The organism is Pandoraea nosoerga, from assembly GCF_902459585.1.
Classification (GTDB): Bacteria; Pseudomonadota; Gammaproteobacteria; order Burkholderiales; family Burkholderiaceae; genus Pandoraea; species Pandoraea nosoerga.
Genome location: NZ_CABPSC010000006.1, coordinates 114665 through 230007, shown reverse-complemented (window position 1 = coordinate 230007; position 115343 = coordinate 114665). Strand labels below are relative to the sequence as shown.

At 64.9% G+C, this 115343-nt stretch carries 92 protein-coding genes (2 of these 92 running past the window's edge); 29 read left to right on the top strand and 63 right to left on the bottom strand.

Annotated elements, in window-relative coordinates; all coding sequences use genetic code 11:
* The 32 genes from motB to PNO31109_RS10200 form a co-directional block, all read right to left on the bottom strand.
* Nucleotides 1–146, bottom strand: the 5' portion of a protein-coding gene (motB, locus tag PNO31109_RS10355) for a flagellar motor protein MotB (protein ID WP_150555514.1). 874 nt of this gene lie to the left of the window's left edge; 146 of the gene's 1020 nt are visible here — the first part of the coding sequence; its start codon is at nucleotides 144–146; the stop codon falls past the left edge of the window.
* Between the two features lie 12 nt (nucleotides 147–158).
* Nucleotides 159–1019 carry a flagellar motor stator protein MotA gene (gene motA, locus PNO31109_RS10350; RefSeq protein ID WP_150555513.1) on the bottom strand — a complete coding sequence of 287 codons (861 nt, stop codon included), beginning with the start codon at nucleotides 1017–1019 and terminating at the stop codon, nucleotides 159–161.
* 116 nt (nucleotides 1020–1135) lie between these two features.
* Nucleotides 1136–1732 carry a flagellar transcriptional regulator FlhC gene (flhC, locus tag PNO31109_RS10345; protein WP_150555512.1) on the bottom strand — a complete coding sequence of 199 codons (597 nt, stop codon included), beginning with the start codon at nucleotides 1730–1732 and terminating at the stop codon, nucleotides 1136–1138.
* A gap of 66 nt (nucleotides 1733–1798) precedes the next feature.
* Nucleotides 1799–2116: a flagellar transcriptional regulator FlhD gene (gene flhD, locus PNO31109_RS10340; RefSeq protein ID WP_023598340.1), complete on the bottom strand. Its 318-nt coding sequence runs from the start codon at nucleotides 2114–2116 to the stop codon at nucleotides 1799–1801.
* 459 nt (nucleotides 2117–2575) lie between these two features.
* Nucleotides 2576–3787, bottom strand: a complete 1212-nt coding sequence (locus PNO31109_RS10335) for a Bcr/CflA family multidrug efflux MFS transporter (protein ID WP_150555511.1) — start codon at nucleotides 3785–3787, stop codon at nucleotides 2576–2578.
* A gap of 150 nt (nucleotides 3788–3937) precedes the next feature.
* Complete coding sequence (locus PNO31109_RS10330) at nucleotides 3938–5656, bottom strand: AMP-binding protein (protein ID WP_150555510.1); 1719 nt, start codon at nucleotides 5654–5656, stop codon at nucleotides 3938–3940.
* A gap of 419 nt (nucleotides 5657–6075) precedes the next feature.
* Nucleotides 6076–6495, bottom strand: a complete 420-nt coding sequence (locus PNO31109_RS10325; RefSeq protein ID WP_039406794.1) for a F0F1 ATP synthase subunit epsilon — start codon at nucleotides 6493–6495, stop codon at nucleotides 6076–6078.
* Nucleotides 6496–6641: 146 nt separating this feature from the next.
* Nucleotides 6642–8033, bottom strand: coding sequence for a F0F1 ATP synthase subunit beta (gene atpD, locus PNO31109_RS10320; protein WP_150555509.1), 1392 nt, complete (start codon nucleotides 8031–8033; stop codon nucleotides 6642–6644).
* A gap of 61 nt (nucleotides 8034–8094) precedes the next feature.
* Entirely contained in the window at nucleotides 8095–8982 is an 888-nt protein-coding gene (gene atpG / locus PNO31109_RS10315; protein ID WP_150555508.1) for a F0F1 ATP synthase subunit gamma, read from the bottom strand.
* Nucleotides 8983–9070: 88 nt separating this feature from the next.
* Nucleotides 9071–10612 carry a F0F1 ATP synthase subunit alpha gene (gene atpA / locus PNO31109_RS10310; RefSeq protein ID WP_150555507.1) on the bottom strand — a complete coding sequence of 514 codons (1542 nt, stop codon included), beginning with the start codon at nucleotides 10610–10612 and terminating at the stop codon, nucleotides 9071–9073.
* Nucleotides 10613–10663: 51 nt separating this feature from the next.
* Nucleotides 10664–11194, bottom strand: coding sequence for a F0F1 ATP synthase subunit delta (locus tag PNO31109_RS10305; RefSeq protein WP_150555506.1), 531 nt, complete (start codon nucleotides 11192–11194; stop codon nucleotides 10664–10666).
* Nucleotides 11195–11196: 2 nt separating this feature from the next.
* A complete protein-coding gene (locus PNO31109_RS10300) occupies nucleotides 11197–11667 on the bottom strand; it encodes a F0F1 ATP synthase subunit B (RefSeq protein WP_150555505.1) in 471 nt (156 codons plus the stop codon).
* Nucleotides 11668–11792: 125 nt separating this feature from the next.
* Entirely contained in the window at nucleotides 11793–12059 is a 267-nt protein-coding gene (atpE, locus tag PNO31109_RS10295) for a F0F1 ATP synthase subunit C (RefSeq protein ID WP_010807762.1), read from the bottom strand.
* Between the two features lie 83 nt (nucleotides 12060–12142).
* Nucleotides 12143–12994, bottom strand: coding sequence for a F0F1 ATP synthase subunit A (atpB, locus tag PNO31109_RS10290; protein ID WP_150555504.1), 852 nt, complete (start codon nucleotides 12992–12994; stop codon nucleotides 12143–12145).
* Nucleotides 12995–13062: 68 nt separating this feature from the next.
* Nucleotides 13063–13566: an ATP synthase subunit I gene (locus tag PNO31109_RS10285; RefSeq protein ID WP_150555503.1), complete on the bottom strand. Its 504-nt coding sequence runs from the start codon at nucleotides 13564–13566 to the stop codon at nucleotides 13063–13065.
* A gap of 244 nt (nucleotides 13567–13810) precedes the next feature.
* A complete protein-coding gene (locus tag PNO31109_RS10280; protein WP_244958155.1) occupies nucleotides 13811–15157 on the bottom strand; it encodes an SLC13 family permease in 1347 nt (448 codons plus the stop codon).
* Between the two features lie 24 nt (nucleotides 15158–15181).
* Nucleotides 15182–16081 (bottom strand): ParB/RepB/Spo0J family partition protein, encoded by a 900-nt coding sequence (locus PNO31109_RS10275; protein ID WP_150555502.1) that lies wholly within the window; start codon nucleotides 16079–16081, stop codon nucleotides 15182–15184.
* A 27-nt stretch (nucleotides 16082–16108) separates the two neighbouring features.
* Entirely contained in the window at nucleotides 16109–16879 is a 771-nt protein-coding gene (locus PNO31109_RS10270) for a ParA family protein (protein WP_150555501.1), read from the bottom strand.
* Between the two features lie 246 nt (nucleotides 16880–17125).
* Nucleotides 17126–17710, bottom strand: a complete 585-nt coding sequence (locus PNO31109_RS10265; protein WP_150555500.1) for a lipocalin family protein — start codon at nucleotides 17708–17710, stop codon at nucleotides 17126–17128.
* Nucleotides 17707–18387, bottom strand: a complete 681-nt coding sequence (rsmG, locus tag PNO31109_RS10260; protein ID WP_150555499.1) for a 16S rRNA (guanine(527)-N(7))-methyltransferase RsmG — start codon at nucleotides 18385–18387, stop codon at nucleotides 17707–17709. The genes PNO31109_RS10265 and rsmG overlap by 4 nt, the downstream gene beginning before the upstream one ends.
* A 12-nt stretch (nucleotides 18388–18399) precedes the next feature.
* Complete coding sequence (gene mnmG / locus PNO31109_RS10255; protein WP_150555498.1) at nucleotides 18400–20361, bottom strand: tRNA uridine-5-carboxymethylaminomethyl(34) synthesis enzyme MnmG; 1962 nt, start codon at nucleotides 20359–20361, stop codon at nucleotides 18400–18402.
* Between the two features lie 1895 nt (nucleotides 20362–22256).
* Complete coding sequence (locus tag PNO31109_RS10250; RefSeq protein WP_150555497.1) at nucleotides 22257–23003, bottom strand: ABC transporter ATP-binding protein; 747 nt, start codon at nucleotides 23001–23003, stop codon at nucleotides 22257–22259.
* Nucleotides 23003–24799, bottom strand: coding sequence for a branched-chain amino acid ABC transporter ATP-binding protein/permease (locus PNO31109_RS10245; protein WP_150555496.1), 1797 nt, complete (start codon nucleotides 24797–24799; stop codon nucleotides 23003–23005). Before PNO31109_RS10245 ends, PNO31109_RS10250 begins: the two co-directional genes overlap by 1 nt.
* A gap of 18 nt (nucleotides 24800–24817) precedes the next feature.
* Nucleotides 24818–25873 (bottom strand): branched-chain amino acid ABC transporter permease, encoded by a 1056-nt coding sequence (locus tag PNO31109_RS10240; protein WP_150555495.1) that lies wholly within the window; start codon nucleotides 25871–25873, stop codon nucleotides 24818–24820.
* 286 nt (nucleotides 25874–26159) lie between these two features.
* The gene (gene hpaR / locus PNO31109_RS10235; protein WP_150555494.1) at nucleotides 26160–26660 is read right to left on the bottom strand and encodes a homoprotocatechuate degradation operon regulator HpaR; all 501 of its coding nucleotides are present in this window, start codon (nucleotides 26658–26660) and stop codon (nucleotides 26160–26162) included.
* Nucleotides 26661–26909: 249 nt separating this feature from the next.
* Nucleotides 26910–28055 carry an ABC transporter substrate-binding protein gene (locus tag PNO31109_RS10230; RefSeq protein WP_150555493.1) on the bottom strand — a complete coding sequence of 382 codons (1146 nt, stop codon included), beginning with the start codon at nucleotides 28053–28055 and terminating at the stop codon, nucleotides 26910–26912.
* A gap of 192 nt (nucleotides 28056–28247) precedes the next feature.
* Entirely contained in the window at nucleotides 28248–29024 is a 777-nt protein-coding gene (locus PNO31109_RS10225; protein ID WP_150555492.1) for a sulfite exporter TauE/SafE family protein, read from the bottom strand.
* 626 nt (nucleotides 29025–29650) lie between these two features.
* A complete protein-coding gene (locus PNO31109_RS10220) occupies nucleotides 29651–30652 on the bottom strand; it encodes a branched-chain amino acid ABC transporter permease (protein WP_150555491.1) in 1002 nt (333 codons plus the stop codon).
* An 11-nt stretch (nucleotides 30653–30663) separates the two neighbouring features.
* Nucleotides 30664–31548, bottom strand: a complete 885-nt coding sequence (locus tag PNO31109_RS10215) for a branched-chain amino acid ABC transporter permease (RefSeq protein ID WP_150555490.1) — start codon at nucleotides 31546–31548, stop codon at nucleotides 30664–30666.
* An 82-nt stretch (nucleotides 31549–31630) separates the two neighbouring features.
* Nucleotides 31631–32824: an ABC transporter substrate-binding protein gene (locus tag PNO31109_RS10210; RefSeq protein WP_150555532.1), complete on the bottom strand. Its 1194-nt coding sequence runs from the start codon at nucleotides 32822–32824 to the stop codon at nucleotides 31631–31633.
* A 76-nt stretch (nucleotides 32825–32900) separates the two neighbouring features.
* Nucleotides 32901–33686 carry an ABC transporter ATP-binding protein gene (locus tag PNO31109_RS10205; RefSeq protein ID WP_241013773.1) on the bottom strand — a complete coding sequence of 262 codons (786 nt, stop codon included), beginning with the start codon at nucleotides 33684–33686 and terminating at the stop codon, nucleotides 32901–32903.
* Between the two features lie 8 nt (nucleotides 33687–33694).
* Complete coding sequence (locus PNO31109_RS10200) at nucleotides 33695–34474, bottom strand: ABC transporter ATP-binding protein (RefSeq protein ID WP_039406839.1); 780 nt, start codon at nucleotides 34472–34474, stop codon at nucleotides 33695–33697.
* A gap of 681 nt (nucleotides 34475–35155) precedes the next feature.
* Between PNO31109_RS10200 and PNO31109_RS22395 the strand changes: the two genes are divergently transcribed.
* Nucleotides 35156–36253 carry a SagB family peptide dehydrogenase gene (locus PNO31109_RS22395; RefSeq protein ID WP_150555489.1) on the top strand — a complete coding sequence of 366 codons (1098 nt, stop codon included), beginning with the start codon at nucleotides 35156–35158 and terminating at the stop codon, nucleotides 36251–36253.
* A 263-nt stretch (nucleotides 36254–36516) separates the two neighbouring features.
* Here the strand turns inward: PNO31109_RS22395 and PNO31109_RS10190 are convergent, their stop codons facing one another.
* A complete protein-coding gene (locus PNO31109_RS10190; protein ID WP_150555488.1) occupies nucleotides 36517–38148 on the bottom strand; it encodes a GMC family oxidoreductase in 1632 nt (543 codons plus the stop codon).
* A gap of 220 nt (nucleotides 38149–38368) precedes the next feature.
* Entirely contained in the window at nucleotides 38369–39877 is a 1509-nt protein-coding gene (locus tag PNO31109_RS10185; protein ID WP_370750065.1) for a CoA-acylating methylmalonate-semialdehyde dehydrogenase, read from the bottom strand.
* Between the two features lie 270 nt (nucleotides 39878–40147).
* On the opposite strand from PNO31109_RS10185, the gene PNO31109_RS10180 reads away from it, so the two are divergent.
* The 5 genes from PNO31109_RS10180 to PNO31109_RS10160 all read left to right on the top strand — a co-directional run bounded on the left by PNO31109_RS10180 (nucleotide 40148) and on the right by PNO31109_RS10160 (nucleotide 46443).
* Nucleotides 40148–41023 (top strand): LysR family transcriptional regulator, encoded by an 876-nt coding sequence (locus tag PNO31109_RS10180; protein WP_150555486.1) that lies wholly within the window; start codon nucleotides 40148–40150, stop codon nucleotides 41021–41023.
* Nucleotides 41024–41280: 257 nt separating this feature from the next.
* Nucleotides 41281–42669, top strand: a complete 1389-nt coding sequence (fumC, locus tag PNO31109_RS10175) for a class II fumarate hydratase (RefSeq protein ID WP_150555485.1) — start codon at nucleotides 41281–41283, stop codon at nucleotides 42667–42669.
* Between the two features lie 37 nt (nucleotides 42670–42706).
* The gene (locus PNO31109_RS10170; protein ID WP_150555484.1) at nucleotides 42707–43609 is read left to right on the top strand and encodes a LysR substrate-binding domain-containing protein; all 903 of its coding nucleotides are present in this window, start codon (nucleotides 42707–42709) and stop codon (nucleotides 43607–43609) included.
* 246 nt (nucleotides 43610–43855) lie between these two features.
* Nucleotides 43856–45136, top strand: a complete 1281-nt coding sequence (locus PNO31109_RS10165; RefSeq protein WP_150555483.1) for an MFS transporter — start codon at nucleotides 43856–43858, stop codon at nucleotides 45134–45136.
* A 65-nt stretch (nucleotides 45137–45201) separates the two neighbouring features.
* Entirely contained in the window at nucleotides 45202–46443 is a 1242-nt protein-coding gene (locus tag PNO31109_RS10160) for a metal-dependent hydrolase family protein (protein WP_150555482.1), read from the top strand.
* A 207-nt stretch (nucleotides 46444–46650) separates the two neighbouring features.
* Here the strand turns inward: PNO31109_RS10160 and trpS are convergent, their stop codons facing one another.
* Both trpS and PNO31109_RS10150 read right to left on the bottom strand, forming a co-directional pair.
* Nucleotides 46651–47679: a tryptophan--tRNA ligase gene (trpS, locus tag PNO31109_RS10155; RefSeq protein WP_150555481.1), complete on the bottom strand. Its 1029-nt coding sequence runs from the start codon at nucleotides 47677–47679 to the stop codon at nucleotides 46651–46653.
* Nucleotides 47680–47955: 276 nt separating this feature from the next.
* The gene (locus tag PNO31109_RS10150; protein ID WP_442417707.1) at nucleotides 47956–51561 is read right to left on the bottom strand and encodes an indolepyruvate ferredoxin oxidoreductase family protein; all 3606 of its coding nucleotides are present in this window, start codon (nucleotides 51559–51561) and stop codon (nucleotides 47956–47958) included.
* A 246-nt stretch (nucleotides 51562–51807) separates the two neighbouring features.
* Between PNO31109_RS10150 and PNO31109_RS10145 the strand changes: the two genes are divergently transcribed.
* From PNO31109_RS10145 to PNO31109_RS10105, 9 genes are all read left to right on the top strand, one after another.
* Nucleotides 51808–52269 (top strand): Lrp/AsnC family transcriptional regulator, encoded by a 462-nt coding sequence (locus tag PNO31109_RS10145; RefSeq protein ID WP_039394177.1) that lies wholly within the window; start codon nucleotides 51808–51810, stop codon nucleotides 52267–52269.
* A gap of 500 nt (nucleotides 52270–52769) precedes the next feature.
* Nucleotides 52770–53279: a hypothetical protein gene (locus PNO31109_RS10140; RefSeq protein WP_150555479.1), complete on the top strand. Its 510-nt coding sequence runs from the start codon at nucleotides 52770–52772 to the stop codon at nucleotides 53277–53279.
* On the top strand, nucleotides 53269–54516 hold the full coding sequence (locus PNO31109_RS10135; protein WP_174966353.1) for an MFS transporter: 1248 nt from the start codon (nucleotides 53269–53271) through the stop codon (nucleotides 54514–54516). Before PNO31109_RS10140 ends, PNO31109_RS10135 begins: the two co-directional genes overlap by 11 nt.
* Nucleotides 54485–55270 carry a radical SAM protein gene (locus tag PNO31109_RS10130; RefSeq protein ID WP_150555477.1) on the top strand — a complete coding sequence of 262 codons (786 nt, stop codon included), beginning with the start codon at nucleotides 54485–54487 and terminating at the stop codon, nucleotides 55268–55270. The genes PNO31109_RS10135 and PNO31109_RS10130 overlap by 32 nt, the downstream gene beginning before the upstream one ends.
* A gap of 194 nt (nucleotides 55271–55464) precedes the next feature.
* The gene (locus tag PNO31109_RS10125) at nucleotides 55465–57900 is read left to right on the top strand and encodes a TonB-dependent hemoglobin/transferrin/lactoferrin family receptor (RefSeq protein WP_370750061.1); all 2436 of its coding nucleotides are present in this window, start codon (nucleotides 55465–55467) and stop codon (nucleotides 57898–57900) included.
* A gap of 136 nt (nucleotides 57901–58036) precedes the next feature.
* Entirely contained in the window at nucleotides 58037–59155 is a 1119-nt protein-coding gene (locus PNO31109_RS10120) for a hemin-degrading factor (RefSeq protein ID WP_241013775.1), read from the top strand.
* 23 nt (nucleotides 59156–59178) lie between these two features.
* The gene (locus tag PNO31109_RS10115) at nucleotides 59179–60144 is read left to right on the top strand and encodes a heme/hemin ABC transporter substrate-binding protein (RefSeq protein WP_241013776.1); all 966 of its coding nucleotides are present in this window, start codon (nucleotides 59179–59181) and stop codon (nucleotides 60142–60144) included.
* 152 nt (nucleotides 60145–60296) lie between these two features.
* A complete protein-coding gene (locus PNO31109_RS10110) occupies nucleotides 60297–61313 on the top strand; it encodes a FecCD family ABC transporter permease (RefSeq protein WP_150555476.1) in 1017 nt (338 codons plus the stop codon).
* The gene (locus tag PNO31109_RS10105) at nucleotides 61198–62151 is read left to right on the top strand and encodes a heme ABC transporter ATP-binding protein (RefSeq protein WP_370750058.1); all 954 of its coding nucleotides are present in this window, start codon (nucleotides 61198–61200) and stop codon (nucleotides 62149–62151) included. Before PNO31109_RS10110 ends, PNO31109_RS10105 begins: the two co-directional genes overlap by 116 nt.
* Nucleotides 62152–62185: 34 nt before the next feature.
* Here the strand turns inward: PNO31109_RS10105 and PNO31109_RS10100 are convergent, their stop codons facing one another.
* The 4 genes from PNO31109_RS10100 to PNO31109_RS10085 form a co-directional block, all read right to left on the bottom strand.
* Nucleotides 62186–63157 (bottom strand): delta(1)-pyrroline-2-carboxylate reductase family protein, encoded by a 972-nt coding sequence (locus PNO31109_RS10100; protein WP_150555474.1) that lies wholly within the window; start codon nucleotides 63155–63157, stop codon nucleotides 62186–62188.
* Between the two features lie 175 nt (nucleotides 63158–63332).
* Nucleotides 63333–65567 carry a penicillin-binding protein 1C gene (gene pbpC, locus PNO31109_RS10095; RefSeq protein WP_150555527.1) on the bottom strand — a complete coding sequence of 745 codons (2235 nt, stop codon included), beginning with the start codon at nucleotides 65565–65567 and terminating at the stop codon, nucleotides 63333–63335.
* A gap of 61 nt (nucleotides 65568–65628) precedes the next feature.
* Nucleotides 65629–66360 (bottom strand): lysoplasmalogenase family protein, encoded by a 732-nt coding sequence (locus PNO31109_RS10090; RefSeq protein WP_150555473.1) that lies wholly within the window; start codon nucleotides 66358–66360, stop codon nucleotides 65629–65631.
* Nucleotides 66361–66379: 19 nt separating this feature from the next.
* Nucleotides 66380–72400 carry an alpha-2-macroglobulin family protein gene (locus PNO31109_RS10085; RefSeq protein ID WP_150555472.1) on the bottom strand — a complete coding sequence of 2007 codons (6021 nt, stop codon included), beginning with the start codon at nucleotides 72398–72400 and terminating at the stop codon, nucleotides 66380–66382.
* 206 nt (nucleotides 72401–72606) lie between these two features.
* Between PNO31109_RS10085 and PNO31109_RS10080 the strand changes: the two genes are divergently transcribed.
* Complete coding sequence (locus PNO31109_RS10080; protein ID WP_150555471.1) at nucleotides 72607–73122, top strand: FUSC family protein; 516 nt, start codon at nucleotides 72607–72609, stop codon at nucleotides 73120–73122.
* A 109-nt stretch (nucleotides 73123–73231) separates the two neighbouring features.
* Here PNO31109_RS10080 and PNO31109_RS10075 read toward each other — a convergent pair whose 3' ends face one another.
* Entirely contained in the window at nucleotides 73232–73723 is a 492-nt protein-coding gene (locus PNO31109_RS10075; RefSeq protein ID WP_039406882.1) for an Lrp/AsnC family transcriptional regulator, read from the bottom strand.
* Nucleotides 73724–73864: 141 nt separating this feature from the next.
* Here PNO31109_RS10075 and phhA point away from each other — a divergent pair, with 141 nt between their 5' ends.
* Together phhA and PNO31109_RS10065 are read left to right on the top strand one after the other, a co-directional pair.
* Nucleotides 73865–74710, top strand: a complete 846-nt coding sequence (gene phhA, locus PNO31109_RS10070) for a phenylalanine 4-monooxygenase (RefSeq protein ID WP_150555470.1) — start codon at nucleotides 73865–73867, stop codon at nucleotides 74708–74710.
* A gap of 128 nt (nucleotides 74711–74838) precedes the next feature.
* Nucleotides 74839–75270: a 4a-hydroxytetrahydrobiopterin dehydratase gene (locus PNO31109_RS10065; protein ID WP_277396658.1), complete on the top strand. Its 432-nt coding sequence runs from the start codon at nucleotides 74839–74841 to the stop codon at nucleotides 75268–75270.
* 201 nt (nucleotides 75271–75471) lie between these two features.
* Here PNO31109_RS10065 and PNO31109_RS10060 read toward each other — a convergent pair whose 3' ends face one another.
* The 6 genes from PNO31109_RS10060 to PNO31109_RS10035 form a co-directional block, all read right to left on the bottom strand.
* Nucleotides 75472–75924 (bottom strand): SET domain-containing protein, encoded by a 453-nt coding sequence (locus PNO31109_RS10060; RefSeq protein ID WP_150555468.1) that lies wholly within the window; start codon nucleotides 75922–75924, stop codon nucleotides 75472–75474.
* A 193-nt stretch (nucleotides 75925–76117) separates the two neighbouring features.
* The gene (locus tag PNO31109_RS10055; protein WP_174966352.1) at nucleotides 76118–76759 is read right to left on the bottom strand and encodes a MarR family winged helix-turn-helix transcriptional regulator; all 642 of its coding nucleotides are present in this window, start codon (nucleotides 76757–76759) and stop codon (nucleotides 76118–76120) included.
* 1501 nt (nucleotides 76760–78260) lie between these two features.
* Nucleotides 78261–79376: a YbdK family carboxylate-amine ligase gene (locus PNO31109_RS10050; RefSeq protein ID WP_150555467.1), complete on the bottom strand. Its 1116-nt coding sequence runs from the start codon at nucleotides 79374–79376 to the stop codon at nucleotides 78261–78263.
* A 3-nt stretch (nucleotides 79377–79379) separates the two neighbouring features.
* Complete coding sequence (locus PNO31109_RS10045; protein ID WP_150555466.1) at nucleotides 79380–80585, bottom strand: cation:proton antiporter; 1206 nt, start codon at nucleotides 80583–80585, stop codon at nucleotides 79380–79382.
* A 629-nt stretch (nucleotides 80586–81214) separates the two neighbouring features.
* Nucleotides 81215–83221 (bottom strand): bifunctional tRNA (5-methylaminomethyl-2-thiouridine)(34)-methyltransferase MnmC2/FAD-dependent 5-carboxymethylaminomethyl-2-thiouridine(34) oxidoreductase MnmC1, encoded by a 2007-nt coding sequence (gene mnmC / locus PNO31109_RS10040; RefSeq protein ID WP_150555465.1) that lies wholly within the window; start codon nucleotides 83219–83221, stop codon nucleotides 81215–81217.
* The gene (locus PNO31109_RS10035) at nucleotides 83218–84993 is read right to left on the bottom strand and encodes a ClcB-like voltage-gated chloride channel protein (protein WP_306345234.1); all 1776 of its coding nucleotides are present in this window, start codon (nucleotides 84991–84993) and stop codon (nucleotides 83218–83220) included. The genes mnmC and PNO31109_RS10035 overlap by 4 nt, the downstream gene beginning before the upstream one ends.
* 630 nt (nucleotides 84994–85623) lie before the next feature.
* Here PNO31109_RS10035 and PNO31109_RS10030 point away from each other — a divergent pair.
* Nucleotides 85624–86079, top strand: a complete 456-nt coding sequence (locus PNO31109_RS10030) for a MarR family winged helix-turn-helix transcriptional regulator (protein WP_150555464.1) — start codon at nucleotides 85624–85626, stop codon at nucleotides 86077–86079.
* 102 nt (nucleotides 86080–86181) lie between these two features.
* Here the strand turns inward: PNO31109_RS10030 and PNO31109_RS10025 are convergent, their stop codons facing one another.
* Together PNO31109_RS10025 and PNO31109_RS10020 are read right to left on the bottom strand one after the other, a co-directional pair.
* The gene (locus PNO31109_RS10025; RefSeq protein ID WP_150555463.1) at nucleotides 86182–87132 is read right to left on the bottom strand and encodes a DedA family protein/thiosulfate sulfurtransferase GlpE; all 951 of its coding nucleotides are present in this window, start codon (nucleotides 87130–87132) and stop codon (nucleotides 86182–86184) included.
* Between the two features lie 126 nt (nucleotides 87133–87258).
* Nucleotides 87259–88824 carry a DHA2 family efflux MFS transporter permease subunit gene (locus tag PNO31109_RS10020; RefSeq protein WP_150555462.1) on the bottom strand — a complete coding sequence of 522 codons (1566 nt, stop codon included), beginning with the start codon at nucleotides 88822–88824 and terminating at the stop codon, nucleotides 87259–87261.
* Between the two features lie 427 nt (nucleotides 88825–89251).
* On the opposite strand from PNO31109_RS10020, the gene PNO31109_RS10015 reads away from it, so the two are divergent.
* Nucleotides 89252–89956, top strand: a complete 705-nt coding sequence (locus PNO31109_RS10015; RefSeq protein ID WP_150555461.1) for an MHYT domain-containing protein — start codon at nucleotides 89252–89254, stop codon at nucleotides 89954–89956.
* A 158-nt stretch (nucleotides 89957–90114) separates the two neighbouring features.
* Here PNO31109_RS10015 and PNO31109_RS10010 read toward each other — a convergent pair whose 3' ends face one another.
* From PNO31109_RS10010 to rpmH, 10 genes are all read right to left on the bottom strand, one after another.
* Complete coding sequence (locus PNO31109_RS10010) at nucleotides 90115–90330, bottom strand: hypothetical protein (RefSeq protein WP_150555460.1); 216 nt, start codon at nucleotides 90328–90330, stop codon at nucleotides 90115–90117.
* Between the two features lie 58 nt (nucleotides 90331–90388).
* Nucleotides 90389–90973 carry an RNA 2',3'-cyclic phosphodiesterase gene (gene thpR / locus PNO31109_RS21915; protein WP_174966351.1) on the bottom strand — a complete coding sequence of 195 codons (585 nt, stop codon included), beginning with the start codon at nucleotides 90971–90973 and terminating at the stop codon, nucleotides 90389–90391.
* A 239-nt stretch (nucleotides 90974–91212) separates the two neighbouring features.
* The gene (locus tag PNO31109_RS21910; protein WP_174966350.1) at nucleotides 91213–91638 is read right to left on the bottom strand and encodes a hypothetical protein; all 426 of its coding nucleotides are present in this window, start codon (nucleotides 91636–91638) and stop codon (nucleotides 91213–91215) included.
* A 92-nt stretch (nucleotides 91639–91730) separates the two neighbouring features.
* Complete coding sequence (locus PNO31109_RS10000; RefSeq protein WP_241013777.1) at nucleotides 91731–92333, bottom strand: YMGG-like glycine zipper-containing protein; 603 nt, start codon at nucleotides 92331–92333, stop codon at nucleotides 91731–91733.
* 13 nt (nucleotides 92334–92346) lie between these two features.
* Complete coding sequence (locus PNO31109_RS09995; protein WP_150555458.1) at nucleotides 92347–92691, bottom strand: hypothetical protein; 345 nt, start codon at nucleotides 92689–92691, stop codon at nucleotides 92347–92349.
* 219 nt (nucleotides 92692–92910) lie between these two features.
* Nucleotides 92911–94314: a tRNA uridine-5-carboxymethylaminomethyl(34) synthesis GTPase MnmE gene (mnmE, locus tag PNO31109_RS09990; RefSeq protein WP_150555457.1), complete on the bottom strand. Its 1404-nt coding sequence runs from the start codon at nucleotides 94312–94314 to the stop codon at nucleotides 92911–92913.
* Between the two features lie 123 nt (nucleotides 94315–94437).
* Complete coding sequence (gene yidC / locus PNO31109_RS09985; protein ID WP_150555456.1) at nucleotides 94438–96096, bottom strand: membrane protein insertase YidC; 1659 nt, start codon at nucleotides 96094–96096, stop codon at nucleotides 94438–94440.
* Nucleotides 96097–96120: 24 nt separating this feature from the next.
* A complete protein-coding gene (gene yidD / locus PNO31109_RS09980) occupies nucleotides 96121–96477 on the bottom strand; it encodes a membrane protein insertion efficiency factor YidD (protein ID WP_150555455.1) in 357 nt (118 codons plus the stop codon).
* A 78-nt stretch (nucleotides 96478–96555) separates the two neighbouring features.
* The gene (gene rnpA, locus PNO31109_RS09975; protein WP_150555454.1) at nucleotides 96556–97035 is read right to left on the bottom strand and encodes a ribonuclease P protein component; all 480 of its coding nucleotides are present in this window, start codon (nucleotides 97033–97035) and stop codon (nucleotides 96556–96558) included.
* A gap of 25 nt (nucleotides 97036–97060) precedes the next feature.
* Nucleotides 97061–97195: a 50S ribosomal protein L34 gene (rpmH, locus tag PNO31109_RS09970; protein WP_010806664.1), complete on the bottom strand. Its 135-nt coding sequence runs from the start codon at nucleotides 97193–97195 to the stop codon at nucleotides 97061–97063.
* 822 nt (nucleotides 97196–98017) lie between these two features.
* Here rpmH and dnaA point away from each other — a divergent pair.
* The 4 genes from dnaA (at nucleotide 98018) to PNO31109_RS09950 (ending at nucleotide 105396) form a co-directional block, all read left to right on the top strand.
* On the top strand, nucleotides 98018–99562 hold the full coding sequence (gene dnaA, locus PNO31109_RS09965; RefSeq protein WP_150555453.1) for a chromosomal replication initiator protein DnaA: 1545 nt from the start codon (nucleotides 98018–98020) through the stop codon (nucleotides 99560–99562).
* Between the two features lie 240 nt (nucleotides 99563–99802).
* Entirely contained in the window at nucleotides 99803–100909 is a 1107-nt protein-coding gene (gene dnaN / locus PNO31109_RS09960) for a DNA polymerase III subunit beta (protein ID WP_150555452.1), read from the top strand.
* Nucleotides 100910–101089: 180 nt separating this feature from the next.
* Entirely contained in the window at nucleotides 101090–103567 is a 2478-nt protein-coding gene (gene gyrB, locus PNO31109_RS09955) for a DNA topoisomerase (ATP-hydrolyzing) subunit B (RefSeq protein WP_150555451.1), read from the top strand.
* A 266-nt stretch (nucleotides 103568–103833) separates the two neighbouring features.
* Nucleotides 103834–105396 (top strand): amino acid permease, encoded by a 1563-nt coding sequence (locus PNO31109_RS09950; RefSeq protein ID WP_277396653.1) that lies wholly within the window; start codon nucleotides 103834–103836, stop codon nucleotides 105394–105396.
* 145 nt (nucleotides 105397–105541) lie between these two features.
* Here PNO31109_RS09950 and PNO31109_RS09945 read toward each other — a convergent pair whose 3' ends face one another.
* Complete coding sequence (locus tag PNO31109_RS09945; RefSeq protein WP_150555450.1) at nucleotides 105542–108229, bottom strand: autotransporter domain-containing protein; 2688 nt, start codon at nucleotides 108227–108229, stop codon at nucleotides 105542–105544.
* 253 nt (nucleotides 108230–108482) lie between these two features.
* Entirely contained in the window at nucleotides 108483–109346 is an 864-nt protein-coding gene (locus tag PNO31109_RS22420) for an acetamidase/formamidase family protein (RefSeq protein ID WP_442417706.1), read from the bottom strand.
* Nucleotides 109347–109361: 15 nt separating this feature from the next.
* On the opposite strand from PNO31109_RS22420, the gene gdhA reads away from it, so the two are divergent.
* The 3 genes from gdhA to PNO31109_RS09925 all read left to right on the top strand — a co-directional run bounded on the left by gdhA (nucleotide 109362) and on the right by PNO31109_RS09925 (nucleotide 111857).
* Nucleotides 109362–110705: an NADP-specific glutamate dehydrogenase gene (gene gdhA / locus PNO31109_RS09935; RefSeq protein WP_150555449.1), complete on the top strand. Its 1344-nt coding sequence runs from the start codon at nucleotides 109362–109364 to the stop codon at nucleotides 110703–110705.
* Nucleotides 110706–111074: 369 nt separating this feature from the next.
* Complete coding sequence (locus PNO31109_RS09930) at nucleotides 111075–111440, top strand: BON domain-containing protein (protein ID WP_150555448.1); 366 nt, start codon at nucleotides 111075–111077, stop codon at nucleotides 111438–111440.
* Between the two features lie 48 nt (nucleotides 111441–111488).
* A complete protein-coding gene (locus tag PNO31109_RS09925; RefSeq protein WP_150555447.1) occupies nucleotides 111489–111857 on the top strand; it encodes a hypothetical protein in 369 nt (122 codons plus the stop codon).
* Between the two features lie 43 nt (nucleotides 111858–111900).
* On the opposite strand, the gene PNO31109_RS09920 is transcribed toward PNO31109_RS09925, so the two are convergent.
* The gene (locus tag PNO31109_RS09920) at nucleotides 111901–112467 is read right to left on the bottom strand and encodes a DUF4142 domain-containing protein (RefSeq protein ID WP_174966349.1); all 567 of its coding nucleotides are present in this window, start codon (nucleotides 112465–112467) and stop codon (nucleotides 111901–111903) included.
* A 333-nt stretch (nucleotides 112468–112800) separates the two neighbouring features.
* Between PNO31109_RS09920 and PNO31109_RS09915 the strand changes: the two genes are divergently transcribed.
* The gene (locus tag PNO31109_RS09915; protein WP_241014034.1) at nucleotides 112801–113421 is read left to right on the top strand and encodes a diguanylate cyclase; all 621 of its coding nucleotides are present in this window, start codon (nucleotides 112801–112803) and stop codon (nucleotides 113419–113421) included.
* Nucleotides 113422–113435: 14 nt separating this feature from the next.
* On the opposite strand, the gene PNO31109_RS09910 is transcribed toward PNO31109_RS09915, so the two are convergent.
* Nucleotides 113436–114797 carry a sigma-54-dependent transcriptional regulator gene (locus PNO31109_RS09910; RefSeq protein WP_150555445.1) on the bottom strand — a complete coding sequence of 454 codons (1362 nt, stop codon included), beginning with the start codon at nucleotides 114795–114797 and terminating at the stop codon, nucleotides 113436–113438.
* A 214-nt stretch (nucleotides 114798–115011) separates the two neighbouring features.
* Between PNO31109_RS09910 and PNO31109_RS09905 the strand changes: the two genes are divergently transcribed.
* On the top strand, nucleotides 115012–115343 hold the start of the coding sequence (locus PNO31109_RS09905; protein WP_241014035.1) for a sigma-54 interaction domain-containing protein. It continues 628 nt past the right edge of the window; only the first 332 of its 960 coding nucleotides appear in the window; the start codon lies at nucleotides 115012–115014; its stop codon lies beyond the right edge, outside the window.

Below are 115343 nucleotides of genomic sequence, written 5' to 3'. Positions count from 1 at the left end.
GAGCTGAGCAGCCACATGAGCAGGAAGAACGCCATCATGGCCGTCATGAAGTCGGCGTAGGCAATCTTCCACGCGCCGCCGTGATGGCCGTGACCGCCCGCCTTGCGGCGCTTGACGACGATGGGCCGCTCTTCTTTCTCGCTCATTGCTGCCGCCCGTCAACGTGCCTTGACCTGCCGCACGTGCTCTTCAAGCTCGGCGAACGACGGACGGACGGTGGAGTACAGCACCTTGCGGCCGAACTCGACCGACAGCGCCGGTGCGTAGCCGTTCAGGCTGGCCAGCAGCGTGACCTTGATGCACTCGTAGAGCTTCACCGACTCGTTGATACGGTGTTCGATGAGCTGCGCGAGCGGCGAAATGAAGCCGTAGGCGAGCAAAATGCCAAGGAACGTGCCCACGAGCGCCTGCGCGATGAGCGCGCCGAGCACCGCCGGCGGCTGGTCGGCCGAAGCCATCGTGTGGACCACGCCCATCACGGCGGCCACGATACCGAAGGCCGGCATGGCGTCGCCGGTCTTCTGCAGGCAGTGCGCGGGCACTTCGCCCTCGTGGCGATACGTCTCGATTTCGTGATCCATCAGGTTCTCGATCTCGAACGCATTCATGTTGCCGCTGACCATCAGGCGCAGATAGTCAGTGAGGAATTCCATGATGCGCGGCTCGCCGAGAATGCGCGGGTACTGCGAGAACACGGGGCTCGAGGCCGGGTCTTCCACGTCGCCTTCGATGGCGAGCATGCCGTCCTTGCGCGCCTTGGCGAGCAGCACGTACAGGAGCGCCATGAGCTCCATGTACAGCTCCTTGGTGTATTTCGAGCCCTTGAACAGCATTGGCAGGGCTTTCACCGTCGCCTTGATCGCCTTGCTGTTGTTGCCCACGACAAACGAGCCGACGCCCGCGCCACCGATAATCAGCAGCTCGGTCGGCTGAAACAGCGCGCCCAGGTGGCCCCCGCCAATGACGAAGCCGCCAAAGACCGACGCCAGAACGATGATGTAACCAATGACGACAAGCACTGCCGGATACCTCTCGCAAAAATACGTCTACGGAAAATTGTCCTTCCTGTTCAGAGGGCTTAACGGCAGACACGCAGGGAAACTGTAGGGGGTGCGACCTCGTGACGTGGCCGCGCTCAGGCGGCAAGCGGGGAAATATCGCCGCCGGTCGCGGGCGACGCCGCGGCGGGCGCGAGATCGGCGGCGGGCGCGTGCTTTGCTTTGCGGGTCTTTCCGGCGCGCGACGGCGGTGCGCACAGCCCGCAAACGTACTGGCCATGCGGCTCGTGCGCGTGCGTGACGAAATGGCCGCCGCAGCGCGTGCATGGCGTCATCTGCAGCATCTTGCTGTCGAAAAAGCGCACGAGCGTCCATGCCCGCGTAAACCCGAGCACCGCCTCCCATCCATGCAGTTCCACATGCTCGAGGTACAGGCGGTACGCCTTGACGATGGCTTCGATGCCCTGGCAGCCGCCGTACTGCACGAGGTGGCGGTAGATGTTGTGGAAAAGCGACGAGTGGATGTTCGGCAGCCACGTCACGAACCAGTCGGTCGAGAACGGCAGCATGCCCTTGGGCGGCGAGGCGCCCTTGAGTTCCTTGTAGAGCTTGATGAGCCGGTCCCGGCTCAGGCTCGTTTCCGCTTCCAGCAACTGGAGGCGGGCACCGAGTTCGATCAGCTCGATGGCCAGCTGAATCTCCCTGGCCTCGAGGACGACGCTTTTGGTACGCATATACAGGCTTCCTGGCTAGTCACGCGTGGCGCCGCCCCCTGGGGCGACGCGGCGCGTGTCGCGTGCTCAGCCGATCTGCTCGACGGGCTGGCCCGCCAGCAGGATCGAGGCGTGCGACTGCTGCATACCCACGTCTTTCGCGCCATGCGTGAGGCTCGAGAGGATTACGTGGTCGTCGAATCGAAATCGGCACAGGAGCTGGTTCGACCCCGCGAATTTGACGAGCTGAGCCAGAGTAAGACTGCCGAGCACGTCGGCCAGCTGATCGCTGATGCCCAGGCGGAACATCGCCGCCGCGCGATCCTCGCGGATCAGGCGCTGAGCCAGGACAAGGTAGGAGAGATTCAACTCGCGAATCTCATTCAGTGTTTCGCTGTTTCGCATGCGGCCCCCCGGCGCAATGGATTATCTGGCGGTACTACTGGTTTTACCCCCGCATTGTGGATAAAGGCGAAAGATAAAGAAATCGGAGAAAAACTACGGAAAATGATGAGAAAAGCGGAAGTTTTTTGTAGGAGTTTTTCCTACAGGACGGGGACGCACGTCCCCTGCGATGCGTTCGGAGCGAACGATCGGCGGCGGAGGGATGACGGCTTCATGAAAGCGTCACGAAGCTGCGCTCTACTACATGGCTGTATTTCGGCGGTCTGCCGCCGAACTTTAGCCGTCCTCGCAAAAATACTTGGGGGGCCTTCTGCCAGGACGTCTGGACCGTACTTTGCCAATCGAGCGGGCACCGTAACAGCGCAATTACAAACTGTTACAGGTCTGGTGCCGCGGCACGAATTCCAGGTTTGGAAGGAAAGCTCGGGTTGCGGTTCCCAGGGACTCGGGAAATCGACGTCAGGCCGCGCCCGCGGCCGGTGGCAGCGCCGAACCGGCGCGGCGGATGAGCACCGTGTGCAGGCACCACGAGAGGCCGCCGCACACCGCGATGACGGCGGCCATCGGCACCGCGGAGCGGGCGTGCAGTAGCCCGACCGCCGCACCGGCGCCTGCCGCCGCGAGGAACTGCAGCGCACCTAGCAGCGCCGACGCGGCGCCCGCGCGCTGGTGCTGTCGGTTCAGGGCTTCCGCGATCGCGTTGGGCTGCGAGAAGCCGAGGCTCGCGACGAAGGCGAAGAGCGGCACCATCAGCCCGGGTAGCCCGCCGAGACGCAGCGCCGCCACGCACAGCAGTAGCAGGCCGAGAATGGCGACGAGATTGTTGGTGCGCCGCAACACGTCGGCCGGACGGCGCGTGCGCAGCAGGTGCGCGTTGATCTGCGAGCCCCCGATGATGCCGCACGCATTGATCCCGAACAGCCAGCCGTAGTTCGCCGGATCGACGCCGTAGAGGTTGATGAAAACGAACGGCGAACCGGTGATGTAGGCGAACATGCCGGCCTGCGCGACGCCGCCCGCGAGCGCGTTGCCCATGAACTCACGATCGCGCAGCAGCACGCCGTAGTTGTGCCATGCCGTCGCGAGCCAGTTGCGTGCTCCGCGGGCCGCGGCACGCGTCTCCGGCAGCCAGTAGACGGACATCGCGAAGCAGAGTGCGCCGAAGGCGGTCAATCCCCAGAAAATCCAGCGCCAGCTCACGAAGAGCAGCAACTGTCCGCCGGCCAATGGCGCGAGGATGGGCGCCGCGCCCATGATCAGCGTCATGCGCGAGAGCACGCGCGCCACGGTGCTCGTATCGAACAGGTCGCGCGCCATGGCGCGTGCGATCACGAAGCAGGCGCAGCCGCCCACGGCCTGAACGAAGCGGCAGACGATCAGCGTCTCGATGTTCGGCGCCAGCGCGCAGCCGGCCGACGCCAGGGTGTAGAGCGCCAGTCCGGCGTAGAGCGGACGCTTGCGTCCGAACCGGTCGGCGAGCGGGCCGTGCAACAGTTGTCCCAGCCCCAGCCCGATGAAGAACGACGCGAGCGTGAATTGCGCCGCCGCGTCCGTCGTATTCAGTTCGCGCGCGATCGCGGGCAATGCCGGCAGATACATGTCGATCGACAGCGAGCCGATGGCCGACAGGATGCCGAGTACGAAGACGGTGCGGAAATAGTGGGTGGACATGATGCGGGCCTAGGGTAATCCCGAATGATACGGCATTGTCCCCGGTCTCGCCCAAACCTTGAGCAGCAGGCGCACGGGTGCAGGCGACGCCGGGGTCGCCCGCACCGGCGGCGGCCAGGCGGCCGCGGCCCGCGAGCGTGTACGCCGCGCTCAGGCCGTCCTGGCTTCGGACAGCCCCAGCGACTCGACCATCTGCTCGCGCATGATGAACTTCTGCACCTTGCCCGTGACCGTCATCGGCATTTCGTCGACGAAGCGGATGTAGCGCGGAATCTTGTAGTGCGCGATCTGGTCCTTGCAGAACGCCCGGATCTCGTCCTCGGTGGCGGTCTGCCCCGGCTTCAGAATGATCCACGCGCAGACCTCTTCGCCATACTTCGCGTCAGGCACGCCGAACACCTGCACGGCCTGCACCTTCGGATGGCGGAACAGGAATTCCTCGATCTCGCGCGGGTAGATGTTCTCGCCGCCGCGAATGAGCATGTCCTTCACGCGCCCGACGATGTTGCAATAGCCCTCTTCGTCGAGCGTGGCCAGATCGCCCGTGTGCATCCAACCGTCGCGAATGGCTTCGCGCGTGCGCGGCTCGTCGTCCCAGTAGCCCAGCATCACCGAGTAGCCCTTGGTGCACAGCTCGCCCTTCTCGCCGACGGGCACGATCTCGCCGGCGGCATCGACGAGTTTCACCTCGAGGTGCGGCTGCACGCGACCGACCGTGGTCACGCGCTTGTCCAGCGGGTCGGTCGTGGTGGTCTGGAACGACACCGGGCTCGTCTCGGTCATGCCGTAGGCGATGGTCACCTCGCTCATGTGCATCTCGTTGATCACGCGCTTCATCGTCTCGATCGGACACGGCGAGCCGGCCATGATGCCCGTGCGCAGCGTATCGAAATGGTAGTTGCCGAACTCCGGGTGATCGAGCTGCGCGATGAACATCGTCGGCACGCCATGCAATGCCGTGCAGCTCTCTTCCGAGACGGCCGCCATGGTGGCCTTCGGGTCGAAGGCCTCGCCCGGGAACACCATCGTCGCGCCGGTAGAGACGCACGCGAGCACCGCCAGCACCATGCCGAAGCAGTGATAGAACGGCACCGGAATGCACAGGCTGTCGTGCTCGGAGAAGCGCATCGCCATGGCGATGAAGCGGCCGTTGTTGACGATGTTGTGGTGCGTGAGCGTGGCGCCCTTCGGACTGCCCGTCGTGCCGCTCGTGAACTGGATGTTGATCGGCTCGAAGCAGTCGAGACTGTCGGAGATCGCGCGCAGCGTGGCGAGGTCGGCGTCGGCGCCCAGCGTCACCACGTCGCTGTAGTTCATCATGCCCGGCGTGATGCCGGCACCCATGCGAATGATGGTGCGCAACGTCGGCAATTTTTCCGAGTGAAGCTCGCCTGGCGCGCACTGCGCGAGTTCGGGCGCGAGCGTGCCGAGCATGTCGAGATAGCGCGACGTCTTGAACGACTCCGCTGTCACCAGCGCCTTGCAGCCGACCTTGTTGATGGCGTATTCGAGCTCGGCGAGGCGATACGCGGGATTGATGTTCACGAGAATCAGCCCGATGCGCGCGGTGGCGAACTGCGTGACCAGCCACTCCACGCGATTGGGCGACCAGATGCCCACGCGGTCGCCCTTCTTCAGGCCGAGCGCCACGAGCCCGGCCGCGAACGTATCCACATGCGCGAGGAATTCGCGCCAGGTCCAGTCCACGCCCTGCTCGCGAAACACTACCGCCTGCCGCTCGGCGAACCTGGCCGCCGTCTCGGCGAGCAGCCCGAATACCGTCAGCGTCGAGAGCGGCACATCGGTGTCGCCCTTCACATACGACAATCCATTACGAGGTACAACGCCCGCACCTTCCCGGCTTTCCATGCTTGTGTCTCCTGAAGCAATGCTGAAGTGGCGAAATGCTGTCGCGCGACGTCCATGCCAGTGGATGGCCCGCCTGTCGTTGCACCGAACGACGGCGGGCTCGTGTTCATAACAATAGCGCGTCGAACTCGATTGACGTTTACGTTAACGTAATTCGAGTGACGTCACGAGTGGGGATGGCCCTGAGTCGCACGCGTGGCCTGGATGCGGGTCATGACACGATGGCGTCACAACGCTGTCGACGAGATGGGCGCAGGCCGGTGGAGGTCCGTGGTGGCCCTGCGACGGGCCAAAAGACAAAAACCCCATGCACTGAATGCATGGGGTTTTCGGCCGGACCGGTGAGGTTCGGCGGGCGTCGGGGCCGCGCGGAACACCATCGCCACATCGCGATGGCCTCTCGCGGCACCGGCGCCAATTTACATCTTCGCCTTGCGGAACTTCTGGATCGCCGCGAGTTGGGCGACGGCTTCGGCCAGTTCGGCCTGTGCCTTCGCGTACTCGATATTCGAGTCCTTGTTCGCGAGCGCTTCTTCCGCGCGGCGCTTGGCTTCGGCGGCCTTCGCCTCGTCAAGGTCCTTGCCGCGGATGGCGGTGTCGGCGAGCACGGTCACCGTGTTCGGCTGCACTTCGAGAATGCCGCCGGCCACGAAGACGAAGTCCTCGTTACCTGCTTCATCTTCGATGCGCACCGCGCCCGGCTTGATGCGCGTGATCAGCGGCGTGTGGCCGGGCAGAATACCCAGCTCGCCCGCTTCGCCGGGCAGCGCCACAAAGCGCGCCTCACCCGAGAAGATCTGCTCTTCCGCGCTGACGACGTCTACGTGAATGGTTGCCATAATCGCTCCCGTTGAGTGTGATGAAGCGGCAGGCGCGCCAGTCCGGACGTTGCCGTCCTCGCTCCGCTACCCCGCCCTGCAACAGTCACCTGCCGGGCGCGGCGGCGACTCTCGCGAGGCGCCGCCGCTTCCCGGCACTCAACCGTTTACTGCATCTTCTTGGCTTTTTCGAACGCTTCGTCGATCGTGCCAACCATGTAGAAGGCCTGTTCCGGCAGGTGGTCGCACTCGCCGTCGACGATCATCTTGAAGCCGCGGATCGTTTCCTTGAGCGGAACGTATTTGCCCGGCGAGCCCGTGAACACTTCTGCCACGTGGAACGGTTGCGACAGGAAGCGCTGGATCTTACGGGCGCGCGCCACGGCCAGCTTGTCTTCCGGCGACAGTTCGTCCATGCCCAGAATCGCGATGATGTCGCGCAGTTCCTTGTAGCGCTGCAGCGTCGACTGCACGCGGCGGGTCACCGTGTAGTGCTCTTCGCCAATCACGTTCGGGTCGATCTGGCGCGAGGTCGAGTCGAGCGGATCGACGGCCGGGTAGATACCCAGCGAGGCGATGTCACGCGAGAGCACGACGGTGGCGTCCAAGTGACCGAAGGTGGTCGCCGGCGACGGGTCGGTCAAGTCATCGGCAGGCACGTACACGGCCTGCACCGACGTGATCGAGCCGGTCTTGGTCGACGTAATGCGCTCCTGGAGCTTACCCATTTCTTCAGCCAGCGTCGGCTGATAGCCCACGGCCGACGGCATACGGCCGAGCAGTGCCGACACTTCGGTACCGGCCAGCGTGAAACGGTAGATGTTGTCCACGAAGAACAGCACGTCGCGACCTTCGTCACGGAAGTGCTCGGCCATCGTCAGGCCGGTCAGCGCGACGCGCAGACGGTTGCCCGGCGGCTCGTTCATCTGGCCGTACACCAGCGCGACCTTGTCCAGAACGTTCGAGTCCTTCATTTCGTGGTAGAAGTCGTTCCCTTCACGGGTACGCTCGCCCACGCCGGCGAACACCGAATAACCGCCGTGTTCCTTGGCGATGTTATTGATGAGCTCCATCATGTTCACGGTCTTGCCCACACCGGCGCCACCGAACAGACCCACCTTGCCGCCCTTGGCGAACGGGCAGATCAGGTCGATAACCTTGATGCCGGTCTCGAGCAGTTCCGTCGACGGCGACAGCTCGTCGAATGCCGGCGCCTTCTGGTGGATCGAACGGGTGTGATCCTGTGCGATCGGACCGGCTTCGTCGATCGGACGGCCCAGCACGTCCATGATGCGACCCAGCGTCGGCTTGCCGACCGGCACCGTGATCGGCAGACCGGTGTTCTTCACCGTCATACCGCGGCGCAGGCCTTCGGAGGAACCCAGACAGATGGTGCGGACCACGCCGTCGCCCAGCTGCTGCTGGACTTCGAGCGTCAGTTCCGAACCGTCCATAATGAGCGCGTCGTAGATCTTCGGCATGCTCTCGCGCGGGAACTCCACGTCGATCACGGCGCCGATGCACTGTACGATCTTGCCTTCAATCAAAGCAGTACTCATCGCTTTTCCTTTAGATACTCAAATTCATTTCGCCTTGCGGCGCATCGGCCCGTGCCACCGCTTACACCGCGGCGGCGCCACCCACGATTTCGGACAGTTCCTTCGTGATCGCTGCTTGACGGCCCTTGTTGTAGACCATCTGCAATTCACCGATCACGGTCTTCGCGTTGTCCGACGCGGCCTTCATGGCCACCATGCGGGCGGACTGTTCCGACGCCATGTTCTCTGCGACTGCCTGATACACGACAGCTTCGACGTAACGCACCAGCAGGGCATCCACCACCGTCTTTGCATCCGGTTCGTAGATGTAGTCCCACGAATGCTGTGCCGGCACCGCGCTCGCTTCTTCCGAGGCGCCTTCGAGCTTCTCGGGCAGCGGCAGCAGCTGCTCGACCACGGCTTCCTGCTTCATCGTGTTGACGAAGCGGTTGTAAGCCAGGTACACGGCGTCGAGCTTGCCTTCGGCGTATGCGTCGAGCTGAACCTTCACCGCACCGATGAGCTTGTCCAGATGCGGGGTGTCGCCCAGTTGCACGACGTGCGAGACCACCTTCGCGCCAATACGGTTCAGGAAGCCAAGCCCCTTGCCGCCGATGGCGGTGGCCTCGATCTTCAGGCCCTGGGCTTCGATGTCCTTCATCTTGTTCACCACGGCACGCAGCACGTTGGTGTTCAAGCCGCCGCACAGGCCCTTGTCCGTCGTCACCACGATGATGCCCGCCGCTTTCGCGTCTTCGTGCTTCACCATGAACGGGTGGTGGTATTCCGGATTCGCCTGGCCCATATGCGCGGCGATCTGGCGCACCTTGTCAGCGTAAGGCCGGGCATGACGCATGCGTTCCTGCGCCTTGCGCATTTTCGACGCGGCCACCATTTCCATGGCCTTGGTGATCTTGCGCGTGTTTTGCACGCTCTTGATCTTGCCGCGAATTTCCTTCATTCCAGCCATTGCTTACTCCTTGTCTCGGCGCGACGTTCGCTGTTGCCCGAACGTCGCGCCTTCCCGGGTCCGTTGAATAGTTGCCGATTCAACCGGATTAGTAAGCGCCGGTCTTCTTGAAGTCCTTGATCGCAGCGTGCAGGGCGGCTTCGTCGTCCTTCGAGAGATCCTTCGTCTCTTCGATACGGCCGATGAGCGCGCCGTGGCTGGTCTTCAGAACTTCGCGCAGACCCTTCTCGAACGGCAGCACCTGGGAGACCTCGAGGTCGTCCAGATAGCCGTTGTTGGCGGCGAACAGCGACACGGCCAGCTCCCAGACCTGCAGCGGCTGGTATTGCGGCTGCTTGAGCAGTTCCGTCACGCGGCGGCCGCGCTCGAGCTGCTTGCGGGTGGCTTCGTCCAGGTCCGAGGCGAACTGCGCGAATGCGGCCAGTTCACGGTACTGCGCGAGGTCGGTACGGATACCGCCCGACAGCTTCTTGATGACCTTGGTCTGTGCAGCACCGCCCACGCGCGACACCGAGATACCGGCGTTGATTGCCGGACGGATGCCCGCGTTGAACAGATCGGTTTCCAGGAAGATCTGGCCGTCGGTAATCGAGATCACGTTCGTCGGAACGAAGGCGGTCACGTCGCCGGCCTGCGTTTCGATCACCGGCAGGGCGGTCAGCGAGCCGCTTTGGCCCTTGATCGCACCGTTGGTGAACTTCTCGACGTACTCTTCCGAGACGCGCGCGGCGCGCTCGAGCAGGCGCGAGTGCAGGTAGAACACATCGCCCGGGTACGCTTCACGGCCCGGCGGACGGCGCAGCAGCAGCGAGATCTGACGATAGGCCCAGGCTTGCTTGGTCAAGTCGTCATAGATGATCAGCGCGTCTTCGCCGCGGTCGCGGAAGTACTCGCCCATGGTGCAGCCGGCGTAAGGTGCGATGAACTGCATCGCGGCCGAGTCCGAAGCCGTGGCCGTCACGATGATCGTGTACTCCATCGCGCCGTGCTCTTCGAGCTTGCGCACCACGTTCATGATCGACGAAGCCTTCTGACCGATGGCGACGTAGACGCAGGTCACGCCCTTGCCCTTTTGCGAGATGATCGTGTCGATGGCCACGGCGGTCTTGCCCGTCTGACGGTCACCAATGATCAGCTCACGCTGGCCGCGGCCGATCGGCACCATGGCGTCGATAGCCTTGGTACCCGTTTGCAGCGGCTGCGACACCGACTTACGCCAGATCACGCCCGGGGCGATCTTTTCGATGGCGTCGGTCATCTTGGCGTTGACCGGGCCCTTGCCGTCGATCGGCTGGCCCAGTGCGTCAACGACGCGGCCCTTCAGTTCCGGGCCGACCGGCACTTCCAGAATGCGGCCCGTGCACTTGACGGTGTCGCCTTCCGAGATGTGCTCGTACTCGCCCAGAATCACGGCGCCGACGGAGTCGCGCTCGAGGTTCAGTGCCAGACCGAAGGTGTTGCCCGGGAATTCGAGCATTTCACCTTGCATCACGTCCGACAGGCCGTGGATGCGGCAGATACCGTCAGTCACCGAGATCACGGTGCCTTCGTTACGGACTTCGGCGCCGCTCTCGAGACCTTGAATCCGGCTCTTGATCAGTTCGCTGATTTCAGAGGGATTGAGTTGCATATGTGCTCCTGATATTCAATTCTTGCCGTCGCAGGCGATTCGCGCCGGCCTTCAGGCCGTCAGCGACGTCCGCATGGCCGCCAGGCGGGCGCGCACCGAAGTGTCCAGCACCTCGTCGCCAACCACCACACGCACGCCGCCGATGAGCGACGAATCCACCGTCACCGTCGGGTTGAGCTTGCGGCCGAACTTGTGCTCGAGGCCCTTGACCAGCGAGGTCAGTTGCTCACCTTCGAGCGGGAAGGCGCTTTCGATCAAGGCGTCTGCCGAACCGGCGGCGGCGTTCTTCAACGCTTCGAACTGCCCGGCGATTTCCGGCATGGCTGCCAGACGACCGTTCTCGACCACGGCGGCGACGAAGTTGCGCACTTCGGCGTCGGTCGATTTCACGGCGGCGGTCAGCACGTCGACGACTTGCGTCGGCGTCACTTTCGGATCGTCGGCCAGATTGGCCACTTCGGGCAGCGCTGCCACCTGCGCCAGTTCGCGCACCAGCTCGGACCAGCGATTCAGGTCGCCGGCCTTGGCCACGCGGAACAACGCCTCAGCGTACGGACGAGCGATGGTTGCGAGTTCGGCCATGATCAGAGCTCTGCCTTGAGTTGGTTCAGCAGGTCGGCGTGGGCCTTGGCGTCGATTTCGCGCTTCAGGATCTGCTCGGCGCCCTTGACGGCCAGACCGGCAACTTCCTCGCGCAGCGATTCACGGACCTTGACGGCCTGGTTCTCGGCTTCCACCTTGGCGTTGGCGATGATGCGAGCGGCTTCGGCCTGCGCCTGGGCCTTGATCTCGTCGGCCACGGCCAGTGCGCGCTTCTCCGCGTCGGCAATACGCTTTGCGCCTTCGTCGCGAGCTTCCGCGAGAGCTTGCGTGGAGCGCTTGTTGGCGGCTTCGAGTTCGGCCTTGCCCTTGTCGGCAGCGGCCAGTCCGTCGGCGATTTTCTTCGCGCGTTCGTCGATAGCCTTGATCAGCGGCGGCCACACGAACTTCATCGTGAACCATGCCAGGATCAGAAACACGACGGTTTGCGCGAACAGAGTTGCGTTAATGTTCACGGTGTTTCCTTTCGGTGATGCGAGTCGATTGGCAAAACAGCGCGCCCCATCATGCCTGCTGGCTTGGGCGCGCCGTTCATGTCCAGTTGGCCGCGCGGATCAGTGCGCGACCGGCCGAAAGAAACTTAAGCGAGCTTCGACAGCAGCGGGTTCGCGAATGCGAACAGCATGGCAACACCCACGCCGATCAGGAATGCGGCGTCGATCAGGCCAGCCAGCAGGAACATCTTCGTTTGCAGCGGGTTCATCAGCTCCGGCTGACGAGCGCATGCCTCGATGTACTTACCGCCCATCAGCGCGATACCCAGACAGGCGCCGATTGCGCCCAGACCGATGATGATGCCGATACCGATAGCGGTCAGACCCTGGATGTTAGCGATGAAAGCTTGCATGATTACTCCTATTGGTTAGAGACTTGAAACTTTAAATTTGAAAACCGAAAAACCGGGAAACACGTAACAACCGCAACAACCGATCAGTGATGGTCGTGCGCCTGGCCGATATACACCAGCGTGAGCATCATCATGATGAACGCCTGGAGCAACACGATCAGGATGTGGAAAATCGCCCATGCGGTGCCGGCAATGACGTGGCCGACAAAACCCAGCACCGACGCATCCGCGCCAAAGCTCCAGATCCCGCCCAGCAGGGCGATCAGCAGGAACACCAGTTCGCCGGCGTACATATTGCCGAACAGTCGCATGCCGAGCGACACGGTCTTGGCACAGAATTCGATGATGTTGAGCAGCAGGTTCGGAATCCACAGCAGGAAGTGGTTGCCGAACGGTGCGGTGAAGAGCTCATGCATGAAGCCGCCGGCGCCCTTGATCTTGAAGCTGTAGAACAGCATCAGAAGGAGCACGCCGACCGAGATACCGAGCGTGCCGTTCAGGTCGGCCGTCGGAACGATACGGTGATGGGTGATGATCGACTCGAGGCCGACCCAGCCGATGATTTTCGACGGCAGGTCGACCGGCAGCAAGTCGAGCGAGTTCATGAGCGCGACCCAGACGAACACGGTGAGCGCGAGCGGCGCGATGAAGGCACGGTTGCCGTGCACGATACTCTTCGACTGGTCTTCGACCATCTCCACGAGCATTTCGACGGCGGCCTGGAAACGGCCCGGCACGCCGGAAGTCGCCTTACGGGCGGCCAGCCACAGCAGGAAACAGCCCAGAACGCCCATCGTGATCGACCAGAACATGGTGTCCCAGTTGATGATCGAGAAGTCGACGATCTTGGTCTGCGTCGAGCTCGCGAGGTTTTGCAGGTGGTGCGAAATGTACTCCGACGGGTTCGGAGCGTGGCTTCCGGCTTCTACTGACATAGCGATCAAACACCCAATTATGAAAATCCGCACACGGCAGCGTGTCGACGCGTGAGCGGTTTTCACCGCTACTTCAGTGCCATCGCGAGCCAATAGGCCTTGAGCGCGAGCACGAAGGTGACCAGCAACGCTACCCAGTGAACCCCGGGGTAACCGAACGCTACCGCCACCAACAACGCAATCGTCGTTGCTACCTTGACCGCTTCCCCCATCACCAGCGAACCGACGGAGAGGCGATCACCTGACATTCTCAACCGCAGCGCAAACAGCGCGCCCGGCAACCAACCGATCATTCCGCCCAGCCAAGCGGACACCGCCGCGTCTCGTGGCGATGCCGAGAGAAGCCACCAGGCCAGTGTCGCGACCAGCGACAGTAGTACCTGGGCTCCCACCACCCTGAATGGAGTCACACGGGATGCGCGCCCCACATCGGGACCGAACAGGCGCTCGGCCTGCGCACGCGTGAGCGGAACGATTGTTTCTTGCTCCTGCTCGTCGTCCCAAGCCTCTGATGTTGCACGTGCCGGCGCTTGCGGTTTCGGTTCCAAGTTCGACCGTTGTTCGTCGGCCATCTCGTTCCCTCCCCGCCCGACTCGTGCAAAACGAATGGGCTCTTCAAGCAGATAAATCCGCGAGATTTTACGGGACATTACGAACGGCAGTCAATCGAAACGCGCAACAAATTCGCCGAAATTGTGCAGTGCATGCGTCGATTTGGCGCCAACTCTCACGGACCGCCATTTTCCTCATGGTGCAGCGCGGGATTCCCCGCGAACGCTGCGCAATCCCTGCAGCTAGACGTCGTTCGGTGCGTGATCACACCCATTTCAGTGCGAGGTAGCCTAGCCCGATTGCCACCGCATAAAACGGGACGGACACCCAATGAAAATGCCACCAGATCCGGCGGGATTTCGCCATGCGCAATGCGATCAGATTCGCGAGCGAACCGACGGCCAGACCGAAGCCACCCACGGCGACCCCATGCGCGAGCGCCGGCCAATTGTGGCTGTACTCCGCGAGCAGGATTGCCGCGGGAACGTTGCTGATGAATTGCGAGAGAAGGGCCGCGCCGGCATATGCCGCACCATCGCCCGAGAAATCGACGTGCCCGAGCGCCGAGTGGACCGCCGGCAATTCGGCCACGCCGCGCAGCACGACGAACATCAGCACGAAGATCGCCAGCAGCAGCCAGTCGATGCCTAGCACGGCGCTGCGTCGCACGGCCAGCAGCAGCGCCGCCACGCCGGCACACGCCCACGCCGCACGCCCGTGATCGGCAAGCGCCACGAAGGCCACGAACGAGACGAGTGCGGTCCACAGCAGCGGCCAGTGCACGTCATGCGTCGGGCCGCGTCGCTGAAAGTGCAGTGCGCGTGAATCGAACGCGGCGGCACACACCGCGAGCAGTACGGCCATGAGCGCGAGCGTGACCGGCGTCATCATCGCGATGTACGCGCCAAAGCCCATACCGCTGCGCTGCCACAGGAAAAGATTCTGCGGATTGCCGAGCGGCGTGAGGCTGGAGCCCGCGTTCACGGCGAGCGCCAGGAAGATGATGAGACGTTCGATGCGCACGGGCGCGATACGCGCAAGCGACTGCGCCAACGGCACCACGGCGAAGAGTGCGACGTCATTGGTGAGCAGCGTGGAGAGCGCAGCGGCGAACGTCACCATCAGTAATGCGAGGCGGCGCTCCGTGCGAAACGCTCTCAGCAGGCGCTGTGCCAACCAGTCGAGAAAGCCGCTCTGATCGATCGCGCGCGTGAGCATCAACAAGCCGGCGAGCGTGAGGATCGTCTGCCGGTCGATGCGATGCCACAGTTCGCCCGCACTCGCGGGACGCGCGATCTGCAGCATCACGAAGCCGACGAGCAGGATGACGAGCACACGGTCGGCACGTACGCGCGCATACGTCGCTCGCAGCGCGCGCCCGAGCCGCGACGTGAGTGGCCTGCAGGATGCCTGCGGCGTAGACGGGTCAGCCGCCGCACGCGAATTGTCCGATGCGCCTGGCTTACCGGGCTTACCGAGCTTATCCACCTCATCGACCTCATCGACCTCATCGACCTTATCGATGTCATCGATCTTCCCGGCGGCGCGCTGCACGCCGGCGTCCGCGCAAGCCGGCCGGATGGGCGGCTCCCCGGTAGGCGCTGCTGTCATATCGAATCGTTCAGGGTGCCGAAATCATTCGGCGCGGATGCGCGCGAGAATACCGTCGAGAGCGTCGAGACTGCCGAACTCGATCGTGAGCTGCCCGGCCCCCTTGCGGCCGACCTTGATCTTGACGTTGGACGCGAGCAAATCCGAGAGCTCTTCCTCGAGGCGCGTCACGTCGCGGCCGCCCTCTTGCGCCGACCGGCGGCGAATGCCGTCACCTTGCGGCTTGAGCGACGCATTGACGATGCGCTCCGTGTCGCGCACCGACAAACGCTTGTTCACCACCTGATTGGCCAGCGTGATCTGCGTGGCCGCATCGACGGCGAGCAATGCGCGCGCGTGCCCCATGTCGAGATCGCCGGCGAGCAGCATCGTCTGCACCGGTTGCGCGAGATTGAGCAAACGCAGCAGGTTCGACACGGCGCTGCGCGAGCGGCCCAGCGACTGCGCGGCTTGTTCGTGCGTGTAGTTGAATTCGCCGAGCAGACGCTGAATGCCTTGCGCCTCTTCGAGCGGATTCAGATCTTCGCGCTGAATGTTCTCGATCAGCGCCATTGCGGCGGCGGCCTCGTCGGGCACGTCACGCACGAGCACGGGCACTTCGGCCAGTCCCGCAATGCGCGCGGCGCGAAAACGTCGCTCGCCCGCAATAATTTCGTACTTCTCACCATCGACGCGGCGCACGAGAATCGGCTGCATCAGGCCTTGCGCGCGAATGCTCGCGGCGAGTTCCTGCAATGCGCCCTCGTCCATACGCGTGCGCGGCTGATACTTGCCGGCCTGCAGGCGCTCGAGCGCCATCATGGCGGGCGCGCCATCGGCATTGGCCTGCGTCGCGCCGTTGTGGTTATCGGCGTGCGCGCCGAGCAGCGCTTCGAGGCCGCGGCCCAGGCCTTTCTTTTTCAGTGCGTTGGTCTTGGTCGCCATGACAATGCGTTCCTGCGCGAATGCGCCTTACATAGTTTGAATGCGCGCGATCATCTCCGCGCCGAATTGCAGATACGCTTTCGCGCCGCGCGAAGCGGGATCGAAAACGACACCCGGCATACCGTAGCTCGGCGCTTCGGCGAGCCGCACATTGCGCGGAATGATGGCGTTGAAAACCTTGTCCCCGAAATGCTCCTTGAGCTGCTCGGAGACTTGCTGCTGCAGCGTGATGCGCGGATCGAACATCACGCGCAGCAACCCGATGACCTTCAGGTCGCGATTGAGGTTCGCGTGCACCTGCTTGATCGTGTTGACGAGATCCGACAGCCCTTCGAGCGCGAAATACTCGCACTGCATCGGAATGATCACGCCATGCGCGGCGCACAGGCCATTGAGCGTGAGCAGCGAAAGCGTGGGCGGGCAGTCGATCAGCACGAAGTCGTATGCGTCTTCAACCTTCGCGAGCGCCTGCTTGAGACGCGTGTCGCGGTTCTCCAGCGAGACGAGCTCCACGTCGGCGCCGGCCAGCTCGCGGTTCGCGGGCAACACGTCATAGCCGCCCGTCTCCGAGCGCTGAGCGCTCGCCGCGACATCGGCGCCATCGACCAGCACTTCGTACACGCTCGACTCGAGCGCAGCCTTGTCGATGCCGCTGCCCATCGTGGCGTTGCCCTGCGGGTCCAGGTCGACCAGCAAGACACGCTGCCCGTGCGACGCCAGTCCGGCAGCGAGGTTCACCGTGGTGGTCGTCTTGCCGACGCCGCCCTTCTGATTGGCCACGCAGAAAATTTTCGCCATGCCGATGTAGTCCTCCGAATGCTGCCGTGTTGAAGCGATTGATGCCGATGGTGCACATGATGCCGGGATGAAGCGCAATTGCGAAGGCGATGCCGCCAACCGCCCGCCGGCCCGCATGGCCGCACACTGCATCCCGAAAGTTCGACCGCAAACCCGATTATCTGAGTAATGCTCAGTTATTGCGCCGACGGGCGGCTGAGACGGTAAAACGATGAAACGGTGACCCGGGCGCCCGCCTCCCTGCCATCAGGGGGCGCTAGCCTTTTGGGGCGTCAACACCAGCTTGTCGGTGTCGTAGCCTTGCTTGCGCAGTTGCGCCCGCATTTGATTCAGCGCGTTCTCGTCCATCGTCGGCGTGCGCGAGAGAATCCAGAGGTACTCGCGGCTCGGCTCGCCGACGGCGGCATACTGGTAGTCACCGTCGAGCACGATAACCCAGTAGTTTGCCCAAAGCCAGGGAATCCAGCGCAGCCAGTCCGGCGCGAACGTCACCTTGAAGCGCGCCGTGCCGGTCCCCTGCCCGTCGGTGCGCGCCAGGCCGCCGTCGCTCACCCAGGTGCCGTCGTCCTTGCGACACCGGTTGGTAACGGCGATCTTGCCGTCCGGCAACGCCACGTACTCTGCCGTCACGTCCGACACACATTTTCGCTCGAAGAAATTCGGATAGCGTGCTATTTCGTACCAGGTGCCGACGTAGCGCTCCTTGTCGATTCTCTGAACCGGACGCACGCGCGTGGTGAGCGATTCCTGCCCCGACTGCGCCCAGGCCACCGCCGCCGCCACCGAAAACCCGACCATGACGGCGCCTGCCCAGCGGGTCATCTTGTTCATGCCTTCACCTTCACGCGGAGCAAATGACGCTCGGCGTCGAGAAACGGAACGTCCAGCGCGAGACGCTCGACGAGCTCATAACCGGCGGGGAGCGCGAGTTCGCTCTCGGCGGCCACTCCCTTCATCGCCCAGAAGCTGCCGCCCGGGGCAAGCAGCTTGCTGCCCAGCGTGACGAAGTCGTGCAATTCGGCGAAGGCGCGCGAGACGATCGCGTCGAACGCGGCCGGCACTTCCTTGCCGACCACCAGCGACTCGACGCGGCCGGTCACCACGGTGAGATTGGTCAGTCTGAACGTGGCGCGCGCCTGCGTCAGGAAGGCAGTCTTCTTCTGAACGATGTCGTTGACGGTCACCTGCCAGTCAGGCCGCACGATGGCGAGCACCACACCGGGCAGGCCGCCGCCCGAGCCCACGTCGAGAACGCGCGCAATCGGCTCTCTATCCAGACGCGGCAGGATCGAGAGGGAATCGAGCAGGTGTTTGATGACCATTTGCCGCGGGTCGCGGATCGAGGTCATTTGCAGTGAGGCGTTCCACTTGGCGAGCAGCGCCTGATAGTCGAGCAGACGCGCTTGCTGTTCGTCGCTGATGGAAAGGCCGAGCTGCCGGATACCGTCGGCCAGCAGCGCGCCCAGTTCGTTGCCGCCGTTTGCGGCATTGCTTCGCGAAGCAGTCATGAGCGCTCCGCGTCAGGCAGCGTGCTGGTCGCCGGAATCGGCGGCAGTCGTGTCCTCTGACGCGCGACGCCGTCCGAGACCCTTCTTGAGATGGATCATCAGCAGCGAGATCGCCGCGGGCGTGACGCCGGAGATGCGCGAGGCCTGGCCGAGCGTCTCGGGACGCTGCGCATTGAGCTTCTGGCGCACTTCGATCGAAAGCCCCCTGACATCGTTGTAATCGATGTTGGGCGGCAGCACGGTATTCTCGTTGGCTTCCTTGCGACTGATCTCGTCAGCCTGACGATCGATGTACCCCTGATACTTCACCGCGATCTCGATCTGCTCGCGGATCTGGTGGCCTTGCAGCGGGTCGTCCGACAATACACCCTCGGGCGCCAGCCGGCCGCCCTGCACTGCCATGAGCGCGTCGTAGCTCACTTCGGGGCGGCGCAACAGGTCGGCCAGCGAGTATTCGTGGTCGATCGCCTTGCCGAGCAACGGCACAGCATCCTCGGCCGGGAAAGTTTTCGGATTCACCCACGTCGATTTGAGGCGTTCTGTTTCACGTGAAACAGCGTCGCGCTTGCGGCAGAACGCTTCCCAACGAACATCGTCCACTACGCCAAGTTCGCGGCCCATTTCCGTCAGACGCATATCGGCGTTGTCCTCGCGCAGCGACAGGCGATATTCGGCCCGGCTGGTGAACATGCGATACGGCTCGGATACGCCGCGGGTGATCAGGTCGTCGACGAGTACGCCGAGGTAGGCCTGGTCGCGCCTCGGACACCAGGCTTCGCGGCCTTGCACTTGCAGCGCGGCATTGATGCCGGCGAGCAGCCCCTGGGCTGCCGCTTCTTCGTAGCCGGTCGTGCCGTTGATCTGCCCGGCGAAGAACAACCCTGAAATGGCGCGGGTTTCGAGCGAACTGCGCAAGCCACGCGGATCGAAGTAGTCGTACTCGATGGCATAGCCGGGACGCAGGATATAGGCGTTCTCCATGCCCTTCATCGAGCGCACCAGTTCGAGCTGGACGTCGAAAGGCAGACTGGTGGAGATGCCATTCGGGTAGAACTCGTTGGTCGTGAGACCTTCCGGCTCGAGATAGATCTGGTGCGACGTCTTGTCGGCAAAGCGATGAATCTTGTCCTCGATCGACGGGCAATAGCGCGGCCCGACGCCTTCGATCACGCCCGTATACATGGGCGAGCGATCCAGGCCGGCACGGATGATGTCGTGGGTACGCTCGTTGGTGTGCGTTACCCAGCACGGCACTTGGCGGGGATGCTGCTCGGGACGGCCGAGGAACGAGAAAACGGGCACCGGGTCCAGATCGCCGGGCTGCGCTTCCAGGACCGAGAAGTCGATGGAGCGGCCGTCGATGCGCGGCGGCGTCCCCGTCTTCAACCGCCCTTGCGGCAATTTCAACTCTTTGAGGCGTGCGGAAAGACTGACGGCGGCGGGATCGCCGGCCCGGCCGCCGACGTAGTTGTTCAGGCCAACGTGGATCTTACCGTCGAGGAATGTCCCGGCCGTCAGCACAACGGCACGCGCACGGAAGCGCAGGCCGACTTGAGTCACGGCGCCAACGACGCGCTCGCCCTCGACGATCAGGTCTTCCACGGCTTGCTGGAAAAGCCAAAGATTCGGCTGGTTTTCGAGCCGGTGGCGGATAGCTTGCTTATAGAGAATGCGGTCCGCCTGCGCGCGAGTGGCGCGAACGGCCGGGCCTTTGGACGAATTCAGGATACGGAATTGGATGCCGCCCTCGTCGGTAGCGGCGGCCATTGCCCCGCCCAGCGCATCGACCTCTTTCACGAGATGACCTTTGCCGATCCCGCCGATGGAGGGATTGCAGCTCATCTGGCCGAGCGTCTCGATATTGTGGGTAAGCAGAAGGGTTTTACAGCCCATGCGGGCCGAGGCGAGCGCAGCCTCGGTGCCGGCATGGCCGCCACCCACCACGATCACGTCGAACTCGGTCGGATAAAGCATCGCAATTTTGCCGCGTGCGGCAAACTCTCTGGATTCGGTAATTGCGGAATTATAGCGGTATTGCGATGCATCATTTGTAACCGTCTGGATGTTTCACGTGAAACGGAGAAGTTGTCGCACTCCTGAGTCCGACCCGTCGCCTCCCGCACGGCATGAAGACCGGCCAGGCCCCATCCCGCCCAAAAGTCGCTACGGCCTGACCAGCCTTCGTCGAGCCAATGCCCCCCGCCGCCGCCATGCGCCGCGGTCGACTCCACGCAGCACCCCGAGATCATCGAAGACACAGGACCTCAAAGGTCGTGCCGTGGTTTCACGTGAAACAATCGGATGTTTTTTTGCTCGGGCAGTGAAAGCTAGAGGCGGCAGACGGCCGCGACCAACCGACGCCATCCTGCTTCTCCCGCTTTCGGGCAGCGAAGCCCGAACCCGCCCCGCTCCGTCTGCGCTCGTCTGCGCTCGTCTGCCCTCCATCTGAAAGCCGCCACTGTGGGGCACGGCCGGCCTTCTCCAATCGAATACCCCGAAGCGGCGAATGGTGCGGCGTGTGTTTCACGTGAAACACACGAGGACCGCGCAGCGCCCATGCCCACCGGATCCCGTCGACGCCCTGCGAGCTCAGAATAACTGCAAGTCGCCCCCTCATACGCCGGCGCGGTGGAAAACCCCCATTTCCGGAAATCCGACTGCGCCACGCTCGGAAGCAGGATCAAGACGCACCCCAGGACCGCCCAAACCTCCGGTCGGGTCCGAACGTTCATCGCAACACCGCACTCGCTCCAGGACATAAAACATGCATGCGGTTCCCCATCGCGCGGACCACTGCCCCGTGGCTACCTATCGGTTCATCCCTCATTGGGACGGGGCGCCCCTCCCTCTTCGCATGAAACCCATTCCAACGATGCGACCCGAGCACTCGGAAGCTCGACGACGGAGCCCTGCGGTGCCCTGACGGAGAGACTTCCAGGTGGAACGCAGTCAGGGTACCGCTGGGCTCCGTGCCCGGACGCCTGACAGAAACCATCGTACGTAAAGCCGCCGAGGTGGCAAGCATCTCCCGACGTTCCACGTGAAACCACCCAACGCTTCGACCCGAGCACTTGGAAGCTTGATGGCGGAGCCCGGCGGTGCCCTGACGGAGTGACTTTCGGCTGGAACGCAGTCGGGGTACCGCTGGGCTCCGCGCCCGGACGCATGACAGAAACCATCGCACGTAAAGCCGCCGAGGTGGCAAGCATCTCCCGATCGTCCGGGACAGTTCGTGCATAAGCCCCGACCTCGCGGCTTTTGAAGAGAACGACCTCAAAAAGCCAACGACCGCCCAGAAACTCCAACTCGCAGACCGAAAACCGGTCTCCAAACACCGAAGCCTTCCCGCAACCAAGAAACTGCATCGAGGAAAATCGAGAATTTCCTCTTGTTATCCACACCCTCCCCCGGGATAGACAAGTCCCACTGAATAATTTGCTTTTCTGTGGATAACCCGAATCCCATTTTCCTCGAGATTCTCGAAAAATCGTCGTAACGCCTTATTGCGGCGGTGCGCCATAGATTTCCGTGAGTCACATCTATCCACAAGCAACTGTGAATAAGTGGTCTCCGAATGTCTGTCGTCCAGCCTCACTGCGCGATGAAAAAAACGGGGACGGAACAAAATTTGCGAACGCTCGTTCGCCCTCCTCGCACCACGCGGACGAAAAAATGCCCGCCATGACGTGCGGGCTGTCAGGGACGGGCTCGAGGGCGTATATGGTACGGGGCGCTTATGGGGTACGCACTTATGGGGGCACTTATGGGCCGCTTATGGACGGCCGAGCGGGGCGCTGTGACGGGCGGCTCTTCCCGAACGGGAAGGACCGGCGCGAGCGCGCCGAACCGGCCGCCCGCCTCCCAGCCGCTCAGGCCGCCTTCTTGGCGAGGCCGAGATACGTCTCGATGACCTTCGGATTGCTCGCCAGCTCCTGCGCCGGGCCCTCCAGGGCAAGCTCACCCGTCTCGATCACGTAACCGTAGTCGGCCACCTGCAACGCCGCACGGGCGTTCTGCTCGATCAACAGCGTCGCCACGCCCGTCTTACGCAAGTCGTTGATGATATGGAAGATTTCCTTGACGATCAGCGGCGCGAGCCCCAGGCTCGGCTCATCGAGCATCAGCAACTGCGGTTTGGCCATGAGCGCCCGGCCTACCGCCAGCATCTGACGCTCGCCCCCCGAGAGCGTGCCCGCCTGCTGCGTCCGACGCTCCTTGAGTCGCGGAAACAGCTCGTAGACCACGTCCATCTGGTCGAGGAAGTTCTTCTCCCCTGCCCGCTTGCGGCGGTAAGCGCCCAGCAACAGGTTGTCCTCCACCGACATCGTCGAGAACAGCTCCCGCTTTTCCGGCACCAGGCACATGCCCCGCGCCACGCGCGCTTCGATCGTCAGCGCCGACATCTCGTGACCGAGATACGACACGCTTCCCTTGCTCGAGCCGTTGTGCGGCAGCGCGCCCATGATCGCGTTGAGCATGCTCGACTTGCCCGCGCCATTCGGCCCGATCACCGTGACGATCTGGCCCGCCTCCACACGCAGATGCGCACCGTGCAGCGCTTCGACTTTGCCGTATGCGACGGCGAGGTCCTTGACCTCCAGAATTGCGTCCGCCATCACTCCACTCCTCCAAGGTAGGCCTCGAGCACCGCCGGGTTCTTCTGCACGTCTTCCGGCATCCCCTCAGCAATCTTGGTGCCGAACTCCATCACCACCAGGTGATCGGTCAGATTCATCACGAAGTCCATGTCGTGCTCGACCAGCAACACGCTCATGCCCTCGTCCTTCAGCTTCTTGAGCAGGTCGCCCAGCGCCTGCTTTTCCTTGTAACGCAGACCCGCGGCCGGCTCATCGAGCAGCAACAGCGTGGGATCGCACGCCAATGCGCGTGCAATTTCCAGAATACGCTGCTGGCCCAGCGCCAGGCTGCCCGCCTCGTCGTACATGTGCGCGCCCAATCCCACACGCTCGATCTGCCGCGCAGCCTCGTGCAGCAGCATCGCTTCTTCATGACGATCCAGACGCAGCACACTCGACCACACGCCCCCCTGCGGACGGCGACGCAGACCGTTCTTGTCGCGCAGATACGCACCGATCGCCACGTTCTCGAGCACGCTCATGTGCGGCATCAAACGTACATGCTGGAAGGTGCGGCCGATCCCACGCTTGACGATCTCGCGCGACGGCAGACGCTCGATGCGCTCGCCGAGGAACGAAATCTCGCCGCGCGTAGCCTGCAGCACGCCCGTCACGAGGTTGAACGTGGTCGACTTGCCGGCGCCGTTCGGGCCGATCAGGCCGACGATCTCGCCCGCCTTCACTTCGAACGACACGTCGTTTACCGCCACCAGACCGCCAAACTCCTTGCGCGCCTTCTCCAGCTTGAGCACCACTTCGCCCACCGCCGGCTTGGCACGATGGCCCAGCGCCTCGGCCTGCGCAGGCGCCTTCGCCACGCGCCGCGCCGGGAAGATCTTGCCGAAGAACGGCCACACGCCATCACGCGCATACTGCAGCAGCAACACCAGCAAGATGCCGAAAACGATCGTCTCGAAGTTGCCGTTCGCTCCCAGGAGCACCGGCAGGATGTTCTGCAGATAGTCCTTGAGCACCGTGAGGATCGCCGCGCCCAGCACCGCGCCCCATACGTGCGAGACACCGCCGACCACCGCCATGAACAGGTACTCGATGCCGTGGTTCAGGTTGAATGGCGTAGGGTTCACCGCACGCTGCAAGTGCGCGTACAGCCAGCCCGAAATCGCCGCGAGCACCGCCGCGTAGACGAACACCACGACCTTCATCCAGGCGGTATTCACGCCCATCGCCTCGGCCATCACGCCGCCGCCCTTGAGCGCGCGGATCGCACGCCCCGGACGCGAATCGAGCAGGTTCTTGACCGACACCACCGCCAGCACCACCACGACCCAGATCAGATAGAACATCTGACGCCCGCTCGCGAGCTCCAGACCGAACAGGTTGATGGTCGGAATGTCGTTCAGGCCGTCGTACTTGCCCAGGAATTCGAGATTGCCGAACAGGTAATACAGCGACAGGCCCCAGGCAATCGTGCCCAGCGGCAGGAAGTGCCCGGACAGGCGCATGGTGATCGCACCGATGATCAGCGCCGCCGCGGCCGTAATGGCGATACCGACGATCAGGCCGACCCACGGCGACGCGCCATACGCGGTCGTGAGATACGCCGTTGCATATGCGCCAAGACCGACGAAGGCTGCCTGGCCGAACGACGTCATGCCGGCCACGCCGGTGAGCAGCACCAGGCCGATCGCGACAATGCTGTACAGGCCGATGTAGTTGAGCAGCGTCACCCAGTATTCAGGCAAACGCACCGGCGCCGGCAGGACCGGCAACACGGCCAGCAGCACCAAAAAGATCAGGAAGTATTTGTTTTTCATTCTGTGGTCCGCCCCGGCTTATTCCTCGTCTTCTTCCACATGCTTGCTCGTGAGCGACAGCCACAGCAGCACCGGAAGGATCAGCGTGAAGACGATGACCTCCTTGTATGCACTCGCCCAGAACGACGAGTACGACTCGAGCAGGCCCACCAGAATGGCGCCCAGCGCCGCGACCGGATAACTCACCAGGCCGCCGATGATCGCGCCCACGAAGCCCTTCAGGCCGATCAGGAAGCCCGACTCGTAGTAGATGGTCGTGATCGGCGCGATCAGAATGCCGCACAGCACGCCCAGCACCGCGGCCAGCGTGAACGCCAGACGGCCGGCCTGCACCGTGCCGATACCCACCAGGCGCGCGCCAAGCCGGTTCACGGCCGTCGCGCGCAGCGCCTTGCCGGAGAGCGAGCGGTCGAAGTAGAAGTACAGCGCAAGGATCATCACCACCGAGACGCCCACCACCCACAGGCTCTGCCCCGAAATCATCACCGAACCGAGATTGAAGCTCGCGTCGGAGAATGCCTGCGTGCGCGAGCCCTCGGCGCCGAACATCACCAGACCCAAGCCCGTGAGCGCGAAATGCACGCCGACCGAGACGATGAGCAGCAACAGCGTGCTTGCTTCGGCGAGCGGCTGGTACGCGAGGCGATAGAGCATCGGCCCCATCGGCACCACGAGCAGCAGCGTGACGGCGATCTGCACGAGCATCGGCAGCGTCATCGGCGCCAGCGCCTTGACGACGAAGAACACGGCGATCGGAAACACCAGATATTTGCCCGCGAGCACCGGCACCAGCCGCCCGGCCAGCTTGCGACGCTCGCTGTGCCGCAGCACGCTCGCCGTCTCTACGATGAACGTGCACACGCCCATTGCCACGAGCAACCAGCTCGTGAGCGGAAACTTCTGGGTTTGCAGTGCCGCCAGCGTGAGCGCGCCATACGACACGAACTCGCCCTGCGGAATGAAGATGACGCGGGTGACGGAAAACACCAGCACGAGCGCCAATGCCAGCAAGGCATAAATCGCGCCCGTAGTGATGCCGTCCTGCGCCAGGATGGCTGCAATCGAAAGATCCATGCTCCTCTCACTTCGTTTGAGTACTTCTTGAACCGGCTGGCGAGACAGCCGGTGTGATGCACGGCGCGGCGCGCCGCCGCCCCGTTCCCCTTCACATCGATACACCCCGCACGTTCCCCGTGACGCAGCGCAGCGAATTATGAATTGTATAAATCGTTATGCATTGGTAAAACTCGGGTGACTACTGAGACGCGGCCACCCCTTGCCCTCCTTGGCCCCTTGCCGTCACCCTCTCCGTCACTCTCTCCGTCTCCCACCTTCCTCACGCCCCTTTGCTCCGTCCCGCTCAAGCAGCCGCCTTGCGGCGACGGCGCGGCCTGGCCGGCAGGGGCGGCGCCTCGGCAAGCACCTCCTGCGGCAGCGCGTCGTGCACGACGTCGAGCAAACGGTAGATCTCGGCGAGCGTGTCGCGCCCGACCTTGTCTTCCAGGAAGCGATAGCGCGCCTCGACGAGCGGGCCGAGCTTCTTGCACAGCGCCCGGCTCGAGGGCGTGAGCGAGACCATCACGCGACGCTGATCGGCGGCCACGCGCCGACGCAGGATCAGGCCGGCGGCTTCCATGCGCTCGAGCATTCCCGACAGACTCGGGCTGAGAATGCAGCACTCGCGCGCCACCTGGCCGATTTCCATCTCCCCCGATACGCTATCGTTGACGGCGCGTATGACACGCCATTGTTGTTCCGTGATGTCGTAACAATTGAGCAGGGGCCGGAACAGCCCCATCACCGCCTCACGCGTCTGTAGCAATACCAGGGATAGATTGCGGTGTTCGAATTCACCCGTCATGGATTTACGCTCGAAAGGATCGCCTGGGACAGCCCCCCGGCTGCGGCGATCAGGTTGGGACAACGCGGCCTCTCCTGTGCCGCTCTCAGTCGCATGTCCTGCCGTCTCCTTGCGAGCGCGAAACTACCACGCTCAAAAAAAACGGGCGCGAACGCCCGTTCCTGCCGCCCGGTCAACTGCGACCGGGCGCGAGTGCTGCAGATACGACAACGGGGCATGCCTGCGTGCTATAGGCAGCCCCGACGCGCATCAGTTCGCCAATTTCCACTTGCCGTCGACGATTTGCACCATCACGCGCGAGCGCTGGTCCAGACCGTTGTGGTCGTTCTTGCTCATGTTGAAGATGCCGGCGGTGCCCGGCATATCCTTCACGTTCTCCAGCGCGTCGCGCAGCGCGGCGCGGAATTCCGGCGTGCCCGGCTTGGCCTTCTTGAGCGCGACCGGAATCGTCGCCTGCAGCAGCAGGCCGCCGTCCCAGGCGTGACCGCCGAAGGTCGAGATCGAGCCGGCGCCGTAGGCCTTCTCGTAGGCGGCCTTGTACGCCGCGGCCGACTTCTTCACCGGGTTGTCGTTCGGCAACTGCTCGACCACGAGCAGCGGGCCGGCCGGCAGGTACGTGCCTTCGCAGTCCTTGCCGCACACGCGCAGGAAGTCGTTATTGGCCACGCCGTGGGTCTGGTACAGCTTGCCCTTGTAGCCGCGCTCCTTGAGCGTGCGCTGCGGCAGTGCCGCCGGCGTGCCCGAGCCGGCGATCAGCACGGCGTCGGGGTTCGCGCCCATGATCTTGAGCACCTGGCCCGTCACCGACGTATCGGCGCGGTTAAAGCGCTCGTTCGACACGATCTTGATCTTGTTCAGGTCGGCAGCCTTCTGGAACTCCTTGAACCAGCCTTCGCCGTAGGCGTCGGCAAAGCCGATGAAGGCCGCCGTCTTCACGCCGTTGTCGGCCATGTGCTTGGCAATGGCGGTCGCCATCAGAATGTCGTTCTGCGGCGTCTTGAAGGCCCAGGTGCGCTTGGCGTCGACCGGCTCGACGATGGCCGCGCCGGCGGCCATCGAGATCACCGGCGTTTGCGTCTCCGCGGCCACGTCGACCATGGCCAGCGAGTTCGGCGTCACGGTCGAGCCGAGCACGGCGTCGACGTGGTCTTCGCTGATGAGCTTGCGCATGTTCTTGACGGCCGTGGTGGTATCCGTGGCGTCGTCGAGCACGATGTATTGCACCGACTGCCCCGCGATCGTCTTCGGCATCAGCGCAATGGTGTTCTTCTCGGGAATGCCCAGCGAAGCGGCGGGACCGGTCGCCGACAGCGACACGCCAATCTTCACCTGAGCGTTCGCAACGCCCGCGGCCAGCATCATCGCCGATGCCATGCACAGCAACTTCAGTTTCATTTGGGTCTCCTCACAAAAATGCGAATTCGTTCTTTTGACATTAACCGACCGCCCAGTCGGTAAATTGTCGCCCATCTTACGGGCACCGGCACCTTCTCGTAAAGTGCGGTTTCCCCACATGTGGCATCGGACGCATCTGCGCCCACCCGCCACGCCCGGCGGCGTTCCCGCCGCTTTCCCTCTCCCGCCCGGTCAGCCGCGCAGGAATGCGTCGTACCCGGTCTTCACGATCAGCACCGCGAGCACCGCCAGAAACATGCGGCGCACGAAGCCCACGCCGTGCTTGAGCGCGAGCCGGCTGCCGACCTGACTGCCCAGCACGTTCATGACGGCCATGCCGAGGCCGACCTGCCACCACACGTGCCCGCCCATGCCGAAGAGCAGCAGCGCGGCCAGGTTGGTCGCCACGTTCACGATCTTCGACGACGCCGAAGCGTTCACGAAGTCCTGTCCGAACAGACGCACGAACAGGAACACGAGGAAGCTGCCCGTGCCGGGGCCGAAGAAACCGTCGTAAAAACCGATGGCGCCGCCCACGGCCACCGCCATGAGGGTGACCCCCGCGCTGCCTTTGACCGGGGCGTGGACCGTCCCGAAATCCTTCTTGCGCAACGTGTAGACGGCCACCGCCGCCAGCACGAACGGCAACGCCTTGCGCAGGACGTCCGCCGGGATGTGCGTGACGGCATACGCGCCGCAAAACGAAAACACGAAAGCCGCCACCGTCGCCGGCACCAGAATCGCCCAGCGCAGCTCGATGCCGCGCGCGTAGCGCATGGCCGCCGATGCCGTGCCCCACACGCCGGCCAGCTTGTTCGTGCCGAACAGCACGGGCGGCGCCGCGTTCGGGAAGACCGCGAAGAGGGTGGGCACCGAGATCAGGCCGCCTCCGCCGACGACCGCGTCCACCAGCCCCGCGAGAAACGCCCCGCCCGCGAGCATCAGCAAGTCGCTCAGCGCCCAGTCCATCACGGCGCCCTCCCCGCACGCGCGCCGATCGAAACGGAACGCGGCAACAGGCGCGACGGCAACAACGTCGACCAGAGAGACGAAACAAACGACGGAACGGCAGACAGGCGGAACATACGGTGGCGGATGCTCGGGCGGGCCGAACGAATACGGTAAGAAATCGCGACGTGAATCGACACGTGAATCGGTACGTGAAGCGGTACGTGAATTGCGCGGCAAAACGGCGAGCATAGCGTCTTTAGACCGCATTGCGCGTATTTGCCCCACACGATTCTCGCAACGTGGCGTGAAATTGGCTGAATGGCGCGCGGCGCCCGCATGGCACACTGCGGCAGACGACGGCCTCGCCCGGCGGCGAAGCGCAATATAAAAAGCGCTGTTGGAGTTTTCTCCAACAGCGCTTCCTTTTTGGCGGTGCGCGTTTCGCGCTTATTGTCTCCTCGTTCCTCGCCCCTATATCCTGCCGTGACGCGAACTGAGGGAGAGAATAAAGGAGCACCCGATGCACCACAAGTCAGCATTTACCCCTACGAATTAGGTTTTTTCCGACATACATGCGTCAGGGTGACGATCCGGCGCCCCATTTCGGTGCGCCCGCCACCCTGCCCGGCCAGCCAGCCCAGCCCTTACGACTGCTGCTGCACCATCGTCCGGAAGAACTGGCTGCGCGCCACCAGCTCGCCGACGAGCCCCCGTCGGAAGGCCAGCACGCAAATGATGAAGATCACGCCGATCACGATCGTGACCGACTCGCCGAGCGTCTGGAACCATGTCACGCCTGTGGCCGTGGCGAGCCAGTTGCCGATGTCGCCGAGCTTGTTCTCCAGCACGATGATGACGACCGCGCCGACCACCGGCCCGAGCATCGTGCCCAGGCCGCCCACGAGCGTCATCAGAATCACCATGCCCGACATCGTCCAGTGCACGTCGGTAAGCGTCTCGAAGCCGAGCACCACGGTCTTGGTCGAGCCGGCCAGTGCGGCGAGCGTGGCCGACAGCACGAACGCCAGCAGCTTGAAGCGATCGACGTCGTAGCCGAGCGAGATGGCACGCGGCTCGTTCTCCTTGATCGCCTTGAGCACCTGGCCGAACGGCGAGTGCACCACGCGCATGATGAGCAGGAAGCCCAGCGCGCAGATGGCCAGCACCACGTAGTACAGGGTCAGGTCCGAGTCGAGCGGCAGCACACCGAACAGGCTGCCGCGCGGCACGCCCTGCAGACCGTCTTCGCCGCCGGTAAACGGCGCCTGCAGACAGAAGAAGTACAGCATCTGCGCGAGCGCCAGCGTGATCATCGCGAAGTAGATGCCCTGACGCCGAATCGCCAGCAAACCGATGACCAGCCCGAGCACCGCTCCCGCGAGCACGCCGGCGACGATGCCGACCTCGGGCGTGAAGCCGAGGTTGCGGATTGCATAGCCGGTGATGTACCCCGCGCTGCCGAAGAACGCCGCATGGCCGAACGACAGCAGCCCCGTGAAGCCGAGCAGCAGGTTGAACGCGCACGCGAACAGCGCGAAGCACAGTACCTTCATGATGAAGACCGGATACGCCCCGGCGAACGGCGCGACGATCAACGCGAGCAGCAAAAGCGAGTAAAGCGCGCGTTGTTGCATTCCTTGTTGCATTGCTCTGCCCCTTACTTTTGTTTGCCGAACAGCCCTGCCGGGCGCAGCAGCAACACGATCACCATGATCACGAACACGACCGTTGCGGACGCTTCCGGGTAGAACACCTTCGTGAAGCCCTCAATGACCCCGAGCATCAGGCCGGTCACGATCGAGCCCATGATGGAACCCATGCCGCCGATCACGACCACCGCGAACACCGTGATGATCATCGACTGGCCCATGAGCGGCGAGATCTGGATGACCGGCGCGGCGAGCACGCCGGCGAACGCTGCCAGCGCGACGCCGAAGCCGTAGGTCAGCGTGATCATCAGCGGCACGTTCACACCGAAGGCTTCCACGAGCTTGGGGTTTTCCGTGCCGGCGCGCAGGTACGCGCCGATCTTCGTCTTCTCGATCACGAACCACGTAGCGAAACACACGACGAGCGAGGCCACCACGACCCAGGCGCGATAGTTCGGCATGAACATGAAGCCGAGGTTGGTGGCGCCGGAGAGCATGTCAGGTGCGTCGTAAGGCTGGCCCGACACGCCGTAGATCGAGCGGAACACGCCTTCGAGCACGAGCGTGATGCCGAACGTGAGCAGCAGCCCGTAGAGGTGGTCGAGCTTGTAGATCCAGCGCAGCATGGTGCGCTCGATGATCACGCCGATCACGCCCACGATCACCGGCGCGAGAATCAGCATGACCCAGTAGTTAAGGCCGAGGTAGTTGCCGCCCATCCAGGCCAGCATGGCACCCAGCATGAACAACGCGCCGTGCGCGAAGTTGATCACGTTGAGCAGACCGAAAATCACCGCCAGGCCGAGGCTCAGCATGGCGTAGAACGAGCCGTTCACCAGTCCCAGCAGCAGTTGGCTCAACAGCGCCGGCAGGGGGATGCCTAGAAATTCCATCGAAATCGATTCTCTGGGGGAAGGGTCGCGACGGGGCAGGCGCCCCGCCGCTTTCGGTGCATCGCGATAAGACTCGTACCGCTTACTTCAGCTTGCAGGTCGATTCCGCTTCAGTCGTGAAGGCCTTCTCGCCCGGGATCGTCGCCACGACCTTGTAGTAATCCCACGGCGACTTCGATTCCTTCTTCGACTTGACCTGCATCAGGTACATATCGTGGACCATCGTGCCGTCGCGGCGGATATAGCCCTTGCTGAACATGTCGTCGATCTTGATCTTGTGGAGCTGCTCCATGACCTTGTCGGCATCGGTGGTGCCTGCGGCCTGCACGGCCTTCAGGTACGTCATCGTCGCCGAATAGTCGCCGGCCTGCAGGCTCGACGGCATCTTCTTCATCTTGTCGAAATAGCGCTTCGCGAACGCGCGGCTCTTCTCGTCCCTGTCCCAGTACCAGCTGTCGGTGAGGTACATGCCTTCGGTGTTGTCCAGGCCCAGCGAGTGGATGTCGTTGATGAACACGAGCAGGCCTGCGATCTGCATCTTGCCCTTGATGCCAAATTCCTTCGCCGCCTTGATCGCGTTGATCGTGTCGCCGCCGGCGTTGGCCAGGCCGAGCACCTGTGCGCCCGACGACTGCGCCTGCAGCAGATACGACGAGAAGTCCGACGCCGAGAGCGGGTGGCGCACCTGGCCCTTGACCGTGCCGCCGTTGGCCTTGACCACGTCGGCGGTGGCCTTCTCGAGCGCGTGGCCGAAAGCGTAGTCGGCCGTCAGGAAGAACCACGACTTGCCTCCGGCCTTCACCACGGCCGAGCCGGTGCCGCGCGCGAGCGCGACGGTGTCGTAGGCGTAGTGCACGCCGTATGGCTGGCACTGGTCGTTGGTGAGGGCATCGGAGCCGGCGCCCACGTTGATATAGACCTTCTTCTTCTCCGCCGAGACCTTGTTCATGGCCAGGCCGGTGCCCGAGTTGGTGCCGCCGATGAGCATGTCCACGCCCCCGCGGTCGAACCATTCGCGCGCCTTCGACGCCGCCACGTCAGCCTTGTTCTGGTGATCGGCGGTGACCAGTTCGACCGGCTTGCCGAGCACCTTGCCGCCGAAGTCGGCGATGGCCATCTTGATGGCTTCCGCGCCGCCCTGGCCGTCGATGTCGGTGTACAGGCCCGACATGTCGGTAATGAAACCGATCTTCACCGTATTGCCATCGGCATGGGCCTGCGAGGCCATTGCCGCAAAACCGAACGCGGCCGCAACGGCCAACGCCTTCATCCGCATCGTCATCTTCGTCTCCTTCGTGGATTTGATCGCCTGGGTCCATCGCCCGGGGCGTGCTCGCTCCGGGTAGCTCACCTCATACGCCCAACAACTCGTGCAGCACCGGCATCTTCGTTTCCAGCTCCGGGGCGCCGAAGCGCTCCACGATCTTGCCGTGCTCCATCACGTAGAAGCGATCGGCAAGCGGGGCCGCAAAACGGAAATTCTGTTCCACCATCACGATGGTGTAACCACGCGCCTTGAGCGTGGTGATCATGCGCGCGAGCGTCTGCACGATCACCGGCGCGAGACCTTCCGAGATCTCGTCGAGCAACAGCAGGTTCGCGCCGGTGCGCAGAATGCGCGCGACCGCGAGCATCTGCTGTTCGCCGCCGGACAGGCGCGTGCCCTGGCTGTGGCGCCGCTCCTTGAGGTTCGGGAACATGTCGTAGATTTCTTCGAGCGACATGCCCCGCCCGCCGTCCTCGCGGCGGTTGCCGCTCATGCCGATGTACGGCGGCAGCAGCAGGTTCTCCTCGCACGACAGGCTGGCGAAGATGCCTCGCTCCTCGGGGCAATAGCCCACGCCGTGGTGCGCAACCTTGTAAGTCGGCAGATGAATGGTTTCTTCGCCCGCAATGCGGATCGAGCCCTGGCGTTGCCCTGTCAGCCCCATGATCGCGCGCAGCGTGGTGGTGCGGCCGGCGCCGTTGCGCCCGAGCAGCGTGACGACTTCGCCGCGCCCGACGGTCAGATCCACGCCATGCAGGATGTGCGATTCGCCGTACCAGGCTTGCAGCCCTTCGACTTCCAGCGCCGGCACGTTACTGCCGCCCTTGCCCGCGCCGTTACCGCCACCGTTACCGTTGCCATTTCCGTACATAGACGTCCTCACCCGTGGGCTCCCTGCAGTTCGCCGTCCGCAGTGCCCATGTAGGCTTCCATGACCTGCGGATTCTTCGAGACCTCGTGATACGGGCCTTCGGCGAGCACCTCTCCGCGCTGGAGCACGGTGATGGTGTCCGAAATGCCGGCGATCACGTTCATGTTGTGCTCGACCATGAGGATCGTGCGCCCGGCCGACACTTTCTTGATGAGCGCGGTCACGCGATCGACATCTTCGTGGCCCATGCCTTGCGTGGGCTCGTCGAGCAGCATCAGTTCGGGCTCCATAGCAAGTGTGGTGGCGATCTCGAGCGCGCGCTTGCGTCCGTATGGCAGCTCCACGGTCAGCGTATGGGCGAATTCGGTGAGTCCCACTTCGGCGAGCAGCTCCATCGCGCGGGCGTCGAGCTGACGCAGCGAGCGGCTGCTGCGCCAGAAGTGGAACGCGGTGCCGAGGTTGCGCTGCAGGCCGATGCGCACGTTCTCGAGCACGGTGAGGTGCGGGAACACGGCGGAGATCTGGAACGAACGGATGATGCCGCGGCGCGCGATTTGCGCGGGCGCTTCGCGGGTGATGTCCTCACCGTTGAAGGAGATCGTCCCGGCGCTGGGCACGAGGAATTTCGTAAGCAGGTTGAAGCAGGTGGTCTTGCCGGCGCCGTTCGGGCCGATGAGTGCATGAATGGTGCCGCGCGCGACGCGCAGGTCGACCCCGTTCACGGCGGTGAAGCCACGAAACTCTTTGGTGAGCCCGCGGGTTTCGAGAATGTAATCGTTGTTCGCCATGTCTCCTGCCACATTCCTGGTTGGCGGTGTGAGCGCGGATGCGCGCCCGACACCATCGTCTGTGACAACCGCGAGGCAGCCGGACGACGTTATGGTTTGCGTCCTCCGCGAAATCCCCCGCGTCCCGCATGAAGCGCCGAATTCTTGGTTCGTTCGCACATAGGGAAACGTTATTGTGTGTGGTTTGCTGCAACGCGATCATTGGGATTTGCACTAGGCTTCCCAACCCTCGAAACGCGCATGCCCGCACGCGTTCGAGAACGTTCGGTCACACCGTCCGGGCATGCTTGCAGCCCTTGTGGCACAAGGCTTTTGCGGCAGACGCAAATGCGTGGGCCAACGCTCTCACCGGCGCCCCGCCAATCGTTCGCGCCAATGACATTAGGTATTACTACGTAAGTTTGATCGGGAGAAATCCGGAAAAGCAGAAATTCGGTGCGCCCCTTTTCTATTCCCGACTCGAGCTTCCGACTTCCGGCCTCCTACCTCTTCCGACCGGGCCAGAACCGCGCAACGATAGCCTTGCCTCGGCCGAGGCGCCCTTCACCTTCAACCGGGAGACTGTCATGAAAGAGATTCAACCCGAATCGTGCGTTATGGCTAATTGGACCCAGGCGGCCATCCCGCTCAAGTAAATTCACTTGATGACAATGGGCACCATCCGGTGCCCATTTCTCCGATATGACCATCCATTTCAATCGGGACACGTTCCTACAAGTCTCACAGGGCCAAGTCGTCTTGTGGAACGTACGGGAACATCGCCAATATTCACTCGACTCGTCGCACACGCAGCGCCTGATTGAGCTGTCCCTGGACAGGGCCGCCCTCGACGAGTCGAATCCGATAGACGTGGCCCTGCTCAACGCTGGCGCCATCTCTCGGAGACCATTTCCGTTGACATCCTGGGGCTGGGACGCACTTGCGCGGATCTTCCACATCGGCACAAGCGATATTCCGCAGCCACCATCGCCGGAGTCCAGTCTTCAGTGGGCCACAAACAATCTATCTGCCTGCGCCGAAGCCGCCCGCCGCCCTGTTCCACCCCCTAGGGATTCCAACCACGGGGACATTCTGCCTCTTCCACCGCCGGACATGTCGCGCCTTCATGCGGCGCCACTCTGGAAATGCTGTCGGACGCGCGCAACTTGCCGAGAGTTTATTAATCAATCAACACCCCTCCAGGATGTAAGTACAGTACTCTACGGGGCCCTCGCTTTCCTTGCGGAGCGAACGGACAAAGTGCATGAATCCGTGCCGGCTTCGCTTCGGAGCCGGCGTTCTAGCCCCTCCGGCGGAGGCTTAAATGCTTCCGAAGCCTATGTGGTGCTACAAAACGTCAACGGCATTCCACCCGGGCTCTTTCACTACAATCCGACCAACCACACGCTCCGCCGCCTCACTTCAGAACTGAGCAGAGATTGGCTGTCGTATGCGTTGAGCGACCAGTACTTCTCACGAGAACTAGGATTTGGTGTTTTCTTCACCGGCAGGCTGGATCGCATGTGGTGGAAATACCCTCACTCCCGGGCCTACCGCGTCTCCCTCTTGGACATTGGCCACTTGTCCCAGACCTTTCTCCTGTGCGCCACAGCTTGCGGCTTGAAGACGTGGCTTTCGGGAGCCTTCCGCGACCGGGAGGTCAGAGCCCAACTCCTGATCGATGATGACGGTGAGCAACCGCTGCTCTTCGTCGGCGCTGGGCACGGGACGGGCGATGAACTCGATCCGGCGCGTAGAGCCATTGTGTCCCGACAACCGTCAACGGAAACACTTCCATGAGCGCCGTCGACATACTCCTTGGCGATTGGGATAAGTCGTCGTCCGTGCGGTCAAGGCCGCAAGCCTATGATTGCCTCTCCCTGGCGGACCCCACTACGCTAGCGGGGGCGGAAGCGATCGCCGCGGAGGAAGGTTGTAAATCGATATCGCTCCATGTATTTCCCGACAACGTGGGCGCCGCGCGACTCTATCAATGCTCGCGTTATCAAGAAACCGATACTCCCAACCTTCTCCGAAAGTCCCTGCCCCATTCCGCCAACCCGTCACCCTGACTTGCGCGCCGCCCGAATCATGTCGCTCGCCCGCTCGGCAATCATGATCGTCGGCGAATTGGTGTTGCCCGAAGTAATCACCGGCATGACGGATGCGTCGACCACGCGCAGGTTCTGCACGCCGCGCACGCGAAGCTGCGCATCGACCACCGCGGCGGGATCGTCCGCCCGCCCCATGCGACACGTGCCCACCGGGTGGAAGATGGTCGTGCCGATGTCGCCCGCCGCTCGCATCAATTCTTCATCACTCTGGTACGACGGCCCCGGCAAATACTCGCGCGGCTCGTAGCGCGCGAACGCCGGCGCGCCCACGATGCGGCGCGTGAGCCTGATCGCGTCCGCCGCGACCCGCCGATCGTCTTCCGTCGACAGATAGCGCGGCGCAATCGCCGGCGCCACGCGCACGTCCGGTGAGCTCAGATGCACGCTGCCGCGCGAAGTTGGCCGCAAATTGCAGACCGATGCCGTAAACGCATTGAACTTGTGCAGCGGCTCGCCGAAACGATCGAGCGACAGCGGCTGCACGTGGTACTCGAGATCGGGCCGCGCCACGTCGTCGCGGCTGCGCGCGAACGCCCCCATCTGCGACGGCGCCATGCTCATCGGCCCGCGCTGCGCAAACGCGTACTGCATGCCGATCATCAGCTTGCCGACCAGGCTGTTGGCGCTCAGATTGAGCGTCTTCGCGCCGCGCAGCTTGTACACGGTGCGCAGTTGCAGATGGTCCTGCAGGTTCTCGCCGACACCCGGCAGATCCGACACGACGTCGATGCCGAACTCGCGCAAACGCTCGCCATCGCCAATGCCCGACACCTCCAGCAGATGCGGCGAGTTCACCGCGCCCGCCGCGAGAATCACTTCCGCGCGCGCGAGCGCGGTGAAGTCTTCGTTCCCCCCGCGATACGCCACGCCGGTGCAGCGTGTGCCGTCGAACAGCAGACGACTCACGCTCGCCCCCGTCACGGTAGTGAGGTTCGGGCGCTGCATCGCCGGACGCAGGAAACCTTTCGCCGCGCTCCAGCGCACGCCGCGCCGCTGGTTCACTTCGAAATAGCCGATGCCGAAGTTGTCGCCGCGATTGAAATCGTCCGTCTTCGGAATGCCGATCTGCTCGGCGGCATCGGCGAACGAATCGAGCACGCGCCACGACAGACGCTGCTTTTCCACGCGCCACTCGCCGCCGCTGCCGTGAAACTCCGTGCCGCCCTTGTAGTGATCCTCGCTGCGCTTGAAGAGCGGCAGTACGTTGTCCCAGCGCCAGCCGTCGTCGCCGGTCGCCTCGGCCCACGCGTCGTAGTCCTCGCGCTGACCGCGCATGTAGATCATGCCGTTGATCGACGAGCTGCCCCCCAGCACGCGCCCGCGCGGATACGCCAGCGAGCGGCCGTTGAGCCCGACCTCCGCCTGCGTGCGATACAGCCAGTCGGTGCGCGGGTTGCCAATGCAGTACAGGTAACCGACGGGGATGTGAATCCAGTGATAGTCGTCCTTGCCGCCCGCCTCGAGCAGCAGCACGTTGACGTCGGGGTCCTGCGTGAGCCGGTTGGCCAGCACACAGCCGGCCGAACCGGCCCCCACGATGATGTAATCGAAGCTCTCCTGCTTTGCTGCCTGCTTGGTCATTCCCGCCTGTCTCCGTCGATGGCGCGGCACTCGCCATGGTGCGGTGCCGACGCCGGTGCGGCACCCGAAGTGAGGTGGACTGTCGCCACCGGCATCGGGTTCATTTTGTCGTCGGGTGGTGACGTCGCCGCGTGCGCCCCGCCCGCTCGTTTTCCAAACTCACACGGCTTCCACACGACTTCCACGCTTGTCCCGTATCCCGGTCGACCGCCAGCTTCGCTTACTTCGCCACCGGCATGGTGAATTCCGCACCCTTGGCAATGCTGTCTGGCCACCGCTGCATCACGCTCTTGAAACGCGTGTAGAAACGAATCCCCTCCTCGCCGTATGCGTGATGATCGCCGAACAGCGAGCGCTTCCAGCCGCCGAACGACTGCCATGCCATCGGCACCGGGATCGGCACGTTGATACCGACCATGCCGATCTTCACCTGGCGCGAGAAGGTGCGCGCCACGCCGCCGTCGCTCGTGAAGCACGACACGCCGTTGCCATACTCGTGCGCATTGACGAGCGCGATGGCCGACGCCAGATCGGGCACGCGCACCACCGCCAGCACCGGCCCGAAGATTTCCTCGCGATAGATCGTCATTTCGGGCGTCACATGATCGAACAGCGTCCCGCCGAGGAAGAACCCCTGCTCGTGCCCCGGCACCCGCAGGCCCCGTCCGTCGACCAGCAACTCCGCGCCGGCGCGCACGCCCTCGGCAATATAGCCCTCGATCTTCGCCTTGTGCGCGCCCGTGACGACGGGCCCCATCTCGGAGGCATCGTCCTCGCCCGGGCCCACGCGCAGCGCCTTCACGCGCGGCACCAACGCATCGACCAGACGGTCTGCCACCTGGCCGACCGCCACGGCGACCGATATGGCCATGCAGCGCTCGCCCGCCGATCCGTAAGCCGCGCCGATGAGCGCGTCGACCGCCTGGTCGAGATCGGCGTCGGGCATGACCACGAGATGGTTCTTCGCGCCGCCGAGCGCCTGAACGCGCTTGCCGCGCCGCGTGCCTTCCGTGTAGATGGACTCGGCGATCGGCGTGGAGCCCACGAACGACAGCGCGTCGACGTCCGGATGCGCGATCAGCGCGTCGACCGCCACCTTGTCGCCCTGCACCACGTTGAACACGCCGTCCGGCAGCCCTGCCTCGCGCAGCAGTTCGGCGATCAGCAGACTCGCGGACGGATCGCGCTCGGACGGCTTGAGCACGAACGTATTGCCGCACGCGAGCGCAATCGGAAACATCCACATCGGCACCATCGCCGGGAAGTTGAACGGCGTGATGCCCGCACACACCCCGACAGGCTGACGCAGATGCCAGTTGTCGATGCCGCCGCCCACGTTGTCGCTATGCTTGCCCATGAGCAGATGCGGTGCGCCGCACGCGTACTCCACGATCTCGATGCCGCGCGTGACCTCGCCGCGCGCATCCGAGAACACCTTGCCGTGCTCGCGCGTAATAAGGCGTGCCAGTTCGTCGTGATGCTCGTCGAGCAACGCCTTGAAACGGAACAGCACTCGCGCACGCTTGAGCGGCGCGGTCTCCGACCACGACGGCAACGCGGCCTTGGCCGCGGCCACCGCCGCGTCTACCTCGGCCTCGCCCGCCAGCGCCACGCGCGCACTCACTCGGCCGTGGGCCGGGTTGAAAACGTCGGCGAACCGGCCGCTCTCACCGGCGACCCGCCGGCCACCGATGAAGTGCTGCACCGTCGTAACATCAGCGTTGCTCATATCCATTGCTCTCCGAAGGCATGTTGCGGCGTCCGTGGGCCGCACGTTCGTTATCGTGGGAAAGGCCGATATCCGGCTGTCGCGCGAAACGGGAAAAGGCCAAACGAGCGCCGCGCGCGACGATGATCGCAAAGCGTACTGCGGCGCGCACGGGCGATCCAATGAGAAATTATGAAAAGCAATATAAGATTCGCTTATGTTGCTGGCGCGCGAGCGTCTCACCCTTGCCCATCGCCCATCACCCTCGCCCTCTTCGCTGACGCGCACGCCATGGAACTCGCCCACCTTCGCGCTTTCGTCGCCATTGCCCGCGAGGGCAACCTCACGCGCGCGGCGCAACGCCTGCACCTGACACAGCCGGCCGTCAGCCTTCAGGTCAAGGCGCTGCAGGAAGCGTTGCGGCTCACCTTGTTCACCCGGACCGCCCAGGGACTTGCGCTTACGCGCGACGCGCAGGCGCTGCTGCCGCTGGCCGAGCGCATGCTCGCCGCGCTCGGCGACTTCGAGCAGGCCGCCGTCGCGCTGCGCGAAACCGTGCGCGGACGGCTTCGCATCGGCACCATCCTCGATCCCGAATTCACGCGGCTCGGCGCGTTCCTCAAGCGTCTGGTGGAGTCGTACCCGCAGATCGAGACGGCGCTGCGTCACGGCATGTCCGGTTCCGTGCTGCAGGCCCTCGGGCGCGGCGAGCTCGACGTCGGGTTCTATCTCGGCAGCCCCGATCCGGAGCGCTTTCACGCCATCACGCTCACACCGTTCTCGTATCAGGTGGTGGCGCCGGCGGGCTGGCGCGAGCGTGTGGCGCGACGCGGCTGGCGCGAATTGGCAGCCCTGCCGTGGATCTGGACGCCGCCCGAGTCAGCACACCACCGCCTGCTCTCGGAGCGCTTCGGCGCGCTCGGCGTGTCGCCGGTGAAGGTCGCGGAAGTGGACCAGGAGCCGTCGATGCTCGATCTGGTGAAGTCGGGCGTGGGACTGTCGCTGGTGCGCGACTCGATCGCGCTGCGCGAAGCCCGCGCACACGGTCTGGTGATCGCCGACGGCGTGGCCGTGCCCACCGAGCTCACCTTCGTCACGCTCGCCTCGCGGCGCGAGGAACCGGCCATTGCCGCCGCGCTGCAGCTCGTGGCGGCGGTCTGGGCCTGACGCGCATCACCGCCTATCATCCGCGCTTCACTTGCGCAGCGGGCGCCCCTGGAACGCCTGCAGGACGCCCTGGCCGGCTCGCCCGGGTAGCCCGGGGACACAAACGCGGCGCATAATTCGGGTCTGCAAAGGCCTTCGGCTCCGAAAGGTCCCGCCCCGCAATTCATTCCCATGCCGTGGCATTGCAACGCGAAGCGCTGCCATGCCGGATCTTCACGAAAGCTCTACTATTCAAGTCTCTCTACGAGGAGTCGATCATGTCTGTGAGAATGGAACGCGATACCTTCGGCGAAATCGCGGTACCCGCCGATCGCCTGTGGGGCGCTCAGACGCAGCGCTCGCTGCAGAACTTCAAGATTTCGACCGAGAAGATGCCGCGCGAACTCGTGCGCGCGCTCGCGCGCGTCAAACGCGCCGCCGCCTCCGTCAACAAGGACCTGGGCGTGCTCGACGCCAAGAAGGCCGACGCCATCATCCAGGCGGCCGACGAAGTCATCGCCGGCAGGCACGACGACGAATTCCCGCTGGCCGTGTGGCAGACCGGCTCGGGCACGCAGTCGAACATGAACATGAACGAAGTGCTCGCCAATCGCGCCAGCGAACTGCTCGGCGGCGAGCGCGGCGAAGCGCGTCTCGTGCACCCGAACGACGACGTGAACAAGGGCCAGTCGTCGAACGACGTGTTCCCGACGGCCATGAGCGTGGCGGCCCTCGACGCTCTCGTCAATCACCTCAAGCCGAGCATCGGCCAGTTGCGCGACACGCTCGCCGCGAAGGCCCACGCCTACGACAACATCGTCAAGATTGGCCGCACGCACCTGCAGGACGCCACGCCGCTCACGCTCGGCCAGGAGATCTCCGGCTGGGTCGCGCAGCTCGAGCACGGCCTCAGGCACGTCGACGACGCCCTGCCCCACGTCGCCGAGCTCGCGCTCGGCGGCACGGCCGTGGGCACCGGCCTGAACGCCCATCCCGAGTTCGCGAAACAAGTGGCCGCGGTGCTCGCGCGCGACACCGGTCTGCCCTTCGTCACCGCGCCGAACAAGTTCGAAGCACTGGCGGCCAACGACGCCATCGTCAACGCGCACGGCACGCTCAAGACCCTGGCGGCGAGCCTGATGAAGATCGCCAACGACGTGCGCTGGCTCGCCAGCGGCCCGCGCTGCGGCATCGGCGAACTGATGATTCCGGAGAACGAACCGGGCAGCTCGATCATGCCGGGCAAGGTCAACCCCACGCAGTGCGAAGCCATGACGATGCTGTGCTGTCAGGTGTTTGGCAACGACGTGGCGATCAACGTCGGCGGCTCGATGGGCAACTTCGAGCTGAACGTATTCAAGCCGATGCTCATTCACAACTTCCTGCAAAGCGTGCGCATGCTCGCCGACGGCGCCGTGAGCTTCAACGACAATTGCGCCATCGGCATCGAGCCCAATCGCGCGCGCATCGGCACGTTGCTCGAAGAGTCGCTCATGCTCGTGACTGCGCTCAATCCGCACATCGGCTACGACAAGGCCGCGCAGATCGCGAAGAAGGCGCACAAGGAAGGCACCACGCTCAAGGCCGCCGCCCTCGCCCTCGGTCACGTGACGGCCGAGCAGTTCGACGCCTGGGTGCGCCCGGAACAAATGGTCGGCAAGCGCTGAGCGCACGCCTCCCGCCCACGCTTTTCCGTCATCGCGCATGCCCATCTCGCCGTTGCCGCCGCTGCACTGTCTGATCGCGTTCGACGCCGCCGTGCGGCATGCGAGCTTCACGCGGGCAGCCGCCGAGCTCAACCTCACGCAAAGCGCCGTGAGTCGCCAGATCGCGCAGCTCGAGGAGTTTCTCGGGCGCGCGCTGTTCACGCGCGAGCACCGCACGCTGCGGCTAACGGTGGCAGGCCAGCGCTACGCCGAGCAGATTCAACGCCTGCTGGCCGAGTGCGCCGAAGCGACGGCCGATCTGATGAAGCGGCGCGGCGAGCTCGAGCTCACGGTGGCGTGTTCGTCGGGCGTGGCCGTGCTGTGGATGACGCCGCAGCTCATGCGCTTTCGCGCCGCGCATCCCGACATCAAGATCCGCGTGATCGTGAAGGACGGCATTACGTCGCTCTCCGCCTCGGAGTTCGATCTCGGCGTGTACTACGTGCGCAACGATCTGCCGCCCGACTTTGCCGGGCGGCGCCTGTTCGACGAGGAAGTCTTCCCCGTGTGCTCGCCTGCCTACCTCGGCGGCCGCAAGCTTCGCGCCGCCGATCTCCTCGACGAGACGCTCCTCTTCATCGAGGACGGCCAGCGCAAGTGGATGTCGTGGCCCGACTGGTTCGAGCTGCAGGGCGTGAGCGTGCCGAAATTCCCACGCATGGTCAGCGCCAACTACTACCCGCTGCTCGTGCAGATGGCCATCGAGGGCGGCGGCCTGGTCATGGGCTGGCGCCACATGATCGATCCGTGTCTCGAGGCCGGGCTGCTCGTGCGCGCCTGCGAGGCGAGCGCCAGCCTCGGCGGCGGCTACTATCTCGTGTGGCCTGCCGAGCGCCACGAGCATGCCGCAGCGCGAATTTTCCGCAACTGGATCTACTCGCAAACTCGTTTCCCATCATAGGGCTTACGCACGTTTGCGAAAGTTGCCATGCGTCTGGCGCATGGCAACATGCGTAATTTTCGTTTGGCCTGTCATTTTGTCTGTCCTATTTTGTGGTGGATCCGCGCACGCCCGTCGAGCCTGTCGGCAGCCCCTCGGGAGGGCGACCGTCTTGGCGGACGTGATTCGATAAAAGCAGGCGTATTACCGGCACGACGTGAATTCCATGGCACGCGACGGACGCCATCCATCCTCCGGGAGACCCAGATGCAGGCGACCTACGCTGTGCCTCAAGACAATATGGCCCGCCAGCGCCGTCAAGCCATCGTGGCGACGGTGATCGGCAACGGCCTGGAGTGGTTCGACTTCACCGTCTATAGCTTCTTCGCGGCGATCATCGCGAAGCAGTTCTTCCCCACGGGCGACGACCTGTCGTCGTTCCTGCTCGCCGTGGCGACCTTCGGCGTGGGCTTCTTCATGCGCCCGGTCGGCGGCATCGTGCTCGGCATCTATGCCGACCGCGTGGGCCGCAAGGCGGCGCTGTCGCTGACCATTCTGCTCATGGCCGCCGGCACCGCCATGATCGGCCTGGCGCCGACCTACGACCAGATTGGTCTGGCCGCCCCGCTCATCATCGTGCTCGCGCGCCTGCTGCAAGGTTTCTCCGCCGGCGGCGAAATGGGCGGCGCGACCGCGTTCCTCACCGAATACGCGCCGGCCAATCAGCGCGCGTACTACTCGGCATGGATTCAGTCGAGCATCGGCTTCGCCGTGCTGCTGGGCGCCGCCGTGGGCACATTCGTGACCACCGAGCTCGACCGTGCCGCGCTCGAATCGTGGGGTTGGCGCGTGCCGTTCATCGTGGGCATGCTGATCGGTCCGGTCGGCTTCTACATCCGCAACAAGATCGACGAGACGCCGACGTTCCAGCATGCCGAGAAGTCCGACACGCCGCTGCGCGATGTTTTCTCGCAATACCCGCGCGAGACGCTCGCGAGCTTCTCGATGGTCGTGCTGTGGACCATCTGCACGTATGTGCTGCTGTTCTACATGCCGACGTATGCGCAACGCGTGCTCCATCTGCCGGCCTCGAACGGCTTTACCGCCGGCATGGTCGGCGGCGCGATGATCCTGGTGTTCGCGCCGATCGTGGGACGTCTGGCCGATCGCTATGGCCGCCGTCCGTTCCTGTCGGGCTCGGCGCTGCTGATCCTGCTGCTCGCCTGGCCGATGTTCACGTATCTGAACGTGGCGCCCGGCCTGCCGTCGCTGCTTGCATTCCAGATCGTGTTCGGCGCGCTCATCGCGTGCTATACCGGCCCGATCCTCGCCGCGTTCTCGGAGCTGTTTCCGGCCAAGGTGCTCTCGACGGGTCTGTCGGTCGCGTACAACTTCGCGGTCACGATCTTCGGCGGGTTCGCCGCGCTCATCATCACCTGGCTGATCGCGCGCACCGGCAGCAACATGGCGCCGGCGATCTACGTGATCGTCGCCGCCACCATCAGTCTCATCGGCACCCGCTTCGTCAAGCCGCTGCCCAAGGCCTGAGTCTTCCCCCCAAGCAAGGCGCGCCCCACCCGGCGCGCCTTGTGCATTTTTTCGAGGAAATCCCCATGTCCGTTACTCTGCTTCGCGGCGGCAACGTGCTCGATGCAGCCGCCGGCCGTCTGCTCGAGCGTCACGACGTCGCCATTGACGGCAACCGCATCACCGCCGTGAGCCCCACCCCGCTCGACATCGAAGGCGCCACGGTGATCGACGTCACCGGCAAGACCGTCATGCCCGGCATGATCGACTGCCACGTACACGTGCTCGCCTCGCACGCGAACCTCGGCACCAACGCCAGCCAGCCCAACGTCCTCACGGTGCTCAAGTCGCTGCCCATCATGCAGGGCATGCTCAACCGCGGCTTCACCACCGTGCGCGACGCCGGCGGCGCGGACTGGGCGCTGCAGCAGGCAATCGAGCAAGGCGTGATTCCGGGCCCGCGCATCTTCCCATCGGGCAAGGCGCTCTCGCAGACCGGCGGTCACGGCGACTTCCGTCCGCGCAGCGATACGCTCGAGCCGTGCTCGTGTGCGTTTCGCGCCGGCGCCATCGGCCGCGTGGTCGACGGCGTAGACCCGATCCGTCTGGCCGTGCGCGAGGAAATCCAGAAAGGCGCAACGCAGATCAAGCTGATGGCCTCGGGCGGCGTCGCCTCGCCTGTCGACCCGATCGCCAACACGCAGTATTCGGAAGACGAGATCCGTGCCGCGGTCGCGGAAGCGGAAGCGGCCCAGACTTACGTAATGGCGCACGCCTATACGCCGAAGGCAATCGAGCGCGCGGTGCGCTGCGGCGTGCGCACCATCGAGCACGGCAACCTGTGCGACGCGCAGACGGCGAAGCTCATGGCCGAGAAGGGCGCATACGTCGTGCCGACGCTCGTCACCTACGACGCGCTCGCCAAGGACGGCGCATCGCTGGGACTGCCGCCGGAGTCGGTGGCGAAGGTCGAGAACGTGCAGCGCGCCGGACGCGAGTCGCTCGCCATCTATCGCGACGCCGGCGTGAAAATGGGCTTCGGCTCGGATCTGCTCGGCGACATGCACAAGTACCAGTCCGACGAGCTCACCATTCGCGCCGACGTGCTCGGTGCGGCCGAGACGCTGCGCTCGGCCACGGTGATCGGCGCCGAAATTCTCAATCGCGTGGGTGAGCTGGGCGTGATCGCACCGGGCGCCCTCGCCGACGTGCTGGTCGTCGACGGCAATCCGCTCGAATCGATCGACGTGCTCACGGGCCAGGGCGAGGGCATCCGCTGGGTCTTCAAGGACGGCAAGATCGCGAAGCAACCGCAGTCGTTGCAGTAATCGCAGCGATCGTCCCGGCAGCCGTCGCGGCCGCGAGGTGCACCGGCCCACGAAAAAGGCAGCCCGCCGATGAAGCGCGGGCTGCCTTCTTGCCGTCTTCGTTTCGGCGTCTTCTTTCGTCTGCCGACCTTTCGTCGATAGCCTGTTTCGTCGTCCGACGCCGCCCTCTGGCGCGCGGCCCGGCACGCGACATGCCGGGCGCCGTCGTCACGGCTTCCAGCCGGGCGTAACGAACACCGAGCGCACGTCGTCGAGCGTCTGCGAAACCGTCTCGCGCGCACGCTCCGTGCCCGCGCGCAGCATGTCCCACACGTAGCCGGGGTCGCTCGCATACTGCTCGCGACGCTCGCGCATGGGGCGCAGCATCTCCTGCAGACGCTCTTCGAGACGCGCCTTCACCTTGGAGTCCGCCAGCCCGCCGCGCACATAGTGCTCCTTGAGCGCCTGCAGGCCTTCCTTGTCCTCGTCGAACGCGTCGAGGTAGGCGAACGCCACGTTGCCTTCGAGGTGTCCGGGATCTTCGACCTTGAGGTGCAGCGGATCGGTGTAGCACTTCTTCACGGCGGCGCGGATTTCGTCCGGCGTGGAGGAAATGTTGATCACGTTACCAAGCGACTTGCTCATCTTGGCCTTGCCGTCGATGCCCGGCAGACGACCGATCGGCGGCACGAGCGCCTTCGTCTCGACGAGGATCTCGCGATCGGCGAGGCGGTTCAGGCGCCGCACGATCTCGTTCGTCTGTTCGATCATCGGCAGTTGATCCTCGCCCACCGGCACCAGCGTGGCGCGAAACGCCGTGATGTCCGCGGCCTGGCTGACCGGATACGTGAGGAAGCCCGCCGGAATGTCGCGCTCGAAGTTGCGCAGGCCGATTTCCTGCTTGACGGTCGGATTGCGCTCGAGGCGCGCCACCGTCACGAGGTTCAGATAGTAGAACGTGAGCTCGGTCAGTTCGGGCAGCCACGTCTGCACGCAGATCGTGGTGACTTCGGGATCGATGCCGACCGCCAGATAGTCCAGCGCCACTTCGGAAACGTTGCGGTGCACCTTGCCGCGATCGTCCGTGTTGTCGGTCAGCGCCTGCGCGTCCGCGACCAGCACGAATTGCTTGTATTCGTGCTGATACGCCACGCGATTCTTCAGACTGCCGACATAGTGGCCCAGATGCAGCGGGCCCGTCGGGCGATCGCCCGTGAGGATCACCTTGCGATCCCCAGGTGCCTTCGAAACACTCATTTTCCTCTCCGTAATCAAGCATTTAGGGGCGGCCCGCGGCCGTGCGCGCGGCCTTCGCCACACCGCTCGCCGTCCCCGGTTCGCCCCAACGCGTCTACCGCAACCTACGAATGGTAGCGCGTCGGCCCGACGCCGGTACAGAAACGTGCTTGCGCTCCCGGCGGCGCCCGCGCGCCCACGCCGCGATCGCACATGAAAAACGGGAGCCGAGGCTCCCGTTCTCACCTGCGTTGCGCGGCGGCGCGCCGGCGCGCGAATGCGAAAAAGCGCCGACGCTCAGCGCGCCGTCACCACCGCAATGCCCTTGAGCGACTTGCCGCTTGCGCGGGCGTGCGCGAGGGCCTGCCCGACGGCTTCACCCGTGGCCGGCGCAACACCCAGACGAGCCGCGATCGTGGCCTCGACGCGTTTGGCCATCGCGAGATTCGCGAGCTTCACGTGACCGTAGCCGCGGATTTTCGCCGGCGCCTGCGCGAGCGCGATGACGTCCTCGAGCGTGTTCTCGGTGAGCACCGCCAGCGCACGCTCGATGGTCGTGCGGTAGTCGGCGATCAGCTGGCGCTCCATGCGGCGCTCGAGCGTATAGCCGAAGATGTCGAGCGCACCGCCGCGCAGCCCGCGCAGCTTCGCCATGCCGCGCAGCACCGGCCACAGCCACGGGCCGATCGTCACCTTCTTCGGCAGCGCACCGTCCTTGCCGCGCGCGATGAGCGGCGGCGCCATGTGGAACTCGAGGCGGAAGTCGCGGCCGGGCCTACCCTCGAAGGCCTCGCCGAGCGCGTCGGTGAAGGCCGTCTCGGCATACAGGCGCGCCACTTCGTACTCGTCCTTGTAGGCCATCAGACGCGAGAGCTGCTGCACCACGGCGCGCGTGAGACGGCCCGGCGCGCCGGCCACGCGCGCCTCCGCATCCGAGACCTGCTTCACGAACGCGGTGAAACGGGCGGCATATGCCGCGTTCTGGTACTGCGTGAGCAGATCGACGCGATGGGCGATGAGCGCGTCGAGCGTCATCTCGTCGGCCACCGGCGCATGGGCGGGCGCGGACGCGGCCTTGGCCGTCGTCTCCGTCAGTGCGGCCGGATCGCCGGCGGCGAGTCGCCCGATGGCCAGCGCGAGCTGGTTCATCGGCACGGCCACGTTGTTCAGTTCGATGGCACGTTGCAGCGCCTGCAGCGAAACGGGCACCAGGCCGAGCTGCCACGCGAAGCCGAGCATGATGATGTTCGCGCCCATCGTGTCGCCAAGAAAGCGCTGCGCGAGCGCCTGCGCATCGCACGTGTCGAGTTTGTCGTTGCCGGCCGCGTGACGCATCTTGGCGAGCAGGGCGTCGCCATGCAGGCTGGCGTCGGGGTTCTGCACGAACGACGCGTTCGGAATCGCATGCGTGTTGACGACGACGCGCGTGCGCCCGCGCCGCACGGTCTGCAGCGCATCGGCGCTCGCGCCCACGACCATGTCGCAGGCGAGCAGCACGTCGGCCTGCTGCGTATCGATGCGCACCTGGTTGAGCGCCTGCGGCGTGTTGGCAAAGCGCACGAACGAGAGCACCGCGCCGCCCTTCTGTGCGAAGCCCATGAAGTCGAGCACCGAAGCGCTCTTGCCTTCGAGATGCGCCGCCATCGTGATCAGCGCGCCGATGGTCACCACGCCCGTGCCGCCCACGCCGGTGACCATGATGTCGAACGGCGCGTCGCCGGCGAGCGTGGCCGGTTGCGGCAGCGCGTTCAGGCGGGCCTCGAACGCGGCCTGGTCGAAGGCGGCCGCGAGCGCCTTCTTCAGTTGCGCGCCCTTGACCGAGACGAAGCTCGGGCAAAAGCCGTTCACACAGGAGAAGTCCTTGTTGCACGACGACTGGTCGATGCGACGCTTGCGGCCCAGCGCGGTCTCGACCGGCTCGACCGACAGGCAGTTCGACGCCACGCCGCAATCGCCGCAGCCCTCGCACACGGCTTCGTTGATGAACAGGCGGCGATCCGGGTTCGGAAATTCGTTTTTCTTGCGACGGCGGCGCTTCTCGGCCGCGCACGTCTGGTCGTAGATCAGCACGGTCGCGCCGGGAATCTCGCGCAGCTCGCGCTGCACGGCGTCGAGTTCGCTGCGGTGATGGAAGGTCGTGCCCTTCGGGAACTGACCTTCATGGCCGATGTACTTCTGCGGCTCGTCGCTCACAACGACCAGCTTCGCGATGCCTTCGGCTTCCACCTGACGGGCGATCTGCGGCACCGAGATCGAGCCGTCGACAGGCTGGCCGCCGGTCATGGCGACCGCATCGTTGTACAGGATCTTGTAGGTGATATTCGCCTTGGATGCCACCGCCTGGCGAATCGCGAGCAGGCCCGAGTGGAAGTACGTGCCGTCGCCCAGATTCTGGAAGACGTGCGCGCGCTTGGTGAAGTGCGAATGCGCCGCCCAGTCCACGCCCTCGCCGCCCATCTGGATCAGGCCGGTAGTGTCGCGGTCCATCCACGACGCCATGAAGTGGCAGCCGATACCGGCCTGCGCGATGGAGCCTTCGGGCACCTTGGTCGACGTGTTGTGCGGACAGCCCGAGCAGAAGTACGGCACGCGGCGCACGCCATCGGCTTCGTTCGAGAGGATTTCGTGGGCGACGAGATCGACCACGCGCTCGCGGCGATCGAGCGCCGGGCGATGCTTGGCGAGCCATTCGGCGAAGACCGGCAGCACGCGCGACGGGCGCAGCTCGCCGAGCGCCGAGAGCAGCGCGCGGCCATCGGCGTCGGTCTTGCCCAGCACGATCGGGCGTGCGCCCGCCGTCCGGTTGTAGAGGTACTGCTTGATCTGTTGCTCGACGACAGGGCCCTTCTCCTCGATGACGAGGATTTCCTTGAGGCCGCTCACGAAAGCATCCAGACGCGTCATGTCGAGCGGGAACGACAGGCCGACCTTGTAGATGCGCACGCCGGCGGCGGCGAGGTCGTCGACGGTGATGTCCAGGCGGCGCAGCGTCTCCATCAGGTCCAGGTGCGCCTTGCCGCAGGTCACGATGCCGATGTCCGCGCCGGGGGCCGGCGCGATCCATTTGTCGATGCTGTTCACGCGCGAGAAGGCGCGCACGGCGTCGAGCTTGGCCGCCAGGCGCGCTTCGAGCGCGAGGCTCGGCAGGTCGGGCCAGCGGTTGTGCAGGCCGCCTTCCGGCGCGACGTAGTCGAGCGGCTCGGCCCAGTCGGTGCGGATCTTGTCGAGATCGACGGTGCCGCGCGACTCGACCGTCTCGGAGATCGCCTTGAGGCCCGCCCAGGCGCCGGAGAAACGCGACAGCGCATAGCCGTACAGGCCGAATTCCACCAGCTCGCCAATGTCCGCCGGGTTGAGCACGGGCATGCTCCACGACATCATCGTGAAGTCGCTCTGGTGCGGCATCGACGACGACACGCAACCGTGGTCGTCGCCGGCCACGACCAGCACGCCGCCGTGGCGCGACGCGCCGTAAGCGTTGCCATGCTTGAGCGCATCGCCCGCGCGGTCCACGCCCGGCCCCTTGCCGTACCACATGCCGAACACGCCTTCGACGGTGCGCTCGGGGTCGGCTTCCACACGCTGCGTGCCCATGACCGCCGTGCCGCCGAGTTCTTCGTTGATGGCGGGAAGGAATTTCACGTTCGCCGCGTCGAGCAGCTTCTTCGCCTTCCACAGCTGCTGATCGACGCCGCCGAGCGGCGAGCCGCGATAGCCGCTGATGAAGCCGGCCGTGTTCAGCCCGCGCGCGGCGTCGAGCTGACGTTGCATCAGCAAAATGCGCACCAGCGCCTGCGTGCCGGTCAGAAAGATCTGGCCGCGGCGCGCGGTAAGCGCATCGGAGAGCTGATAGTCGGGGTGGGCCAGGGGGTTGGCCGTCGGCGTCGCGAGCGCGGCGCGCATGGGGGCATTCATGGTGTATCTCCTCATCCCCATGGCCGCGGCGTCCATCGTCTCTCGCGGGAGCGGGGCGGCGGCCAGGCTTCGGGGGCGTCTGTTCTGTTCGTCCTGACGTCGTATCCCGCCCATGGCGCGGGCACGCGTCTGCATGGGAGCAGTGTATGGGGAGGCAGGAGAAAGATTTTTACTATTTCACTCCACTTGGCGCACAATAAGAAACGTTCATTTCGAAAAAACGGATTTTGGGAAATGGAATTACTCGACAACTTTGCGCGCCAGATCCTCCGTCTTCTGCAGATCGACTCGCGGCGCTCGGCGCAGGAACTCTCCGAGAACGTGGGGCTGTCGGCCACGCCGTGCTGGCGCCGGATCAAGGACATGGAGCAAAGCGGCGTGATCCAGCGCTATACGGTGCTGCTCGACCGCGAGAAGCTCGGCCTGCACGTGTGCGCCCTGGCGCACGTGCAACTCACCCGCCATACGGAAGGCGGCACGGAGCAGTTCGAGCGCGAGATCCGCACTTGCCCGGAAGTCACCGAGTGCTACAGCACGACCGGCGAGGCCGACTACATCCTCAAGATCGTGGCGCCCGACATCAAGGCGTATGACGCCTTTTTGCACGAACACATCTTCCGGCTGCCTGCCGTGTCCAACGTGAAGACCAGCGTGGTGCTGCGCGAAATCAAGTTCGACACGAGCCTGCCGATCTGACGCGGGTCAGTGTCGTTCCAAACAAGAATAAGACTCCGCCCGTTTTCTTTCTGAGGAACTCACTCAACAATTTCAACCGCGACGCCGTCGAAAGATGGACGCCGCTACCAGCGCCCCCCGCCATTCTCCTTGGAGGGCTCAGCCATGTCTGAAGCAGTTAAGTCACCCGAGCCGACCATTAAGCCGATCCTTGAACAGGACACCGGTTCTCTCCCTGAAGTGCCCGAGTTCGAGGTCATCCCAGTAGAAGGGTGTTTGAGCAGCAGCAACGTCCTGGGATTCTGAACCGGCATGGTCTGGCTCCCAGCGGGGCGGGCCATGTCCTCGTCGGGAGGCTCCCATGCCGGAAATCCAATGGTTGAAAACACCCCTATTCGCAATAGTGGTATGTCACGAGTCGATGCAATCTTCGCTGCCGGCATTGCTACCTTGACGACTACTCGCAAAAGCTGCCGCTGAGCCGATTACTCCGCGTAGCGGACGAGCTGGACCTGCCACAAATGCTCGCGCTGGCGTCGGCCCTCGGCGTCCAGGAGGTCAAGTTTGCGGCATTCGTCCCGGTCGGGTCAGGCGCACTTTCCGGCCTCGATCTACGCTTGAACGTCGACATTTGTCGAGAAATATCAAACGTCGTGCGGATCGCCTCGCAGGCCTACCCGACACTGAAAATCGACGGCGGGCCTTTTGTAAAACGGCTGTCCTTCATGCCGCGTGATCGGGCATCGACGAGTACCTTCGGCTGCGGTGCCGGCACGACGACAATCGTAATCAACAGCGACCTTTCCGTGTCGGCGTGCGATATGCAAACACAGACCGATCGAACTACGCAAGCGCTTGGCCGAGGCGCCACGTTCTCGGACCTGTGGCTCCACAGCCCGCATTTCGCTCGATGGCGTGGCCAGTCCGGCGACCGCGCCTTCGTAGGTGTCCATCAACATGGATGTCACCTCGCGTACCGCGAATACGGCCAGGACATCTTTATCGACGAGAAACGCGCGAATGACCGATAACGCCCCTTGGCCTGCGAATCTTCGTCGTTGGAGAACGCTTGCGCTCACGCAAGCCGCGCTTGGTCCGGAGATTTTCTCAATGGCCACTCTCGTCCTGTTTTTCCTCCAGTACGCCGGTTTCAGTTTCGCTGAATTTAGTTCGTTCACGGCGAGCCTGTTCGTCCTGAGTTGGCTGATGGAGGTGCCAGCGGGCGCGCTTGCGGACAGATTCGGGCGAGAGCGTTGCCTCATACTCGGAAACGTCATCTACTGCGCCGCCATGCTTTTGCTCATCATGGCGAAAGCCAACGTGCCGTTGGTCGTCATAGCGCTCATGTACGCGACAGGCAGCAGCCTCGCAAGCGGAACGTTTCAGGCAATGATGTACGAGGCCTTCGCCGCGCACGGCGCTATTCCGAAGTTCCACGCGGTCGTAGCGCGCACTACTGGCGTTGGCTTGTGGAGCGCAGCTGCGGCAGCCGCCATCGGTGGATGGTTGGCCGGATACTCGCTCGTGCTGCCGCTTACCCTCGATGCGATTGTGCTGGCGGGCCTGACCTTGTTCCTGCTTTGGCGTATCCCCACGCCGGGACCGCTCACGGCCACTGCCAGAGAAGCTCGGACCCTTGCCCATATGCTGGGCTCGGCCTTGCAAGCAGCCCTGAGTTCACGAACATGGTGTCTGCTGGCGCTGGGCTGCGCCATAACCTTCGCGTGCGTCCGGGCGTCATTCAATACCTATCAGCCCCTCATGCTGGATGCAGGGATACCGGTCGAGTACTTCGGAATGACGTTCAGCGCAATGATCGTGGTCGGTGGGATCGTCGCCAATCTCTTCAGCAACGCGCCGAAGCATTGGCTCGACCAAGGCATCATGGATTTCGCGATTGTGGCGCTATTCCTGACGGCGCTCGCTCCGCTGATCTGGCACGCAACATCGCCGATATGGCTTCTGGTCAGCATCGCGGCGCACCAGTTGATCCGCGGCATTTTTCCCTCGTACTACAGCTATCGTCTGAACCGCGAGATCCCGGAGGACCTGCCCGCGCGTTCGACCATGCTCTCCATTGCCAATCTGATTCGCGCCCTGCTGACTGCCGTAACTGTCTACGCCGTCGGCGAACTGACGCGGGTCTACGATTTTGCATCAGCCTACCGTTGGATCAACGCTGCAGCGCTTGCCGCGCTGACTGTCCTGATTGTCACGATCCGCTGGCCACAATCCCATGCTACCGCTGCCCGTACCTCAAACGATTAGCCTGTCCATAACGACGGATTGCAGCTCCCGGTGCCCGCACTGCTATCTCGTCGAAACCGATCAGCTCGGCCGTCGCCGCCTCTCGCTCGACAGCGTGACAGCGGTGCTCGACGATGGCGCAAAGCACGGGGTGTACCTTGTGATCGTCTCCGGCGGCGACCCGTTGCTGCATCCTGATATCGAACCGATCCTTCGCAGTATTCGCGCACATCGAATGTTGCCCCTGCTGGAAATTTCAGGAGATCGACTCAGCCCCGAACATCTTCGCATGCTTGTGGAACTCGGCATTCCCTGCGTTCAGGTCAGCCTTGACGCCGCCAGCGCCCCGTTCCATGACGGCCGTCGGGGAAAAGGGCATTTCGACGCGGTTCACAAGAACGTTCGTCGACTTCAGCGCAACGGCATCTTGGTCAACTTGGCGCTGTGTCTCGGCATGGAAAATCGGTGCGAACTGATCCCTCTGCTGACGCACGCACACAAACATGGCTTCAACAACATCAAGCTCGCCTTCTACGGGCAGGTCGGCCCCGTGGCCGGTGCGCAGACCATTCCAGAAGTCGAGCGCCGGACACTGCTGAAGCAGGCGCACGAGTTTGCGAAATCGCATGGCATGGGTGAGCGGATCATTGCGCCGGGCTATTCTTTATCAGCGGCGGCGCCGCTTGCGACGGCGTTTCGGGGACGTCCGCCTCAACAAGTCCTTCACCATTCCCCCGAGATGCTGACTAACCGACATGCAACACTCCACGCTTGACCGTCCGCCGCTACCTCATTAATATGCAAATGATTCTCATTACCAAACGTCTCCGAGCGGTAGCCGGATCGACGTTAATCTTCGCCAGCCGCGCCTGACCACGTCTCTCAGCGTCGATACTGACGCTGGTACACGTCGATTGCCACGAGCGCTTGCCAGCCAGCAACGGGGTTTTTTGCACTGGAGAGCCAGCAGTGAAGCAGTCGTCGAGCGGCGGGGGCCGCGCTTTTGTCATGACCACGCGCCAGGAACATGGCGCAAGCGGTTCACACCGTGCGCTTCGCGGCCGCGCGACGCGAACGCACGCATCGCCACGCCGTCGCCTGCATCCGCTCGCGGGCGCGGTGCTCGCCGCCGTCTGGCTGCCTGCCGCCTTCGCGCAGCAGACCGACGCCGAAACGGCAACGGCCCCGGCCGCCAGCGTGCAACTCGCGCAGACGCCGCGCCAGACATCTCACCAGGCACCGCTGCAGATCGCCGAAGCGAACCTGCGCGAGGTGAACGTAACGGCGACCCGCACCCCGACCGAGGCCGAGCGCACGCCGGCGTCCATTTCGGTCATCACCGACCAGGACCTCGAGGAGCAGCAGGCGCAGGACATCAAGGAAGCGTTGCGCTACGAGCCGGGCGTCACCGTGCGCCGCGCGCCGTATCGCCCGGCTTCGGCCGCAGCCGGCGGCGGGCGCGACGGCAACTCGAGCATCAACATTCGCGGCCTGGAAGGCAATCGCGTCGCCATCTTCGAAGACGGCATCCGCATGCCCTCGTCGTACTCGTTCGGCCCGCTCGAAGCCGGCCGCGGCGACTACATGAGCATGGATGTGCTGCGCCGCATCGAGATCCTGCGCGGCCCGGCCTCCTCGCTCTATGGCAGCGACGGCCTGACCGGCGTCGTCAACTTCCTCACCAAGGACCCGCAGGACCTGCTCGACATATTCGGCAAGTCGACCTATTTCTCGCTGCGTCCGTACTACAACTCGATCGACCGGAGCTTCGGGACCACCGCGCAGGCGGCATGGGGCGGCGATCAGTTCCAGGGCATGCTCATCGTCGACGGCAACAAGGGTCACGAACTCGACGGCAAGGGCACGAACAACTCGGCCAGCACCGCGCGCACAACGGCCAACCCGCAGGACGCCAACGGCAACTCGATTCTCGGCAAGCTCGTATTCAAGGCGACGCCAAGCTCGCAATTCAAGCTGACGGCGGAGAACGTGCGGCGTCGCACGGACACGAACGTACTGTCGGCGATCGCGCCGCCCACCACGCTGGGGCTGACGACGAGCGACCGCCTCGAGCGCAATCGCGTGAGCCTCGACTACGATTTCAACGACGCCTCGCAGGCCTACGTTCAGAACGCCCACGCGCTGCTGTACTTCCAGGACGCGAAGAACAACCAGTATTCGTATGAGAAGCGCACCGCGGGCGATCGCACGCGCGACAACACGTACAAGGAGCGCACCATCGGCGGCTCGCTGCAGGCCGAGAGCCACTTCGCCACCGGCCCGCTCGCGCACAAGCTCGTGTACGGCACGGACGCGAGCCTCGCGTACATTACCAGCTACCGCAACGGCACCGTGCCGGGCGTGGGCGAGTCGTTCCCGAACAAGGCGTTTCCCGACACGGACTACACGCTCTTCGGCGCCTTCGTACAGGACGAAATCCGCTACGGCGCGCTCACCGTCACGCCGGGCATTCGCTACGACGCGTACTGGCTCTCGCCCAAGCAGAACGATCCGCTGTACGTGTCGCAGACGAGCACCGGCACGCGCATTCAGCCGACCTCGTCGAACGATTCCGCCTTCTCGCCTCGTCTGGCGATCATGTACGAGATCGCGCCATCGCTCATTCCATACGTGCAATACGCGCGCGGCTTTCGAACGCCGACGCCCGACCAGGTCAACAACGGCTTCTCGAACCCGGTCTTCGGCTACATGTCGATCGCCAACCCGGACCTGAAGCCGGAGACGAGCGACACCGTCGAGCTGGGCCTGCGCGGCCGGCTCGCAACCACGCTCGGGCCCCTCACGTACAGCACGGCGGTGTTTGCGGGCAACTACCGCAACTTCATCTCGCAACAGAACATCAGCGGCTCGGGCCGTCCGAACGATCCGCTCATCTATCAATACGTGAACTACAGCCGCGCCCGCATCCAGGGCTGGGAAGGACGCGCCACGTGGTCGCTCAAGGGCGGTATCACGCTGCGCACGGCCATGGCGTACACGCACGGCACCACCGAAAACAACGGCGAAGCGAGCCAGCCGCTCAATACCGTCAATCCGTTCTCGATGGTCTTCGGCGTGCGCTACGAGCCCAACAGCACGTGGTTCGCGCAAGCCGACCTGCTGTTCCAGGCGGCCAAATCGCAAAGTCAGATCGCAAATACCTGCACGTCGGGCACGCAGCAGAACCAGCGCTGTTGGGCGCCGCCGTCGTCGGTCGTGCTCGATCTGTCGGGCGGCTACCGCATCAACAAGTACGCCACCGTTTATGCAGGCGTCTACAACGTGTTCGACCGCAAGTATTGGAACTGGTCGGACGTGCGCAACATCGCCGAGAACTCGACCGTCAAGGACGCCTACTCGGCGCCGGGCCGCAGCGTGGCTGTGAGCCTGAAGCTTCAGTACTGATTCGACGCGTCCGGGTTGCTGGATCCCCGAATCGATCCATCGACCGTCGGACCGGCATCGGCACGCAAACGGCGTACATCGCATTCGCGCCGATGCCCGCCAGCCACTGCCAGCAAACATGCAACGAGGAATTGCCATGATGAATGCTCAAACCACCGGTACCCACGCCACTGCCCACCCCGCTGCAGGCGTGGCTGCGGCCCTGCGGCCAGCACTGGCCGACGTGCGCCGTCTGCGCAGCGACTTCCAGCGCCTGAAGGCCGAGCAGAACCTGCGCGATCGCGACGCTGCCGCGGCCCTTGGCGTCTCCGAAGGCGAGACGGTAGCCGCCTTCGTTGGCGAGCACGCCGTGCGCCTGCGCCCGGCGTTCACCGAGATCGTCGAGGCGCTGCCCGCGCTGGGCCGCGTCATGGCACTCACGCGAAACAACGCCGCCGTGCACGAGAAGGACGGCCAGTACGAGAAGCTCTCGCACTCGGGCACCGTCGGTCTCGGGCTCGGCAAGGACCTCGATCTGCGCATCTTCTATCACCACTGGGCGCACGGTTATGCGGTCGAGACGGCGACCGAGAACGGCCCGCGCCGATCGCTGCAGTTCTTCGACAAGTCCGGCACGGCCGTGCACAAGGTGTTTCTGCGCGATCACAGCGACGTGGCCGCGTATGACGCGCTCGTCGCACGCTTTCGCGCCGAGGACCAGACGCCGGGCGAGCACGTCGTCGGGGCCGACGCCCCCGCGCCGCAAACGCCTGACGCCGACATCGACGCCGCCGCGTTCCAGCGCGACTGGCTGGCAATGACCGACACGCACCAGTTCTTCGAAGTGCTCAAGCGCCATGGCGTCTCTCGCGCGCAGGCGCTGCGTCTCGCGCCCGACGGGCACGCGCAGCGAGTGCCCGCCACGGCGGTGAAAAGGTTGCTCGACGATGCCGCGGGCACCGGTCTGCCGATCATGGTCTTCGTGGGCAACGCGGGCATGATCCAGATTCACACCGGGCCGGTGAAGCAGATTCGCGTGATGGGTCCGTGGGTCAACGTGCTCGATCCTGGTTTCAACCTGCACCTTCGCGAGGATCTCGTCGATAGCGCGTGGATCGTGCGCAAGCCGACCGCCGACGGCATTGTCTCGTCGCTCGAACTGCTCGACGCGGCCGGCATGGTGATCGCCATGTTCTTTGGCGAGCGCAAGCCGGGGCAGGCCGAGCGTGAAGACTGGCGCGAGACGCTCGGGCGCGTCCAGGAGGCAGCGGCGTGAGGCGCATAAGGTGCATGAGGGCCATGACGGGTGTGACAGGCATGCGTCGCGTGAGCGAGCCTGTCGACCCGCACGACGAGACGCGCCGTGCGCTGCTCGCCGGGGGTGCGGCGCTCGCCGCCGGTGCGTGGCTGGGCGCGCTGCTGCCGGCTTCGTCCGCCCATGCCGCCGGCGCCTCCGCGCCGGTCAAGGGCGCGCCGCGGCGTGTCGTGGTCGCCGGCGGCGCGCTCACGGAAATCGTCTACGCGCTCGGCGCGCAGGATCGTGTGATTGCAAACGACTTGACGAGCCTGTATCCGGAAGCCGCGGCCAGGCTGCCGAAAATCGGCTATCTGCGCTCGCTGTCCACGGAGGGCGTGCTCTCGCTGCATCCCGATCTGCTGCTCGCCGGCGCCGAAGCGGGGCCGCCCAACGTGCTCTCGCAAATCGCGGCGGCGGGGGTGCCCGTCAAGCGCTTCAGGCACGGCTTCGGCGCCGAACTCGTGCAGGAGAACATTCGCGAGGTCGCCGCTGCGCTGGCCGTACCCGAGGACGGCACACGCCTGTCGGGTCGCTTCATGGCCGACTGGCTGCGCGCTCGCGACGACATCGAACGACGCTGGGGCATCCAGAAGCGCCCGCGCGTGCTGTTCATCCTCGGCCATACCGGCAGTCAGGTCATGGTCGCGGGACAGGACACCGCCGCCGACGCCATGCTCGCTTATGCCTGCGCGGAGAACGCGGTGCGCGGATTCACGGGCTACCGTCCGCTCACGGCCGAGGCGGCCGTGGCGGCGCAGCCTGACATTCTGCTCACCACCACGGCCGGGCCTGCCTCCGTCGAGCGGGCCGACCCGGCCGCCGCACTGCTCTCGCAACCCGGATTGGCCAACACGCCTGCGGGGCGCGCGCGACGCGTCATTAGCTTCGACGCGCTCTACCTGCTCGGTTTCGGACCGCGCCTGCCGCAGGCCGTCGCGGATCTCGCGCGACGCGTACATACCGCGTGACGAGCGCCGCATCCCGCCAGCCCATCGCCAGTGAACTCCCCATGTCAGCCGCCCCCCCGCTTCCGAAGTCAGTGAAATCCGTGGCGTCGCAAGTCCCGCCCCTGCGCGAGCGTCGCGGCGCCGCCCGGCGTCGTCCGCCACGATGGCTCGTCATGACGGTGCTGGCCGCCGTGCTCGCGCTCGCCGTTCTCGCGGCGCTGTGCGGCGGCGCGTATCGCATCGGGCCCGGCGAGGCCATGGCGGCGCTGTTCCGCGGCGCGACGGGCGACTTCGTGCAAGACCAGGCGCGCAACGTGATGGTGCAGATCCGGCTGCCGCGCATCGTGCTCGGCATCCTGGTGGGGGCGGGGTTCGGCGCGGCGGGCGCGGCCTTGCAGGCGCTCTTTCGCAACCCGCTCGCCGATCCCGGCCTCATCGGCGTGGCGAGCGGTGCGGCGCTCGGCGCGGCTGGCGTGATCGTGCTGGGCAGCGCGCTGCTCCCGGCGGCGCTGGCCGCATCACTCGGCCTGTGGCTGTTGCCGCTCACCGCCTTCGCCGGGGCGCTGGGCGTGACCGCGCTCGTCTATCGGCTTGCCGCAGGACGCGGCCGCCTCGCCCTGCCCCTGCTGCTGCTCGCGGGCATCGCCATCAACGCGGTGTCCGGGGCGGTGATCGGCCTGCTCACGTATCTGGCCAACGACACCCAGCTGCGCACACTCACGTTCTGGACGCTCGGCAGTCTGGGCGGCGCCCAGTGGCCGATGCTCGCGGTGATCGTATGGCCCGTCGCGCTGGGTATCGCGATGCTCGCCACGCAATGTCGCTCGCTCAACGCCCTGCTGCTCGGAGAAGCCGAAGCGCTGCACCTCGGCGTGGCGGTGCAAGCGGTGAAGCGTCGCGTGATGGTGGCATGCGCGTTGAGCGTGGGGGCGCTGGTGGCGTCGAGCGGCATGATCGGCTTCATCGGTCTGATCGCGCCGCATATCGTGCGGCTCGTCGTGGGCCCGGACCCGCGCGCCGTACTGCCCGCGGCGGCGCTCTTCGGCGCGACGCTGACCTTGCTCGCGGATCTCGTTGCGCGCACATGGGTGTCGCCGGCCGAGTTGCCGCTGGGCATTCTCACCGCGCTGCTCGGCGCGCCGTTCTTTCTCATGCTGCTGTGGCGACGCCGCGAGCAGTTCGGCCTGTGACCGCCCGCGCCAGGACCTTGCCATGCTCAGTGCACACGATCTCACCATCGCCCACACCGGTTCGCCCGTTCTCGACGGCCTCTCGCTCGACGTCCGGCCGGGCGAGTTGCTCGTGCTACTCGGGCGTAACGGGGCGGGCAAGAGCACCCTGCTCAAGGCGCTGGCCGGCGAGCCGCTGCCGCCTCGGACACGCGTGAGCGGCACCATCACGCTCAATGGCGCCGTGCTCGCCCAATACAGCACGGCGGCACTCGCCCGGCTGCGCGCGGTGTTGCCGCAGACCGCGCAGCTTTCGTTTCCGTTCAGCGCACTGGAGATCGTGACGATGGGGCGTCTGCCGTTTCCGAGGCCGCCGCGCGCGCGGCGCGGTCACAGCGACACCGATATCGCGACGATGGCGCTCGAGCGTGTCGGCGCGCTGGCGCTGTGCCACCGCGACGTGATGACACTCTCCGGCGGCGAGTGGGCGCGCGTGCAGTTCGCACGGGTGCTGGCGCAGTTGTGGCCGGACGAAACGCCGTCGCCGTCGGTGCCGCGCTATCTGCTGCTCGACGAACCGACCGCGGCGCTCGACCTCGCCCATCAGCATCACCTGCTCTCGCTCACCCGGGAACTGGCGAGGACGTGGGGGTTCGGTGCCATGGCCATCGTGCACGACGTGAATCTGGCGGCACGCCACGCCGATCGCATGGCCCTGCTCGCCTGCGGCCGCATCCTGGCCGCAGGCGCGCCGCGCGACGTGATGCGCGCCGAACTCATCGAACAGACTCTGGGGTTACCGGTACAGGTGATTTCGCCGCAAGCGTCGGCCGGCGTGCCGTTCGCGCTTCCGGCCTGACGATGCGGGCGTTCCCGCCGATCGGGCCGCGCGGTCAGCCGACGGGGACGCCGTCCTTGTCGAGATTCGCGCGGGCGCACAGCACCGCCGCGAGATCCCACAGCGCATAGCCCACGCTCTTGAAGAGCACCGGCCCGCTCGAGCGGAAACGGTCGGGCGTGATGATCGCGTCCATGAGCGGTGCGGCGCGCCCCCAATCGAGGGCCGCGTGCAGCAGATCGCCGGCCTCGTGCTTGACCTCCCACGTATCGACGACGAGCGTGCCGCGCACGGCCGCATCGCGGCACAGCTGGGGCGGCAATTCGCGCATGTCGGGACGGAACGCCCCCACGCCGGCGACGAAGATGTCGTCGCGCCAGCGGATCGCGTCGCTGTCGGGCAGCACCGGCTCGCTGCTGGTCGTGGCCGTGATCACGATACTGACCGTGCCGAGCACCGGCTCGATGGCGTCCACCACCGTCGCTTCCACGCCGAGCGATGCCGCATGGTCCGCCAGCGCGTGCGCGCGCTCCGGACTGCGCGAATAGATCATGAAGTGCCGCGTGCCCATGCCCGCGGCGAACGCTTCCAGATGCGCGCGCGCCTGAACGCCGGCGCCGACGATAAGCACCGGGCCTTTCGGGCGCGGTGCGAACTTGCGCGCGGCGAACAGCGTCACGGCAGCCGTGCGGCGCCCGGTGACGGTCGGTCCGTCGAGCAGCATCAGGCGCTCGCCGGTGTGCGGGTCGTACACCATGACTTCGCCGATGATGGACGGCTTGCCGGCGCGGCAATTCTCCGGGTGCACGGTGATGTGCTTGGTCATCGCCACGTCGCGATTGGCGGCGGGCATGACCAGCAGCACGCCGCCGCGGCGGCCGCGTTCGGGCTCGGTGAGGGGAAAGTGCAGACGCTCGGGCGCGCGGGCCGTGCCCGAACGCATTTCCACGAGCATGGCCTCGATACCGTCGGCCAACTGCGGGTAGGGCAACACCTGCGCGGTCTGCCGCGCATCCAGCGTGATCATCGATATGTCTCCGCTTCGGGGCGTGCGCCGCAGGCAGCGAGTCTCGTCCCCGCGGCCATCCTCTCGCGTCACGCTTTGCCAAGTCTTGTTTTCAGTGTAGCGCGCATCGCGTCGACGCGTCTGCCACATCAAAAATTATTCATGGCATTGTCGCGCCGATGCTGCGCACATGCGCTCAGCGACTCGCATTGCGCATGCGCTTACCGTCGTTGACGGTCGCACCGCGTACCTCGAAACGTATGCTGTCGCGAACGAAGCCGCTGGCATCGACGAGTTCGAGCGTATGGCGCCCCGGCCAAGGCAGCCAACTCACGCGCGCGCGACCGGCGAGCGGCTTGCCGTCGAGACGCCAGGCCGCGCCGTTGGGCCACGCGGCGGCCACCTGGAACCACAGGCGCTGATTCGCAGGCGGAATGTCGGGATCGAGGGCGACGATGGTGCCGTCGGCCGGCCCGGCAATGCGCCACAGCGGCCCGCCCGGCGCCTTCGTCGCGAGCGCGGACAGTGCGAGGGTGCGCTGCGCGGTGCCTGGCAAAAACCATTCTTCGCGTGCGGGTTCGACGTGCTCGGCGTATTGCACCGCCACATGTTCGAGCCCCGGGGGGGCCGCGGGCGGCACGCTCGCCGTGCGGCGATGCAGGTAGTCCATGACGCGATGCCAGATCGGCGCCGCACCGGACACCCCGGAGACGTCCCACATCGGCGCGCCGTCGGCGTTGCCCACCCATACGCCAACCGTGTAGCGTCGCGAGTAGCCGATCGCCCAGTTGTCGCGCATGTCTTTGCTCGTGCCGGTCTTCACGGCGGTCCAGTAACGCGTGGACAACGGACTGTCGAGGCCGAACGTGCGCGTGCGCGCCTGCCGGTCGGCGATCATGTCCGACACGATAAAGCTGACTTGCGGCGAAAACACCCTCGTCTGCGCCAGCTTGCGTGTTGCGCGCTTCTCGCCGGCGACGGTGCGCGTTCCCGCCGTGCCGTCGACGCCGGCCGTGCGCGCGAGCGATGCCTCGCCACCCATGCGCTCGTTGATGGCGCCCACGACGCCGCCATTGGCGAGCGCACGGTAGGCGTTGGTCAGCGAGAGCAGTGTCACGTCGGCGCTGCCGAGCGCGAGACTGAAGCCGTAGTAATCGCCGCTCTGCGTGAGCGGCAGACCGAGCGAGACGAGCGTTTGCGCAAAACGGCGCGGCGTGACCATCACGAGCGTGCGCACGGCCGGCACGTTCAGCGACGAGGCCAGCGCCGTGCGCACGCTGACCCATCCCTTGAAGTGCCGGTCGTAATTCTGCGGGATGTAGAGCCCGCCGCCCGTGGGCAGATCGATGGGCGAATCGTCGAGCAACGACGCTGCGCTCAGACGCCGCTCGGCGATCGCCTGCGCGTAGAGGAACGGCTTGAGCGTCGAGCCGGCCTGGCGCAACGACGTCACGCCGTCGACCTGCGCCGCCGACGACAATGCGCCGGACGATCCGACCCACGCGAGAATGTCGCCGCTGGCATTGTCGATCACGACGATGGCGCCGTCCTGCACGTTGCGCGACCGACCTGGCGCGCCAAGCTCGCGCAGCGTTTGCTGCAGCGTGGTGACGGCCACCCGCTGCAACTGCGCGTCGAGGGTGCCGGTCACGCGTGTGCCCGGCGGCGGACGCGTTTCGCTGAAAACGCGCCGTGCGAAATGCGGCGCCAGATTCACGGCGTCGCGCGTGGCCATCACGCTGGCCGGACGCGAGAACACCAGTTGCGTGTACCCCTCCAGGCCATTGCAGTCCGCCGCCTGTCCCAGGTCGCGAAGGATTGCGCAAGCGCGCTGGGCGACGCGCGACGCCGGCGCGTTCGGCGCACGCAGCAAGGCGACGGCAAGCGCCGCCTCGCGCGCGTCCAGTCCGGCGGGCAGTTTGCCGAAAAGCGTTTGCGACACGGCCGAGATGCCGACCAGCTCACCGCGAAACGGCACGAGGTTCAGATACGCTTCGAGAATCTGGTCCTTGCGCCAGCGCTGTTCCAGCCACACCGCCGTCGCCGCCTGACCGATCTTCTGCGTCATCGAGCGCTTGCGCGCGCTGGGCCGCAGGTCGTCGTCGAGCAGCCCGGCGAGTTGCATCGTCAGCGTCGAGGCGCCTCGCGTGCGCGAGTGCCAGAGATTGCCCCACGCGGCGGCAGCCACGCCGCGCCAGTCGACGCCGCTGTGCGCATAGAAGCGCTTGTCCTCGGAGACGATCAACGCCTGGCGGAAGGCGGGCGACACGTCGGCAAGCGTTACCCAGTCCCCGCGCAGCGCCTGCATGTCGGCACGCAGGCGCTGCAACGGCTCGCCGTGGCGATCGAGCAGGATCCAGTCCGAGGCACGCCAATCCTGCCGCACGTCGTCGAACGACGGCACGGCCCGCACCGCCGCGCTTGCCGGCATCAGGCTCAGGGCCAGAACGACACGCAGCACGACGCGACGTGCCGCGTGGGAGCGAAAGACCTCACGCACCGCCAGCACGCTCCTCGTCCTGTGCCCCGCCACGCGCTCGCGGCGCGCGCAGCGCCATGATGCCCGCGCTCAGCAGCAATTGCGCGAGCGCATAGAAGACCCAGATGGCGTATTCCTGCGCCGGCACCGCGCCAACGAACCGCGTGGTGCCGATAAGCGCATCGGAGACGGTGAAGAGCAGCGCACCGACGGCCGCCCATTCGCCCGGCAGGTCGGCAAGCAGCGCCGCCGTGGCCATCATCGCCAGCACGATCACGTAGCATGCCACCGGCGCCTTGAGCGCCGCCATGCCCGGCCAATACATCGCGTAGGAAATCGCCGCCGCGACCCACACGACGACGATGGCCACCCGATGCCAGCGCGGCGCTTGCGACCACGGCCGACGCAGGCGCCAGAACAGCGCGAAGTACGCCGCGTGGGCGAGCAGGAACGCCGCGAGACCCAGCACGAACCCTTGTGCGAGCGTCGGAATGGCAAGCAGGACGTCGCCCGCGCCGGAGAAGATCAGCGCCGCGCACAGCCAGGGCCGCTCGCCGGGCGCGCGGTGGTACAACGCGGCGAAGAGCAGCAGCGCGCACAGCAGCGCCTTGGCCACCGCCTGGTCCGCATACGGCGCGCCGCGCAGCGAGAACGTATAGGCAGCGCCGGCCACGGCGGCCAGCCACCAGAAGCGGCGCGCCTCTCGCGGCAGCGCCGCGCTCAGGGCAAAGGCATTAGGCGTCATGTCGGCGTGTCTCCCGGGGTCAAGGTTTCGCCGGCACGACCTGCACCGGCGCATTCGGCGCCTCGCCGTACATGGCCGGCTCGTACATCGCTTCGACGCGCGTGGGCGGCGTGGCGAACTTGCCCACGTTGTTCAGACGCACGGTGTACTCGATTCGATGCTGCCCCTTCGGCAGATAGTCGAAGTACGCCCGATAGGCGTCCTGTGCCCGCTCCTCGAACGCCGGCATGGCGCCCTCGGTCTTCTCGCCCTGCGTCGCAATCGCCGAGTCGCGCCCGAGCCCGCCGCCGAGCACCGTCGCGCCACCCGGCAGCGGGTCGCTCACGACCACCCACCGCATGTCGGCCTGCGCATCGATGTCGAGCCGCACGCGAAGCACGGCCCCGCGCACGAAGCTCTCGCCGCTGCGCTCTGCGGCGTCCTGCACCTGCACGCTGCGCGTGACCCGATACCCGGCGGAGAACGGCGCCTTGAGGGGTACCGCCGCGAGACTCTGGATCGTGGCCCACGGCTTGCCCGCACCCGTCTGGTCAAGACGCAGCACGTCGCGTGCGCTGTCCGCCCCCACCGCGGCGTGGCTCAGCCACGGCAGGGAAACGGTCGGCGGCACGGTCCCCGGCTTGAGCTTGTCCCAGTCCACCGTCTGTACGCCGCCGCTCGTCTGATTGTCACGCTGCCATTGAATCGCAGTCTGCCCTGTGGGCGTATCGCGCTCGAAGCGTGCGGAGAAGCGATCCACCGCCAATCCGCCCCAGACGTTTGCCGTCGTCGTCGACCACGCGCCGCGCGACTGCAAGCCGAGCAGGCCCACCACGAGCCGCGGCATGTCGTCCTTCCACGCCGGATTGGCGTTCATGAGCAAGGCCAGACGCGCGGCATTGGTCTGCGGACCGACCATGAGCCACCACAGGTCGTCGCTCGCCTGCGTCGAAAAACCCACGCGCGTGCCCTGATACGACAGGCGTGCCCGCAGAATCTGCTCGGCCTGCGCCAGACGCTCGGCGCGCTGCGGCGCATCGGGCAAGCGCTGCAAAATGGCGTACCAGTCGATCACGGCCGAGGTCGGCCAGTCGTTCGGCGTGAGCGTGAGCGAGCTCAACATGCGCGCATTCGCGCGACCGTATCGCGAGAGCGCCTCGATCGCACTGAGCTTGCGCAGCGTGAGATCGTCGCGCGGCGCCCAGAAGCGGCGGGTCAGGCGCCCTTCCACGAACGCGGTGAGGCCGTCCTGCATGCGCGCGAGAGCGTCGTCCGGCAACGCATACGCCGGATCGAGCGCCTTGGCTTCGCTGCTCACAGAAAGCAGATAGGCGGTAAGCGTGTCGCTGCCCTGGCTGGCAAACCCCTCCTGCGGCGGGAAATAGCTCGCCAGGCCGTCGTCGTCGAGATACGACGGCAGTGTGCCCATCACCCGCTTCCATTGCGCGACGTCGCGCAGCCCCAGCGCTTTGGATGCCTGCTGCTCCAGACACGCATACGGATACAGCTCGAACCATCGCTTCACGCCCGGCAGCCCCTGCGACAGACGCGGCTGCATGTTCACGCGAACGCCGCCGCGCAACTTGCCGGTACTGTCGGCCACTGCCCCCGTGGGCGGCGCCATGGGCAGCGTCAGGCTGCCCTCGACCTGCATGAGCACGGACTGCTGCACGGTCGCCGGCAATGAGGGCTGTATGTCCTGGCCAACCTTGATGGCATCGCTTGCCGCGGGCGCGGCGCCCACGGCCGGCGCCTGCGCGCTGACCTCCCAGAGCAGTCGCTGGGCGCGCGTGTCGCCAAGCCCGGTCGGCGCCGTGACTTCCCAGGCCACTTCGCGCGATTCCCCGGCGGGCACGTCGATTCTCTGCGGCGCGAGCGTCAACTGGGTCGCCCTTGCGGTGAGCTGCACCTGCATGGCGTGCTGCGTCGTGTTGCGAACGGTGAACTGGGCACGGTAGTTGTCTCCCTCGCGCACCAGCGGGGGCAGACCCGAGATCAGTTGCAGATCCTGCGTGGTGCGGATCGTTGCACTGCCCGTACCGAACCAGCCGAGCGCCTGCGCCCCCGGCTTGCCGTCGTCGGCCACGGCGACGATGCGGAAACTCGACAGCGAGTCGTTGAGCGGCACGTCCACCGTGGCCTCGCCCTTGTCGTCGAGCGTCACACGCGGCTGCCACAGCAGTAACGTGTCGAAAAGCTCTCGCGTAGGACTCTTGCCACCGCCACCGCCGGCCGGCACGGCCTTGCGCCCGTAGTGACGCCGGCCGATGATCTCCATTTGCGCGGTGGCCGTCGTCACGCTGTAGCTTCGCCGCTGCCACATGGCGTCCAGAAGATTCCAACTGGTGTTCGGCGCCAGTTCCAGCAGCGCTTCGTCCACGGCTGCGACCGCGACTTCGGAGCCCGGCGCGACGGGCTTGCCGTCAGGCTGCGTGACCTTGATGCGCACCTTCGCGTGGCCGCGCACCGGATATGTGGGCGCGTCGGGTTTCACTTCCACGCCGAGGCGCTGGCCGGCCGTGCCGACGCGCAACTCCGCCAAACCGAAGCGGTACGCCGGCTTGCCGAGATCGACCAGCCCGGTCGGCGCCTGATATTCGCGGCCCTCGTACCAGAACGCGCGGAACCATTCCAGCGGCTGCTTCCAGCCCCACTGGAAGAATGAATACCACGGCACTTCGTGGATACGTCCGCGCACGGCGAGGACCGAGACATAGACGTTCGGCCCCCACGATGGGTCCACCTTGAGCGAGATGTTCGGGTCCTGGCCCGAAATCTCGATCGTGCGCGTGTCCATCACGCCCTCACGCTCGATGGCAACGAGCGCCGTGGCCGAGCGGAACGGCATGCGCACCTGCAGCTTCGCGGTCTCGCCCGGTTCGTAGGCGCGGCGCTCCGGCAGCACGTCCATGCGATCGGTGTTGTCGCCACCGAACCAGACTTCGCCGCGCCCGGTCACCCAGACGCTCGTGGTCGACGTGCTCAGGTTGCCCTTGTCATCCTTGGCCTGTGCCACGAGGGTGACCTCCCCCGGCTGGGAGAGCGACACGTCGCACGACAACATGCCGCGATCGTCCGTCTTGCCGCTGCACACCTTGCCAAGGTCCTTCACCTCGGTGCGATTGTCATACGCGTAGAACCCGCCGACCATGCGCTTGCGGCTGCTGATCGTGATGCGCGCTTCGGCGCGCACCTCCATGGCGACACCAGCCTTCGGCTTGCCCTGCAGGTCGAGTGCGAGCGCCTTGACCGGCAGCTTGTTCGTCACGGACACCCAGCTCTCGCTGCGCACCCCGGTGATCAGGTTGGCCGGCCACAACGTGGCATTGCCGCGCAGCGTCTGGATCTCCCCGTTCGGGTCCGCAAAACTCGCTTCGAGCATCAGGTCGCTCGGACGGTCGACCTTGGGCAGATCCTTGAGCGTCAGATTGCCCGCGCCATTTCGGTCGAGCACGAGCCGCTGCTTGTCGGCGACCAGCTTCTGATCGACCGCGCCCGAACTCTCGTCGTCGCCCTGATCGTCGTCGGGCGCACCGGACCGGGCCGATGGCGGCCGATACGGCGTGAAGCTGAAGTCGTCATAGCCGTCGAACGCCAGGTCGCGCACGCGCAACAGCGCGGACACGCGCACCGGCAAATTGCCGGCCGGCCCTCCCGAGACGTAATTCACCTGCACGCTCACGGGCGCTTCGGTCTTGTTGACGAGCGCGGACTTCGCAGCGTCGCGCACGCCGATCGAGCCGGCGAGCACCGGCAGGCGGAATGCTTCCACACGGAAATGGCCCGCATCGAGCGACGTGGGATAGGTGCTCGGCCGCGTATCGCCGTCGCTGTAGTCGAGCGTGACCGTGTACTCGCCGAGCTTCGCGCCCTGCGGAATCTGGAAGCTGCTCTCCGCCAGGCGTCCGTTACGCCACTTGATGGGCTGGGTGTATGTCTGCCCCGAGCCCTGATGCGTGATCGTGAGCCGCGAGGGCAGGCTCGCCGGCAACGCCAGCCCCTGCATGGTCTCCTGGCGGATGAAGTGTTTCATCGAGACCGTCTCGCCAACGCGCAACAGCATGCGATCGAACACGGTCTGCGCGCGAAGGGTCGGACTGCTGCCGCCGTCGGTCGGCACATGGAAACGCCACGGCTCGATGCCGCGATCGGAGTCCGACGACACGAACGCCATGTCGGGATCGTTGCCCTGCGTACGCGCCACCACGAAGTAGCCCGAGCGCATCGTCTTCTCGCAATAGCGGTAGCGATCGAGCGATTTGTCGATCTTCGCCACGCCGGTCTTGTCGGTGATGGCGGACGCCACTTCGGCGCCCTCGCAGTCGAGCACGCGCACGTGCGCATTGGCCACGGGCTGTCCCTTGTCGAGCGTGGTAACCCACGCCACGGCGTTCTCCCGCCCCATCTTGAAGTGCACGCCGAGGTTGGTCACGAGCACCGTGGTGCGCACGTACATCGGCAGCGACTTGCCGAGCAGCGCCGCCCCGAGTGAGGGAGAGGCGAGCTCCACGACATAGAAGCCGGGCTTCTGGAACGGAATACCCACGACCTCGAACGGACGCGGGTCCTTGTCCTTCGGCACGGGCAACGTCAAGGCCTGCACGCCCGGTAGACCGGAGAGCAGCGACAGGCTGCGGGTGTCGTAGCGCGTGAGCTTGTCTTCCACGATCGTCGCGGCGTTCGGCCCGAACGTCTCCTTCGCCGCGGGCGCCGTGAGGATCGTCGGCATGGCTTGCGCGATCTGCTGGCGCGTCATCGTCGTTTCGTCGAACCGACGCACGCGCGAGAGCCATTCCATGACCTGGACGTCGTCATCGACGCGCAATTGCAGGGTGCGGCCGTTTGCCCTGGCAGCCTCCCCCGCCACGCCCAGACCGTTGATCTGAAGTGCCGGCTCGACCTTGCGCAGCGTGACGGGCAGCATCGGCGGCATGCCCGGCTCCGCGAAGCGCTCGACAATCCCGAACGGCGCCGCAGCGAATTTGGCCAGCGGCGGCATGGTCGCCATCTTCGTCTTCAGCGGGAATTCGCTGGCGTTGTCCAGTGCTCGCCCGCTGTCGTCGGTGAAGCCCTTCGGCAGCGTGATCGTGAGCTCGGCCTTTTCGGGGAACGGCGCGTCGAAGGTCACGTCGCTCACGCTCGACGCGCGGTCCGTATCGCCGAACTTCGGCGAGCGTTCGGCCCCTGCGCCCTGCAACCGTATCTTCGCCGCCATGTCGCGCGCGACCGGCGAGTTGAATGTCAGGCGCAGCGCACGCAGCGGCGTGCACGGCGCGTTCGCGTTCTCGCGCTCGCAACTGAAACTCGCGGTAAACGGCTCGCGCACGTCGTATTCGAAGCGCCGCGCCTGGCGCGTGGGCACGCCCGACGGCGTGGTGATGCCCGCGCCCCACACCAGATGCACCTTGGCGCCGGCGGCGAGCGTGCGATTGCATTGCAGCATGACCACGCGAGCGGACTGCTTTTCGAGATTGAAGCGCTTGAGCAGCGCCGTGCGCGTGTCGCCTTCGATCCACTTCACGCCCAGACGCTCGCCTACGCCTTCGGTCTCGCACCAGGCGTTCTGTGTCACGCTTGCCTGCTGTGCGGGGCCGTTGAGCGTAAGAACGAAGATCTGGTTCTCGTCGATCGGCCCATACGACGGGCGAATCGTGGTGACGGCCGGCCCGCCCGTATTGAATGCGTAGCGCGTGGCGCCCGAGAGCGGCGTACCGGATGCGGCAGACAGGCCGCTGCGCGCCTCCACCGTACATTTCGCGCCCGGGGGCAGCGGTTGTTTGAAGTCGTAGACCCAGATCTTCGGTTCCAGCCAGTGGCCGTCGCCGGTGAGCGATGCGTCGGTGCAACGCACGGCGGCCGGCGCGCTCGCCCGGGGATCGCCGGCGGGCACCATCGCCTCGTCGAACTTGACGACCACCTGATCCACGCTGGCCACTTCACCCTGGGGGCTCACGCTGACGATGCGCGCGGCATGCGCCGGCACCGCTATCCCCATTCCTAGACAGAGTGCCGCCCACGCCAACGGCGCAGCCGGCCAGACGCGTTGCGTTCGGCTATGCATGCCGGACTCCTCCCGAGTTCTGGTGAGGCGATTCTAACCCGCAGTCCTTGGCAATTCGAACCGTTTCCGGCCGATTCTCGCATCGCTCGCAGACGAACGTCAGAATTCGGATCGTATGCTTCACGCGTTCGGAATTCGGCGCATTGGGTCCAGGACGCGGCCTATGTCACACTGGCGTCTTTCCCTATGTGCGTTGCGAGCGCGCCATGTCCATCGCCTTTCTCCATCCGAAGAAGAACGCGCTGGTCTACCTGGTCAAGATCCTCACCGGTTCGCTGATCGTCTGGTTCGGTCTGCGCGCCGCCGGCTTTCCGGAGCCGTACTGGGCGATGATCTCGCTCATCATCGTTACCGAGCCCGACCCGATGCAGGCGCGCAGCAACTTCAAGGCGCGCTCGATCAACACGATCACCGGCGCGGTCGTGGCATGTGTGGTCTTGCTGATGATCGGGCCGGGGCTGGCGCCGATGCTGCTGGGCATCACGATCGCCACGCTCGCGGCCATGCTGGTGCAGAACTATCCGTCGAACTGGCGGCTCGGGCCGGCAACGGTCGTGATCCTGATGTCCGCGGCCTTGAGCGGTCAGGAGCAAGGGCTGCACGAAGAACTGAGCCTCGCCATGCTGCGCGTGATTGAGGTGCTGGTCGGCTCCACAGTCGCCCTGGTCCAGTCGCTGATCTATGGGCGATACGTGAAACCGTGGCTCATGCCGTCCGACTGAGGCGGCGTGACGACTGCGCCATTCCGGGCGTGTCTCGCGGCCCGGAAGCCTCGGAAGGTTTCGAAAGGCCCGGACGGCTCGGGCGCGCGGCTGCGGGCCGTCGCGCCTGTCAGCGCGACGTCTGCCGGTTGGCCAGATAGTGGAGGGGCAGCGCGTTGCTGCGCTTGAAAGCGCTCAGCACGATGTTCGAGCGAACGTTCTCGACGCCCGGCACCTGCATCAGCCGCTTCATGACGAACGCCGACAACGCGTTCAGATCCGGGACGACGATTCGCAGCAGGTAGTCCGCCTCGCCGACCACGGCGTGACACTCGAGCACCTCGGGCAGCAGATCGATCTCCGCCTGGAAGCGCTCGATGACCTGGTCGCCGTGATGCTGCAGACGCAGTGTCGTGAACGCCGTCACGGCCAGGCCCAGCGCCTCGGGCCGCAGCACCACGCGATATCCCTCGATGACCCCCGCCGCTTCGAGCCGCTGCAAGCGCCGGCCGATCTGTGACGCAGAGAGCGCCACGTGCTCGGCCAACTGGTGATGCGTGGCCCGTCCTTCCTTCTGCAATGCGTCCAGAAGGGCCAAATCGAAGCTATCCAGATCAAGCATGACGATTCTCCGCAATAAATCGCTTTTTTATGCGAACTTTATGCAAACCACTTTCACCACAGGCGCATTATGCGCCCATTTCGCACGCCCTGCGCACTACACTTTCAATCATTGCAACCGCTTGATTGAGTCGTCCGCATCATGTCCCTCACCGCCATGCTCCAGGAGCAGTTCGACGCCGGTCTCACGACCCGGCCCGACTTCACGATCGACCAGCCCGTCGAACAATACGGCGCGGTCGATCACGCGGTGTGGCAACAACTCTACGAACGTCAGACGGCAATGCTTCCCGGACGCGTGTGCGAGGCGTTCATGGACGGTATTCACGCTCTCGACATGGACGCCCGTCGCGTGCCGGAGTTCGCCCGTCTCAACGAAAAACTGATGCGCGCCACCGGCTGGCAGGTCGTCGCGGTGCCCGGCCTCGTGCCGGACGAGGTCTTCTTCGACCATCTCGCCCATCGTCGCTTTCCGGCCACATGGTGGATGCGACGCCCCGATCAGCTCGACTACCTGCAGGAACCCGACTGCTTTCACGACGTATTCGGTCACGTACCGCTGCTTGCCAACCCGGTGTTCGCCGAGTTCATGCAGGCCTATGGCGAGGCCGGCAAGCTCGCGCAGTCGCTGGGCGCACTGCCGCTGCTCGCACGCCTGTACTGGTACACCGTCGAATTCGGTCTGATGCGCGACGGCGACGGTCTGCGCATCTACGGCGCCGGCATCGTCTCGAGCCGCGGCGAAACCGAGTTCTCCCTCACCTCGCGCGAACCGAACCGCATCGGCTTTTCGCTCGAGCGCGTGCTGCGCACGCAATACCGCATCGACACGTTTCAGCAAACGTACTTCGTGATCGATGATTTCGCCCAACTGTTCGAGGCGATGCGCGCCGATCTGCCCACGCTCTTCAAGACCTTTGCCGAGACGTCACCTTTCGCGGCAAACGCTCGCGAGCCGCAAGACACGCCAATCCTGCTGCCCGCGTGAGCGCGGCGCGCGAGCGGGTCGGCCCTCGTCACCGCTTGTCTTTGCCAGCGCCCCATCCAGGCGCTTCGACACACGCACCGCCTGCCTGTGAAACAATAGACCGCATGAAATGGCGACCCCGCCGCTTCATGGGCGCCGCGTGCGGCTCGGCCGAGTACCCTCCCGTGTCCGGCGCGCGGCCATCACTGGCGTCGTGCCGACGCCGGTGCGTTCGAATTGGCCCGATTCAAACCGAACGTTTTGAAAGGAATGCTATGACAACACGACTCTCATCCGAGGCTCGCGCCGGCCTGGCCGAAGTGCTGCCCGAGTGGCATCAGGTGGTCGGCCGCGACGCCATCCAGCGCAGCTTCACGTTCCACGACTTCAACGAAGCCTTCGGCTTCATGGCGCAAGTGGCGCTCAAGGCCGAGAAGATGAATCACCATCCCGAGTGGTTCAACGTCTACAACCGCGTGGACATCACGCTCTCGACGCACGACGCCGACGGCCTGACCCAGCGCGACGTCGACCTCGCGCTCGCCATCGACCAGTTTGCCGGCGACCGCAGCTCGAGCTGAACGCGGCCGTCTTCGCATTGCCCCAACCACGCGTTTCGGGGCGTTTCTCTCAGCATCGGACGGTATCGCGGCCAGGACGCACCCCACAGGCCCGATCCGCACCGATGCCGCTCAACCGGTCTTCGTCACCCTCGCCCGGCTCGCGCGTGCCGGTCTGCGATCACTTTTCGGACGCTGCCTTTTTTCGCGTTCGCCGGCGAATCAGCGCTTGGGCGCCAGCAACGTGCCGCGGCAATCCTTGCTGCCGCAGTGGCACGCATATTCTCGTTTGAGTTTCTTGGTGTAACGCGCGTCGATCACCAGACCGTAATCGTAAAAAAGCTCTTCGCCCGGCTCGATGTCGCGCAGCGCATAGATATACACGCGATCGCCCTCTTCGCGGGCTTCGCAATTCGGCGAACACGCGTGGTTGATCCAGCGCGCGTTGTTGCCGTTGACCTTGCCGTCGATGCAGCGGCCGTCTTCCAGACTGAAGTAGAAAGTATGCGTCGGGTGTTCCGGATCGTGCGGATGGCGGCGCAGCGCTTCGCGCCACGAAATGATCTCGCCCTTGTATTCGATCACGCGGTCTCCCTTCTTGAGGCGCTTGAGCGCGTACACACCTTTACCGTGGACGCCCGACTTCCTGACTTCGATTCTGCGCTTGGCTGCCATGTCTATGCGACGAGGTTTCGTGAATGCAAAAAAGCGCAGTGTACAGGCACGAGGCCATCATGTGCGTGACAACGCAAAACGAAAAAAAACGTCACCCGGTATCGGATGACGTTTTCCCCTGACGCACGCTCGACGCGAGACGATCGTCCACAATCGTCCGAGTCGATCGATTCGGACGAATGCCGTCTTTCGTTCAGGCCTTGCTGTAGATCTTCCAGATCTTGCGCTGCGTGGCGATGTCGGCTTCCTCGTGCGCGTTACAGTCGATCGGCAGTCGGGAATCGTCATACGTCGCGTTGAAGTAATCGCAGTAGTACGGGCCCTTGCCGCGCGCGTTCACCTCGAAGTGAGTGCATGTCAGGCACATACGCTGCGGCGGCATGTCGCCACGCTCCTGCATCGTGAAGACGAGTTTGAGCAGCGTGCGGTAGAACTGCGAGCGCTCCTTCTCGTTGAGCGTCTCCGAGGCCGTCATCAGGAAGTTCGGCCATTGCGACGCTTTCCTGGCGGCGGTCTTGCCCCGGGCGGTCAAGCGCAGCGCCAACGCGCGACCATCGTTGACGTCGCGGCGTTTTTCAACCAGATCCTTGCTTTCGAGTGTGCTCACGGCCTCGCTCACCGTGGCCGACGTGAGCGCCGCATCCTCCGCGATTTCGCCCAGTCGCATCGGCACGCCGCGCGCTAGCAATAGGGTGAGTATCTCACCCTGCGTCGGCGTCAATCCAGCCATTGCCGCGCCTTCCCAGGCGTGGCTCCGTAACGCTGTTCCCATGCGCAACAAACCTGCCGTCACGCGCTTGGAGAGCGCTTCATCAAGTGGGGTCGGAGTAGCCATGATTTTCTTTAGGATTTCTAAAAACTATACGTCGATAAAACAGCTTGTCAAATACGAACTCCCAGGCGGTGCATCACACGTCATGACCCACATTTGTCCTGCGTTCCGGCGCCCCGCCCGGGGGAAACCCTAAAGCACTTCCGTGTCGATACGCGACGGCAAGTCGCTGTTGAACCTGCCTTCCCACCACGATTCCATTGTGTGTTCCGAGTTTAATTTTGGCGTATCAGTTCTTGTACTGATCTCCCAAATCCTACTCACGATGTTTACAAAATATTGGTGTCCTGCGCACTCGCCATGCGAAGCGGCGCGTCATTGAAAACGTTTCGCATCCCATGCGAATTTCATCGCTCGCTGAATAGTGGTCACAGGCGCCGTTCTCTTGCATCCCTCAACAAATTCGCCGTCGCGCGCGAAGCCGCGCCGCGCATGGCTTGCAGACCTTAACGATCCCTTTGCGCGATGCAAGGTTCCCCACCGGGGCCACAAAAAATCTCTCGATTTTCGAGAGATCCGCATGTCCGGATGCCGGGGTCGTGACTGCGCCATTCATCTGGCCGTTTCGGACAGAACGCAAATGATTTGAAACACAACGGCGGATCGTTAGTGGCCGGGGGTCGGCCGAAGGCCGGTTTCGCCGGAAAAGTCGGGAAGTGAAGTCGTGAGTGTGTACGTTGGCATGGCCGTTCGAACACACGAAACGAAGAATTGGACGATGCCGGCGATTTCGCTCGTTGCAGCCAGCAAAACCAGAATCAGTCACTTTTCGCACCGCGTCCGGCAGGTCTCTAAACAAAGTGGCGAGATTGTAGCCGCGAACCAGGCGAGCGACGCGAGAACGTCAAAATTATCCACAAAACCGCATATTTCAGGGCCTTCTGCACAAAATTTAAGCGCCTGTGGATAACTTTCTGGATAACTTGTCGGACTAGATGTGCATGGCATCGGGATAACTTCAGAAGGTTTCCACAGGGGCCCAAAACTGTTCCGACTTGTTCTCGGGATACCCGCTGTTTTTCCATCCAGTTCTTATTTCGCCAAGATCCTGTTTACACACGGTTAACTGTGGTTATCCACAGGAGTGGTCCGCCTTTGTTAACTACTACTATGTATACATACAGTAAACCTATTAAAACCTTAAAACCTCGCTACGAGCCGAGCAAAAACGTGTGAACCCGCTTCGCCGCAACGGTGGAAAACGCGGCGCCCGCGGCGCGGAATTCCCCTCTCACAGGCGCTTTTGTCCTGTTCGCGCCGTTCCCCCTGTCTGCCCTGTCCGCCTTGTTCGTTTTGTTCATGCTGTCTGGCCCGATCGTCCCCAACGGGACACATTGCGCAACGCGCACGCCCGGGTGCCGCAAAACCGGCTGCTACCGCCTGCCGTAAATCGCGACGGCAATAAAAAACCCCGCCAAGGCGGGGTTTGGTAACACCGATCCCAAATGACGCGCATCGCGAGACATCCTGTTCGCGCGACGCCCGTGTTCCAGGCCGGTTCAGGTCATGCCGCCCAGCGCAGACACTGCTGGCGAACCATTTCATTGAGTGACTTGGCGTCGGCCTGGACTTCGCGCAGCCATACGGCGTCGTTCTTGCCTGAAGCGACCAACTGACGGATCTCCTCGCAGGCGCCTTCGGCCTCCAGGGCCGCCGCATGCGGCTTGATGACCTCGAGCGTTTGCGCGACGTGCTGGCCCAGCGTGGTGCGCTCGCCTGTCTGCGGGTTCACATAAGCGCCTTCCAGACCGAAGCGGCAGGCCTCGAAGCGATTGAAGGTATAGACGAGGTAATCGTCCTCGCTGAGCACGAACGGGCGCTCCTCGAGCAGATAACGGGCCAGAGACTGGATATAACAGGCGATGGCGGCCGCGCGGTCGACGGACAGGGGGGTATCCATCACCCGCACCTCGATCGTCCCAAAACCCGGTTTTGGCCGAATGTCCCAGTAGAAGTCCTTCATGCTCTCGACAACGCCGGTTTTCACCATCTTGTCGAAATACGTCTCGAAGTCTTCCCACTTGAGCACGAACGGTGCGCGGCCCGAGAGCGGGAATGCGAACACCGAATTCAATCGCGCGGAATGAAAGCCTGTGTCGACCCCCTGCACGTAAGGCGAGGACGCCGACAGCGCAATGAAGTGCGGAATATAGCGCGACATCGCATGCAGCAGATAGAGCGCGCTGTCCGGGTCGGGACAGCCGATGTGCACGTGCTGGCCGAACACGGTGAACTGCTTGGCGAGATAGCCGTAGAGTTCGGAAAGGAAATGAAAGCGCGGCGAGTCGTAGATGGTGCGCTCGCTCCATCGCTGGAAGGCGTGCGTGCCGCCGCCGCACAGCCCGATGTTGAGCTGCTCGGCCGCCGCGACGAGCACGTCGCGAATTCGCCGCAGTTGTGCGACGGCGTCGCTGTGGTGGTGGCAGATGTCCGTGGAGAGCTCGATCATGCTCTCGGTCATCTCGGGCTTGATGTCGCCCGGGTGCGTCTCCTTGGCCACGAGACGCATCACGTCGGCGGCAGCCTTGGTCAGATCGTAGTCGTGACGATTGACGATCTGCATCTCGAGCTCCACCCCGAACGTACACGGCTTCGAGGGAATGAATTCTTCTAATGACATGGCTTAATCCTTCCGTTCACCGACAAGGGCCAATGCCCAATAGACCACCAGCGGCGCGACCAGTTGCAGCAACGCGATGGCGCACATCACCACGGCTTTGAGCGTTGGATCGAACTGGGGGTAAATGTCGTAGGTATCGGCAACGAGTACGAACGCGAGACTGGCCATCGGGCACAGCGACAGCCCAAGCGCGACGGCCTGCCTGTAGCTGATACCGGCCTGATGCGCCACGGCCACCGTGCCGACCACCTTTGCGGCCAGACGCACCACGATGATCGCGGCCGCGGCGAGACCGCCGAGCACGAGGTACTCCCACTGGAAGGCCAGCGACGTCAGCACGAACAGCACCACGGCAAGCAGCCAGCCGGCCGTGCCGAAGTACGCGGGCCAGAGCTGCGGGCGCTCCTCCAGGTTCCGGAAAATGATCCCGGCGAGCAGCAGCGTGAGCGAGTTCGGCAGCTTGAGCATGTGCACGAGCGCCACCATCAGCATGATCAGACCGATGAGCATCACGAACGCGTGATGGTCCTGGCTGCCGAAGCTGCGGAACACGAGGTTGCACGCCTTGGCCAGGACGAACGCCAGCACGATCGAGCCGATGAGCAGGTACAGCGGATGGAACATCACGACCCACACGCTCGAGTGATACGCCTGGTGCATCCAGCCGTAGACGAGCTTCACGGCGACCACGGCGTACACGCTGTTGAGCGCGGCCAGCGCCAGCAATCGCTCGGTCACCTGGCCTTCGGCGCGCAGCTCGTTCTTGAGCTGGATGACGACTGCCGGTGACGTGGCCATGCTGATCGACGCAATGAGTACGGCCGTGAGCGGCGTTATGCCAAATACGCGCAGCACGGCATAGACCGCGACAAAGGTGAGCAGCGCCTCGAGTGCACTCGTGACGATGATCCAGGGGTTGGCCCGCATCCATTTCAGGTTGAGGCGGCTGCCCAGTTCGAAGAGCAGCAGGCCCAGCGCCAGGTCGATCAGCAGCCGGATGGCAGCGCTCGTTTGCGCGTCCAGCATCGAGGAAAGACCCAGGGTGCCGCCAACCAGCCCGACCACGGCGTAACCGGTGATGCGCGGCAGGCGCAGTCTCCGGAAACAGATTTCTCCTGCGAGGCCGGCAAATACCAATGCCAGCCCGGCAAAGAAAACGGGGTCGGGCGCCGGCGGCCAGCCCGGGAAGAGGGACAGTTCCGACGTCATAATGCTCGCTTTGCGCCGCTTGACGGCGCATCAAGTGGTGAAAAGGAAAAGAAAGTCGCGCGCGGGGTTGCGGATGAACGACAAATGCGCGACGAACCCGAAGGGTTGGGTTTATTTTGCCACACTCGGTTTCCGAGGCCCGTGAAGGCCGGCCATCGCCTGGCTGACGGCAAGCCGGCGGCCCTCCTGCGGACCCCTGAGCCCCTGAGCCGCCGAACCACCGAACCGGCCCCGCGCGGCCAATCGCCGCTTGGAACCACGGTTTCGGAGCTCGCGCCAGCCCGGTGCTGGAGAACGGAGACGGTGTGCCGGGGCAAGCGCGCAGCGCGTCGGCCCCGCACGGGGTGGGTCTTTCACCCCTACGGGGTCAGATTCGATTTATTGATGGTGAATCGATAGGGGGATCGACAAGTGGATCGATAATTCGGAGCACGGCGGTATGTCTGGACGGCATCTCGTTGTTGAGTCAGCACATTGACCGCAAGCAGCGGCCGCTCAGGGATCCGGTCCGGGACCCGCGTGAACTTGCCCATGAACTCGCCCATGAACCCGCCCACGGACCCGCCTAGGGGCTCCCTTTGGCGAGATGGCATCGCGGCGCGGCGACCTGTGCGCCACCGCTTCGGCGCTCAGCGCTTGCGCAGCGCCTGCATGAGGTAGCGCGCCGGATCGATGGCGTCGGCGAGCTCGCTTCCCACCGGCCACGGCTCGCCTTCGATCTGACTCGCAACGAGTTCCGCGCACAGCGACGCGAAGACCAGCCCGCGCGAGCCGAAGGCGAAGCTGGCATACAGACCGTCCAGACGCGGCAAATCGCGCAGGTGTGCGCCGGCCAGGCGCCGCTGCTGCGGCTCGATGGCGGCCACGTCCGGCAATTGCCCGGCCATCGGCAGGCGATCGGGGACGAGCGCCCGAAATGCCGTGCGTCCGCCAAGCTCGGCGGCGGCGCGCTCGCCGCCGAGCCCGGTCTCGCCGAATGTCTTTGCATGGGCGGGCAGCAATGCGGCGAGGCGCCGCAGGTTGGCCTGGTGATCGGCCACGCGCACGTCTTCGGCCGGGTCGTCGAAGCCATACGTCGCGCCCGTGACCGGCCCCGCCCCGGCCAGCGGCGACGGTGCGACGTAGCCATCGCCGCAGACCGGCACGCGCAGGCCGGGCAAGGTGTCCGGCGGCAGGAACGTCAATTGCCCGCGTACTTTCCGGACGGGCACGAATTCGGGCGCAAGGTAAGGTGCGAGCAGGCGCTGCGAGACGTCGGCCGCCGTGACGATGGCAACGTCGGCTTCGGCCAGCACCTGCCCGTTGCCGTCGACGGCCGCCCAGCGCCCGCCGCACTGCACCAGCCGGTCCACTGTCACGCCGTAGCGCGCATCGAGCGCGGGCCCGGCCGCAACCAGTTCCGCGCGGCAGAGCATGGCCGGGGCGAGCCAGCCGCCTTCCGGGAACCAGACGCCGCCATGGGCGAGCGTCTCGCCTGCGAGCGCGCTGGCCTGCGCTGCGTCGACCCACCTCGCATAAGCCGGCGGATATGCATGGGCGGCCATCAACTGCGCCATCGCGTGCGCCTCGGCGTCATTGCCGGCGACTTGCAGCAGGCCGTCCGCGCGCCCGGGCAACCCGCCCGGCAGCGCGCGCCATTGCGAGAGCGCGTAGAGAAAACCCGCGCGAGTGAGCCGCGACAGCACGTTATCGTCGGCAGAGAGTTGGGGATGGAAGACGCCCGCGGGATTGCCCGACGCCGCCGAGCCCGGCGCTTGCGCCCGCTCGAAGAGCCGCACGCGCCAGCCGCGCGCCACGAGCCGGCGGGCCATCGCGGCGCCAGCCATTCCGGCCCCGACGACGATCGCTTCGCGATCGCGCCAACGCGGCGCGGCGGGCGGATCGTAGCGCCGCATGCGGTATGGCGGCGCGTAGGCGCCGGCGAGCATGTCGCGCTTGCGGCCATAGCCGGGCCTGCGTTCCATCCGGAAGCCCGCTGCGACGAGATCGCGCCGTACCTGTCCGGCCGCCGTGTAAGTGGCGAGCGTGGCGCCGTCGCGCGCCATGCGCCCGAGCGTCTTGAAGACGTCAGCCGACCACATGTCGGGGTTTTTCGATGGCGCGAAGCCATCGAGAAAGAAAGCATCGGCGCCGACCCGCAACGACGGCATCAGAGCGAAGAAATCTCCAAAGCCGACGCTCAACACCACGCCGGGCGCCAACTCGAGCCGGTGCCAGCCGGCTACTGGCGCCGGCCAGGCGTCGCACAGGCGCTGGACGAGCGGCGCGAGTTCGGTCATGCCCGGCAGCACGAGCATCGGTTCGAGCATGCGCCGCAAGTCCTGCGGCCGGAACGGAAACTTCTCGACCGACACGAAGTGCAGTCGCGCGGGCCGCTGCGGGTCGTCGCGCCAGGCGGCCCACGTGGCAAGGAAATTCAGCCCGAGGCCAAAGCCCGTCTCGACGATCACGAATTGTGCTCGATCGCGCCAGCGCGCCGGCAGCCCGTTGCCGCCGAGAAAGACGTGGCGCGCCTGACCGAGCGCGCCGTCGGTGCTGTGATAGACGTCGTCGAACGCCGCCGAGTAAGGCGTGCCGTCAGCGGCCGTCGCCGGCTCTGCCGGCGTGATGGGGCCCGCACCCGCCCGCCGGCTCATTCGCCACCCCGCTCTTCGGTCACGATCTCGATGAGCCCGGGCAGCGACACCACGCCGAGCCATTTCCCCTGCGCGTCGACGACCGGCACCCAGTCCGCGCGCATCTTGCCGAGCGCGCGCAGCGCCGCGACGAGCGTCGTCTCGCCGTCCAACGGCTTGCACGGGGTGATCACCTCCGTCCATTGCGCCGGCTCACCCGTGGCTTGACGCCGCCACCAGCTCGCGGCGTCCAGCGTGCCGACGAGCCCGCCGTCCCCGGCACGCACCACGAGGTTGCGGTAACCGGTGGCGATGAACCGTTGCGCGATAGCTTCCGGGGTGGCGGCAGCGCTCAGGACCGCGTCGTTGTCTTCGGCCAGCGAGGACAGGCGCATCGTGCCGGCTTCGCCGGTCATCGACAGCCAGCGCCCGGCCACCTGGTTGCGGCGCAGCGACTTCGCGTACACCGAATCTTCGCGCAGCGCGTGCGCCGTGAGATAAGCGGTCACGCAGGCGAGCATGAGCGGCAGCACCACCTGGTAGCTCAGCGTCATCTCGAAGATCATCAGGATCGACATGAGCGGCGCGTAGGTCGTGGCCGCGAGAAACGCGCCCATGCCGACCACGGCGTAGCTGCTCGCCACCGACGCCGTGGCCGGCGCCAGCGCGTTCATCGCCAGACCGTAGAGACTGCCGAGGGCCGCCCCGACGAAAAGTGTCGGCGTGAACACGCCGCCCACCGCGCCGGAGCCGGCCGACGAGGCCGTGGCCAGCACCTTGAAGACCAGCACCATGGCAAGCGCCTGCCACGCCCAGTGCGTATGCAGAATCGAGTTCACCACGCTGTAGCCGTTGCCCCACACGTGGGGCACCTGCACCGACAACGCGCCAACGATCAGCCCGCCGAGCGCCAGACGCACAAAGAGCGGCACGGGCAGCGCGCCGAAGCGTTGCTTGGCGGTGTCGAGCAAACGCAGGAACATCGGTGCGAGCACGCCCGCGAGAATGCCCAGGCCGACGTAGAAGAAGACTTCCCAGCCGGAGACGAAGTCGAAGCGCGGCATTTGATAGACCGCGTCGTAGCCGAGGAACTGGCGAATGACGATGTTCGCGATGACCGACGCGACGACCAGCGGTCCGAGCGTGGTCGTCGAAATCGAGCCGTAGACAATCTCGGAGATGAACAGCGCGCCGGCGATCGGAGCGTTGTAGGCGGAGGTGATGCCGGCCGTCGCACCGCAGGCCACGAGCAGGCGCAGACGCTCCGGGGGAAACGCGAGCATGCGCCCGACGAGCGACGCGAACATCGCCGCGAGCTGCACCATCGGCCCTTCCCGGCCGATCGACGCCCCCGAGGCGACGGAACAGAGCGACGACATGCTCTTGACGAGCGTCTGGCGAAGACTCAGCACGCCGGTGCCGATGGCGATGGCTTCCATATAGTCGTCCGCGCCCTTCTTTGGCACCCACAGCGTGGCGTATTGAAGAATCAGCCCCGCGACGAGGCCGCCCGCGGTGGGCAGCAGCAGGCGCTGCCACCAGTTCAGATCCTGCGCCAGCTCGACCATGCCGCTGTGATGCCCCGCCAGCAGGAACTGCAAGCCGGAGAGCGCTTCCCGGAACGCCACGGTGGCCAACGCGCCCAGCAGTCCGACGATGCCGGCGAGCAGCAGCGTGATCTGCAGGGTGTTCGGTGCGAATTGACGCCGCACCCACACAACGACAGGCGATTTGGCCCAGGCGGACACTGCTGGCACGGATAAGAGACGGTCGTGATCGAAATTGGGTCTCATGGTATCGACCGACGACTCAATTTGAAAGCGCGGGCCTCATCCGGCGCGAGATCGGCCGGCGGGTGCCGTGAAAACTGAGTGCTGCTCAGGTAATGAGAGCTCAGCCGGCCCGTGCCCCGGGCGGATCGGACGTTTCCGCCCGGACATGCCGGCCCGGACATTCCGGTTCACCACGATGAGGCGCCGCGACTGGCGCCCGAAAAGTGAATATCGCTCACATAAACGCGTTTTTTAGGCCGCATCGGAGGCCCCTGGGACCCCTAGGGACCCCTAGGGACTCCGCGGGGCTACCTCCGGGGGCCGACGCCGAGCGTCGATGCGGTGGGCTGCAGCCGAGCGCTCAAAACGGTCTCCGTGCCGCCCCGGTCTGCCCGCGATTTCGGCATCGGAACCGCGGCGCCCGAGTTCTTGCGAGGCCGCGCGCAACGCACCGGGCCCATGGTCGCAACGCCGAAGCCTCGGTCCGTCACCGCCATCATTGCCGTCATCGCCGTCACCCGACTGCCTGCCGGTTACCCGCCGACGAGGCCATGATCCGGCCGCGCTGACACCGCCTTTCAACTGGCCACATTGCGCGCCGTGAAATAGAATGGCGCGCAATCGAATCGGCAAAAGAGAAGCGACACCCGCATGGCAGTGAGCAACAAAACCGCACCGAAAACACCCGTGCGTCTGGAAGATCAGTTGGGTTTCGCGTTGTATTCGGCAGCGCTTGCCATGACCAAGGCGCACAAGCCGATGCTCGACCGGCTGGGCCTCACCTACTCGCAATATCTCGCGATGGTCGTGCTCTGGGAGCAGGACGGCATCGCAGTCAATCAACTGGGCGCACGCCTCGGGCTCGACTCCGGCACGCTTACCCCGCTGCTGAAAAGACTGGAATCCATGGGACTTTTGACGCGTCGTCGTGGTGAGGCGGACGAGCGTCAGGTCTTCATCGACCTCACGCCGCGCGGCGTGAGCCTGCGTCGCGAGGCGCGTTACGTGCCGGCGCAGGTCCAGGCCGCCACGGGCCAGTCCGACGCCGCGCAGAAGACGCTTCGCAACCTGCTGCTGCAACTTCGCGAAGCGCTCAATGACGCCTGAGCGATGTCTGGGGGGAACGTCCGAGAGGACAAACGCGCGTCCGGCATTTCGGCCGGACGTGCGTCATTCAGTGGCACGCAATCGATTGCCGCCCGGTCAGTGTCAGTGCGCCGGGACGAGCATCTCGACGCCGTCGATCTTCTCGACGGTATAACCGGCGTCGCGCCACGCATCGAGGCCACCCAGCAGCGGGCGCACTTCCGTGAAGCCTTGCGCGCGCAGTTGCTGCGCGAGCCGCGCGGCGGTGACTTCATTCGGGCAGGCGCAGAACACCACGATGCGACGATCGCGCGGAATATCGCGCAACTGCTCGGCCAGATTGTCGTCAGGCTCGATGGCGATGGCGCCCGGAATCGTGAACGGATCGATGGCCCGGCGCGCGGCCGAACGCACGTCGATGACGACCGGCGTCACTTCGTCCTTCATCCAGGCTTCGAGCGTCTTCACGCCGATGCGCGCCATGCGCAGCGAGCGCAGCAGCCGGTAGCGATTGAGCCACCGGTTGAGCAGGTACAGCGCGAAGACGATCACCACCAGCCAGAGCACGCCGCGACCGAGCGTATCGAACGCGTCGAGCACGGCCACGATGTGCGAGGCAAAGCCCACGCCAAGCGCCACGGCTACGCCCGACCAGAGCGCCGCCCCAATGGCGTCGTACATCAGGAACTTGCGCCATGGCACGCCGAGGGCGCCGGCCATCGGCACCGACAGCGCCGAGAGGCCGGGCACGAAGCGGGCGAACATCAGCACGCGCGCACCGTGGCGCCCCATCGCGCCCTCGGTGCGGCTCACGCAGGTGTCGGGCGAGATCGACAGGCGGCACATCAGCCGCAGGATGTGGTGCCCGTAGCGGCGTCCGGCGAGGAACCAGAGCGCGTCGCCGAGCAACGCCGCGAATACCGCCAGGGCGACGATGAGCGCCGCCGGGAAGAGCGACGTGGACGCCGTGACGATCAGGGTGGGATAGGCCGGCAACGGCAGGCCCAGCGCCTGTCCGAAGATATTCAGAAAGACGAGCCAAAGTCCGTAGCGGGCGATCAGATCGAACAACATGCCGGGTACCTGTGGTGTTGGGGCGCGGGCGCGAATTCGCGCAATACCGCATGGTATCGCCGCGTCGTGACGGCCAGAAGCCGGAAAGGCGAAAAGTAATGTTGCTTTTCTGGAACGATGGCGCGGTCAGTGGCCGAGCGCCGCTCTCGCGGCACGCTTCGGGCGAGTCATCCAGACGAGCACCGCCAGCGCCAGAAAAACGTAGCCCGACAGATGGAAGATGTCGTTGGTCGCCAGCATGAAAGCGTGCCGGGTGACGAGGTCGTTGAGCATGCCGACGTCCGCGCCGGGGGGCAGCCCCAGGCCCTGGCGCAATTGGTCGAGATAGCTCGTGGTGGCCTCGGAGTACGGCGTGATGTGCTCGGCAAGGCGCGCGTGGTGATAGATCGCGCGATCTTCCCACATCGTCGTGCTCACCGCGGTGCCGATTGCACCCGAGAGCGTGCGGAAGAAGTTCGACAGGCCGGAGGCCGCCGCAAGCCGTTCGTCGGAGATGCTCGAGAGGGTGATCGTCGTCATCGGCACGAAGAAGCACGCGATACCGATGCCCTGCACGAGCCGCGGCTCGATCACCTTCGCGAACGACATGTTCAGCGCGAAGCCTGAATTCCAGAACGACACGCCGGCAAACACGAAGAACGCGAACGAGGCCACCGCGCGTAGATTGAGCCGCTCCATGTTCTGTCCGATGATCGGCGAGAGCACCAGTGCGAGCAGGCCCACCGGCGCGGTCGCCAGCCCGGCCTTGCCGGCGGTGTAGTCCATTACCGTCTGCAGCCATAGCGGAAAGATCACCACCGACGCGAAGAACGTCATGAAGCCGAACGAGATCACGACCACCCCGAGTGCGAAATTGCGATCACTGAACAGCGTGAGATCCACGATGGGCGTCTCGGACGTGAGTTCCCACAGCACCAGGAACGACAGGCACACAGCCGCCGTGATCGCGAGCGTGACGATCAGGCTGTTGTTGAACCAGTCGCGGTCCTTGCCGAGGTCGAGCATCATCTGCAGCGAGCCCACCCCGATGGCGAGCAGCGTCAGCCCGACGAGGTCGATCGGCAGCTTGCGCGTCTTCGTCTCATGCCCGCGCAGCAGCACGAAGCACGACGCCGCCGAGAAGACTCCCACCGGCACGTTGATGTAGAAAATCCATGGCCAGGTGTAGTTGTCCGTGATCCATCCGCCCACAACGGGGCCGAAGATCGGCGCGACGATCACGGTCATGGCCCACAGGCCCAGCGCGAGCCCGCGTTTTTTCTCCGGGAAGCTGCGCAGCAGGATGGTCTGCGAGAGCGGCACCATCGGGCCGGAGACCAGCCCCTGCAGCAGACGGCAGACGACCAGCGCTTCCATGTTCGGCGCGAGGCCGCACAGCATGGACGCCAGCGTAAACGCCGCCACCGACGACACGAACAGCCGGGCTTCGCCCACGCGTCGCGCGAGCCAACCGGTGAGCGGCACGGCAACGGCCGCCGCCACGGCGTAGGAACTGATGACCCAGGTGCCCTGACTGTTCGATACGCCCACGCTGCCGGCAATGGTCGGCACGGCAACGTTGGCGATCGAGGTGTCGAGCACCTCCATGAACGTGCCCAGGGCGAGACCGATGGTGAGAATTGCCAGTCGCGCGCCGCTCAGCGGTGCGCCTTGCGGCGCGGCGGCGGAGTTTGCGGTGGCGGCGTCGGCCATGTGAGGTATCTCCCTGACGTTGCGCCCGACCCGACGGATCGCGGCGGTCCCCGGATCCCACGATGTTGCCGCAGAAATCGCGGCGATGTGCGACGCAGGTTTGGAAACGTCGCTCTAAACCGCGACGTTCCACCCCATTTCATCGCGCAAAACCATCGCGGCTGCGCGGATCGCGCGTGCGCCATGGGTTTGCGCCGGGCAGGCTTCGTGCCGTGACGGCGGCATGCGGCAAATCGCGTTTCTCTGGCGAACGGCAGACGCTTTTGCCCCTTGACGCCGGCGGAGCGGCGGGATGAAATCGCCGCTGACGCCCGACGCGTGCGATGCCGCGTCCGCTCTGCCCGGGGCGTAGTCGTGCAGGCTCGAACAAAGGTCTTTCGCCCGCGCCTTCGGCACCCGGCGAAAAGCGAAACCACAGGATAAGCCCATGCAGCCAGGTAGCGTCATTCCCCTTCAATACAGTGAGTTTCTGGTCCTGCTGTCGTTCGTGATATCGGCGCTCGGCGCCTATGTCGCGCTGGTGGCGGCCTCGCGCATTCGCGACGACGACGGGCGCATCAGCAAGGGCTATCTCGGGGTGTCGGCACTCGCACTCGGCGGTATCGGCATCTGGGGCATGCATTTCATCGGCATGGCCGCGCAACGTATGCCATTTCCCGTGGCGTATGCGCTATGGCCCACGCTCGGCAGCCTCCTGTTGGCCGTGGTGATCTCGGGCGCGGCGCTCTGGTACGTGGCGCGCTCGCCCTATCGCAATGCGGCGCGCTGCATCGTGGGGGGCGTCGTGGGCGGGCTCGGCGTGGCCGGCATGCACTATCTCGGCATGAGCGCGGTGCGCACGCAGGCGTACTTCCAGTGGGATACGACCATCATTGCGCTGTCGGTGCTCATCGCGATCGTGGCCGCCAGCGTGGCGTTGTGGCTGGCGTTCCATCTGGAGACGAGCCTGCAGACGCGCGCCCAGATCGGCATGCGGCTGCAAGGCGACACGCTGCCGTATGGCGTTTTCATCATTGCCTGCGTGGTATTGCTCGCCATGGCGGTTCTGCTCTATCGCACCTCGCGCAGGCGGCGCGAGCGCATGGCGGCCCGCCTCGACGCGCTCATGCGCCAACGTGCGAGGCACACCTGATCGCGGCACGGCTCGCGCGTGCCGAATCGTGGGCTCCTGCGCCTGGGCTCTGACCTCGCGGGAATGCAAAAACGCCGGACCATCGAAAGATCGTCCGGCGTTTCGTTGTGGTGAAAAACGGGGCGCCAAGGCGCCGTGGCATGGGGTTGCGCGAATGTTCAGTGAAGGATGGGACTGCCTCCGACAGGCATGACGTCACCCGTCTCGATCAGGTCGGCAATGAAGAACGGTTCAGTGTTGAGTTCACGGGATGCACCGGGTTGGCCGGCGTACCAGCGCACCATCGCCATGTCGCCCAGCACACGCGTCACGATGCCGATGGCGCCGCGCGGCACTGCGATGTGATTGGATTTGACGATCGATCCGACTTGCACTTGAAACTCCCTGCGAATGACGAAGAACCGATGCGCGCCCCGGCGGGGGCGCTCATCGTCATCCGACTATACCGTATTGCGCTGCGGGGATCGTCGATTTCTGGGCGGCAGCGGTGAAAAAGCCTTCGGGGGGCGCGCCGCGATACTCCGCCAGCACGCGATAGTGCGGCCCGCGCGGGGTGCGCACCGAATGCACGAGCACGTAGCCGTCGCAGTGCCAGGTCACGGGCCGCGGATAGGGGTCTTCGGGCGCGCATCGCGCATGGCGCAGCAGCGTGACGTGCGGACGGAACGATTGCGTCACCACGCGCGCGCCGGTCGCACGCCACTGCGAGAGCAGGGCGTCGCGCGTGGCAACGAGACTTTCCGGCACGCCGGCCGCGCCCGCCCACACGATCTTGCGATCCGACCAATAGCCGAGATGATCGAACGTGAGCGAGAACGGCGCGAGCGGGGTGCGTTGCATCAACCTGAGCAGCACCGGCAGACGAGTGGGGTCGACCTCGTCGAGAAAGGCGAGCGTCAGGTGCAGGGTCTGGGCGCGCAGCACACGGCCGCCGCATTCCGCATGGGCCGATACGGCCCATTCGTGAAGCTGCGCGCGCACGCCCTGCCCCGGCCACAGGGCAAGGAAGAGTCGCATGAGAACACCAGGGAGTGGAGCCTGCTGGTGATTCTCATAGTAGACGTGCCATACGGCGAATGCCAGCCGCGCCGATGGTGGGCGATTGCCGCGACCGCACGGAAGGGGGAAGCGACCGGGGGGCACGGCAGCGACGCGCAGGGCGGGCTGCGGGCCGAGCGTGGCGGCTGTGACGGCCGTCGGCCCCGACCCGCTCCGGTGGATGGGAGCGTCGCGCGGAGGTTGCGCGGCCCTGCTCGTCAGTTGGTGGAGACGCCGGTGTTGATGCCACGACGTGCGCGCCGCGGGGTTTCGGCCGGTTTTTCTTCGGCCTTGGGCTTGGCCGGATTCATGATGCTGTTCCAGTTGTTCTGGATTGCCGTGTCGGTGGTATCGCGGGAGACGGCGCGCGAGATGTCCGCGCTCGGGTTGAAGGCGGGGGCGTTGCCGCCGGCGCTCGGCGCGGTGGCGCCCGCCGTCGGCGCCGGCGTGTTCTGTGCGTGGGCGCGTGGTGTCAGCATGAGCGCGGCTGCGGCCGCGGCGGGCAGCATCAGCCAGTGCAAACGGCGCAGCGATGAAGCGCGGGAAGTGGCGGAAGTGCTGGAAGTGCTGAAACGGTGGGAAGTGCCGGTGGCGTAAGAAGTGGGAGCGAAACCGGAGGGACGGACGGTCGAATCGTGGGCCATGGAGTGTCTCGGGCGAGGCGACGCGCATTCGCCGGCGTGGGCCCTTCCGTGTGTGGACGGGGCGACGCCGGCGTCGCGTCTCGTTGGGATTTTCAGTAGCCAGGCGGCGGCTTCCAGCCCGGGGGCGGAGGCGGCGGCGGTGCATAACGCTGCACCGGCTGCACCGGCTGCATGGGTTGTGAAGACACCATGTCTGCGCGCACAGGCACGCGGTTGCCGTATGCGTACATGCATTGGATGTAGGCCTGATCATAGCGGCTTTGCGTCATGTATGCAGACGACTGCGCGTTGCTCATTCCCACGGCGCTGCCGGTGAGCAGACCCGCACCGGCGCCGATGGCGGCGCCCGAGCCGCCCCCGAAGGCCGCGCCGGCTGCCGCCCCGATTGCGGTACCGAGCACGGCGCTGCCCAGCGCACTGTTGTTGGCCGCCGTGGCGGTATCCTGACCGTTGTTCTGGCCCGAGGCGAACTGGCGGCAATTGAAGTCATCCTGGCGGAACTGGTCGAACGATTTGCCCGTGCCCGGCAATGCCATGATGCTGGGCCCGGCGGGCACGACGGCGCAGCCGGCCAGCGCGGCGGTGGCAATCGCAATGGCAATGGCGAGGGCAAGGGGCGCGGGTGCAAAGCGGCGCGCGCGGGTGACGCGGTGCAGCGAGCGGCGCTCGACGGGCCGCGGTGATGCGAGGGTCATGGGCGTCTCCCGCCTAGTTGATCGGCTGCGCGGGAACTTCGCGCCAGCCGGCCGGACACGTTTTCACGTAGGGATAGTAGGCCTTGGCCTTCTCGCAGTAGTACCAGGTGTCGCCGTTGGCGCCGGGCTGGTCGGCTTGCGCGCCCGGTTGTGGTTGCTCGATGTACTGCTGCGGCTGGCTCGGGACCACGACGAGCGGCGGCGCGTAGTAAGGCGCCGGCGCGTAATAGGGATAGGCGGGGTAGTAGCCGGGCCCGACCCACACGCGCACCCCGCCGCCATGCCAGGCAAAGGCGCTGCCGCTGGCCATCGCGGCGGCTACGGCCGCGAAGCCGAAAACAACAGGAAGACGTTTCACGACACAGACCTCGAAAAACGGGTCCCGGGGCGCGCCGCAAACGGGATGAATGTGACAAGACGCCGCCCGGGATCCGACGTCTCCGAGTCTAGGCCCGCGCTTGCCGGGGAGCAATTACGGCGGCCGTGAGAAGTGTTTCAAAGCATTACGTTTGCGGGGTGGCGCTTGCAGGCTGTTGAAGGCGCTTCAAGGCGCTTCAAGGGGCTTCAAGGCGGGGGGTTACTTCCCAATACAGAACCGGCTGAAAATCACGCCGAGCAGGTCGTCCGACGTGAACTCGCCGGTGATGGTGCTCAGTTGCTCCTGCGCGAGCCGCAGTTCTTCGGCGAAGAGATCGAGCGCGCTGGCGTTCTGCCGCGCATGGGCGTGCGCCAGCTCGATATGCTCGCGCGCGGCGCGCAAGGCCGAGAGATGACGCTCGCGCGCGAGAAACACGCCCTCGTTGCCCGCCTGCCATCCCGCGATCTTCAACAGCTCCGCGCGCAACAGATCGATCCCCTGCCCGCCCTTGGCCGAGAGCCGCACGCCGAGCGGCGCGGCGCCTTCCTTGGGCAAGACCGCTGCGGGCGCTCCCGCCAGATCGGTCTTGTTGTACACGCGCACGACAGGCACGAGCGTCGGCAATTGCGCGGCGATGACCTCGTCTTCCGGTGTCAGCCCGGTGCGCGCGTCCAGAAGATGCAGCACGGCGTCGGCCTTCGCGATCTCGCTCCAACTGCGCGCGATGCCGATGCGCTCGACTTCGTCTTCCGTCTCGCGCAGCCCGGCCGTGTCGATGATGTGCAGCGGAATGCCGTCGATCTGAATGGTCTGCTGCACCTTGTCGCGCGTGGTGCCGGCAATCGGCGTGACGATCGCCAGCTCCGCGCCGGCCAGCGCATTGAGCAGCGACGACTTGCCGACGTTGGGCTGCCCCGCGAGCACGACGTTGATTCCCTCGCGCAGCAGCGCGCCCTGGCGGGCCTGCGACAGCACCTGCGCCAACTGCGTGCGGATGCGCTCGAGTTGCCCGAAGGCATCGGCGGCTTCGAGGAAATCGATCTCTTCCTCGGGGAAATCCAGCGTCGCCTCGACCAGCATGCGCAGATGGATCACCAGATCCACCAGCGAATGGATCTCGCGCGAGAACGCGCCGTCGAGCGAGCGGCTCGCCGAGCGCGCCGCGGCCTCGGTGCTCGCTTCAATGAGATCGGCCACGGCTTCGGCCTGCGCCAGATCGAGCTTGTCGTTCAGAAAGGCGCGGTGTGTGAATTCGCCCGGCTCGGCCAGACGCACGCCGAGCTCGGCGCCTTCGTCGATGCAACGCTGCAGCAGCAGTTGCAGCACGATCGGACCACCGTGTCCCTGCAGCTCCAGCACGTCCTCACCGGTGTAGGAGTTCGGACCGGGAAAGTACAGCGCGATGCCGCGATCGAGCGCCTCGCCGGCGGCATCGAGAAACGGCAGATACGACGCATGACGCGGCTTGAGCGGCTGACCGACGAGCCGCGCGATGACGCGTTGCACCGCTTCGCCGCGATGCTTGCCGAAAGACACGCGCACGACGCCGATCCCGCCGCGTCCGGGTGCGGTGGCGATGGCGGCGATCGGGGCGGACGGGGCGGACGGGGCTGTGGCGCTCATGAAACGGCTCGTCGGGGATTCGTCGAAAAACAGGCGTTCATTTTGACACGCACCAAACAAAACCGCCCGCGAGAGACCCGCGGGCGGCGCTTTGCTGCATTCAGGCAGACGGTGACGGGATCGTCACGCCGCCTTCTTTTCCTTCTTGGTGCCGAGCATGCGGTTGATCGACCATTGCTGGGCAATCGACAGCGTGTTGTTGACCACGTAGTACAGCACCAGGCCCGACGGCAGGAAGAGGAACATGACCGAGAAAATCAGCGGCATGAACATCATCATCTTCGCTTGCATCGGATCCGGCGGCGTCGGGTTCAGCTTGGTCTGGATGAACATCGACACGGCCATCAGCACCGGCAGGATGTAGTACGGATCCTGCGTCGAGAGGTCGTGAATCCAGCCCAGCCACGGCGCACCGCGCATTTCCACCGACGAGAGCAACACCCAGTACAGCGCAATGAACACCGGAATCTGGATCAGGATCGGAATACAGCCGCCGAACGGATTGACCTTCTCGGTCTTGTACAGCTCCATGAGGGCCGCGTTCATCTTCTGCGGGTCGCTCTTGTAGCGCTCGCGCAGCGCCTGCATGCGCGGCGTGATTTCCTTCATGCGCGCCATCGACTTGTAGCTCGCGGCCGACAGCGGGAAGAACACCAGCTTGATGATGACCGTCACGGCGATGATCGCCCAGCCCCAGTTGCCGATAAGGGCGTGCAGCTTCGAGAGCAGCCAGAACAGCGGCTTGGCGAGGATCGTGAAGTAACCGTAATCCTTCGTGAGCTCCAGACCCGGCGCAATCTGCTCGAGCATGTGCTCTTCCTGCGGACCGGCGAACAGGCGGGCGTCCACCGTCTCGGTGCCGCCGGCCGGAATGCTCGCGAGCGGCTCCTTCACCCCCACGCGATACAGGCCGTTGTCGAGCTTGCCGATGTAGTTCTCGCGCGCGGCGCCTTCCTTCGGAATCCACGCAGTGGCGAAGTAGTGCTGCACCATGCCGATCCAGCCGTCGTTCGACTGCTTGATGTACTTGGCCTTGTCCTTGTCGATATCGCTGAACGTGATCTTCTGGAATTTCTCGTCGCTGCTGTAGACCGTCGGGCCCGTGAACGTATGCGAGAACTTCGCGCCGCTGATCTCGCGGCCGTCGCGCACCAGCTCCATGTACAGCGTGGGCTTGATGGGTGCGTCGGTCTTGTTGACGATCGTGTTCGCCACGTCGATCACGTAGCTGCCGCGATGGAACGTGTAGGCGCGCACGAGCTGCAGGCCGCCCTTGACCGGCGACTCGAACTTCACGGTCAGCGTGTCGCCCGTCATCGTGGTCGGTCCCGGCACCAGCGTGAAGATGTCGTTGTGGTTCGGGAAGTCGCCGCCGATCAGACCGGTGCGCGCGAAGTACTGCTGGCTCGGCGTGTTGTCGAACAGCACCACGTGCTTGTCGGCTTCTTCGGCGTCGGGCCACTTCGTGAGCGCGAGGAACGACAGCGTGCCGCCCTGCGTGCTGATGTCGGCCTCGTAGACGTCGGTCGTAATGCGCACCTTCTGCGCAGTGGCGGCGGCAGGCGCATTGCCCGGCGCGTTGCCTGCGGCGGCGGTGTTGCCGGCGGCGGCTTGCGGCAGGTCGTTGGCCGGCGCCTTGTTACCGCCCGTGGCGGCCGGGGTCGAGACCTCGGGCGTCGGGAAGAACAGCGACGAATGGCCATTGGCGCGTTGCCAGTTGTCGAAAAGCATCACGACAGACAGCGCGAAAATGACCCAGAGTACGGTGCGTTTGATGTCCATGCGGTAACTCGTGGTGGACGGAACTCAGGAATGGCCCGGCGCGCGGCGCGTAACTGCCGATGCGGCCGCGGGCCTGGACGGGACGGCCTGCCCTGCTCGCGACGCGTCGCTGCCGGCGCCCTTCGGGGCGCCTTCGGCGATGGGGTCGGAAGCGTGACAGACGTGTCGAGCCGGCGGCACGGGATCGAAGCCACCGGGGTGAAACGGATGACAGCGGCATAGACGCCTGGCCGCGAGATAAGTGCCGTAACCGGCACCGTGCTCGATGATGGCCTCGCGTGCGTAGTCGGAGCAGCTCGGATGAAAGCGGCAACGGTTCCCCAGCCAGGGACTGATCACCAGCTTGTAACCGCGCAGGAGCAACAACAGCACGCTTCGCATCTCGATTCCGCCTGTCAGTCCGGCCGAGGTGGCCGGGTGGGCGGCGCATGCCCGGGGTCGGGCGCTACCGTGTGAGGACTAATTACCTTCCGTCTTGTCGTCGGTCGCGCGACTCTTGCGGGCGGCTTTCTCCGCCGCGTCGAAGAGCTGCTTGAATTCGGTCTGGCACAGCGTGTTGAGCACCGGCGCTGCCGCCGCCGTGTGCGTCCCCTTGTCGAAGCGCCGCGTCAGCCGCAGCACGAAATCCCAACCGGCCAGACTGGCGCGGCGCTGGCGAAACATCTCGCGAGCCTGACGCTTGATCAGGTTGCGGGTGACCGCGCGGGGGGCGTGCTTCTTGCCGACGACGATACCGATGCGGCCCTCTTGAGGCGTGGCATCGGTATCTTCAGGGGTGCCCGGCGCAATGTCACGCCGGCGCATATACAACACGAAATGCGCGCTGCGACGCAGGGGGCGCAAACTAAAAACGGATGAAAACTCATCCGTTTTGAGAAGTCGCGCAGCTTTGGGAAACCCCAGTGCCGGGACTTCGCGCCTTGCGGATTTGACGCGCAAACCGCGGTACGACCGAAACCGCGTTTTAGACGGCCAGGCGCTTGCGGCCCTTGGCGCGACGAGCGGCGATGACCTTGCGGCCGCCACGGGTCTTCATGCGGACCAGGAAGCCATGGGTGCGCTTGCGGCGCGTCACGGAAGGCTGAAAAGTACGTTTCATGATGCACTCACTGTGTGAAAAAATTCCCGCGCAGCAGCATCGTGAAACGCCACATGGACACCGTGAAAACCTGCAAATTCAAGGACTTTCACGCGCGACCCAGCCGTCGGGAGTTGGATAGGAATCCGGTTGTCTTTCTAACGAACCCGCTATTTAATCGGCTTTTCCGTTGTGTGTCAATAGGTTAGCCATTGCGCGCAAGACGCGCGCACGCGATCCGCGCCATTGTTGTCGCGGATCGGCCATGGCACGGGCCTGCGGCTGTGGATAATGGCTGAAAGTGGCCGCACCATCACAATCGGCCGGTGGATAAACCGGAAATTGGTGAGATATTCCACAGGCCGCGGCAAAACCTCGCGTTTGCCGGGGATTTGCGCAGTGAACGCGCGAACACGGGCGGGTTAACGCGGCTCAGCCGCCCGCGAACGCCAATGCTGTGGGCATTCCTGTGGATAACTCGCTTTGCGCAAGCTTTGGCGGTAAAATCCCCCATCACAATTTTCCCAGCAGAGTACCGGTGACGCCGCCATGTGGATAGCGCGCCGGGTTTTGTCGTCTGCGCGCGCCGACAAGCCGGCCGAGCGCGCGACACGAAACCCGAACGACGCGCCGTGGCCGGCCGGGTGCCGGACGTCTGCACTGCGCCGTCGGTTCGACCCGACTCCGGCCGTTTTGCCCGTCTCGCCGTGCTCCGAGACGGCGGCGGCCGGCTTGGTTTGCGACGTTTTGCCCCCATATCCGAGACATCGGGATGTGACGGATGGAGCGTCGGCCAGAACCAATACGGTCGGGCGACCCCGCGCCACCCTGGACACACGCTGCATGAACGATTTCTGGCAACACTGTGCGACTCGACTCGAGCAAGAGCTGACGCCCCAGCAATTCCGCACCTGGATCAAACCGCTGGCGCCGCTCGACTTCGACGAACAGGCGCGCACGCTCAAGATCGGCGCGCCCAACCGCTTCAAGCTGGATTGGGTGAAGAGCCAGTTCTCGAGCCGCATCCAGAGCATGGCAGCCGACTATTGGAACGCGCCCATCGAGGTGACCTTCGTGCTCGATCCGAAGGCCGGCATGCGCGCTCCGTCGTCCACGCCTGCCCCGGCGCCGAGCGCAGCTCCGGCCCCCGTGCCAGCCAGCGTGGCGCGCGCGAATCCGACCGCCGCCGCGGCCCATGCTGCCGTTGCGGGCGCTCACGCGACGACCGGCGCCAATGCGGCCGAGGCCGCGTCGCTCGACGGTGAACGCCCCGACCTGGAGGCGAGCGAAGCCGAGGCCGTGCGGCGCAACTGGCGAGTAACGCCTCAGGAGCCGGTGCAAGTGAGCGAAGTGGAGTCGATTTACGAGCGCTCGAAGCTCAACCCCGTGCTCACGTTCGATAACTTCGTGACGGGTAAATCGAACCAGCTCGCGCGCGCGGCGGCCATCCAGGTGGCGAACAACCCGGGCACGTCCTACAACCCGCTGTTCCTGTACGGCGGCGTCGGCCTGGGCAAGACCCACCTGATTCACGCCATCGGCAACCAGTTGCTGGCCGAGAAGCAGAACCCGCGCATTCGCTACATTCATGCCGAGCAGTACGTCTCGGACGTCGTCAAGGCCTATCAACGCAAGGCGTTCGACGAGTTCAAGCGCTACTACCATTCGCTCGATCTGCTGCTGATCGACGACATTCAGTTCTTCTCGGGCAAGAGCCGCACGCAGGAAGAGTTCTTCTACGCGTTCGAGGCGCTCATCGCGAACCGCGCGCAGGTGATCATCACGAGCGATACGTACCCGAAGGAGATCACCGGCATCGACGACCGGCTGATTTCGCGCTTCGATTCGGGGCTGACCGTCGCCATCGAGCCGCCGGAGCTCGAGATGCGCGTGGCGATTCTGATCAAGAAGGCGCAGGCCGAAGGCGTGGGGCTGTCGGAAGACGTGGCGTTTTTCGTGGGCAAGCATCTGCGCTCGAACGTGCGCGAGCTCGAAGGAGCGCTGCGCAAGATTCTGGCGTATTCCAAGTTCCACGGCCGCGAGATCACCATCGAACTGACGAAAGAAGCGCTGAAAGATCTGCTTACGGTTCAGAATCGTCAGATTTCGGTGGAAAACATCCAGAAGACGGTCGCGGATTTTTACAATATCAAGGTCGCCGACATGTACTCGAAAAAGCGGCCTGCGAATATTGCGCGGCCGCGACAGATTGCGATGTATCTGGCGAAGGAACTCACGCAGAAAAGCTTGCCGGAAATCGGCGAGTTGTTCGGCGGCCGCGACCATACGACAGTGCTGCACGCGGTACGCAAGATTGCAGAAGAACGCGGCAAGGACGCGCAGCTCAACCACGAGTTGCACGTGCTGGAGCAGACGCTCAAGGGATGAATGGCGGCCCCCGGGAAGGGTGGCGGGCGGGGTTGCCCGCCTCCCTGTGGATAAGCCGAGGGCGGTTTGGGGGGAACTGACGTTTTCGGGCACAATAGCGGGTCGGCGCACAATGCGTCCCCGACTCGTCCACAGCGTTTTCCGCCCTGTTATCCCTTCCGCAGAAGATTGATTGATAAGGGAATTTTCGGGTTTTTAGTCGAATCTGGCACCCGTTAACAGTTACTACGAAGGATAAATATGCAATTGGTCAAAACTCAACGAGACAATCTGCTGCGGCCGCTGCAAATTGTGAGTGGCATCGTCGAGCGTCGCCATACGTTGCCGATTCTGGCCAATTTGCTCATTCGCAAGCACGGGCAGGACATTTCGTTCCTGTCCACCGATCTGGAATTGCAGATCACGACTACCGCGGACTGCGGTGCCGGCGCCGACGACGTGGCGACGACCGTGGCCGCGCGCAAGCTGCTCGACATTCTGCGCAACATGCCCGACGCCGACGTGGCGCTCTCGCTCTCGGACAAGCGTCTGACGGTGCAGGCGGGCAAGAGCCGCTTCCAGTTGCAGACGCTGGCGGCCGAAGATTTCCCGACGGTGGCCGAGGCCAAGGATTACGCCGCGAGCTTTGCGCTGCCGCAGCGCGCGTTTCGCCAGTTGCTGGGCATGGTGCACTTCGCCATGGCGCAGCAGGACATCCGTTACTACCTGAACGGCATGCTGCTCGTCGTCGACGGCGAGAAGATCGAAGCGGTGGCCACGGACGGGCACCGTCTGGCGTACTGCAACACGACGATCGCGGGCGAGAAGTTTGCGCGTCAGGAAGTGATCATCCCGCGCAAGACGATTCTCGAGCTGCAGCGCTTGCTCGAGGACATCGACGATCCGGTGCAGATCGACGTGGCGCCGAGCCAGGTCAAGTTCCGTTTCGCGAACGTGGAACTGGTGTCGAAGCTGGTCGAGGGCAAGTTCCCCGACTTCAACCGCGTGATCCCGAAGGGTTACAACAAGAGCTTCGTGATCAGCCGCGAAGAACTGCATCGTTCGCTGCAGCGCGCGGCGATCGTGACGTCGGACAAGTTCAAGGGCGTTCGCTTCCTCGTGAGCGAGAACCTGCTGAAGATCAGCGCGAACAACACCGAAAACGAAGAAGCGCAGGAAGAAATCGAAATCGATTACACGGGCGAGTCGGTGGATATCGGCTTTAACGTGACGTATCTGCTCGACGTGCTGTCGAACCTGAAGGTCGAGCAGGTGAAGGTGAGCCTCGGAGATGCGAACTCGAGCGCGTTGATCACCTTGCCGGATAACGACGAGTTCAAGTATGTCGTGATGCCGATGCGCATTTGAGCGGACACACCGCCATACGCGCCGCCATATACGCGCGAAGGGGCCGAGCGCCCCTTTGGCGTTTCTAGAGAATTATCCTTTTGCGGGATAAGCCGCCTTCGGGGCGCCAAAAGCGCGCGGGAGGTGGCAGGTCATGAAGCAGTAATTCGTCAGAAATGACGCAGTAACCGGAAGATTGTCATGAGCGAACAGCAAAAGCAGGCCGAAAGCGGCTATGGTGCAGCCTCCATCCAGATCCTCGAAGGTCTGGAGGCTGTGCGCAAGCGTCCCGGCATGTACATTGGCGACACGTCGGACGGCACGGGCCTGCATCACCTGGTGTTCGAGGTGCTGGACAACTCGATCGACGAGGCGCTGGCCGGTTATTGCGATGACATCCACGTGATCATCCACGCGGACAACTCCATCTCGGTCACAGACAACGGCCGCGGCATTCCCACGGGCATCAAGTTCGACGACAAGCACGAGCCCAAGCGCAGCGCGGCGGAAATCGTGATGACGGAGCTGCACGCGGGCGGCAAGTTCGATCAGAACAGCTACAAGGTGTCCGGCGGTCTGCATGGCGTGGGCGTGTCGTGCGTCAATGCGCTGTCCACGTATCTGAAGCTCACCGTTCGTCGCGACGGCAAGAAACACTTCATGGAGTTCCACCGTGGCGTGCCGCAGAACCGCGAGATCGAGGTGATCGACGGTGTCGAGACGTCGCCGCTCAAGATCCTGGGCGACACCGACAAGCGCGGCACCGAGGTGCATTTCCTGGCCGACGAGACGATCTTCGGCAAGGTCGAATTCCACTACGACATTCTCGCCAAGCGCATGCGCGAGCTGTCGTTCCTGAACAACGGCGTGCGGATTCGCCTGACGGATCAGCGCACGGGCAAGGAAGACGATTTCGCATTCGGCGGCGGCGTGAAGGGCTTCGTCGAGTACATCAACAAGTCGAAGGCGGTGTTGCACCCGACCATCTTCCACGTGACGGGCGAGCGCGACGGTATCGGCGTGGAAGTCGCGATGCAGTGGAACGACAGCTACAACGAGACGGTGCTGTGCTTCACGAACAACATTCCGCAGCGTGACGGCGGCACTCACCTGACCGGTCTGCGTGCGGCGATGACGCGCGTGATCAACAAGTACATCGACGAGAACGAGCTGGCGAAGAAGGCCAAGGTCGAGACCACGGGCGACGACATGCGCGAGGGTCTGACGTGCGTGCTGTCGGTGAAGGTGCCGGAGCCGAAGTTCTCGTCGCAGACGAAGGACAAGCTGGTGTCGTCCGAAGTGCGCGCGCCGGTCGAGGAGTATGTGGCGAAGGCGCTCGAGGAGTTCCTGCAGGAGACGCCGAACGACGCAAAGATCATCTGCTCCAAGATCGTGGAGGCCGCGCGTGCGCGCGACGCGGCGCGCAAGGCGCGCGAGATGACACGCCGCAAGGGCGTGCTCGACGGCGTGGGCCTGCCCGGCAAGCTGGCGGACTGCCAGGAGAAGGATCCCGCGCTGTGCGAAATCTACGTGGTCGAGGGCGACTCGGCTGGCGGCTCGGCGAAGCAGGGTCGCGACCGCAAGTTCCAGGCGATTCTGCCGTTGCGCGGCAAGGTGCTCAACGTCGAGAAGGCGCGTTTCGACAAGCTGATTTCGAGCGAGCAGATCGTGACGCTGATTACCGCGCTCGGTTGCGGTATCGGCAAGGACGACTACAACATCGACAAGCTGCGTTATCACCGGATCATCATCATGACCGATGCCGACGTGGACGGCGCGCACATCCGCACGCTGTTGCTCACGTTCCTGTATCGCCAGGTGCCCGAGCTGATCGAGCGCGGCTACGTGTACATTGCGCAGCCGCCGCTCTACAAGATCAAGCACAACAAGGACGAGCGCTACATCAAGGACGAGGCCGAACTGGGCCAGTACATGTTGAAGCTGGCGCTCAACAATGCCGAGCTCACGCCGTCGGCGGGCGCCGCACCGATCTCGGGCGACGCGCTGGGCGAGCTCACGCGCAGCTACCAGCTCTCGGATGGCGTGATCGAGCGTCTTAGCCGCGTGTATGAGGCGTCCGTGCTGCAGGCAGTGACCGAAGGCGTCGAGATCAACCTCGACACGCAGGCGTCGGCGCAGGCATCGGCCAAGGCGCTGGAAGCGGCGTTGAGCGACGATCCGCTCGCCCCGGAGATCACGATCACGGCGGTGATGGAAGACGTCGAGAATGCGGATCCGATGCCGTCGCTGCGCGTGGAGCGTCGCCATCACGGCAACGTGAAGGTGACGGTAATCGATCAGGATTTCCTGCAGACGGCAGACTATGCCCAGTTGCAGAAGACGGCCGAGACGTTCAAGGGGCTCATCGGCGAAGGTGCGACGATCAAGCGTGGCGAGCGTTCGCAGCCGGTGACGAACTTCAAGGCGGCGATGAAGTGGCTGATGGCCGATGCGGAGCGCAACGTCTCGAAGCAGCGCTACAAGGGTCTGGGCGAGATGAACGCGGAGCAGTTGTGGGAGACCACGATGGACCCGGCGGTGCGCCGCTTGCTGCGCGTGCAGATCGAAGACGCAATTGCTGCCGACGGCATCTTCACCACGCTCATGGGCGACGACGTCGAGCCGCGCCGCGCATTCATCGAAACGAATGCGCTGCGAGCGGGGAATATTGACGTTTGATGGGGCCCGCCTGGCGCCAGCGGCTCCCTGCCTGGCGCCACGGTCTTGCGGCCCGACGACATCGCGGTGACAACGATGCACCACCGCGCAGCGTCGCAACGAAGTCACACGCAAAGCGAGACAGGAACCGACAAAGGCCTTGATGTTTAAGGCCTTTTTTCGTATCTCGATTTGGAAGCCGCCCCTCTCGAACCAGGCATGAAAATCACGCGGTCGCCTGGGTCGCGGCGCCGCGTGACGCATATCAGCTCTTAAGGAAAACAACTTTGACACTATCGGAACACGACCCGCACCCCGAGGGCGGAAAAGCCGGGGCATCGGCTCCGTCCGAATTGCGCCGTGCGCTGTCGGCGCGACACCTGACAATGATTGCGGTGGGCGGGTCCATCGGAACGGGCCTGTTCGTCGCCTCCGGCGCCACCATCGCCCAGGCGGGGCCGGGCGGCGCGCTGCTCGGTTACGTGCTGATCGGCGTCATGGTCTACTTTCTGATGACGAGCCTCGGCGAGCTGGCCGCCGCGATGCCCGTGTCCGGCTCCTTCTCCACCTACGGCGCGCGCTACGTGGATGAGGGCTTCGGCTTCGCGCTGGGCTGGAACTACTGGTACAACTGGGCCGTCACCGTGGCGGTGGATCTCGTCGCCGCGCAGCTCGTCATGGCGTACTGGTTCCCGGACGTGCCCGGCGTCTATTGGAGCGCCCTCTTCCTCGCCATCACCTTCGGGCTCAACGCGCTATCCGCACGCGGTTTCGGCGAAGCCGAATTCTGGTTCGCGCTGATCAAGGTCGTCGCGGTGCTCGCCTTCGTCGCGATGGGCGTGATGATGCTGCTGGGCATCATCCGCGGTGGCGAGAGCGGCGGGCTCGTCAACTGGACGGTCGGCGACGCGCCCTTCGCCGGCGGCTTCGCCGCCCTGATCGGTGTGGCGATGGTGGTCGGCTTCTCGTTCCAGGGCACGGAACTCATCGGCATCGCCGCGGGAGAATCGAAGGATCCGGCGCGCAACGTGCCGCGCGCGGTGCGTCAGGTGTTCTGGCGCATTCTGCTGTTTTACGTGATGGCGATCCTCGTCATCGGCCTGCTGATTCCGTACACCGACCCGCACCTGCTGCGCAACGAAGTCACCGACGTCAGCGTGAGCCCCTTCGCCCTGATCTTCGAGCGCGCGGGGCTGTTGGGCGCGGCATCGGTCATGAATGCCGTGGTGCTCACCTCCGTGCTGTCGGCAGGCAATTCGGGCATGTACGCGGCCACCCGCATGCTCTACAGCCTGGCGCGCGACGGCAAGGCGCCGCGGTTCTTCAGCCGCGTGTCGCGCAACGGCGTGCCGCTGCGGGCGCTGCTCGCCACGGCTGCGGTGGCCGCGCTGTGCTTCTTCACGTTCGTGTTCAGCCCGAACGCGGTCTACATCTGGCTGCTCAACACCTCCGGCATGACCGGCTTCATTGCATGGCTCGGCATCGCCATCAGCCACTACCGCTTCCGTCGCGGCTACGTCGAACAAGGCCACGATGTGTCGGGCCTGCCATACGTGTCGCCCTTCTTTCCGTTCGGCCCGATTTTCGCCTTTATCCTGTGCCTGATCATCACGCTCGGCCAGAACTACGAGGCGTTCCTGCAGGACAGGATCGATTGGGGCGGCGTGGTCGCGACTTACATCGGCATTCCGCTGTTCCTGCTGATCTGGGCGGGTTACCGACTGGTGCGCCGGTCGCGTTTCGTGAAGTACGGTGAGATGACATTCCCGATCGCGAAGCCGCGCACGCCTGGTCAATCGCAGCCGCGCGCAGCGGCGCTCGAAAGCCTGCGCAGAGAAGGCCCGCAATGAGGGCGCAATGAGGGCGCAATGAGGGCGCAATGAAGGCACAGCGAGGGCACGTAATGGCGATGCTGGCAAGCAGTCCCATGAGCCCCCGGCCTATGGGGCTTCGGGCCAGTGGCAGGACGAGCGACGGTTGCGCTGCGGCCTGCCGTCAAAACGGCGCCGTCACCATCAATCTGACCCCTTGCTGCAGCCCGCCCATGCCGGTCGTCGCGCTGTAGTCGAGGCCGAACACCAGCGCGCGAGTGCTGAGCTTCGCGCCCACGCCGATTTGCACGCGCTCACTTCCATAGGGACTGCCCGGGACGAAATACACCGGCCCGCTGGATGCGAGATCCGCATAGGCCAATCCCGCCAGGCTTTGCCCATTGAAGTCGTGCTGCAATTCGACGCGCAGGTATGGCGCGAGCGTGCCGATGCGCGTGGCCTTCGCGAAGCCCGCACGCACGCCCAGCGTCCCGGACAGCGTATTCACGTTTTGCTTGAAGTACGTCAGCGCATTGAGGCCGGCGCCCGTCTCGCTGTATTGATCGAGCGTCGAGCGCGACGCCGTCAAACGCCCGTATGGCGAGAACAACCACGCGTCGCTGCGATATTCATAGCCCGCCGAGAGCGAGCCAAAGAACTGCTGGCCGTTGCGCTTACCCGTCGCGTAGTCGTTCGCATCGATCACCCAGCGTCGCGAATCGAAGCTCAGCGTGCCGAACCCGGCCACGGCATCGATGAACAACGCCCGGGTCGGGCGGAAGCTCGCATACAGCGCGCCGCTGTAGCTGTCGCCCGTGCTGCGCGTTCCGGAACTGCCGACGTCGGTCGAGTCGTGACCGTAGCCCACGCCGGCCCCCAGCGAGAACTGGTCAGAAAACCGGTAATCCGCGCCCATCGTCACGCCGCCCGTCGTGAAGCGAAATCCCGAACGTTGCGCGGCGGTGTTTGCGAATCCGAAGTCCACCGTCCCCGCCGTCCAGAACGCAAAGCGCCTGTCTTCGTTCGCTCGCGGCCCCGGCAGATTCGGCGCACCGCTGTCGCCCGCGCCGATACCGCTCGCTCCCACCGACGCATCTCGCAACCCCTGCAACCCCTGCACCCCCCCCAGCCCGGCGCCGTTCGTCCCGGCGAGGGCCGTCGGACTGACGTTGCCGCGCAGGCAGGCGTCGCGCGCCGAAATGCCCGCGACGTCGTCACAGGGCGACGCATCTCGCCCACGTCGCGCGTTGGGCAGAACCACGTTCAGCCCGTTGCTCGATGGCGCGCGTCCCGTACCGTGCAGTGCTTCGAGACGCGAGTTGTAGTTCCCGATCTGCGTCGTGGCGAATCGCCGTGCCGCTTCCACCTGCGCACCGATCAGCCCCGTGACATCCGGATCGGCCGACGGGTCGCGGCGCGCTGCCACGGTGACACGTGCCGTCGCCGGGGCCGATGTCGCATTGGCGTTCGACAGTGTGTAGGTGAGGACCGCCGTGCCGGCGAAGGCCGCCGCCGGCGCGAAACGCAGCCGATAGCTGTTGCCCGTCGGCGCGACCGGCGTGGCGACGATCGTGGCGGTGCCCGCATTGGCCGGCGACACCGACACGACGTTCGCGCCGATGAACGGCCCGCCCAGTGCGCCGCCGGTGATGTCGATGTCGGCGATGCCGTTGGCCTCGATCGTCGCCTGCAGGTTCGACGCCGGCACAGGCACCGCCGAAACCGCCACGGTCACGGCGATAGGCGCTGACGTACCGAAGGCATTGGTGAGCGTATAGGCAAACGATACGTTTCCGCTCGTGGTCGCGCCCGGTGTATACACGATGTCCTCGCCATTCACGATGGCCGTGCCGCTCGAAGGCGGTGTGGAGATCGCCACGCGCGTGAACGGTCCGCCCACCGCATTGGCCGTCGCGCGGATGGTGACCGGCGTGTTCGGTGACGTCTGCGCCTGCACGGCGGGCGCAGACGGCACCTGATTCGAAGTCGCCGGGCTGATCGTGAGCGGCAAGGATTTCGTTGTGGAAAACGGCGCGCCGGGGCCGGTCGAACTGTCAGTGACCGTGATGGTGACGTTGTAGGGCCCGCCGGCTTGCGTCGGCGTCCCCGCAATGGCGCCATTGGAGATGCCCAACCCCGAAGGCAGACCGGTGATGGCGTAGTTGTAGGGCGCGGTGCCGCCGCTGATGGACAGCGGCTGATTGTACGGCTGCCCGACGGTGCCGGTGGCCAGCGCGGTGGTATTGATCGTCAGTGTCGGCGCCACCGCCGTGTAGGTGAAGCGATCGTTGCCATTGAGGTCGCTCGTGCCGCCGGCGGAGGTCACCGTGATATCGACCGTGCCACTGCCGGGCGGCGACCTCACCGTGAGCCTCGTCCCATCGCTGACCATTACGTTGGTCCCCGGGGTTCTGTCGAACAACACGCTGGTGACATCCACGAAATTGGTGCCGGTGATCGTCACGGTCGTCTCGCCCGTTGCGGGGCCGGACGCCGGGGAGACTGCCGAGACGGTCGGTTTGCCCACAAACGTGTATGCGGCGACCATCGAGGTCGTCTCGCCCGGTACGGCAACGGTGACGGTCGCCGGCCCCACCGCCTGTGGCGGCGTGGTCGCGGTGAGGTGCGACGCGTCGACAACGTCGACATTCGTGGCGAACGCGCCCCCGAAACTCACCGTCGTTGCCCCTGGGACGAATCCGCTGCCCGTCAGCGTGACCTGCGTCTGGCCGGCCGAAGGTCCGCTGCGGGGAGAAACCGAGTCGAGCTGCACGGCCGCGACGGCCGATGGCGCACTCGAAAACATCAGTACGGCAAGCAAGGCGCGAACCCCGTTGCGCCAGGACGCGGGCAGTCCGCCGCGAATATTCATTCTTGTTTCCCCGATTTGCTGACTTCGCTCACGTCGCGACCGGCGCCGACGAGGTGCCGCCGCTGCCGTGTCCTGGTATACGCCCAGACCGTTGCCGTTCGATGAATGTTTTCTAGTGCTGATCAACGCAGGCAAGTTGCGCGAAAGGTTAAAAAAGCTTCAATCCCGCGTCAAGCGCCATGCGGGCCACATCGGTCATCCCGCGAGCCTCGTTGCGGGTCATCACCGAGGCTTTTCGCGCCTTTATGCGCCTTTATACACGTTTGTCGCGGCTGCCGTACCGGCCCGCGCGGTCATCGGCTTCGTATCGCCGTGCAAATATAGCAGTGCAAAAAAAGCCCCATGCGTCTCTCGACCACGGGGCGTGACTGCAAGGCGGTTTTTTTCGGCCGGACGACTGGTGACTGATCATCCAGGGGCGCCCGGCCGCTCGCCTGAGGCTAATATGCCCGTGCACCGGCGCGCAGCCGAGGATCGAATACGCCTGCGCTCGCGTTGCGGCAAACGGCGGATTCGCCAGCGGCGGCACGCGCTCAGGCGCCGTGGCGATGAGCCCGGTCTCGCGCGCGTTCCACATCTCGAGCAACTTGGGGGCGGGCAGGCAGCCGATGAGCACGGGGTGAATCATTCCCGCAAAGCTCACACGGGCACATGGTGCGAACTCGTGTACAGCCCGTGGAAATCCCATATCGATTTTTGCGCGTGCGGGAAGTGCTCGGTCAGAAACCCGCCCCCCGTTCGTCTTCGAAAAGAAACCGTTGAAGCCCCATTGACTGTCCGGCCTGGCGCCAATGTCGAGCAGATCGACCACGAGCAGACCGCCCGGTTTCGCGCCGCGCACACCCACCGGACCCGACAGGAAATGGACGATCGACAGATCGATGTCGCGCACGTCGTCGGCGCTGTCGTCGTTCTTGATGAAGCCGCCGGTCCAGTCATAGGTACAGGCAATGCGTGGCACGGAGGGGCGCGGAATTGCCAGCGTTATGCATTTCCCTTTGCACGACTTGCCATCGCAGCACAACCTGCCGAAAGCCCCATCGGAATTTCCGTATTTTTGCCGTACTGGCGCCCATAAATGGTGCAAAATGCTGTTCCCCCCAAGAACAAGCGCCATTGATTGGCCTCCGAAATGAAATATCAGTCACTTGACGAGTTCCTGCGCTCCACCGCCGAGCGCAATCCCGGTCAACCGGAGTTCCTGCAGGCTGTCACGGAGGTGATGGAAAGCCTGTGGCCCTATATTTCGCAGCATCCGAAGTATGCCGAGCACGGCCTGCTGGACCGCCTGGTCGAACCCGAGCGCATCGTCATGTTCCGCGTGTCGTGGGTCGACGATCATGGCGACGTGCAAGTCAATCGCGGCTACCGCATCCAGCACAGCTCGGCCATCGGCCCGTACAAGGGCGGCCTGCGCTTGCACCCGTCGGTCAACCTGTCGATCCTCAAGTTCCTCGCGTTCGAGCAGACCTTCAAGAATGCGCTCACCACGCTGCCCATGGGCGGCGGCAAGGGCGGTTCCGATTTCGACCCGAAGGGCAAGAGCCCCGGTGAAGTCATGCGCTTCTGCCAGGCGTTCGTGACGGAGCTGTTCCGCCACGTCGGCAGCGACACGGACGTGCCCGCGGGCGACATCGGTGTCGGCGCTCGCGAGGTCGGTTTCATGGCCGGCATGATGAAAAAACTCTCGAATCGCGCGGACTGCGTATTTACCGGCAAGGGCCTGTCCTTCGGCGGCTCGCTGATTCGTCCGGAAGCCACCGGTTACGGCACCGTCTACTTTGCCGAAGAAATGCTCAGGCGTTCCGGTCGCGGCTTCGACGGCCTGCGCGTGAGCGTGTCCGGCTCGGGCAACGTCGCGCAGTACGCCGTCGAAAAAGCCATGGCGCTCGGCGCCAAGGTCGTCACGGTGTCGGATTCAAGCGGCACGGTCGTCGACGAGGACGGCTTCACGCCGGAGAAACTCGCCGAGCTGATGGACGTGAAGAATCATCACTACGGCCGCGTGAGCGACTACGCGCAGCGCACCGGTCTCACCTTCCTGGCGGGCCGGCGGCCATGGCACGTGCCGGTCGACGTCGCACTGCCCTGCGCCACGCAAAACGAGCTGAACGACGACGATGCCGCAACGCTCATCGCCAACGGCGTGATCTGCGTCGCCGAAGGTGCCAACATGCCCTCGACCAACGAGGCGGCAAAACGCTTCGAGGGCCACGGCGTTCTGTACGCGCCGGGCAAGGCGAGCAACGCCGGCGGCGTTGCCACGTCGGGGCTGGAGATGAGCCAGAACGCCATGCGCATCTCGTGGCCGCGCGAGGAGGTCGATGCGCGCCTGCACGACATCATGCGCAGCATCCACGAGGTGTGCGTGCACCACGGACGCCGCGCCGACGGCTCGGTAAGTTATGTGAGCGGCGCCAACGTTGCCGGCTTCGTGAAGGTGGCCGACGCCATGCTGGCGCAAGGCGTGATCTGAGGGAACGGCGCGAAGCCGCCGGTCCGGACCGGCTCGGCCGGCCTGGCGCGGGGCAGCGACTCGCCCCGGCGCCGGGTAAAAAAAACCGCCGACGCAGCGGCGGAAAGAGGGAGCCTCCACGTGCGGTATCGCGGTGTCCCATCTGTTGCATGAACCTTATCGTTTCCCGAGCAATTGCCGTTCCAGGGCGGCGCGCGTCCGGCGGCGCCAGGTGCGGTGCTCGGCGGCCACGCGGAATTACAACGATATGCAGAAAATTCGCGGCAGACGGGCTGTCATGCCGCGTCCGCGCGTGCGCCAGGATTCGGCACGGAAACTGCTGGCATCACCAAAGCAGCGACCCGACGCATTCTCTGGAGCACGACCATCATGACGAATCCACGCAAGAAGGGCTATCTACTTCCCGACGAGCCGGGGGACCCGCGCAGCACCACCTCGTCGGGAGACGGCGGACCGACCCCGATGACGCACTCCTCGTCGCAGCATCCGAGCGGCGATATCGGCCCCGGCGGCCAGGGGGCGCCGGAATTCGGCCGACTCCAGTCGCGCGTGAGCGAGGCGCTGCGCGATCCGCCCGACGGCCGCTATGCGTTTGTCACGTTCAAGCTCTCGGACGGGGAAGTCACGCTCGACGGATGGGTCGCTCACGCCGATTTGCGCGACGAGCTCATGCGCACCATTCGCGCCATTCCCGGCGTCACGGACGTCGTTTGCAACATCGGTATCGGCGGCTGACGCCCGCCGCCGCCCGCGAACCGACCCATATTGCGAGGGAGAACGCCCATGAATCGCCCGACATCGGACGACGCTCGCGAGACCCGTGATACCCACGGTGGGCGCGGGGCGCCAGTGTCCCATGACCCCCACGACGCCACGCCCTCGGAGGACGAGCGCATCGACTATCGGCTGCTTCACGAAGACGGCGATGAAGAGACGATCGGCACGCACCACGGACGCATAGGCAACGGCTACTGGCCAGCGCATCACGAGTGCGACGAATACGCGCCGGTGGAGCCTGTCTCCGACGGTCTGTCGACAACTGGTGACGACAGTGAGGTCGAGCGTCGCGCGCGCACGCAGCCTCGCGGCAAGCGCATGTCGGACCCCAAGCTGACGCCCACATGGGAAGGGCTGGAGGACGATAAACCGTAATGGCGCCGATGGGGCGCACCTCGGCGCAGGCTCGCCCGCGGACTTACCGCTTCGGCGAGACTTTTTTCTCGAGCGCCTGCGCCATGCCGTATTCGCGATTGAGCGTCGTGAGCGCGGAGGTCGCGAACTTCCGGATCTCGGGTATCTGACCGCTCTTGGCCTCGTCCTCGTACACGAGAATGATCTTGCGCAGCGCGGCGGCTCCCGCGATCGACAGGTAATGCCGGTCGACGGTGGCGAGTTGCGTGTTCGCCATCTCGTTGAGGTCGGACTGCCGCGGCGGCGCGTCCGGCGTCTGGATCGAATGCCGCGCGCCCAGGCTGTGGAGCGCCTCGGCCAGCTTCTCGTGCTCGAGGCTCATCCGCCCGGCGTAGGCGCGGATTTCCGAGTTTTCCGTCTCGTTCGCGATGACGCGGCTCGCCGCGATCTGATCCCGGCTGAAGCCCACGGCCGCGGCGAGGAATTCACCGTCCATGTCCGTCGCGCTGCGGGCCTGGCCCTCGTCGGTGGTCGCCGGCGACATCGCGTCGTCGCGATGGCCCGCCCCAAGCCCGCTGCCCGCCGCAAAGCTCTGGGTGCAGGCACCCACGGTCAAGAGCGCGAGCGCCATCGCGCGGCCCGCGCAAAGGCGCCATCGTCCGGCGTTGCCGGCCAGCACCCGATGATTCGCTCGCATGGGGTCTCCCGTCGTCTGGAACGGCGCCGTGGTGGCGCCCACGTCCGGACGCAGCAAGTTGCATGCCGGGCGCGCCGCGTGGCCGAACGTGCTGGAGAATCAGCGTCTCTTGCCGCGCCACGCGGGTCACCGGGTGCAAATTGGAAAAAGTTGTACCGAAGCATTGAAACGGCGGGCCCCCCACGCCATGCCGTTCGCGCCACATCGGCAACACGTCGGGAATGCATCACGAATGCACCGGAAATCCGTCCGAGGGCGTCGGCGGGTATGTCCCTTGCTTGGCATCGACTCTCCGGACTCATTTCGCCCAAGGCCGTGGACGTCAAGGAATTCGTCGATCTGTACATCCGCTACTGGATCATTCCGTTGTGGCTGCTCGCGGGCTTCGCCGACTGGATGTGCCACCGCCGCACGCACATCGAGCGCAATGCGGGTGCGCGCGAGTCCGTGCTGCATCTCGCGCAGATGTTCGAAGTCGGCATCCCGCTGCTGGTGGCGCTGGTATTCAGGATCAACGTGACGGTGATGGCGATCATGGTGCTCGGCCTGATCCTGCACGAGATCACCGCGCTGTGGGATGTCAGCTACGCGAGACAGCGCCGCGAGCTGACGGCGTTCGAGGAGCACGTCCACAGCTTCCTGGAACTGCTGCCGATCACCGCCGTCACGCTCGTCATCGGCGCCAACTTCGATCAATTGCGCGCGCTGCCGCCCGAGCCGGCCGGGGATCGCTTCTCGCTGACGCTGAGCACGACATCGCCGGGCTACCTTGCCGGCGCCCTGTCGGCAGCCGTCCTCCTTGCCGGTATTCCCTATTGCGAAGAACTGGTTCGCTGCCTGCGCTACCGGGCCCGCCAAGCGCCCTGCCGGCAGCCGGACCGGCAATGAGCGGAATCCGGGCCTCACGCGGTGCCGGTCTTTTCGTCGTGGGCGCCGTCGAGACGGTTGTACAGCGTCTTCAGACTGACCTCGAGAATCTCCGCGGCATGAGCCTTCACGCCGCCGCACTTCGCCAGCGTGGCGTTGACCAATGCGCGATCCAGCGCTTCGAGCGTGGATTCCACCGGCAGGACCACCGTATCGTCGGATGCGATGGCTTCGTCCGCCTCCAGCATGGCGGGGCGCGGCAGCGACTCGATGACGTCGCCTTCGGTGAGGATGTGGGCGCGTTGCACGAGATTTCGCAGCTCGCGAACGTTGCCGTCCCAGGAATAGTCGCCCAGCGCGTCGAGCGCACTCTGCGAAAACCGCATTCGGCGGCCGCTGCGCTCCGAGAACTCGTGCAGAAACGCGTTGGCGAGCATGGCGATGTCGTCGCCGCGCTCGCGCAACGGCGGCATGGTAATGGGGAACACGTTAAGGCGATGGAAAAGATCCAGACGGAAGGTGCCGCGCTCGACCGCCGCCTCGGGCGCCACATTGGTGGCGGCGACGATTCTCACGTCGACTTCGATTTCCTGATTGCCGCCAAGCCGTGTCAGGCGTCCCGTCTCCAGCACGCGCAACAACTTGACCTGGGAGGCCAGCGGCATTTCCGTGACTTCGTCGAGAAAGAGCGTGCCGCCGTGGGCGCGCTCGAAGAAGCCCTTGTGTTGACGATCCGCGCCGGTAAAGCTGCCCCGGTCATGCCCGAACAGCTCGCTTTCGACCAGGTTCGCGGCGATCGCGCCGCAGTTGACGGCGACGAAAGGCCCCTTGCGGCGCAGGCTCAGGTCGTGAACGGTCTGCGCTGCGAGTTCCTTGCCGGTGCCGGATTCTCCCGTGAGCATCACCGACGCCTCGCTCGGCGCCACGCGCGCAATGGCTTCATAGATTTTCTGCATCGCCGGCGAACTGCCGAGCATGCGGCCGAACCGGCCGAGACGCTGCAGTTGTGCGCGTAAATCGGCAATCTCCGCGCGAAGCTCGTCGGTGCGGGGCACGCGCGCGAGGATCGAGTCCAGACGCTGCACGTTTATCGGTTTTTGCAGATAGTCGGCGGCGCCGTGGCGCAGCGCCTCGATGGCGGACTCGACGCTGGCGTTCGCCGTCATCGGCACCATCTCGACGTTCAGCCCGCGCGGCACGGCGTCGAACAGTTCCAGGCCGTTGCCATCGGGCAGGTTCAGCTCCATGAACACCACGTCCGGCACTCTGCTGCGGATCTTGCATCGGGCTTCGGCGAGCGTTGCTACCGCATCGTTCGCGAGCTGTTGTGCATTGGCTGCGGCGCCGAGCATCGTGCGCGTGGTTTCGTCGCCGTCAACGATCAATACATAAGGCATAAGTGCTCCGCGTTTCGTATACGAACTATATCGTTGTGCGAGACTTCGTATCTAATTACAGTCAGATCCGAACGCGCCAATAAATCGTTTCTATCCCGCGGCAGCGGTCGAGAAAAAATATCGATGTAACTAGCTCGCATGTTTGGCCTCTCTATGGTTAAGCTGTGCTTCCCTTTGCGATTTACAACTGATGGTCGAGTTCTGGGAGGAATCGATGCTGAAAGTTGGACGCGCCGAGCACCGTTTGATCGGTGAATCGTCGGCGATATGCAACCTGAGAGCGACGATCGAACGATTGGCGCCCACCAACGCGAGCGTGCTGATCGTCGGTGAAACCGGTAGCGGCAAGGAAGTCGTTGCGCGCTATCTTCATGAGAAGGGCCTCAATTCCGCCGGCCCGTTCGTTTCCGTCAACTGCGGTGCCATTCCCGAGGATCTCGCGGAATCGCTGTTCTTCGGCCACGAGCGCGGCAGCTTTACCGGCGCGCATCGCACCAGCGCCGGATATTTCGAAGCCGCGGCCAGCGGCACCGTCCTGCTCGACGA

Bases quoted from the DNA above. Each gene is read 5' to 3' on its own strand.
- PNO31109_RS10335 (WP_150555511.1), bottom strand. From the start codon at position 3,787: ATGTCCACCCACTATTTCCGCACCGTCTTCGTACTCGGCATCCTGTCG.
- PNO31109_RS10075 (WP_039406882.1), bottom strand. From the start codon at position 73,723: ATGCTTGATCTGGATAGCTTCGATTTGGCCCTTCTGGACGCATTGCAG.
- PNO31109_RS10015 (WP_150555461.1), top strand. From the start codon at position 89,252: ATGCAGCCAGGTAGCGTCATTCCCCTTCAATACAGTGAGTTTCTGGTC.
- PNO31109_RS09945 (WP_150555450.1), bottom strand. From the start codon at position 108,229: ATGAATATTCGCGGCGGACTGCCCGCGTCCTGGCGCAACGGGGTTCGC.
- hpaR (WP_150555494.1), bottom strand. From the start codon at position 26,660: ATGACGGGTGAATTCGAACACCGCAATCTATCCCTGGTATTGCTACAG.
- PNO31109_RS10215 (WP_150555490.1), bottom strand. From the start codon at position 31,548: ATGGAATTTCTAGGCATCCCCCTGCCGGCGCTGTTGAGCCAACTGCTG.
- PNO31109_RS10060 (WP_150555468.1), bottom strand. From the start codon at position 75,924: ATGGCAGCCAAGCGCAGAATCGAAGTCAGGAAGTCGGGCGTCCACGGT.
- atpD (WP_150555509.1), bottom strand. From the start codon at position 8,033: ATGAGTACTGCTTTGATTGAAGGCAAGATCGTACAGTGCATCGGCGCC.
- PNO31109_RS10210 (WP_150555532.1), bottom strand. From the start codon at position 32,824: ATGCGGATGAAGGCGTTGGCCGTTGCGGCCGCGTTCGGTTTTGCGGCA.
- gyrB (WP_150555451.1), top strand. From the start codon at position 101,090: ATGAGCGAACAGCAAAAGCAGGCCGAAAGCGGCTATGGTGCAGCCTCC.
- PNO31109_RS10265 (WP_150555500.1), bottom strand. From the start codon at position 17,710: ATGAACAAGATGACCCGCTGGGCAGGCGCCGTCATGGTCGGGTTTTCG.
- flhD (WP_023598340.1), bottom strand. From the start codon at position 2,116: ATGCGAAACAGCGAAACACTGAATGAGATTCGCGAGTTGAATCTCTCC.
- PNO31109_RS10180 (WP_150555486.1), top strand. From the start codon at position 40,148: ATGGAACTCGCCCACCTTCGCGCTTTCGTCGCCATTGCCCGCGAGGGC.
- PNO31109_RS10330 (WP_150555510.1), bottom strand. From the start codon at position 5,656: ATGGAAAGCCGGGAAGGTGCGGGCGTTGTACCTCGTAATGGATTGTCG.
- PNO31109_RS10200 (WP_039406839.1), bottom strand. From the start codon at position 34,474: ATGGCGAACAACGATTACATTCTCGAAACCCGCGGGCTCACCAAAGAG.
- PNO31109_RS10145 (WP_039394177.1), top strand. From the start codon at position 51,808: ATGGAATTACTCGACAACTTTGCGCGCCAGATCCTCCGTCTTCTGCAG.
- PNO31109_RS10240 (WP_150555495.1), bottom strand. From the start codon at position 25,873: ATGGATCTTTCGATTGCAGCCATCCTGGCGCAGGACGGCATCACTACG.
- PNO31109_RS10135 (WP_174966353.1), top strand. From the start codon at position 53,269: ATGACCGATAACGCCCCTTGGCCTGCGAATCTTCGTCGTTGGAGAACG.
- PNO31109_RS10165 (WP_150555483.1), top strand. From the start codon at position 43,856: ATGCAGGCGACCTACGCTGTGCCTCAAGACAATATGGCCCGCCAGCGC.
- PNO31109_RS10055 (WP_174966352.1), bottom strand. From the start codon at position 76,759: ATGGCTACTCCGACCCCACTTGATGAAGCGCTCTCCAAGCGCGTGACG.
- PNO31109_RS10285 (WP_150555503.1), bottom strand. From the start codon at position 13,566: ATGGCCGACGAACAACGGTCGAACTTGGAACCGAAACCGCAAGCGCCG.
- PNO31109_RS10220 (WP_150555491.1), bottom strand. From the start codon at position 30,652: ATGCAACAAGGAATGCAACAACGCGCGCTTTACTCGCTTTTGCTGCTC.
- PNO31109_RS10230 (WP_150555493.1), bottom strand. From the start codon at position 28,055: ATGAAACTGAAGTTGCTGTGCATGGCATCGGCGATGATGCTGGCCGCG.
- PNO31109_RS10000 (WP_241013777.1), bottom strand. From the start codon at position 92,333: ATGACCCTCGCATCACCGCGGCCCGTCGAGCGCCGCTCGCTGCACCGC.
- PNO31109_RS10035 (WP_306345234.1), bottom strand. From the start codon at position 84,993: ATGAGACCCAATTTCGATCACGACCGTCTCTTATCCGTGCCAGCAGTG.
- PNO31109_RS10190 (WP_150555488.1), bottom strand. From the start codon at position 38,148: ATGACCAAGCAGGCAGCAAAGCAGGAGAGCTTCGATTACATCATCGTG.
- atpG (WP_150555508.1), bottom strand. From the start codon at position 8,982: ATGGCTGGAATGAAGGAAATTCGCGGCAAGATCAAGAGCGTGCAAAAC.
- mnmC (WP_150555465.1), bottom strand. From the start codon at position 83,221: ATGAGCCGGCGGGCGGGTGCGGGCCCCATCACGCCGGCAGAGCCGGCG.
- dnaN (WP_150555452.1), top strand. From the start codon at position 99,803: ATGCAATTGGTCAAAACTCAACGAGACAATCTGCTGCGGCCGCTGCAA.
- yidD (WP_150555455.1), bottom strand. From the start codon at position 96,477: ATGCGAAGCGTGCTGTTGTTGCTCCTGCGCGGTTACAAGCTGGTGATC.
- PNO31109_RS10250 (WP_150555497.1), bottom strand. From the start codon at position 23,003: ATGGCGGACGCAATTCTGGAGGTCAAGGACCTCGCCGTCGCATACGGC.
- PNO31109_RS10050 (WP_150555467.1), bottom strand. From the start codon at position 79,376: ATGTCATTAGAAGAATTCATTCCCTCGAAGCCGTGTACGTTCGGGGTG.
- PNO31109_RS10275 (WP_150555502.1), bottom strand. From the start codon at position 16,081: ATGGCGACCAAGACCAACGCACTGAAAAAGAAAGGCCTGGGCCGCGGC.
- PNO31109_RS10025 (WP_150555463.1), bottom strand. From the start codon at position 87,132: ATGTTGTTCGATCTGATCGCCCGCTACGGACTTTGGCTCGTCTTTCTG.
- mnmG (WP_150555498.1), bottom strand. From the start codon at position 20,361: ATGCTTTATCCGACCGAGTTCGACGTGATCGTGGTGGGTGGCGGCCAT.
- trpS (WP_150555481.1), bottom strand. From the start codon at position 47,679: ATGAGTGTTTCGAAGGCACCTGGGGATCGCAAGGTGATCCTCACGGGC.
- PNO31109_RS10270 (WP_150555501.1), bottom strand. From the start codon at position 16,879: ATGGCGAAAATTTTCTGCGTGGCCAATCAGAAGGGCGGCGTCGGCAAG.
- PNO31109_RS10130 (WP_150555477.1), top strand. From the start codon at position 54,485: ATGCTACCGCTGCCCGTACCTCAAACGATTAGCCTGTCCATAACGACG.
- PNO31109_RS10120 (WP_241013775.1), top strand. From the start codon at position 58,037: ATGATGAATGCTCAAACCACCGGTACCCACGCCACTGCCCACCCCGCT.
- flhC (WP_150555512.1), bottom strand. From the start codon at position 1,732: ATGCGTACCAAAAGCGTCGTCCTCGAGGCCAGGGAGATTCAGCTGGCC.
- PNO31109_RS10020 (WP_150555462.1), bottom strand. From the start codon at position 88,824: ATGGCCGACGCCGCCACCGCAAACTCCGCCGCCGCGCCGCAAGGCGCA.
- PNO31109_RS09920 (WP_174966349.1), bottom strand. From the start codon at position 112,467: ATGGCGCTCGCGCTCTTGACCGTGGGTGCCTGCACCCAGAGCTTTGCG.
- PNO31109_RS10245 (WP_150555496.1), bottom strand. From the start codon at position 24,799: ATGAAAAACAAATACTTCCTGATCTTTTTGGTGCTGCTGGCCGTGTTG.
- PNO31109_RS10090 (WP_150555473.1), bottom strand. From the start codon at position 66,360: ATGACGCCTAATGCCTTTGCCCTGAGCGCGGCGCTGCCGCGAGAGGCG.
- fumC (WP_150555485.1), top strand. From the start codon at position 41,281: ATGTCTGTGAGAATGGAACGCGATACCTTCGGCGAAATCGCGGTACCC.
- mnmE (WP_150555457.1), bottom strand. From the start codon at position 94,314: ATGAGCGCCACAGCCCCGTCCGCCCCGTCCGCCCCGATCGCCGCCATC.
- PNO31109_RS10100 (WP_150555474.1), bottom strand. From the start codon at position 63,157: ATGATCACGCTGGATGCGCGGCAGACCGCGCAGGTGTTGCCCTACCCG.
- PNO31109_RS09925 (WP_150555447.1), top strand. From the start codon at position 111,489: ATGAATCGCCCGACATCGGACGACGCTCGCGAGACCCGTGATACCCAC.
- pbpC (WP_150555527.1), bottom strand. From the start codon at position 65,567: ATGCCGGCAAGCGCGGCGGTGCGGGCCGTGCCGTCGTTCGACGACGTG.
- PNO31109_RS10205 (WP_241013773.1), bottom strand. From the start codon at position 33,686: ATGTACGGAAATGGCAACGGTAACGGTGGCGGTAACGGCGCGGGCAAG.
- PNO31109_RS10045 (WP_150555466.1), bottom strand. From the start codon at position 80,585: ATGACGTCGGAACTGTCCCTCTTCCCGGGCTGGCCGCCGGCGCCCGAC.
- PNO31109_RS10160 (WP_150555482.1), top strand. From the start codon at position 45,202: ATGTCCGTTACTCTGCTTCGCGGCGGCAACGTGCTCGATGCAGCCGCC.
- PNO31109_RS09930 (WP_150555448.1), top strand. From the start codon at position 111,075: ATGACGAATCCACGCAAGAAGGGCTATCTACTTCCCGACGAGCCGGGG.
- PNO31109_RS21910 (WP_174966350.1), bottom strand. From the start codon at position 91,638: ATGGCCCACGATTCGACCGTCCGTCCCTCCGGTTTCGCTCCCACTTCT.
- PNO31109_RS10085 (WP_150555472.1), bottom strand. From the start codon at position 72,400: ATGCATAGCCGAACGCAACGCGTCTGGCCGGCTGCGCCGTTGGCGTGG.
- PNO31109_RS10325 (WP_039406794.1), bottom strand. From the start codon at position 6,495: ATGGCAACCATTCACGTAGACGTCGTCAGCGCGGAAGAGCAGATCTTC.
- thpR (WP_174966351.1), bottom strand. From the start codon at position 90,973: ATGCGACTCTTCCTTGCCCTGTGGCCGGGGCAGGGCGTGCGCGCGCAG.
- PNO31109_RS10170 (WP_150555484.1), top strand. From the start codon at position 42,707: ATGCCCATCTCGCCGTTGCCGCCGCTGCACTGTCTGATCGCGTTCGAC.
- atpB (WP_150555504.1), bottom strand. From the start codon at position 12,994: ATGTCAGTAGAAGCCGGAAGCCACGCTCCGAACCCGTCGGAGTACATT.
- PNO31109_RS10110 (WP_150555476.1), top strand. From the start codon at position 60,297: ATGACGGTGCTGGCCGCCGTGCTCGCGCTCGCCGTTCTCGCGGCGCTG.
- PNO31109_RS10225 (WP_150555492.1), bottom strand. From the start codon at position 29,024: ATGGACTGGGCGCTGAGCGACTTGCTGATGCTCGCGGGCGGGGCGTTT.
- phhA (WP_150555470.1), top strand. From the start codon at position 73,865: ATGTCCCTCACCGCCATGCTCCAGGAGCAGTTCGACGCCGGTCTCACG.
- gdhA (WP_150555449.1), top strand. From the start codon at position 109,362: ATGAAATATCAGTCACTTGACGAGTTCCTGCGCTCCACCGCCGAGCGC.
- PNO31109_RS10140 (WP_150555479.1), top strand. From the start codon at position 52,770: ATGCTCGCGCTGGCGTCGGCCCTCGGCGTCCAGGAGGTCAAGTTTGCG.
- atpE (WP_010807762.1), bottom strand. From the start codon at position 12,059: ATGCAAGCTTTCATCGCTAACATCCAGGGTCTGACCGCTATCGGTATC.
- rsmG (WP_150555499.1), bottom strand. From the start codon at position 18,387: ATGACTGCTTCGCGAAGCAATGCCGCAAACGGCGGCAACGAACTGGGC.
- PNO31109_RS10150 (WP_442417707.1), bottom strand. From the start codon at position 51,561: ATGCGCGCCGCGCTCGCGACGCCGACGGCCAACCCCCTGGCCCACCCC.
- PNO31109_RS10080 (WP_150555471.1), top strand. From the start codon at position 72,607: ATGTCCATCGCCTTTCTCCATCCGAAGAAGAACGCGCTGGTCTACCTG.
- PNO31109_RS10185 (WP_370750065.1), bottom strand. From the start codon at position 39,877: ATGAGCAACGCTGATGTTACGACGGTGCAGCACTTCATCGGTGGCCGG.
- PNO31109_RS10280 (WP_244958155.1), bottom strand. From the start codon at position 15,157: ATGACAGCAGCGCCTACCGGGGAGCCGCCCATCCGGCCGGCTTGCGCG.
- PNO31109_RS09910 (WP_150555445.1), bottom strand. From the start codon at position 114,797: ATGCCTTATGTATTGATCGTTGACGGCGACGAAACCACGCGCACGATG.
- PNO31109_RS09915 (WP_241014034.1), top strand. From the start codon at position 112,801: ATGTCCCTTGCTTGGCATCGACTCTCCGGACTCATTTCGCCCAAGGCC.
- PNO31109_RS10305 (WP_150555506.1), bottom strand. From the start codon at position 11,194: ATGGCCGAACTCGCAACCATCGCTCGTCCGTACGCTGAGGCGTTGTTC.
- PNO31109_RS10065 (WP_277396658.1), top strand. From the start codon at position 74,839: ATGGGCGCCGCGTGCGGCTCGGCCGAGTACCCTCCCGTGTCCGGCGCG.
- PNO31109_RS22395 (WP_150555489.1), top strand. From the start codon at position 35,156: ATGACCATCCATTTCAATCGGGACACGTTCCTACAAGTCTCACAGGGC.
- PNO31109_RS22420 (WP_442417706.1), bottom strand. From the start codon at position 109,346: ATGGCGCTTGTTCTTGGGGGGAACAGCATTTTGCACCATTTATGGGCG.
- rpmH (WP_010806664.1), bottom strand. From the start codon at position 97,195: ATGAAACGTACTTTTCAGCCTTCCGTGACGCGCCGCAAGCGCACCCAT.
- PNO31109_RS10115 (WP_241013776.1), top strand. From the start codon at position 59,179: ATGACGGGTGTGACAGGCATGCGTCGCGTGAGCGAGCCTGTCGACCCG.
- PNO31109_RS10030 (WP_150555464.1), top strand. From the start codon at position 85,624: ATGGCAGTGAGCAACAAAACCGCACCGAAAACACCCGTGCGTCTGGAA.
- dnaA (WP_150555453.1), top strand. From the start codon at position 98,018: ATGAACGATTTCTGGCAACACTGTGCGACTCGACTCGAGCAAGAGCTG.
- atpA (WP_150555507.1), bottom strand. From the start codon at position 10,612: ATGCAACTCAATCCCTCTGAAATCAGCGAACTGATCAAGAGCCGGATT.
- yidC (WP_150555456.1), bottom strand. From the start codon at position 96,096: ATGGACATCAAACGCACCGTACTCTGGGTCATTTTCGCGCTGTCTGTC.